This is a genomic window from Bordetella genomosp. 4 (genome assembly GCF_002261185.1).
Lineage (GTDB): Bacteria > Pseudomonadota > Gammaproteobacteria > Burkholderiales > Burkholderiaceae_B > Bordetella_A.
The window spans coordinates 1,085,188-1,197,604 of sequence record NZ_NEVQ01000013.1 but is presented as its reverse complement, the minus strand read 5'-3'; the positions used below and the strand labels follow the sequence as shown (position 1 = coordinate 1,197,604).

General features: G+C 60.1%; 113 protein-coding genes and 2 tRNA genes (2 of these 115 running past the window's edge). 62 read left to right on the top strand and 53 right to left on the bottom strand.

The window, feature by feature from the left end; all coding sequences use genetic code 11:
- Positions 1 to 1,766, top strand: the 3' portion of a protein-coding gene (locus tag CAL20_RS15875) for an ankyrin repeat domain-containing protein (protein ID WP_143277075.1). 406 nt of this gene lie to the left of the window's left edge; 1,766 of the gene's 2,172 nt are visible here — the last part of the coding sequence; its start codon lies off the left edge, out of view; its stop codon occupies positions 1,764 to 1,766.
- 127 nt (positions 1,767 to 1,893) lie between these two features.
- On the opposite strand, the gene CAL20_RS15870 is transcribed toward CAL20_RS15875, so the two are convergent.
- Positions 1,894 to 2,223, bottom strand: a complete 330-nt coding sequence (locus tag CAL20_RS15870) for a DUF4148 domain-containing protein (RefSeq protein WP_094838333.1) — start codon at positions 2,221 to 2,223, stop codon at positions 1,894 to 1,896.
- Positions 2,224 to 2,583: 360 nt separating this feature from the next.
- On the opposite strand from CAL20_RS15870, the gene CAL20_RS15865 reads away from it, so the two are divergent.
- The 5 genes from CAL20_RS15865 (at position 2,584) to CAL20_RS15845 (ending at position 7,809) form a co-directional block, all read left to right on the top strand.
- The gene (locus tag CAL20_RS15865) at positions 2,584 to 3,612 is read left to right on the top strand and encodes a 2-keto-3-deoxygluconate permease (protein WP_094822026.1); all 1,029 of its coding nucleotides are present in this window, start codon (positions 2,584 to 2,586) and stop codon (positions 3,610 to 3,612) included.
- A gap of 2 nt (positions 3,613 to 3,614) precedes the next feature.
- Positions 3,615 to 4,874, top strand: a complete 1,260-nt coding sequence (gene dtnK, locus CAL20_RS15860) for a D-threonate kinase (protein ID WP_373558299.1) — start codon at positions 3,615 to 3,617, stop codon at positions 4,872 to 4,874.
- A gap of 2 nt (positions 4,875 to 4,876) precedes the next feature.
- Entirely contained in the window at positions 4,877 to 5,932 is a 1,056-nt protein-coding gene (gene pdxA, locus CAL20_RS15855; protein WP_094822024.1) for a 4-hydroxythreonine-4-phosphate dehydrogenase PdxA, read from the top strand.
- A 4-nt stretch (positions 5,933 to 5,936) separates the two neighbouring features.
- Positions 5,937 to 6,842, top strand: a complete 906-nt coding sequence (locus CAL20_RS15850; protein WP_094822023.1) for a GntR family transcriptional regulator — start codon at positions 5,937 to 5,939, stop codon at positions 6,840 to 6,842.
- A 91-nt stretch (positions 6,843 to 6,933) separates the two neighbouring features.
- Complete coding sequence (locus CAL20_RS15845; RefSeq protein WP_094838331.1) at positions 6,934 to 7,809, top strand: MOSC domain-containing protein; 876 nt, start codon at positions 6,934 to 6,936, stop codon at positions 7,807 to 7,809.
- A gap of 810 nt (positions 7,810 to 8,619) precedes the next feature.
- Here the strand turns inward: CAL20_RS15845 and CAL20_RS15840 are convergent.
- Positions 8,620 to 9,765: an aromatic ring-hydroxylating oxygenase subunit alpha gene (locus tag CAL20_RS15840; protein WP_094822021.1), complete on the bottom strand. Its 1,146-nt coding sequence runs from the start codon at positions 9,763 to 9,765 to the stop codon at positions 8,620 to 8,622.
- A 205-nt stretch (positions 9,766 to 9,970) separates the two neighbouring features.
- Entirely contained in the window at positions 9,971 to 11,029 is a 1,059-nt protein-coding gene (locus CAL20_RS15835) for an acyltransferase (protein ID WP_094838330.1), read from the bottom strand.
- A gap of 238 nt (positions 11,030 to 11,267) precedes the next feature.
- Here CAL20_RS15835 and CAL20_RS15830 point away from each other — a divergent pair, with 238 nt between their 5' ends.
- The 11 genes from CAL20_RS15830 (at position 11,268) to CAL20_RS15780 (ending at position 20,674) form a co-directional block, all read left to right on the top strand.
- Complete coding sequence (locus CAL20_RS15830; protein WP_094822019.1) at positions 11,268 to 11,561, top strand: exodeoxyribonuclease VII small subunit; 294 nt, start codon at positions 11,268 to 11,270, stop codon at positions 11,559 to 11,561.
- 6 nt (positions 11,562 to 11,567) lie between these two features.
- The gene (locus tag CAL20_RS15825) at positions 11,568 to 12,479 is read left to right on the top strand and encodes a polyprenyl synthetase family protein (protein ID WP_094838329.1); all 912 of its coding nucleotides are present in this window, start codon (positions 11,568 to 11,570) and stop codon (positions 12,477 to 12,479) included.
- A gap of 7 nt (positions 12,480 to 12,486) precedes the next feature.
- Positions 12,487 to 14,379, top strand: coding sequence for a 1-deoxy-D-xylulose-5-phosphate synthase (dxs, locus tag CAL20_RS15820; protein WP_094838328.1), 1,893 nt, complete (start codon positions 12,487 to 12,489; stop codon positions 14,377 to 14,379).
- A 198-nt stretch (positions 14,380 to 14,577) separates the two neighbouring features.
- Positions 14,578 to 15,372, top strand: coding sequence for a GTP cyclohydrolase FolE2 (folE2, locus tag CAL20_RS15815; protein WP_094838327.1), 795 nt, complete (start codon positions 14,578 to 14,580; stop codon positions 15,370 to 15,372).
- Between the two features lie 62 nt (positions 15,373 to 15,434).
- Positions 15,435 to 16,388, top strand: a complete 954-nt coding sequence (locus tag CAL20_RS15810) for a DUF817 domain-containing protein (RefSeq protein ID WP_094838408.1) — start codon at positions 15,435 to 15,437, stop codon at positions 16,386 to 16,388.
- 110 nt (positions 16,389 to 16,498) lie between these two features.
- On the top strand, positions 16,499 to 16,876 hold the full coding sequence (rpsF, locus tag CAL20_RS15805) for a 30S ribosomal protein S6 (RefSeq protein WP_094822015.1): 378 nt from the start codon (positions 16,499 to 16,501) through the stop codon (positions 16,874 to 16,876).
- 35 nt (positions 16,877 to 16,911) lie between these two features.
- Positions 16,912 to 17,235 carry a primosomal replication protein N gene (gene priB, locus CAL20_RS15800; RefSeq protein WP_094822014.1) on the top strand — a complete coding sequence of 108 codons (324 nt, stop codon included), beginning with the start codon at positions 16,912 to 16,914 and terminating at the stop codon, positions 17,233 to 17,235.
- Between the two features lie 77 nt (positions 17,236 to 17,312).
- A complete protein-coding gene (gene rpsR, locus CAL20_RS15795) occupies positions 17,313 to 17,585 on the top strand; it encodes a 30S ribosomal protein S18 (RefSeq protein WP_094822013.1) in 273 nt (90 codons plus the stop codon).
- A 14-nt stretch (positions 17,586 to 17,599) separates the two neighbouring features.
- On the top strand, positions 17,600 to 18,055 hold the full coding sequence (rplI, locus tag CAL20_RS15790; protein ID WP_094822012.1) for a 50S ribosomal protein L9: 456 nt from the start codon (positions 17,600 to 17,602) through the stop codon (positions 18,053 to 18,055).
- Positions 18,056 to 18,292: 237 nt separating this feature from the next.
- Positions 18,293 to 19,132, top strand: coding sequence for a hypothetical protein (locus CAL20_RS15785; protein ID WP_094822011.1), 840 nt, complete (start codon positions 18,293 to 18,295; stop codon positions 19,130 to 19,132).
- A gap of 171 nt (positions 19,133 to 19,303) precedes the next feature.
- Entirely contained in the window at positions 19,304 to 20,674 is a 1,371-nt protein-coding gene (locus tag CAL20_RS15780) for a replicative DNA helicase (protein ID WP_094822010.1), read from the top strand.
- A 45-nt stretch (positions 20,675 to 20,719) separates the two neighbouring features.
- Here CAL20_RS15780 and CAL20_RS15775 read toward each other — a convergent pair whose 3' ends face one another.
- Positions 20,720 to 21,535 (bottom strand): BPSS1780 family membrane protein, encoded by an 816-nt coding sequence (locus CAL20_RS15775; RefSeq protein WP_094822009.1) that lies wholly within the window; start codon positions 21,533 to 21,535, stop codon positions 20,720 to 20,722.
- A 137-nt stretch (positions 21,536 to 21,672) separates the two neighbouring features.
- Entirely contained in the window at positions 21,673 to 22,641 is a 969-nt protein-coding gene (locus CAL20_RS15770) for a homoserine kinase (RefSeq protein WP_094838326.1), read from the bottom strand.
- 160 nt (positions 22,642 to 22,801) lie between these two features.
- Here CAL20_RS15770 and dusA point away from each other — a divergent pair, with 160 nt between their 5' ends.
- Positions 22,802 to 23,809 carry a tRNA dihydrouridine(20/20a) synthase DusA gene (gene dusA / locus CAL20_RS15765; protein WP_094838407.1) on the top strand — a complete coding sequence of 336 codons (1,008 nt, stop codon included), beginning with the start codon at positions 22,802 to 22,804 and terminating at the stop codon, positions 23,807 to 23,809.
- 144 nt (positions 23,810 to 23,953) lie between these two features.
- Here the strand turns inward: dusA and CAL20_RS15760 are convergent, their stop codons facing one another.
- Entirely contained in the window at positions 23,954 to 24,424 is a 471-nt protein-coding gene (locus CAL20_RS15760) for a CBS domain-containing protein (RefSeq protein ID WP_094822007.1), read from the bottom strand.
- A gap of 17 nt (positions 24,425 to 24,441) precedes the next feature.
- Entirely contained in the window at positions 24,442 to 25,770 is a 1,329-nt protein-coding gene (locus tag CAL20_RS15755; RefSeq protein WP_094838325.1) for a YihY family inner membrane protein, read from the bottom strand.
- Between the two features lie 127 nt (positions 25,771 to 25,897).
- Here CAL20_RS15755 and CAL20_RS15750 point away from each other — a divergent pair, with 127 nt between their 5' ends.
- From CAL20_RS15750 to CAL20_RS15675, 16 genes are all read left to right on the top strand, one after another.
- Positions 25,898 to 26,284, top strand: a complete 387-nt coding sequence (locus CAL20_RS15750; RefSeq protein WP_094822005.1) for a DUF2069 domain-containing protein — start codon at positions 25,898 to 25,900, stop codon at positions 26,282 to 26,284.
- Between the two features lie 121 nt (positions 26,285 to 26,405).
- Positions 26,406 to 28,004: a protein adenylyltransferase SelO gene (locus CAL20_RS15745; protein ID WP_094838406.1), complete on the top strand. Its 1,599-nt coding sequence runs from the start codon at positions 26,406 to 26,408 to the stop codon at positions 28,002 to 28,004.
- A gap of 91 nt (positions 28,005 to 28,095) precedes the next feature.
- Positions 28,096 to 29,154 (top strand): chorismate synthase, encoded by a 1,059-nt coding sequence (gene aroC / locus CAL20_RS15740; RefSeq protein WP_094838324.1) that lies wholly within the window; start codon positions 28,096 to 28,098, stop codon positions 29,152 to 29,154.
- A gap of 124 nt (positions 29,155 to 29,278) precedes the next feature.
- Positions 29,279 to 30,115 (top strand): M48 family metallopeptidase, encoded by an 837-nt coding sequence (locus tag CAL20_RS15735; protein WP_094822003.1) that lies wholly within the window; start codon positions 29,279 to 29,281, stop codon positions 30,113 to 30,115.
- 250 nt (positions 30,116 to 30,365) lie between these two features.
- Positions 30,366 to 31,769, top strand: coding sequence for a 3-isopropylmalate dehydratase large subunit (gene leuC, locus CAL20_RS15730; protein ID WP_094838323.1), 1,404 nt, complete (start codon positions 30,366 to 30,368; stop codon positions 31,767 to 31,769).
- 13 nt (positions 31,770 to 31,782) lie between these two features.
- The gene (gene leuD, locus CAL20_RS15725) at positions 31,783 to 32,433 is read left to right on the top strand and encodes a 3-isopropylmalate dehydratase small subunit (protein ID WP_094838322.1); all 651 of its coding nucleotides are present in this window, start codon (positions 31,783 to 31,785) and stop codon (positions 32,431 to 32,433) included.
- Between the two features lie 31 nt (positions 32,434 to 32,464).
- Positions 32,465 to 33,541: a 3-isopropylmalate dehydrogenase gene (gene leuB / locus CAL20_RS15720; protein WP_094838321.1), complete on the top strand. Its 1,077-nt coding sequence runs from the start codon at positions 32,465 to 32,467 to the stop codon at positions 33,539 to 33,541.
- A 252-nt stretch (positions 33,542 to 33,793) separates the two neighbouring features.
- Entirely contained in the window at positions 33,794 to 34,924 is a 1,131-nt protein-coding gene (gene asd, locus CAL20_RS15715; protein ID WP_094838320.1) for an aspartate-semialdehyde dehydrogenase, read from the top strand.
- 219 nt (positions 34,925 to 35,143) lie between these two features.
- Positions 35,144 to 36,868, top strand: a complete 1,725-nt coding sequence (locus tag CAL20_RS15710; protein ID WP_094838319.1) for a type IV pilus assembly protein FimV — start codon at positions 35,144 to 35,146, stop codon at positions 36,866 to 36,868.
- Positions 36,869 to 36,873: 5 nt separating this feature from the next.
- Positions 36,874 to 37,680: a tRNA pseudouridine(38-40) synthase TruA gene (gene truA, locus CAL20_RS15705; protein WP_094838318.1), complete on the top strand. Its 807-nt coding sequence runs from the start codon at positions 36,874 to 36,876 to the stop codon at positions 37,678 to 37,680.
- 207 nt (positions 37,681 to 37,887) lie between these two features.
- Entirely contained in the window at positions 37,888 to 38,982 is a 1,095-nt protein-coding gene (locus CAL20_RS15700) for a TRAP transporter substrate-binding protein (protein WP_094838317.1), read from the top strand.
- Between the two features lie 213 nt (positions 38,983 to 39,195).
- Positions 39,196 to 39,819 carry a TRAP transporter small permease subunit gene (locus CAL20_RS15695; protein ID WP_094821995.1) on the top strand — a complete coding sequence of 208 codons (624 nt, stop codon included), beginning with the start codon at positions 39,196 to 39,198 and terminating at the stop codon, positions 39,817 to 39,819.
- A gap of 2 nt (positions 39,820 to 39,821) precedes the next feature.
- On the top strand, positions 39,822 to 41,489 hold the full coding sequence (locus CAL20_RS15690) for a TRAP transporter large permease (protein ID WP_094822138.1): 1,668 nt from the start codon (positions 39,822 to 39,824) through the stop codon (positions 41,487 to 41,489).
- 30 nt (positions 41,490 to 41,519) lie between these two features.
- Positions 41,520 to 42,170: a phosphoribosylanthranilate isomerase gene (locus tag CAL20_RS15685; protein ID WP_094838316.1), complete on the top strand. Its 651-nt coding sequence runs from the start codon at positions 41,520 to 41,522 to the stop codon at positions 42,168 to 42,170.
- Between the two features lie 361 nt (positions 42,171 to 42,531).
- The gene (locus CAL20_RS15680) at positions 42,532 to 43,497 is read left to right on the top strand and encodes a glycosyltransferase family 9 protein (protein WP_306431390.1); all 966 of its coding nucleotides are present in this window, start codon (positions 42,532 to 42,534) and stop codon (positions 43,495 to 43,497) included.
- Between the two features lie 37 nt (positions 43,498 to 43,534).
- Positions 43,535 to 43,611: transfer RNA gene (locus tag CAL20_RS15675), tRNA-Val, on the top strand.
- Positions 43,612 to 43,653: 42 nt separating this feature from the next.
- Here the strand turns inward: CAL20_RS15675 and CAL20_RS15670 are convergent.
- From CAL20_RS15670 to CAL20_RS15650, 5 genes are all read right to left on the bottom strand, one after another.
- A complete protein-coding gene (locus CAL20_RS15670) occupies positions 43,654 to 44,049 on the bottom strand; it encodes a pyrimidine dimer DNA glycosylase/endonuclease V (RefSeq protein WP_094821992.1) in 396 nt (131 codons plus the stop codon).
- A 160-nt stretch (positions 44,050 to 44,209) separates the two neighbouring features.
- The gene (locus CAL20_RS15665) at positions 44,210 to 44,437 is read right to left on the bottom strand and encodes a hypothetical protein (RefSeq protein ID WP_094821991.1); all 228 of its coding nucleotides are present in this window, start codon (positions 44,435 to 44,437) and stop codon (positions 44,210 to 44,212) included.
- 116 nt (positions 44,438 to 44,553) lie between these two features.
- Complete coding sequence (locus CAL20_RS15660; protein WP_094838315.1) at positions 44,554 to 44,919, bottom strand: hypothetical protein; 366 nt, start codon at positions 44,917 to 44,919, stop codon at positions 44,554 to 44,556.
- A gap of 169 nt (positions 44,920 to 45,088) precedes the next feature.
- Positions 45,089 to 45,547, bottom strand: a complete 459-nt coding sequence (locus CAL20_RS15655; protein ID WP_094838314.1) for a hypothetical protein — start codon at positions 45,545 to 45,547, stop codon at positions 45,089 to 45,091.
- Between the two features lie 18 nt (positions 45,548 to 45,565).
- Positions 45,566 to 46,297, bottom strand: a complete 732-nt coding sequence (locus CAL20_RS15650; RefSeq protein WP_094838313.1) for a response regulator transcription factor — start codon at positions 46,295 to 46,297, stop codon at positions 45,566 to 45,568.
- Positions 46,298 to 46,677: 380 nt separating this feature from the next.
- On the opposite strand from CAL20_RS15650, the gene thrS reads away from it, so the two are divergent.
- The 12 genes from thrS (at position 46,678) to ehuA (ending at position 57,771) form a co-directional block, all read left to right on the top strand.
- The gene (gene thrS / locus CAL20_RS15645; protein WP_094821987.1) at positions 46,678 to 48,630 is read left to right on the top strand and encodes a threonine--tRNA ligase; all 1,953 of its coding nucleotides are present in this window, start codon (positions 46,678 to 46,680) and stop codon (positions 48,628 to 48,630) included.
- A gap of 20 nt (positions 48,631 to 48,650) precedes the next feature.
- Positions 48,651 to 49,199 (top strand): translation initiation factor IF-3, encoded by a 549-nt coding sequence (gene infC, locus CAL20_RS15640; protein ID WP_094821986.1) that lies wholly within the window; start codon positions 48,651 to 48,653, stop codon positions 49,197 to 49,199.
- Positions 49,200 to 49,348: 149 nt separating this feature from the next.
- Positions 49,349 to 50,305, top strand: a complete 957-nt coding sequence (gshB, locus tag CAL20_RS15635; RefSeq protein ID WP_094821985.1) for a glutathione synthase — start codon at positions 49,349 to 49,351, stop codon at positions 50,303 to 50,305.
- Positions 50,306 to 50,315: 10 nt separating this feature from the next.
- On the top strand, positions 50,316 to 50,714 hold the full coding sequence (locus tag CAL20_RS15630) for a PTS sugar transporter subunit IIA (RefSeq protein WP_094821984.1): 399 nt from the start codon (positions 50,316 to 50,318) through the stop codon (positions 50,712 to 50,714).
- Between the two features lie 4 nt (positions 50,715 to 50,718).
- Positions 50,719 to 50,988: an HPr family phosphocarrier protein gene (locus tag CAL20_RS15625; protein WP_094821983.1), complete on the top strand. Its 270-nt coding sequence runs from the start codon at positions 50,719 to 50,721 to the stop codon at positions 50,986 to 50,988.
- A gap of 19 nt (positions 50,989 to 51,007) precedes the next feature.
- Entirely contained in the window at positions 51,008 to 52,753 is a 1,746-nt protein-coding gene (ptsP, locus tag CAL20_RS15620; RefSeq protein ID WP_254924117.1) for a phosphoenolpyruvate--protein phosphotransferase, read from the top strand.
- A gap of 154 nt (positions 52,754 to 52,907) precedes the next feature.
- Entirely contained in the window at positions 52,908 to 53,093 is a 186-nt protein-coding gene (locus CAL20_RS25495) for a hypothetical protein (protein WP_143277074.1), read from the top strand.
- A gap of 258 nt (positions 53,094 to 53,351) precedes the next feature.
- Positions 53,352 to 54,512, top strand: a complete 1,161-nt coding sequence (locus tag CAL20_RS15615; protein WP_094838312.1) for an ABC transporter substrate-binding protein — start codon at positions 53,352 to 53,354, stop codon at positions 54,510 to 54,512.
- Positions 54,513 to 54,740: 228 nt separating this feature from the next.
- Complete coding sequence (gene ehuB, locus CAL20_RS15610) at positions 54,741 to 55,679, top strand: ectoine/hydroxyectoine ABC transporter substrate-binding protein EhuB (RefSeq protein WP_094821982.1); 939 nt, start codon at positions 54,741 to 54,743, stop codon at positions 55,677 to 55,679.
- Positions 55,680 to 55,694: 15 nt separating this feature from the next.
- On the top strand, positions 55,695 to 56,336 hold the full coding sequence (gene ehuC / locus CAL20_RS15605) for an ectoine/hydroxyectoine ABC transporter permease subunit EhuC (RefSeq protein ID WP_094838311.1): 642 nt from the start codon (positions 55,695 to 55,697) through the stop codon (positions 56,334 to 56,336).
- On the top strand, positions 56,333 to 57,004 hold the full coding sequence (ehuD, locus tag CAL20_RS15600) for an ectoine/hydroxyectoine ABC transporter permease subunit EhuD (RefSeq protein WP_094838310.1): 672 nt from the start codon (positions 56,333 to 56,335) through the stop codon (positions 57,002 to 57,004). The genes ehuC and ehuD overlap by 4 nt, the downstream gene beginning before the upstream one ends.
- On the top strand, positions 57,001 to 57,771 hold the full coding sequence (gene ehuA / locus CAL20_RS15595) for an ectoine/hydroxyectoine ABC transporter ATP-binding protein EhuA (protein WP_094821979.1): 771 nt from the start codon (positions 57,001 to 57,003) through the stop codon (positions 57,769 to 57,771). Before ehuD ends, ehuA begins: the two co-directional genes overlap by 4 nt.
- Positions 57,772 to 57,929: 158 nt before the next feature.
- On the opposite strand, the gene CAL20_RS15590 is transcribed toward ehuA, so the two are convergent.
- Both CAL20_RS15590 and CAL20_RS15585 read right to left on the bottom strand, forming a co-directional pair.
- Positions 57,930 to 58,562 carry a dUTPase gene (locus CAL20_RS15590; RefSeq protein ID WP_179266688.1) on the bottom strand — a complete coding sequence of 211 codons (633 nt, stop codon included), beginning with the start codon at positions 58,560 to 58,562 and terminating at the stop codon, positions 57,930 to 57,932.
- A gap of 135 nt (positions 58,563 to 58,697) precedes the next feature.
- Positions 58,698 to 59,258, bottom strand: coding sequence for a hypothetical protein (locus tag CAL20_RS15585; RefSeq protein ID WP_094838309.1), 561 nt, complete (start codon positions 59,256 to 59,258; stop codon positions 58,698 to 58,700).
- A 122-nt stretch (positions 59,259 to 59,380) separates the two neighbouring features.
- On the opposite strand from CAL20_RS15585, the gene CAL20_RS15580 reads away from it, so the two are divergent.
- Positions 59,381 to 60,436 (top strand): metal-dependent hydrolase, encoded by a 1,056-nt coding sequence (locus CAL20_RS15580; protein WP_094838308.1) that lies wholly within the window; start codon positions 59,381 to 59,383, stop codon positions 60,434 to 60,436.
- 93 nt (positions 60,437 to 60,529) lie between these two features.
- Here the strand turns inward: CAL20_RS15580 and coaBC are convergent, their stop codons facing one another.
- The 6 genes from coaBC to CAL20_RS15550 form a co-directional block, all read right to left on the bottom strand.
- Positions 60,530 to 61,735, bottom strand: coding sequence for a bifunctional phosphopantothenoylcysteine decarboxylase/phosphopantothenate--cysteine ligase CoaBC (gene coaBC, locus CAL20_RS15575; protein WP_094838307.1), 1,206 nt, complete (start codon positions 61,733 to 61,735; stop codon positions 60,530 to 60,532).
- Between the two features lie 83 nt (positions 61,736 to 61,818).
- Complete coding sequence (locus tag CAL20_RS15570) at positions 61,819 to 62,961, bottom strand: mandelate racemase/muconate lactonizing enzyme family protein (protein ID WP_094838306.1); 1,143 nt, start codon at positions 62,959 to 62,961, stop codon at positions 61,819 to 61,821.
- An 8-nt stretch (positions 62,962 to 62,969) separates the two neighbouring features.
- A complete protein-coding gene (locus CAL20_RS15565; protein WP_094838305.1) occupies positions 62,970 to 63,944 on the bottom strand; it encodes an NAD(P)-dependent oxidoreductase in 975 nt (324 codons plus the stop codon).
- A complete protein-coding gene (locus CAL20_RS15560; RefSeq protein WP_256981527.1) occupies positions 63,934 to 64,845 on the bottom strand; it encodes a fumarylacetoacetate hydrolase family protein in 912 nt (303 codons plus the stop codon). The genes CAL20_RS15565 and CAL20_RS15560 overlap by 11 nt, the downstream gene beginning before the upstream one ends.
- A 5-nt stretch (positions 64,846 to 64,850) precedes the next feature.
- The gene (locus tag CAL20_RS15555; RefSeq protein WP_094822134.1) at positions 64,851 to 65,993 is read right to left on the bottom strand and encodes a mandelate racemase/muconate lactonizing enzyme family protein; all 1,143 of its coding nucleotides are present in this window, start codon (positions 65,991 to 65,993) and stop codon (positions 64,851 to 64,853) included.
- Positions 65,994 to 66,001: 8 nt separating this feature from the next.
- The gene (locus CAL20_RS15550; protein WP_094821972.1) at positions 66,002 to 66,967 is read right to left on the bottom strand and encodes a Bug family tripartite tricarboxylate transporter substrate binding protein; all 966 of its coding nucleotides are present in this window, start codon (positions 66,965 to 66,967) and stop codon (positions 66,002 to 66,004) included.
- Positions 66,968 to 67,128: 161 nt separating this feature from the next.
- Between CAL20_RS15550 and CAL20_RS15545 the strand changes: the two genes are divergently transcribed.
- Positions 67,129 to 67,833 (top strand): GntR family transcriptional regulator, encoded by a 705-nt coding sequence (locus CAL20_RS15545; RefSeq protein ID WP_094821971.1) that lies wholly within the window; start codon positions 67,129 to 67,131, stop codon positions 67,831 to 67,833.
- A 21-nt stretch (positions 67,834 to 67,854) separates the two neighbouring features.
- Here the strand turns inward: CAL20_RS15545 and lspA are convergent, their stop codons facing one another.
- The 3 genes from lspA to CAL20_RS15530 are packed head-to-tail and all read right to left on the bottom strand — an operon-like array spanning position 67,855 to position 72,242.
- On the bottom strand, positions 67,855 to 68,427 hold the full coding sequence (gene lspA / locus CAL20_RS15540) for a signal peptidase II (RefSeq protein ID WP_094838304.1): 573 nt from the start codon (positions 68,425 to 68,427) through the stop codon (positions 67,855 to 67,857).
- A 4-nt stretch (positions 68,428 to 68,431) separates the two neighbouring features.
- Entirely contained in the window at positions 68,432 to 71,287 is a 2,856-nt protein-coding gene (gene ileS / locus CAL20_RS15535; RefSeq protein WP_094838303.1) for an isoleucine--tRNA ligase, read from the bottom strand.
- Complete coding sequence (locus CAL20_RS15530) at positions 71,277 to 72,242, bottom strand: bifunctional riboflavin kinase/FAD synthetase (protein WP_094821968.1); 966 nt, start codon at positions 72,240 to 72,242, stop codon at positions 71,277 to 71,279. Before CAL20_RS15530 ends, ileS begins: the two co-directional genes overlap by 11 nt.
- Before the next feature lie 66 nt (positions 72,243 to 72,308).
- Between CAL20_RS15530 and purN the strand changes: the two genes are divergently transcribed.
- The 4 genes from purN to CAL20_RS15505 all read left to right on the top strand — a co-directional run bounded on the left by purN (position 72,309) and on the right by CAL20_RS15505 (position 78,632).
- Positions 72,309 to 72,953: a phosphoribosylglycinamide formyltransferase gene (purN, locus tag CAL20_RS15525; protein ID WP_373558298.1), complete on the top strand. Its 645-nt coding sequence runs from the start codon at positions 72,309 to 72,311 to the stop codon at positions 72,951 to 72,953.
- 495 nt (positions 72,954 to 73,448) lie between these two features.
- Positions 73,449 to 74,903 (top strand): RsmB/NOP family class I SAM-dependent RNA methyltransferase, encoded by a 1,455-nt coding sequence (locus CAL20_RS15515; RefSeq protein ID WP_094821966.1) that lies wholly within the window; start codon positions 73,449 to 73,451, stop codon positions 74,901 to 74,903.
- A gap of 256 nt (positions 74,904 to 75,159) precedes the next feature.
- Entirely contained in the window at positions 75,160 to 76,338 is a 1,179-nt protein-coding gene (locus tag CAL20_RS15510) for a DesA family fatty acid desaturase (protein ID WP_094821965.1), read from the top strand.
- Positions 76,335 to 78,632 (top strand): UvrD-helicase domain-containing protein, encoded by a 2,298-nt coding sequence (locus tag CAL20_RS15505; protein ID WP_094821964.1) that lies wholly within the window; start codon positions 76,335 to 76,337, stop codon positions 78,630 to 78,632. Before CAL20_RS15510 ends, CAL20_RS15505 begins: the two co-directional genes overlap by 4 nt.
- Before the next feature lie 83 nt (positions 78,633 to 78,715).
- On the opposite strand, the gene CAL20_RS15500 is transcribed toward CAL20_RS15505, so the two are convergent.
- The 3 genes from CAL20_RS15500 to CAL20_RS15490 form a co-directional block, all read right to left on the bottom strand.
- Positions 78,716 to 80,743: a TRAP transporter permease gene (locus tag CAL20_RS15500; protein WP_094838302.1), complete on the bottom strand. Its 2,028-nt coding sequence runs from the start codon at positions 80,741 to 80,743 to the stop codon at positions 78,716 to 78,718.
- A 90-nt stretch (positions 80,744 to 80,833) separates the two neighbouring features.
- Positions 80,834 to 81,796 (bottom strand): TAXI family TRAP transporter solute-binding subunit, encoded by a 963-nt coding sequence (locus CAL20_RS15495; RefSeq protein WP_094821962.1) that lies wholly within the window; start codon positions 81,794 to 81,796, stop codon positions 80,834 to 80,836.
- 195 nt (positions 81,797 to 81,991) lie between these two features.
- A complete protein-coding gene (locus tag CAL20_RS15490; protein ID WP_094821961.1) occupies positions 81,992 to 82,837 on the bottom strand; it encodes an IclR family transcriptional regulator in 846 nt (281 codons plus the stop codon).
- Between the two features lie 251 nt (positions 82,838 to 83,088).
- Between CAL20_RS15490 and CAL20_RS15485 the strand changes: the two genes are divergently transcribed.
- The gene (locus CAL20_RS15485) at positions 83,089 to 83,835 is read left to right on the top strand and encodes an SDR family oxidoreductase (RefSeq protein ID WP_094838301.1); all 747 of its coding nucleotides are present in this window, start codon (positions 83,089 to 83,091) and stop codon (positions 83,833 to 83,835) included.
- 39 nt (positions 83,836 to 83,874) lie between these two features.
- Entirely contained in the window at positions 83,875 to 84,732 is an 858-nt protein-coding gene (locus tag CAL20_RS15480; RefSeq protein ID WP_094821959.1) for a fumarylacetoacetate hydrolase family protein, read from the top strand.
- A 131-nt stretch (positions 84,733 to 84,863) separates the two neighbouring features.
- Here the strand turns inward: CAL20_RS15480 and CAL20_RS15475 are convergent, their stop codons facing one another.
- Positions 84,864 to 85,769: a LysR family transcriptional regulator gene (locus tag CAL20_RS15475; protein ID WP_094821958.1), complete on the bottom strand. Its 906-nt coding sequence runs from the start codon at positions 85,767 to 85,769 to the stop codon at positions 84,864 to 84,866.
- Between the two features lie 114 nt (positions 85,770 to 85,883).
- Between CAL20_RS15475 and CAL20_RS15470 the strand changes: the two genes are divergently transcribed.
- The 4 genes from CAL20_RS15470 (at position 85,884) to CAL20_RS15455 (ending at position 93,532) form a co-directional block, all read left to right on the top strand.
- Entirely contained in the window at positions 85,884 to 89,378 is a 3,495-nt protein-coding gene (locus tag CAL20_RS15470; protein WP_094838300.1) for an indolepyruvate ferredoxin oxidoreductase family protein, read from the top strand.
- A gap of 174 nt (positions 89,379 to 89,552) precedes the next feature.
- Complete coding sequence (locus CAL20_RS15465) at positions 89,553 to 90,455, top strand: LysR family transcriptional regulator (RefSeq protein WP_094821956.1); 903 nt, start codon at positions 89,553 to 89,555, stop codon at positions 90,453 to 90,455.
- Positions 90,456 to 90,572: 117 nt separating this feature from the next.
- On the top strand, positions 90,573 to 91,547 hold the full coding sequence (locus CAL20_RS15460; protein WP_094821955.1) for a Bug family tripartite tricarboxylate transporter substrate binding protein: 975 nt from the start codon (positions 90,573 to 90,575) through the stop codon (positions 91,545 to 91,547).
- 8 nt (positions 91,548 to 91,555) lie between these two features.
- Positions 91,556 to 93,532, top strand: coding sequence for an aconitase family protein (locus CAL20_RS15455; protein WP_094838299.1), 1,977 nt, complete (start codon positions 91,556 to 91,558; stop codon positions 93,530 to 93,532).
- Between the two features lie 132 nt (positions 93,533 to 93,664).
- On the opposite strand, the gene CAL20_RS15450 is transcribed toward CAL20_RS15455, so the two are convergent.
- From CAL20_RS15450 to dapC, 5 genes are read right to left on the bottom strand one after another with little or no spacing between them, the layout of a single operon-like run.
- Positions 93,665 to 95,620: an ABC-F family ATP-binding cassette domain-containing protein gene (locus CAL20_RS15450; RefSeq protein WP_094821953.1), complete on the bottom strand. Its 1,956-nt coding sequence runs from the start codon at positions 95,618 to 95,620 to the stop codon at positions 93,665 to 93,667.
- Complete coding sequence (prmB, locus tag CAL20_RS15445; protein ID WP_094838298.1) at positions 95,617 to 96,507, bottom strand: 50S ribosomal protein L3 N(5)-glutamine methyltransferase; 891 nt, start codon at positions 96,505 to 96,507, stop codon at positions 95,617 to 95,619. Before prmB ends, CAL20_RS15450 begins: the two co-directional genes overlap by 4 nt.
- A gap of 6 nt (positions 96,508 to 96,513) precedes the next feature.
- Positions 96,514 to 97,653 carry a succinyl-diaminopimelate desuccinylase gene (gene dapE / locus CAL20_RS15440; RefSeq protein WP_094821951.1) on the bottom strand — a complete coding sequence of 380 codons (1,140 nt, stop codon included), beginning with the start codon at positions 97,651 to 97,653 and terminating at the stop codon, positions 96,514 to 96,516.
- Positions 97,653 to 98,474 carry a 2,3,4,5-tetrahydropyridine-2,6-dicarboxylate N-succinyltransferase gene (gene dapD, locus CAL20_RS15435; RefSeq protein WP_094821950.1) on the bottom strand — a complete coding sequence of 274 codons (822 nt, stop codon included), beginning with the start codon at positions 98,472 to 98,474 and terminating at the stop codon, positions 97,653 to 97,655. Before dapD ends, dapE begins: the two co-directional genes overlap by 1 nt.
- Positions 98,475 to 98,501: 27 nt before the next feature.
- Positions 98,502 to 99,698, bottom strand: a complete 1,197-nt coding sequence (dapC, locus tag CAL20_RS15430; protein ID WP_094838297.1) for a succinyldiaminopimelate transaminase — start codon at positions 99,696 to 99,698, stop codon at positions 98,502 to 98,504.
- A 44-nt stretch (positions 99,699 to 99,742) separates the two neighbouring features.
- Between dapC and CAL20_RS15425 the strand changes: the two genes are divergently transcribed.
- A tRNA-Leu gene (locus CAL20_RS15425) sits at positions 99,743 to 99,829 on the top strand.
- Between the two features lie 140 nt (positions 99,830 to 99,969).
- Complete coding sequence (locus CAL20_RS15420) at positions 99,970 to 100,953, top strand: tyrosine-type recombinase/integrase (RefSeq protein ID WP_094838296.1); 984 nt, start codon at positions 99,970 to 99,972, stop codon at positions 100,951 to 100,953.
- Here the strand turns inward: CAL20_RS15420 and CAL20_RS15415 are convergent.
- On the bottom strand, positions 100,927 to 101,169 hold the full coding sequence (locus CAL20_RS15415; protein WP_094838295.1) for a helix-turn-helix domain-containing protein: 243 nt from the start codon (positions 101,167 to 101,169) through the stop codon (positions 100,927 to 100,929). The two genes, CAL20_RS15420 and CAL20_RS15415, sit on opposite strands and share 27 nt — an antisense overlap.
- Positions 101,170 to 101,603: 434 nt before the next feature.
- On the opposite strand from CAL20_RS15415, the gene CAL20_RS25650 reads away from it, so the two are divergent.
- Positions 101,604 to 101,777, top strand: a complete 174-nt coding sequence (locus CAL20_RS25650) for a hypothetical protein (protein WP_179266681.1) — start codon at positions 101,604 to 101,606, stop codon at positions 101,775 to 101,777.
- Between the two features lie 7 nt (positions 101,778 to 101,784).
- On the opposite strand, the gene CAL20_RS15405 is transcribed toward CAL20_RS25650, so the two are convergent.
- From CAL20_RS15405 to CAL20_RS15330, 17 genes are all read right to left on the bottom strand, one after another.
- A complete protein-coding gene (locus CAL20_RS15405; protein WP_094838293.1) occupies positions 101,785 to 103,023 on the bottom strand; it encodes a hypothetical protein in 1,239 nt (412 codons plus the stop codon).
- Positions 103,020 to 103,910: a DNA cytosine methyltransferase gene (locus tag CAL20_RS15400; RefSeq protein WP_094838292.1), complete on the bottom strand. Its 891-nt coding sequence runs from the start codon at positions 103,908 to 103,910 to the stop codon at positions 103,020 to 103,022. The genes CAL20_RS15405 and CAL20_RS15400 overlap by 4 nt, the downstream gene beginning before the upstream one ends.
- Positions 103,911 to 103,914: 4 nt before the next feature.
- A complete protein-coding gene (locus CAL20_RS25490; RefSeq protein ID WP_143277073.1) occupies positions 103,915 to 104,142 on the bottom strand; it encodes a hypothetical protein in 228 nt (75 codons plus the stop codon).
- A 145-nt stretch (positions 104,143 to 104,287) separates the two neighbouring features.
- On the bottom strand, positions 104,288 to 104,437 hold the full coding sequence (locus CAL20_RS25645) for a hypothetical protein (RefSeq protein WP_179266680.1): 150 nt from the start codon (positions 104,435 to 104,437) through the stop codon (positions 104,288 to 104,290).
- Positions 104,430 to 104,690, bottom strand: a complete 261-nt coding sequence (locus CAL20_RS15390; protein ID WP_256981524.1) for a hypothetical protein — start codon at positions 104,688 to 104,690, stop codon at positions 104,430 to 104,432. Before CAL20_RS15390 ends, CAL20_RS25645 begins: the two co-directional genes overlap by 8 nt.
- Entirely contained in the window at positions 104,687 to 104,944 is a 258-nt protein-coding gene (locus tag CAL20_RS15385; RefSeq protein WP_094838290.1) for a hypothetical protein, read from the bottom strand. Before CAL20_RS15385 ends, CAL20_RS15390 begins: the two co-directional genes overlap by 4 nt.
- Complete coding sequence (locus tag CAL20_RS15380; RefSeq protein ID WP_094838289.1) at positions 104,941 to 105,483, bottom strand: HNH endonuclease; 543 nt, start codon at positions 105,481 to 105,483, stop codon at positions 104,941 to 104,943. The genes CAL20_RS15385 and CAL20_RS15380 overlap by 4 nt, the downstream gene beginning before the upstream one ends.
- The gene (locus tag CAL20_RS15375; RefSeq protein ID WP_094838288.1) at positions 105,480 to 105,944 is read right to left on the bottom strand and encodes a hypothetical protein; all 465 of its coding nucleotides are present in this window, start codon (positions 105,942 to 105,944) and stop codon (positions 105,480 to 105,482) included. Before CAL20_RS15375 ends, CAL20_RS15380 begins: the two co-directional genes overlap by 4 nt.
- Entirely contained in the window at positions 105,941 to 106,246 is a 306-nt protein-coding gene (locus CAL20_RS15370; protein WP_256981521.1) for a hypothetical protein, read from the bottom strand. The genes CAL20_RS15375 and CAL20_RS15370 overlap by 4 nt, the downstream gene beginning before the upstream one ends.
- An 81-nt stretch (positions 106,247 to 106,327) precedes the next feature.
- Positions 106,328 to 106,831, bottom strand: coding sequence for a siphovirus Gp157 family protein (locus tag CAL20_RS15365; RefSeq protein ID WP_094838287.1), 504 nt, complete (start codon positions 106,829 to 106,831; stop codon positions 106,328 to 106,330).
- Positions 106,832 to 106,845: 14 nt separating this feature from the next.
- A complete protein-coding gene (locus tag CAL20_RS15360) occupies positions 106,846 to 107,463 on the bottom strand; it encodes a hypothetical protein (RefSeq protein ID WP_094838286.1) in 618 nt (205 codons plus the stop codon).
- A 12-nt stretch (positions 107,464 to 107,475) separates the two neighbouring features.
- Positions 107,476 to 108,126 (bottom strand): AAA family ATPase, encoded by a 651-nt coding sequence (locus tag CAL20_RS15355; RefSeq protein WP_094838285.1) that lies wholly within the window; start codon positions 108,124 to 108,126, stop codon positions 107,476 to 107,478.
- 102 nt (positions 108,127 to 108,228) lie between these two features.
- Complete coding sequence (locus tag CAL20_RS15350; RefSeq protein WP_094838284.1) at positions 108,229 to 108,453, bottom strand: hypothetical protein; 225 nt, start codon at positions 108,451 to 108,453, stop codon at positions 108,229 to 108,231.
- Positions 108,450 to 108,767 carry a hypothetical protein gene (locus tag CAL20_RS15345; protein ID WP_094838283.1) on the bottom strand — a complete coding sequence of 106 codons (318 nt, stop codon included), beginning with the start codon at positions 108,765 to 108,767 and terminating at the stop codon, positions 108,450 to 108,452. The genes CAL20_RS15350 and CAL20_RS15345 overlap by 4 nt, the downstream gene beginning before the upstream one ends.
- Entirely contained in the window at positions 108,764 to 109,027 is a 264-nt protein-coding gene (locus CAL20_RS15340) for a hypothetical protein (protein WP_094838282.1), read from the bottom strand. Before CAL20_RS15340 ends, CAL20_RS15345 begins: the two co-directional genes overlap by 4 nt.
- A gap of 1 nt (position 109,028) precedes the next feature.
- Entirely contained in the window at positions 109,029 to 109,304 is a 276-nt protein-coding gene (locus tag CAL20_RS15335; protein WP_094838281.1) for a hypothetical protein, read from the bottom strand.
- A 33-nt stretch (positions 109,305 to 109,337) separates the two neighbouring features.
- Entirely contained in the window at positions 109,338 to 109,916 is a 579-nt protein-coding gene (locus CAL20_RS15330; RefSeq protein ID WP_094838280.1) for a hypothetical protein, read from the bottom strand.
- A gap of 802 nt (positions 109,917 to 110,718) precedes the next feature.
- Here CAL20_RS15330 and CAL20_RS15325 point away from each other — a divergent pair.
- On the top strand, positions 110,719 to 111,237 hold the full coding sequence (locus tag CAL20_RS15325; RefSeq protein ID WP_094838279.1) for a hypothetical protein: 519 nt from the start codon (positions 110,719 to 110,721) through the stop codon (positions 111,235 to 111,237).
- Between the two features lie 53 nt (positions 111,238 to 111,290).
- Here CAL20_RS15325 and CAL20_RS25890 read toward each other — a convergent pair whose 3' ends face one another.
- The 3 genes from CAL20_RS25890 to CAL20_RS15305 form a co-directional block, all read right to left on the bottom strand.
- Positions 111,291 to 111,779 (bottom strand): type II toxin-antitoxin system PemK/MazF family toxin, encoded by a 489-nt coding sequence (locus CAL20_RS25890; RefSeq protein ID WP_094838278.1) that lies wholly within the window; start codon positions 111,777 to 111,779, stop codon positions 111,291 to 111,293.
- 211 nt (positions 111,780 to 111,990) lie between these two features.
- Positions 111,991 to 112,392: a J517_1871 family lipoprotein gene (locus CAL20_RS15310; protein WP_094838276.1), complete on the bottom strand. Its 402-nt coding sequence runs from the start codon at positions 112,390 to 112,392 to the stop codon at positions 111,991 to 111,993.
- Positions 112,393 to 112,415: 23 nt separating this feature from the next.
- Positions 112,416 to 112,417, bottom strand: a 2-nt sliver of a protein-coding gene (locus CAL20_RS15305; protein ID WP_094838275.1) for an XRE family transcriptional regulator. Its footprint extends 682 nt past the window's final position; just 2 of its 684 coding nucleotides fall inside the window; the start codon falls outside the window, past its right edge; its stop codon straddles the right edge of the window (only 2 of its three bases are visible, at positions 112,416 to 112,417).

The following is a 112,417-nucleotide window of genomic DNA, read 5'->3' as shown; positions in this document are numbered from 1 at the left end:
TCGCTGCCGCGCATACGTGGGCGCTCAAAGTTGGCCTTCTAGGTTTTGAAAAACTATTTGCCGGGCAGCATGCCGCACTGCGTCGTGCTTGTGAAGAGGGAGATACAGTCAAAGTAAAGACATTGATGGATGCGGGTGTGGATGCTTCGTTTGTGCTGATGCGCATGTTGGAACAGCATTCCCCACTGTCGCCCGCGTGTGGAAAGGCTGTGCGCCACCTGATTTCAGCGGGCGTCGACCTATTCTCGGCGTTGAGCCATGCTGTCGCGGCCAACAGTGTCGAGGCGGTGCGCGCATTGTTGCTGCTCGGCGCGACAGGAGAGCAAGCGCTGATGCGTGCCGCAGAGGCTCATGGTCTCCAGGCTATGAGCCTGTTAGTGAAATCAGGCGTCAAGGCTGAAAGCACGTTGATCAATCAGGCTAAAAACGGTGATGTGAAGGCCGTACGGTTGTTGCTCGGTGAAGCGTCGATCAGTGACAAGTTGGACAAAACGCAGGTGTTGAAAGCCTTGACTGCGAGCCGCTGTCAGGACGCCGTGAAACTGTTGATTGATGAGGGCGTCGATGTACACGATTTCCTGTTCCAGCAGCTTACGCTCGGGGTCAAAGATGACGCGAAATTATTGATTCGCGCCGGCGCAAACGTCTCAGGGCTAGTGCGAACGCTGACGATGGGCGCCGTCGATCACCCGGACGAGATCGAACCACTAGGCACGTTGATTGCGCTTGGCGTCGATTCTGCCTCGACCTTGTATGACATGGCCAAGGAGGGCAAGAAAACCGAGGCCAAAATATTGATTGCCGCCAAGGCACCGATTAATGACGCGCTCTTGTACGCTCCTGTGCCTGAGCGTGCCGATCTGGAGATTACGCTGGCGCAGGCGTATAACGAGGTGGTCCAGACGAGCCAGCAGATGGCGCGGTCCGGCTATGCCGATGCTACGCTGGCATCAAAGCTTATCGTGGCTCAGGACTACATCGCCAGCCCTAAAGGAAAAGAGTACAAGACGATCGTCCAAGGGATGACAAAGAATGCCGGGGACGATCGCCGCAATTTTTCCGAGTTGCTGCACGCGCTTGGGAACGTCGATTGGGCGCTGATCAACGAGCTGGTGCATGCCGATGAGACTGCTGCCGGAGAGGCGCTCATGCTGTTGACCAGGCTGAAGTGTTTGCCGTTGGCGCGATTGTTGTTGGATGCGGGCGCAGAGCCCCATCATGCCATTGTTGACGCTACGGACAGCAATAATCTTGATCGCCTGTCTTTCTTGATTCGCGCAGGTTGCGATGAAAGTATTGTGTTGGCAAACCTGCTGATGAGGCCGACAGGGAACCGTTTGGCTCAGGCTCTCATCCAGAGGGAAAGACTCGACGTCTTTAAAACTCTCAAATATCTGGCAGAGCGTGGCGAACCGTCGAGAGTGAAGCAGTTTATCCCGGCGATTACTGACGGGCAGCGTGAGCTGATCCGTGCGGTTGCAGGGAACAATAGCGACCTGATGAGGGTGTTGATCGGAGCCGGTGTAGACACTCCGAAAACTTTAGTGTCTGCGATTTCGAATGCCGAGATCGAAGTGGCGAAACGACTGGTGTCCCTGGGGACTAATACCGCTGTGGCACTAGTGGAGGCTCTTGTACAAAAGCAGGATGACGTGGCGCAGGTATTGCTGTCTCTAGGGGCAGATCTCCGGGACGCACTCGGACATGCAACCAAGATGCGAGACAGAGCAATCATGTCCCGGTTGGTCGACTTGATGCGCGCATAGTGAGTATGGGTGGAACGCGCGCACGTTTTTTTGCCGCGTCGTGATGACAAAAACCCTGCCATGCGCAATGCATGGCAGGGTTTTTGGTGCTACCGCGCCCTCCTTTTGGGGGCGTTATTGCTGGCGCTCAGCGAACAACCGGGTAGTCCAGTTCGCCGAAGGAGTATTCGCCATTAGCCTTGGCTTGAGCCAACTCGGCAACGACCTGGTCGCGGCTCTTGTCTGAGTGGACGGCGACTTGCGCGGGATATTCTTCCTCGCCATAGGTCACCAGGCCGGCGGCCTTGGCTTGGGCCAGATCGGCCATGACTTGAGCGCGGGTCGGGGCGTTGGCATCGACTTGGCCATACACGCCTTGGAAAGGCACGTTGTTAGGTTCGATATTGGGCGAGGCGGCGTAGGCGCCGGCGCTCAGCAGGCTCATCGAAACTAGCAGGGCAGAAGTTATGGTTTTCATGATAAGACCTCCATTTGTCTGAATTTGGGATTTGGAATCCGGCGGTCTTCCGTCGTGGTTCGTGTTTGTTTCCCGATGAGTTCATTGTGCGCTTGCCAGCACCTGGGATAAACCCGGATTTGTTGAAAATATTTTTCCATTTTTGTTTGTAATGGGTTTTATTGGGTCGGTTTTTGTCGTAATTCGGGATAAATATCGGTATTCCGCGCAACGCTTCGCCCAGCTATTGCTGCCAATCATTTACAAATTCTGTACGTACAACCTGTACGTATAGGTTGTACACTACGCGTTTTCCGCACCCGGCATCCGGTTTACAGTGGACGGGCCGGCCTATGACAAAAGCGTTGGAGACGCCTCTCTATGAACCCCGAAGTTTCCCGTTTCCCCATGTTCTCGGCGATGATGAAGGTGCCCGGCGGGTTGATGCTGCTACCCCTGATTCTCGGCTCCCTGATCGGCACGTTTGCGCCTGACGCGCTGGCAGTAGGGGGCTTTACCACGGCATTGTTCAAGAACAGCGCCATGCCTTTGATCGCGCTGCTCATTTTCGCAACGGGTACCCAGGTCAATATGCGTACCGGCGGCCCGATTCTGGCGACCGCGGGCACGATCTTGTTGATGAAGACCATCGTGCCGGCCTCATTGATCATCCTGCTGGGCAGTTTTGTCGGGCTGGACGGGATATGGGGCGTGTCGATCCTGGCCATGCTGGCCGCTTTCGATAACAGCAACGGCGGCCTGTGGCTGGCCTATACCGGTCAATACGGCGACAGCCGCGACCGCGGTGCGTATGTCGCCAGCGCCGTAAATGATGGCCCGTTCTTCAGCCTGTTGTTTCTTGGCGCCTCGGGGCTGGCCGATATCCCTGTCACCGCTTTGATAGCTGCGCTGGTGCCTTTCCTGCTGGGCGTGGTTGTCGGCAACCTGGACGTGCAATGGCGTAATGTGCTCAAGCCGGTGCCGAACATCGTGATTCCGTTTTTTGCTTTCGCATTGGGAACGGGGATCAACCTCGGCTCGGTGGTGTCAGGCGGGATGACCGGCCTGATCCTGGGGCTGTTGATCAGCCCCGTGACCGGCTTCCTGGTGTACCTGGGCTATCGCTATATTCTGCGCCGTGGTGGCAAGAGCGGTATCGGCTTTGCTGCCGGCACGACTGCAGGTAATGCGATCGCGACTCCCGCCGTCGTTGCTGCCGCCGATCCATCGCTGCAGCATTATGTCGGGACGGCGACTGCGCAGGTGGCTGCATGCGTGCTGATCAGTTCGATCCTGGCTCCGTTGTTGGCATCGTATTTCCTGAAACGTGCTGGTGAATTGAAACCCGCTGATGATGTTGCGGCCGTTCTGGGTGAAAACACGCCGGCGGTTGCCGACGCAAAGGTGTAATCGTGACGTTGTTCATCGCCATCGTTGCTGACGATCTGACCGGCTCCGGTGACACCGCTGTGCAATTTGTGCGCTCCGGCTGGCCCACGCAGTTGTCGGTCGGCCGGGCCGAGCAGGCATTGGCCGATCCCGCTGCCAGCCAGGCCGAGGTGGTCGCCGTCACGACGCATAGCCGGGCGTTGCTGGCCGAGCAGGCCGCGGCTGTCGTGCGCGAGGATGTGGCGGCGCTGCGGGCCGCTGGCGTAAAACGTTTGTACAAAAAGGTCGACTCGACCTTGCGCGGCGCCTTCAAGGCCGAGATCGATGCTGCCCGTCAGGCATGGCGTGACGACGCGATCGCCGTGGTCTGTCCGGCGTTTCCGGATACGGGCCGTACGGTGCGTGGCGGTGTGCTTTATGTGAACGGCAAGCCCGTGACGGAGACGTCGGCTGCGACGGATCCGGTGACGCCTGTGACCGAAAGCCATATCCCGACGCTGTTGGGCGGGGCGCAGGTCGAGATCGTGGCGGACGAAACGCCCCGTTCATTGGCCGACCGGATTCTGGCCGCAGGCGACGTCGTGGTGGTTGACGCCGCGACGGCGCAGGATATGGACCGCCTGGCTCGCGCGATTGCGTTGATTGGCGAACGTGCCTTGCCCGTCGGTTCCGGGGGCTTGGCTGCGCCGTTGGCGCGTTTGTGGGCCGGTGCAGAAAGCCAAGGCTCAGTTGTTGTCGTGGTGACATCGCAGCACAGTGCCGCACGTCGCCAGGCCGCGGCGCTGCAGGCCGATGGCGCACGCACATGGTCTCCGACGCTGGCGCAATTGGCCGATGATGCGGCTTGGGCAGAGTGGTCTGCCGAGGTTTGCCAATCGGTCGCTTCGGCCTCGCCACAAGCCACTTTATTGTTATTGGCGCCCGAAGGCCGCTTGGCCGGGTTGGATTCGGGTGCCGTTGCCGCTCGTCTGGGCGAGTTGGCGGGTCGGCTGATTCGGCGCGGTTTGAACGCCGATGAAGTCGGACGCGCGGGCGAAGCGGCGGATAGTACCGGTAAAGTCGCAGGAGTGGTCGCCACGGGCGGCGATGGCGCCAGTGCGGTGCTGGCTGCGCTACAGGCCGGCGGCATCGCATTGGTAGACGAAGTCACCGGAGGCGTGCCGCTGGGCACGTTGACCGGCGGGCCGGCCGCAGGGCTGCCCATTGTGACCAAGGCCGGTGGCTTTGGCACTGACGATGTATTGATCCGGGCCGCGCGTGCGGTCCGAGAACGGAGATTCTGAATATGACGCAAGACGCAACCCCCAACCGTATTCCCACCCTGGCGGTCACGCTGGGTGATGTGGCAGGGATTGGGCCGGAGATCACCGCCAAAATGTTGTTGGGCCATGACGATCTGCGTCAACGTGCGCGCCTGGTCGTGGTGGGCGATGCGGGTGCATTGCGTAAAGCGACCCAGGCGTTGGGCGCCGATGCCTCTCGTGTGCTCGTCGTCGACGGTCCGGAACAGGTGAAAAACAAACCCGGCACGATCGAAGTCATTCAGGCCGGTCCATCGTTGGAACACGTCCCGTTCGGCCAGTTGAGCGCTGATGCGGGCGCAGGCTCGGTGCGTTTTGTCACCACCGCCTGCGAGCTGGCCCGCCAAGGCCGTATCGACGGCATTGTGACGGCGCCGTTGAACAAGGCCGCTATGCATCTGGGCGGCCACAAGTGGCCGGGCCACACCGAATTGCTGGCCCACGAATTCGGCGTGAAGACTTTCTCGCTTGTATTGTCCGCTGGCGATTTGTACATTTTCCATGCCACGACGCATGTGTCCTTGCGCCAGGCCATTGACGATGTGACGCCACAGCGTATGCGCGCCGTATTACGTTTGGCGGGTTCGTTTGCAAAAGCGCTGGGTCGCAGCGACGAGCCGGTCGCCGTCGCGGGCCTGAATCCGCACGCTGGCGAAAACGGCATTTTCGGTACAGAAGACGCTGATATTCTGGTGCCCGCAGTGGCCGAGGCCAATGCTGCCGGTATTCTCGCCGCGGGTCCCATTCCTGCTGATGCCTTGTTCCCGCAAGCGGTGCGCGGCAAATGGAAGTTCGTGATTGCCTGCTATCACGACCAGGGACATGCACCGTTCAAGTCGGTCTATGGCGACGATGGCGTGAATATTACGGTTGGCCTGCCGGTCGTGCGTGTTTCTGTGGATCACGGCACCGCGTTCGACATCGCGGGCAAGGGCGTCGCCCGAGAGGATAGTCTGGTCCTGGCTGCCGAGCGTGCCGCACATTTGGCCCCAGGTTGGTCGCAAGTATGGGAAACTGCGCGCTCCACAACCGGAGGCTGATTTCATGGCGTTGAACGCCGACCTCGGGGCGCCGTTGGATCGATCCAGCGGCGCCCCGCTGCATGTACAAGTTGCCCAGGCGCTGCGCCAGGATATTCAGGCGCGGCAATTGGCGCCGGGGACGGCGTTGCCGAGTGAGGCAGGGTTGTGTCGTCAATTTGGCGTGGCGCGCAGTGTGGTGCGCCAGGCTTTGGCCGCGCTGGTGGCCGAGGGGTTGATCCGGCGCGAGCCTGGCCGGGCGCCTACGGTGGCCCCTGTGTTGGAACACCATCGTATGGTGCAGCGCTCCACGGGGTTGTTCGAACAATTCGCCAGTACGGGAACGGCACTGCGCACACGGGTATTGCGGTTGGAGCCTGCCGCGCCGCCTCCCGAGGTCGCGGCGTTTTTTGGCTCTGAGGATACGTTGTTATTAGAAAGGCTGCGTCGCGTCGATGACGAGCCTTTGGCTTTTGTCCGCACGTGGTTGCCACGTGCGCGTTTGCCGGGCTTGGCGGCAGATCACTTGCAGGATGCTTCGCTGCATCGCATCCTGGTACAACGCTTTGGCCTGCACCCCGGTCGCGGCCGCAACCGTATCCGCGCAGTGGGCGCCGATGCGGCGTTGGCGGATGCGCTGGAAGTCAACAAGGGCAGTCCATTGCTCATGCTCGAAGGCCAAGGACACGATCAGCATGGCCAAGCGCTCGAGTGGTTCACGACCTGGCATCGCGGCGAAAAGCTGGTGTTCGATGTCGATGTGACGCCAGCAGGCGAGCGTGTTCATGCGGCCTTGCCTGATGGCGCGAGACATTCCGAGCCTATGACCCCGGCCGGGGGCGTGCCGCAGAGCGAGGTGTCACTGGCTGCTGCGGAGGCTGCACTGCAAACGGCGTTGGAAATGCTGCGTCGATTGCGCGAGGGTAAATAGCCGGAGCGCCGGCGGCCCACCTGTCACCCTGCGAGATGCACGCCGATGCTAAGCTTGGCGCATTCCTCTTCTTCGCTCATTGGCCGCCGTCATGACTGCTCGCATACTCAGCCTGCATATCTATCCCATTAAATCTTGCGCCGCTATTGATTTGTCCACGTCGTCTATCGACCGTGCGGGTCTGCTCGGTGATCGCCGTTGGATGATCTTGACCGCTGACGACGGTCAGTTCATGACGCAGCGCCAGTGGCCCGCGATGGCGCGGATTCGGCCGGCGCTCACGGATACTCATCTCGAGCTGCAGGCGCCCGGTCAGCCCGTACTGCGAATTCCGCTCGACGGCTCGCAATTGAATGACACGGTGCGCGATGTGGTCGTGTGGAAAGACACCGTCCTCGCCCGCGAGGAGAGCCCCGATGCGGCTGCATGGCTCAGTCAGGCGCTCGGCGTGAGCTGCGTGCTCGTCAAGGTCGATGTACAAGCACAACGGCCCGCCAAGGCCGACTGGGTTGATCGTTGGCGAGAGGCTCACCCCGAGTTTGCCGAAGACTTTGCCGGCGATCACGTGTTCGGATTCGCGGACGGCTTTCCTCTTTTGATCGCCAATCAGGCTTCGCTCGATGATCTGAATGCCCGCTTGATTGCCAAGGGTCAGTCTCCTGTGCCGATGGATCGATTCCGGCCCAATATCGTCATCGAGGGTGAGTGGGAGGCCTTTGACGAGGATGTCACCGCGTTGGTGTCGATCGGCGATGTGCGTCTGGCGCTGGTAAAGCCTTGCACGCGTTGCCCTATGCCGAATATTGATCAACTGACAGGCGAGCGCTACGAGGAGCCTGGGCGTACGCTGGCGACCTATCGCCAATTGGAGATCGGCGTTGTCTTTGGCCAGAACGCGATTGTGAGTGCGCCGGAGGGGAGTCGATTGAATGTGGGTGATGAGGTGGAAATCGAGCTTGATTTTTAGAGGTTGTTGTTGGTTGTCGGTGCTTGGTTCTTTTGGCGTCGATGCGGGGCAGCGGCCGCGTTGGGGCTTCACGTGGTCGGTCGGCCGCCTGCGCGGCCGACACCGCTTCGTCAACCTCGTCGCTGCGCTCCTTCGGTTTCCCTCGCTCGACCACGAGGCGCCCCAACGCGGCCACTGCCCCGCATCGACTCGCAATGTCTCAAGCTCCTGGCAACGCTGGGACGAACTTCGTGCTTAGGCTTCGTAGGGACTGATCTCTGCCAGGAAGAAGATCTCGCAGTGCTGTTGTCAATGGGCGCCTACGGGCGCGCCCATTGACAACGTTTGGGGTCAGCATGTCACGGCATGTAGATTAGAAAGCATAGGTGGACCAAGAGGATTTGTTTTCCACGCATGCCACTATTGTGAGTTCCTGCCGGGGGCCGCGAATTGCCATGCCGGCCCGTTGAGGCTGCCGAGTCTGGCTTGTCAGGCGGGGGGTAGTCGGCTGGGCATGTCTGAGCGCAGCGTAGCGGAGCGAGTTTGCCCAGCCGCCCCGCCTGACAAGCCAGACGAAGGGTAGTCTGGCCGCGCAGGCGGCCAGACCAGGCGATAGGGCCGGCATGGCAATTCGCGGCCCCCGGCAGGGACGTCTCAATAGCGACTACCGTTGTTAATCAACGATCTAAAACCCAACGCTGCAATCCACTCTGCCCAGTGAGCGCCATCTAACAGCGATCAAAAGGACAGAGGGCATCTCAATGAGATGCCCTCTGCAAACAATAACGCTCTAAAGGCACATCGCCAGAAAGAGACGCACCGCCAGAAAGATCAGCTTTCCTGCATCACCCGCCGATACCACTCATGGAAATGCTGCATGCCATCTTCCATCGGCGATTGATAAGGCCCAGTCTCGTTAACGCCACGCAGCATCAATGCCTTGCGCCCCGCATCCATGCGCTCGGCAATCTCGTCATCCTCGACTGCCGTTTCCATATAAGCCGCACGTTGCGCCTCGACGAACTCGCGCTCGAAAGCCGCGATCTCCTCGGGGTAGTAGAACTCCACCACGTTCACGGTTTCTTGCGGGCTCTTGGGATACAGCGTCGACAGTACCAGCACATGCGGGTACAGCTCGATCATGTGCGTCGGGAAATACGTCACCCATACCGCGCCGAAATCCGGTGCATCGCCCTCGCGGAACGACAGCAGGCGATCGTGCCATTGCTTGTAGACGTCCGAGCCGGGTTGTGCCAACGCATTGTGTACGCCGACCTTTTGCAGGCTGTACCAGTCGTTGAACTCCCACGTCAGGTCGTCGCAGGTCACAAAGCGGCCCAGGCCAGGATGGAACGGGCCAACGTGATAGTCCTCGAGATAGACCTCGATAAAGGTCTTCCAGTTGTAATTGCACTGGTGGATCTCGACATGGTCCAGCACGTAATCGCCAAAGTCGAACTCGGGACGCGAAAACAGCGGCGCCATATCCGAAGCCGGGTCACGCGGGCCCTCAAAAAGCAAACCATGGCAATCGCGCAAACGGTACTTCTGCAAATTCATGCAGGGCGTTTGCTCGAACTGAGGCGCGCCCAACAACTCGCCTTGGTTGTTGTACGTCCAACGGTGCAGGGGGCAGACAATATTGCCGCCTGTGGATTTCAGGTTGCCTTTCGTGTTGCAGTTGCCTGCGACATTTCCGGCCTCGCCGCCGAGCATCAATGCCTGGCGGTGACGGCAGACATTTGAGATGAGTTCAACGCCATGCTGGTTGCGAACCAGCACGCGCCCTCCGTTTTCTTGGGGCAACGTACGCCAGTCGCCGACCTCGGGCACCAATTTCTGGTTGCCGACGTATAGAGATGACTGGTTGAAAATGAGTTCTTGCTCGCGCTTGAAGCGGGCTTCGTCAAAATAAGCGTTGACGGGTAGCTGGGTGCGAGCCGGCACAACATGCGCCATCCGACCAATGTCGGTCATGATTCCCTCCGCTCGGATAAAAAAGCCAGGACGGCAGGGTTTCCGTTCTGGCGCGAAGAAAAATCGGTCCGGCCGATCAAACGTTGAAGTTTACCCTATTCAGGGAGTCCGGGGGGTAAAAACGACACCGAAATGCGAATCAACTCAGAAAAAAATGACAAAAGTTAGAGGGGCTTAGGTCAGAAACATGTCATAAATCACAATATCACACGAGTTTTCGTGTGGCCGGGTGACGCCGCAACAGCCAGCAGCTCGCCGCCGACAGGCCGAACACGGCGACGGTCTGTACCGGCAGGCTCCAGGCGGCGCTGGGCGTGATGACCGGTCCGGTGCGGTCTACCAGGTCCAGAAACAAGGGGTGGATCAGATAGACCCCGAATGTCAGCGGCGCCAACGTCGACAGCGGCGGCAGCCGGGGGGTATTCATGATCCATTGGAATGCCGCCAGAGACATGAACGGCACCGTAATGCTGAAATAGTCGTAGAAATACAGATTCAGCCTGCCTGAATCCGACAGGGTGAAGACGCCCCAGGCGGTAGCCAGGACGCTGAGTATCAGCATCAAGCCGGGGCGCGGAATGCGCAGCTCACCGTCGTAAATCATGCGGCCGGCCACAAAATAGCCCAGGTACGGCAGGAACCATGTCAGGAAAAAGCCCTGTCCGGTGTCCAGCGCCTGGCGATATAACGCATCCAGAATCGCCACCCCCAAGATACCGACCACCCAGAGGCGCCGCGCGGCCGGCTGGCTGCGATGGTAGAGCGCGCGGATCATCGGGGTAAAAAGATACAGCCCGACGATCATGTACAGATACCAGAGGTGGTAATAGGGCGCGCCTTCTGCGATTTTGCGCGGCCAGAACGACAAATCGACGCGGCCGTCGTCCCACCAGTCGAGCAAACTGCGCCATGCCAGATAAAACAAGGTCCAGAAAATCAAAGGCGCGCAAATGCGGGCGGCGCGGCGCGCATAAAACTGCCGGGCATCCAGGGGCTTGTCGCGATTGAGCAGCAAGGCGCCGCTGATCATCACAAATACCGGCACACACCAGCGCACCGCCGAGTCATAGAGATTGGCGGCCAGCCAATCTTTGGTCCCATAAGCATTCGCATCCGATACCGCCTGCGCGGCACAATGCAGTAGCACGACGGCCAGCGCGGCCAGCCACCGTGCGGCATCCAGCCGGTCCAGGCGGTCGTCGAGAGAGGAAGGGGAAAAGGCCTGGGCGGTAGACAGAGAGGAGGCGTTCAGACGTTGAGGCATGCGGTCACCATAGCAGCGCCGCTGGGAGGCGGTGTTTCCAGCCGTTAACCGTGGCATACAAATGCAAATAGAGGCGCGGGCACGGCGTTTGCGGGCGCTTTTTTTTACAAAGCGTCTCAGGATGAAAAGGGCGCTTGGCGCGAATACCAGTCCGCAGGCTGGGTATAGAGGTTTTATTTATTTCACACGTCTATACACAAACGGGCGGGGTTCGCGATCTCGTACAATTCAGAAATTAATGACTCTTTTGCGCTCGGAGCCCCGTTTGGCCACTTCCTCGCACACCGATACTCCCCAAGACGACCGTCCTTTGCCTCAGGATTTCGAGACGGCGTTAGCCGAGCTCGAAACGCTGGTCGCCACCATGGAAGGGGGATCGTTGCCGCTAGAGCAATCGTTGGCGGCCTATCGCCGCGGCGTCGAGCTTACCCGTATCTGCCAAGAGCGCTTGGCGCAGGCGGAGCAGCAGGTCAAAGTCCTGGAGGACGGTCTGCTGCGGCCCCTGGATCCCCATGCGCTGGACGAAGAATAAAATCGAATGACTCAACAACATCTTGCGTTCGCGGACTGGCTGCAGAGCCGCGCACAGCATATCGAAACCGTACTGGACGACTGTCTGCCGGCGGCGGACGCGCAACCCGCGCGTCTGCATGCTGCCATGCGTTATGCCGTGCTGGGTGGCGGCAAACGGGTTCGTGCTGCGCTCGTCTATGCGGCAGGCCAGGCGTGCCCGGTCAATGGCAGTACTGTCGCAGTACAGGCCTCGATGGATCGTGCCGCTGCGGCCGTCGAGCTCATTCACGCGTATTCTTTGATCCACGACGATTTGCCGTGCATGGACGACGATGTGCTGCGTCGCGGCCGTCCTACGACGCACGTGCAGTTTGACGAGGCCACGGCCATGCTGGCTGGCGATGCGCTGCAGCCTCTGGCGTTTGAGCTGTTGGCCGAAATGCCCATCGCGCCGGCCCTGGTTGTGCAAGCCACGCGCGCGCTGGCCCAGGCCGCCGGCAGCCTGGGCATGGCGGGTGGGCAGGCTATCGATCTAGATAGTGTGGGCCGCTCGCTGTCGCGCGACGAACTGCAAACGATGCACACGATGAAAACCGGCGCTATGCTGGCGTGTAGTGTGGCGTTGGGCGGTATTGTGGCTGGCGCCAGTTCTGCGACGCGCGAGGCGCTTGACGACTACGCCCATGCCATTGGCCTGGCGTTTCAGGTGGTCGATGATATTCTCGACGTGACCGCCGATACCGCCAGCCTCGGCAAGACCGCAGGCAAGGACGCCGCGGGCAACAAGCCCACTTATGTTTCTTTATTGGGACTGGACGATGCCCGTGCGCTGGCCGAAGAGCTACGCGTTGCGGCTCATGCGGCACTGGTCCCGCTAGGGGATTCCGCCTCGATGTTGGGCCGTCTGGCCGACTACATCGTACTCAGAGATCGCTGAACCGAGCATGACGACAGAAATACTGGACCGTATCCACACCCCGGCGGACCTGCGCCAACTAGACCGCCGTGAGCTCAAGGCTCTGGCGCAAGAGCTGCGCGGCTTTGTGCTGGAATCGGTATCCAAAACGGGCGGCCATTTGTCGTCGAATCTGGGTACCATCGAACTGACCTTGGCGCTGCATCGCGTTTTTGACACGCCGCATGATCGCATCGTGTGGGATGTCGGCCATCAGTCTTATCCGCACAAGATCCTGACAGGCCGGCGCGCTGGCATGGCGCATCTGCGCCAGGCGGGCGGCATTTCAGGTTTTCCCAAGCGCAGCGAGTCCGAATACGACGCGTTTGGCACGGCGCACTCGTCCACCTCGATTTCTGCCGCGTTGGGCATGGCGGTCGCCTCGCGCAACGCCGGCATCCAACGTCAGCATATCGCCGTGATCGGCGATGGGGCGATGTCGGCCGGGATGGCCTTTGAGGCCATGAACAACGCCGGTGTCACGCCCGATATCAATTTGCTGGTGGTGCTCAACGACAACGATATGTCGATCTCGCCGCCGGTGGGTGCATTGAATCGCTATCTGGCGCGTCTGATGTCCGGACGCTTTTATGCGACCGCCAAAAATGTCGGGCGGGCCGTGTTGCAACACGTGCCTCCGGTGCTCGAGTTGGCGCGCCGCTTCGAGGGGCATGCCAAGGGCATGGTCACGCCGGCCACCTTGTTCGAAGAATTCGGCTTCAACTACGTCGGCCCTATTGACGGCCACGATCTGGATGCACTCATTCCTACGCTGCAAAACCTCAAAGCCTTGCAAGGCCTGCAGTTCGTGCACGTGGTCACGCGCAAGGGGCAGGGGTACAAGCTGGCCGAAGCCGACCCGGTGCTGTATCACGGCCCCGGAAAATTCGATCCGACCGTAGGTATCCAACAGGGCAAGCCCTCGTCGCGCAAAACCTTCACTCAGGTGTTCGGACAATGGCTTTGCGACATGGCCGAGAAAGACGAACGCCTGGTGGGAATCACGCCTGCGATGCGTGAGGGTAGTGGTCTGGTTGAGTTCGAGAAACGTTTTCCGCGCCGCTATTTCGACGTCGGCATCGCCGAACAGCATGCGGTGACGTTCGGCGCAGGCCTGGCTTGCGAAGGGCAAAAGCCGGTGGTGGCGATTTATTCGACCTTTTTGCAGCGGGGCTATGATCAGCTCGTGCACGATGTGGCGTTGCAGAACCTGGATGTGACCTTCGCGCTGGATCGCGCCGGTTTGGTCGGGGCCGACGGGGCCACGCATGCCGGCAATTACGATATTGCCTATCTGCGTTGCATTCCCAATATGGTGGTGGCGACGCCTTCCGACGAAAACGAGGCGCGGCTGCTGCTGTCGACCTGTTACCAATATCCCGGCCCGGCCTCGGTGCGCTATCCCCGTGGCGCCGGATGCGGCGCCGAGATCACCGCCAGCCTGGATACCGTGCCGGTCGGTAAAGGCCTGATCCGGCGTGAGGGCAAGGGCATTGCCATTCTGGCGTTCGGCACCCTGCTACACGCCGCGCTGCCCGCCGCCGAGTCGCTCGACGCGACGGTGGCAGACATGCGTTTCGTCAAGCCTATTGATCGTGACCTGATCCTCGACCTGGCTGCGCGCCACGATGCCCTGGTCACGCTCGAAGAAGCCGCCATCATGGGCGGAGCAGGCAGTGCAGTGACAGAGCTGCTCAACCAAGAGGGCGTGCAGGTGCCGGTCTTGCAATTGGGATTGCCCGATCAGTTCATCGATCATGGCGATCAAGCGGCCTTGCTGGCGGGTGTCGGCTTGGACGCAGCGGGCATCGAAAACGCCATCCGCGCCCGTTTTGTGCGGCAATACGCCACTGCGGACGCCGTGCCGGCCTCGCAGTCGTAATCTCCGGAACTGGCAGTTGGCGCCCGTACCATGGCGCCGATCCACCGCCTCGGCGTACACTCCGAGCTGCCAGTCGGGCGGGCTAACCTACTGGCAAGAGGGTTTTCCCGGCCCTGACGCCATGTTTTCGGTAATAATGGCCCCCTTGACATATTTCAGGGCAGTGGATTTTTCTTTTTTGCCCTGACAGGTAATCCTATGAATTCTCCGATCGATTCCGCCCTCGTGATGCCCGATGTCCAGAGCTCGGCTGATACGCGGCACATCCCGATTCAGCGCGTAGGCATCCGTGGCGTGCGCCATCCCATGTTGGTGGCGACGGCCGATGGCCCGCAGCCCACCGTGGCGAACTGGACCCTGACGGTGGCTCTGCCCGCCGAGGAAAAGGGCACGCATATGTCGCGTTTCGTGGCATTGTTGGAAAAGTACCGCACCGTGCCGATGACGCCGGCGCTGTTTTCCGAGATGGCGCGCGACATGTTGCCCTTGTTGCATGCCGAACGTGGCGACATTACGGCGGCTTTCCCGTATTTCATCAACAAATCCGCTCCGGTATCGGGCGTGCAAAGCCTGCTCGATTACGAGGTCCAGTGGATCGCGCGTGCCGCGGGCGATCAGGTTGAGTTCGAATTGGTTGTGCAGGTCCCTGTGACCAGTCTGTGCCCGTGTTCCAAGGCTATTTCCGAATACGGCGCGCACAATCAGCGCTCGCACGTGACGGTATCGGCCGTGTTGAACGGCGTCGTCGCGATGGATCGCATCATTCGCCTAGTGGAAGACGAAGGCTCCTGCGAGCTGTGGGGCCTGCTCAAGCGGCCCGACGAGAAATACGTCACCGAGCGCGCCTACGACAACCCCAAATTTGTCGAGGACCTGGTGCGTGACGTGGCTGCGCGCGTGGCGGCCTATCCGGGTGTGGCGCGCTACCGCGTCGAGGCCGAAAACTTCGAATCCATTCACAACCATTCCGCGTACGCCGTCGTAGAGGGCTGAGCGCGCGAATGAGCGGCTCGTCCGCCTCGGGGCCGGGCTCGCCGGCTGTCGGCCAGCCCGCCATGGGCTTGGCCCCGGCTGCCTGCCGCGAGGCTGTGGCGGCGGACCCGGCTGCACGTGACTGGCCGCTGATTGCGCAACTGGAAGATTGGGAAACCGGTTTGGCTCAGCGCTGGGCTGGCCACAGCCGGGTGCGTACGGCGCTATACGAGTTTTTCCGCTTTGGCGTCAAGCAGGCATGGGCCTGTCTCTTTGGTGGCCTGATGTGCGCCTTGCTTCTGGCGACGCATTGGTGGTATCCGCCCGACGCCGCGTTGGCGCGCTACGATTTTCTGACCTTGGCGGCGCTAGGCATTCAGGCCGTGTTGTTGATGCTGCGCATGGAAACCTGGGCCGAGGCCCGGGTGATTCTGATGTTCCATGTCGTGGGCACCATCATGGAGCTGTTCAAAACCTCGGTGGGATCCTGGATCTATCCAGAGGCCAGTGTCCTGCGTCTGGGCGGGGTGCCGCTCTTTACCGGTTTCATGTACGCCGCCGTCGGCAGCTATCTGGCGCGGGTCTGGCGCCTGTTTGATTTCCAGTTCACTTCTCATCCGCCGCTGGCCGCCACGCTGTTGCTGTCGGCGCTGATCTACGCCAATTTTTTCACGCACCACTACATCGTCGATCTGCGAGTGATTCTGTTCGCGTTGACCGGTGTGCTGTTTGCGCGCACCTGGGTGTATTACCGTATCTGGCGGGTACACCGGCGTATGCCTTTGTTGGTGGGTTTCGGACTGGTGGCGTTGTTTATCTGGTTTGCCGAAAATATCGGTACCTTTGCGCGGGCTTGGAGTTATCCCAACCAACAGCACGGCTGGGATTGGGTATCGCCTGCGAAGCTCGGGTCCTGGTTTCTCCTGATGATAATTAGCTACGTCATGGTGAGCATTGTCAATCGTCCTGTGCGCTACCGCTGTAGTGGCGGCACAGGGCTGCATATTGCTTCATACCAAAAAATCGGCGATAATTAAAAGCTTTCTTGCTCGATTGCCCATGTTTTTTGGGTGGCGGGCTGCCCCTTGGCGGGGAACGGCGTGTTTGGCGTCGCTTTCTGCCAGGACATCCTCAAGGAGTTTTACCTATGCGTCACTACGAAGTAGTGTTCATCGTCCATCCGGACCAAAGCGAGCAAGTGCCCGCCATGGTCGAGCGCTACCAAGCGCTGGTTACCGGCCAAGGCGGCACCGTGCACCGCCTGGAAGACTGGGGCCGTCGCCAATTGGCTTACCCCATTCAAAAGCTCGTCAAGGCCCATTACGTCTGCATCAACATCGAGTGCGGCCAAGCCACGCTGGATGAGCTCGAGCACTCGTTCCGCTACAACGACGCTGTTCTGCGCCACCTGGTCATCAAGACCAAGAAAGCCCAGACCACGCCCTCGATCATGATGAAGTCGGTCGAGCGCGAAGAGGCCCGCAAGGCCAGCGCCGAAGCCGCGGCTCCTGCTCAGGCTCAATAACCCGACGATACTGTTTTTTCACCACGATCTGGCGGATGAATACCCTGGAACTCAGCGCCCGCGTTCTCGAATGCGAGCCTTTGCGCCACACTCCCGCCGGCGTGCCAGCGCTGGAAATGCTGCTGGCCCACGAATCGGAAGTCATCGAAGCCGGCCATCCGCGCCGCGTCGAGCTGACGATCACCGCTGTGGCCTTGGGCGATCTGGCACAACTGCTGGCTGGCACCCCTCTGGGGACCGAGTTGCTGATACAGGGCTTTCTGGCCGCTGCTCGCAAAGACTCGGTAAAGGTCAAGCTGCATATGCAGCAGGCCCGTAAAGTCGGTGGCAGTGCGGGGCATGACCCGTTGGTGGCATAACAGAAACATCGGATTCAGACATCAGATTTTGGGCAAGGCTGAACAAAACCTCGCCCAGCTAGACTAAGAGGCACATCATGGCTTTCTTCGGAAAACGCAAAGAGAAACGTAAATTCACGCAGCAGAACCCGCTGTTCAAGCGCCGCAAGTTCTGCCGCTTCACCGCTGCTGGCGTCGAAGAGATCGATTACAAAGATCTGGACACCCTGCGCGACTTCGTGCAAGAAAACGGCAAGATCATCCCGGCTCGTTTGACCGGCACCAAGGCTCACTACCAGCGCCAGCTGGACAGCGCCATCAAGCGTGCGCGCTTCCTGGCCCTGTTGCCTTACACCGACAACCACAACTAATCCGGGGCACTGAAATGCAAGTTATCCTGCTCGAAAAAGTCGTCAACCTCGGCAACCTGGGCGAAGTCGTCCGTGTTCGCGATGGTTACGCTCGCAACTTCCTGATCCCTCAGAAAAAGGCTCGTCGTGCTACCGACGCCGCCCTGAAGGAATTCGAAGCCCGCCGCGCCGAACTGGAAAAAATCCAGGCTGAAAAGCTGGCCGCTGCCGAGGCTCTGGGTGCCCGTCTGAACGGCTACCAGCTCAAGATCCAACAAAAGGCCGGCGTTGACGGTCGTTTGTTCGGTTCCGTGACCAACGGCGACGTGGCCGAAGGCCTGAAGAAAGCCGGCTTTGACGCCGTCGAAAAGGCTCAAGTCCGCCTGCCCAACGGTCCGCTGAAGGCCGTCGGCGAATTCCCCATCCAAGTCGCGCTGCACGCGGATGTGTTGGTGGACGTGAACGTGCTGGTCGAAGGCGACATCTCCTAAGCACCACTCGATTCACACCCGCAAAAAAGCCGGCGGTGCCGGCTTTTTTGTTGTTGGGCCGCCCCAAGACAAAAACGCCCCCTCGGGGGGCAGCAATGGTAGCCTATGGTTTCAGCTGATCGATTGCTCGATCTCATGTCCGTCCCATCTCTTTCGACCTGTTCCGCGACGCCGGATACGCATTGGCATATCCGTCGCGGCCTGTGTTCATTCATCTGAGCCCCCCTGAGCCTACCTTTGCCTAACCATCCTGCGACGTCCCCTCATCACCAAGCCCCCGCTGGACTGCAAGCCTGGCTGGACAGCGTCGACGCTGCACGCGAGCCCTCGGTGCGTGAAATCGAGATAGACGGTGTGGCGTGCGTGGTAAAGCGCCGCCGGGCGAACGTGATGCAGGGCCTGAGCTACGGCTTGCGCTATCTGCGGGCGCTGGGTCTGGCAGTGGGCTGCAAAGTGTTTTTGGGCGAGTTTCCGAGACCCAGTGTGCTCTTGCGTAACGGCTTGGCTTACGAGGCCGAGCGCCTTCGTCAATTGTCCGCGGCCGGATGCCGCGTCCCTGATGTGTGGATGGAGGCTCCCGGATTGTTGGTGCTGGAGCATGTTGGCGAGGATTTTGCCAATCTGATCCGGCATGCGAGCCCTGAACAGCGCCTGCAATGGGTGCGTGAGCTGGCTGTGGACCTGGCTCAGTTTCATGCGCAGGGGCACTGCCATGGCGGTGCACAGATTCGTAATGTGACGTTGCGCGACGGCCTGCTGTGGCGCATCGACTTCGAAGAAAACACTGGCGCAGCGTTGTCGTTGCCGCTCGCCCAGGCCTATGATCTGTATCAGTTACTGTCGTCTCTGCTCGGATTGCGCAAATTGGACGATGCCGATCCCGTAGGGCTTGGCAAAGTGATGCTGGCTGCATATTTCGAAACCTATCCTGCCCCGGAGGTCCGTGCCCGTCTGAAACGGCTGGCGCGCGTGATTTGCGGCAGCGCGGCCGTGCTGCGTCCTGTGGCAGGGCGTCTGCCGGGACGTGATATCCGGGGTTTTTTCCAGGTGGCGGATACCTTGCGTACCTTGCTCTGACCGTACTGTTGGCGACTACGTGATTTCTCGCGAGAAATCCAGTCGTAAGTGACTTATTATTGACACTGTCTTTCGCTGCTGCAACAAGGCAGTCGATCCCATTAGGCGTTGAGATACCGGGGCTCGTTCATTTGTCCGCGATGCTTCGCCGCCCGCATTCTTGTCTTGTTTATGAATACTCCTGCCGATCCCCAATTAGATTATCTACGCGTCCCTCCACACTCGATCGAGGCCGAGCAGTCGGTCTTGGGCGGACTGTTGCTGGATAACGCCACCTGGGATCGCATTGCCGATGTATTGGACGAACAGGATTTTTATCGCCATGACCATCGCCTGATCTGGCACCACATTGCGCGCCTGATCGGCTTGGCCCGGCCTGCCGACGTGATCACGGTCAACGAGTCCCTGGTCAGCGCAGGCAAGGCCGAGGACACCGGCGGCTTGGCCTATTTGAATGCTTTGGCCCACAACACGCCATCGGCGGCCAACATCCGGCGCTATGCGGAAATCGTGCGCGAGCGATCCATGCTGCGCAAGCTGGTGTCCATCGCTGACGAAATTTCCGCTGCAGCATTCAATCCGCAGGGCAAAGAGGCACGCCAACTGCTGGACGAAGCCGAGTCCAAGGTCTTCAAGATTGCCCAAGAGGGCGAAAAAGGCTCTGCCGGGTTCCAGGAGATCCAACCGCTGTTGACCCAGGTGGTGGAGCGCATCGACGAGCTGTATCACCGCGACACGGATTCCGACGTTACCGGTGTGCCGACGGGGTTCGCCGATCTGGACAAGATGACTTCGGGCTTGCAGCCTGGGGATCTGGTGATTGTGGCGGGGCGTCCCTCGATGGGTAAAACCTCGTTCTCGATGAACATCGGTGAGCACGTCGCGATCGAGCAGGGCCTGCCTGTCGCCGTGTTCTCGATGGAAATGGGCGCGGTGCAATTGGCCATGCGTATGCTGGGTTCGGTCGGGATGCTCGATCAGCACCGTATGCGGACCGGGAAACTGATCGCGGACGATTGGCCTCGCGTGACACATGCCGTGCAGTTGATGCAGGACGCGCAGGTCTATATCGACGAGACCCCGGCGCTCAGCGCCATGGAAGTCCGGGCCCGTGCACGCCGTCTGGCGCGCCAGTGCGGGCAATTGGGCCTGATCATCATCGACTATATGCAGCTGATGGCAGGCAGCGGCGGGGAAAACCGTGCGACCGAAATTTCGGAAATCAGCCGCTCGCTCAAAGGTCTGGCAAAAGAACTGGGTTGCCCCTTGATTGCGCTGTCGCAGTTGAACCGCAGTCTGGAACAGCGTCCCAACAAGCGTCCCGTGATGAGCGACTTGCGTGAATCGGGCGCTATTGAACAGGATGCCGACTTGATTCTGTTCATTTATCGCGACGAGGTTTACAACCCCGATTCGCCCGACAAAGGGACGGCCGAGATCATCATCGGCAAGCAGCGTAACGGCCCGATCGGCACCGTTCGCTTGACCTTCCAGGGGTCGAGCACGCGCTTCTTGAACTTCACCGGCGCGCAGAGCTATTGAGCGCTGTCAGAGCGGCGGCAGATATCTGCATCGCCGCGCTTTATCTCATGGTTCCGACTGCGGTCTGTCGTTCGATTGATGGTCAGGGTGGGCATGGGTGTCTTCGATGCCGAATACCGACGTATAGACGGGATAAAAGCTGCAGTACAGCACACCGCCAGCCGCGATATTGAAGGGAATCTGGAGTGTGCCGGCTATCTGCGGAGATAGTCCGATGCTGACCAGAATCCCCGCGCACAGGTCGATGAGTAGAAATGCCAGGATCCAGGTGATGCCATACACTACGAATGGCCATTTATTGCGCCAGCACGCCACGCCGGAAAAGAACAGCGCTTGACCCAAGCGCAAGCCGTGCCAGGCCACCAGTGCGGGCGCATGCCAGAACAACGCCGCGATGATGACGTAAAAGATGCCGAACAGCGTCAGCGGTACGGTCATGGCGCTGAGAAAGGGCGTCAGATTCTGCTCGATCGACGCGATGCGCAACCCTTCGGTCAACTCGGCCGAAAAGGGCAAAAAGGTAATCAGGCCCGCTGCAATACTGAGTCCCGCGTACACCGCGCCCATGATCAGCAGTTTTTTAAAGACGCCGGGCCGCATCAGCGGCTGCGGCCACATCGAGGGCAGCATGATGCGACCCGCCTCGATATGCTTGCAGGCAGACAGCGTCATCAAGGTCACGACGGGCATCAGCGCGACAAAGAGCAATGGGCCCACTGGCGGGGTAAAACTGGCAAACATCACCAGCAGACTGATAGCCAATGCCCAGGTAAAGACCGCGAGCGGTTGTTTCATGAACAACTTCAGGCCGTCTCGTACCCATTGCCAGCCATAGGATGCGGGTAAGGATGCTGCTTGCATAAGTCTCGATTAGCGTTAAATGGATGTCCCCGCAGTCAGGCTGGGCCTGGACCATCCTCAACATGAGGGCGAGGAGGTTCGGAATAGCCCAGATTTTCCCGGACGCACGTTACATTCTATTATGCGGGCCTGGTCGTTCAGGGCAAGGCGGGCAGCGCCTCGCGGTGGCGCGCTTGCAACACTCGTTCAAAATGGCGCGGATCGTGCGGCTTGAGTGTCTGGGCCGGTCGTGGCAGATAGTAGTCGTACAGGCGCGAGAGCCAGAAGCGCAGCGCGGCGGCCCGCAGCATGGTCGGCCAGGCTTGCCGCTCGGCCTCGGTAAAGGGGCGCACCTCGGCATAAGCCTGCAGCCAGGCCTGTACCAGTTCGGGGATGAAATTGCCCGTCTCGCGCTCGATACACCAGTCATTGACGCTGACGGCCACGTCGAACAGCCAGGTGTCGCAGCCGGCAAAGTAAAAATCGATGAAACCGCCCATGAGCGGACTGTCAAAAGTGCCCGCAAACAGGACGTTGTCGCGAAACAGGTCGCAATGTGCCGGCCCGGCAGGCAAGCTCTGCCACGCAGGGCTCTGGGCCGCCTGTTGCTGAGCCGACAATTCCTGGGTCAGCAGCTGAGTTTGGGCCGAGTCCAGAAACGGCAGGACTTTGGGCGCAGTCTCTACCCACCAGGCCAGACCGCGCAGATTGGGCTGCTGCAGGGGAAAATCCTGGGCGGCCAGATGCGCGCGAGCCAGAGTGGCGCCGGTCAACGCGCAATGGCCCGCGCCCGGTGCTGGCTCATAACCGCCGGGCAGGCGCGTCACGATGGAGCACGGTTTGCCATGCAGCGTGGTCAGGCGGCTGCCGTCACGCAGTGTCTGAGGCTGCGGTACAGGCACGCCGCGCGATGCCAGATGGTGCATCAGCTCGATATAAAAGGGTAGCTGCGCTTGAGTCAGCACCTCGAATATCGTCAATACGTACTCGCCACGTGTCGTGACCAGAAAATAATTGGTGTTTTCGATGCCGGCCGTGATGCCGCGTAGCGACACCAGGTCGCCTAGATCAAAATGCGCCAGCAGGGCGCGGGCGTCGTTATCGGAAACAGGGGTAAAAACGGCCATGGATCAGCGAGTAAGGGTGGACGTGGGGCAGGGCACCGACGGGGCTCTGCCTGGAGCGGCGCCCCAATTTTAGTCTACGCGCCAGGCCGGCCGCCGGACGATGCGGCTGATTTTGGCGAACGCCGTAAAATACGGCATTCTTCTCGTGCGTTACGTAATGTTGAACCCCTCTGACTGGCGGCTCTGTGTCGCCCCCATGATCGATGTGACAGACCGGCACTGCCGTTATTTTCACCGGCTGCTGGCGCCGCGCGCGCGTCTCTATACCGAGATGATTACCACCGGCGCGCTGCTGCACGGCAACGTCGAGCGTCATCTGGATTTTGACGAGGCCGAACATCCCGTGGCGCTGCAGTTGGGAGGCAGCGAGCCTGACGCGCTGGCGCACGCGGCGCGGCTGGGGCGCCAATGGGGATACGACGAGATCAATCTGAATTGCGGCTGCCCGTCAGAGCGTGTGCAACGTGGCGCGTTCGGCGCATGCCTGATGGCCGAACCCGCCCTGGTGGCAGATTGCATCAAGGCGATGCAGGATGCGGTCGATATCCCGGTGACGGTAAAGCATCGTCTGGGGCTGGATTACGACGAGTCTTATGCCTTTGTGCGGGATTTCGTGGGACAGATTCATGACACGGGTTGCCGTGTGTTTGTTGTACATGCACGTAATGCCGTGTTAAAGGGCTTGTCTCCCAAAGACAATCGCGAGATCCCCCCGCTGCGCTACGAGGTCGCAAAGCAGCTCAAGGCAGATTTTCCCGACAGCATTTTTGTGCTCAATGGCGGGTTGGCGGATGCGGACCAGTCCGTAGCTGCCGCGAATGAGTTCGATGGCGTGATGTTGGGGCGCGCCGCCTGGCACACGCCGCGCGTGTTGTCCGAGGTGTCACTGCGGCTTTGGCCGTCTGGACGTTTGCCCACGGACGCACAAGTCGTTGACGCCATGGTGCGTTACGCGGCGGAGCAGGTGAGCCGTGGGGTGCCGCTGCGCGTGATGACGCGCCCTATGTTGGGACTGGTCAATGGCCAGTCGGGGGCGCGGCGCTGGCGGCGCATGTTGTCCGATCCAACGCGTTTGGCAGGGAATGAGCCCGGGTTGATTTACGAAGCATGGCGCAGTCTGCAGAGTCCGTCGCATGTGCCCGCCGCCGCTGCGATGCCGGCCGGCTAGGCCGATAGGCTGGTTGCAGATCGCGTAAGCTGCTCACAGCATCAGGCTGGCGCACTCTGGCTGCGTCAGCCACAGGAGCTGTTGCAAATATTTTGATGACAGCCTGGTCCGTACAGATTGCCTGTACGGACCTCGTTTCGCCGCTCAGGCGGGCTCTGCAGAGGCGTTGTTGCCGTCCACAGGCCAATCGCGGATATAGGCCTTCAGCATGTTGTTTTCAAATTGCTGCGCCGCCACGATGGCTTGGGCCATGTCGTAGAACGAAATCACGCCCATCAGCATGGGGCCATCCATCACCGGGATATAGCGGGCATGCTTTTCCAGCATGAGGCGTTGGACCTCGTCGGCGCTGGTGTTGGGCGACACGCTGACCGGCGCGTCGTCCATGATGGCGCGGATCGTGGTCTTGCCCCATTCGCCGTCCGTGTGGTCATGCAGGTGGCGGATGATTTCGCGAAAGGTCAGCATGCCCGTCAGCATGCCGGACTCCATGATGACCAGCGAGCCGATGTCTTGCTCGCTCATGGTTTGAACGGCCAGGGACACGGACATATCGGGCGAGGCCGTATAAAGCGTATCGCCCTTTACTCGTAGAATTTCACTGACTTTCAACATGATGCTTCTCCTGGGGACTATTGCCCCGATTTTGTATTCTGGCTTGCGAGCGGCGGCACGGGCGCAGCCGCGTCCATAGGCGTATTGTGCGCCAGCTGAGAGAGTTCTTCCAGTGTGGGGGTGTCATGTTTGCCCAGAGCGGCTGCCGCGACGTCCAAAATGTGCGGATCGTCTTGCAGCCTGGGCTGTTGCCGGTCGAGCAGAAAATGATCAACCACTGGTGCGAGCGGGATCTTGCGCGGATCGCAGGTCAGTATCCAGCGTTGTTCTGACGTGCGGGCGATGATGTCCAATTGTTCGAGTTTTTCCAGGACGGCATTCAACTCGTCGTGGTGTAGATGCAGACGCTTGGCCAAGGAGCTCGTGCTGCGGCCGGCGGGCCTGCGCCCTTGGGCGGCATGCAGCGAGCGCAGGACGGCCATGGCATCGATGTATGGCGCACCCGGGCTACGGTTGATTTCCCAGCGGCCCAGGCGGATCAAGGGCACACTGGCCGCTACGGTGGCGCCGAACAGCACGGCCAGCCACGACAGATAAATCCACAGCAGGAAAATCGGCAGCGTGGCAAATGCGCCGTAAATCACGGTGTATGTTGGAAAACGTGTCAGATAGTACGCAAACGCAGCTTTCATTAGCTCCAGCACAATTGCCGTGCCGAAACCACCTGCCATGGCGTCGCGCCAAAACACCTGCCGATTGGGCACCACCACAAACAAGGCCGCAAAGCCCAGACCCGTCAGGATGACGGGCACAAACGAAATGATCAGGCTCAGGATCTCTGGCACATCGCGCACCAGGCCCATGGATTCGCGAGCCACGAAAGAGGTCGCCCAGAGGCTTGCGCCTGCCACCACTGGCCCCAGTGTCACGACTGCCCAGTACACCAGCGCGCGCTGCGGAATCGGGCGTTGGCGCGTCACATGCCAGATATCGTTAAAGGTCTTGTCGATGGTCATGATGAGCAGGATCGACGTGACCACCAGAAAAGCCCCGCCAATCGCGGTGAGCCGCGTAGCCTGGCGGGCGAACTGATTCAGGTAATTCATGATGTTGTCGGACACGGCCGGCGGCATCAGGCTGTGCGTGAGAAAATCTTCGAGCGCGAGCCGAAAATCCTGGAACACCGGAAAGGCCGTGAACAGCGACAGCACTACGGCCAACATGGGCACCAGCCCTAACACTGTGGTGAAAGTCAGACTGGACGCCACCTGCAGCAGCCGTTCCTCGTCAGCCCGTTGGGCGGCAAAACGGAACACCCGGCCCACACGCGTGATCCAGGGGGTACGCGTGCGCGTGACTGGGGGCGGCTCCGGCGCAGCGGTAGCGGGCTCGGCAGAGGGGCTCATCGGGCGATAATAGCAGTTTGGGCGTTTCTTTCCCGGCATCTTCCTGGCCTGCATGCCGGGATGCTTGGGGCAGGTGTAGACGGCTTCGCACAGGATTGAGCCGGGGCGTTACTTCTCGAGACCATTGATGAACGTTGAGTTGAATCCCAATCTGCGGCGTCTGGCGTCGGCAGCCTTGTTGGCCCTGATCGTCTTGTGCGTGGCATGGGAAACCGTGCTGGCGCCGATCCGGCCGGGCGGTTCGTGGCTGTTGCTCAAGGCGCTGCCGCTGGCCTTTCCGCTGCGCGGCGTGTTGCGGGGCAATCTCTATACCTATCAATGGGCCTCAATGCTGATATTGCTGTATTTGATGGAGGGCGTCGTGCGGGCCATGTCCGACCCCGCGCCGATGTCGGCTGCCCTGGCAGGCCTGGAAATTGCGCTGTCGCTGGTGTTTTTCGTCGCTGCTATCCTGTATGTACGGCCGGCCAAGCGCGCGGCACGCGCCCGGGCAAGAGTTGGCGTGCCGCGATGATGTGACGGCTGTGACCCGCATGCCGCAAACGGGCCACAGTCGATTCCGCTCTGTGGATGTCCATGCTAGCGCCACAGATACCACGGCAGTCTCCGCGATTCCTGACGATTCATTTCTCACTATGACCGATTCACCGACCTTGCTGCATCAACTGGACGACTTACGGCTGGACAATTCCTTTGCCGCGCTGCCGCCTGCGTTTTACACACGGCTGGCGGCGCAACCCTTGACTGCGCCCAGGCTGTTGCATGCTAACGAGCAGGCCGCTGAGTTGATCGGCCTGTCGCCCGAGGCCCTGCAATCCGAGACATTTCTGCGTGTCTGTTCAGGTCAGCAGCCCCTGCCGGGCGGGGACACCCTGGCTGCCGTATATAGCGGTCATCAATTCGGCGTGTGGGCCGGGCAACTGGGCGACGGCCGCGCGCATCTGCTGGGCGAGGTGGTGGGTCCTCACGGTAATTGGGAATTGCAGCTGAAAGGCGCCGGGATGACGCCGTATTCCCGCATGGGCGATGGCCGGGCGGTACTGCGTTCGTCCGTACGCGAGTATCTGGCCAGCGAGGCCATGCACGGCTTGGGGATCCCGACCACGCGCGCCTTGGCCTTGGTAGTCTCCGATGATCCCGTCTGGCGCGAAACGATGGAAACGGCCGCGATCGTCACCCGCATGTCTCCGAGTTTTGTGCGATTCGGATCGTTTGAGCACTGGTCCTCGCGCCGCCAGCCCGAGGAGTTGCGGGTGTTGACCGACTATGTGATTGACAAGTTCTATCCCCATTGCCGTGATGCCGAAACGGGCGGCGCATCGGGGACTGACGCTGCGATATTGCGTTTGCTCGCCGAGGTCACCCGCCGCACGGCATTGCTCATGGCGGACTGGCAGGCCGTAGGCTTTTGCCACGGGGTGATGAACACCGACAACATGTCGATTCTGGGGCTCACGCTGGATTATGGCCCGTATGGATTCATGGATACTTTCAGACTGGATCACGTCTGCAATCATTCAGACACCGAGGGCCGCTATTCCTGGAACCGCCAACCTTCGGTGGCCCTGTGGAATCTCTATCGTCTGGCGGGCAGCTTGCATACCCTGGTGGCCGACGTCGACGCACTGCGCGGGGTCCTGGATGGCTACGAGGCGATTTTTATCCAGGCCTTTCATCAACGGATGGCTGCGAAACTCGGGCTCTATCGCTGGCAGGCCGACGATGAGGCGCTTTTGGATGCGCTGCTCAAGCTCATGCACGACCAGCGAGCCGATTTCACCCTGACGTTCCGTCGCTTGGCCGATGCTGTGCGCGGCCGTCCGCAGGGTTTTCAAGATCTCTTCATAGACCGTGAGGCGGCCCGTGAGTGGTACGAGCGCCTGGAGGCACGCCATGCGCAGGATCCCATTGACGGCATCAATGCCTCTGGCGGTTCAATGGGCCGGGCTGACCGCGAGCCAGCCGCTGAGGGCGCGCCCTCGACCGCAGCGAGCCACCCGGATGCTGCTGCACAGGCACGGGCCCAGGCGATGGACGCCGTCAACCCGCTTTATGTGCTGCGCAACCACTTGGCCGAGCAGGCGATCCGTGCGGCGAAAACCGGCGATGCCGGCGAAATCGATACCCTGCTGCACTTGCTGCGCGACCCCTATACCGAGAAAGCCGGCTACGAAGCCTACGCGGGACTGCCGCCGGATTGGGCAGGCGGAATCGAAGTCAGCTGTTCGTCATAAACGCGTCTTTTGCATGCTCCTGCGCAGGCGGCCGCCCGTCAATGTCATAATCAGGCCTGCCTTCTAATGCTTTTCTGATTCCTTAACGTCCATGTCCGGCAATACTCTCGGTACTCTTTTCTGCGTCACGAATTTTGGCGAATCCCATGGCCCTGCCATCGGCTGTGTGGTGGATGGCTGCCCACCGGGGCTGGCGCTGGAGGCTGCCGATATCCAGGCCGAACTGGATCGCCGCCGTCCCGGCACCTCGCGCCACGTGACGCAGCGCCAGGAGGCCGACCAGGTCGAGATTCTGTCCGGGGTGTACCAGGGCGTGACGACCGGCACGCCCATCGCATTGCTGATTCGCAATACCGATGCGCGCAGCAAGGACTATTCCAATATTGCCGATACTTTCCGCCCCGGGCATGCCGATTTCACCTATACCCGCAAATACGGCCTGCGCGATCCGCGTGGCGGTGGGCGTTCCTCTGCGCGCCTGACGGCGCCTACGGTCGCCGCCGGGGCGATTGCCAAAAAATGGCTGGCCGAGCAGCACGGGATTCGTGTGCGCGGTTATATGAGCCAGTTGGGGCCCATTCCGATTCCGTTCGTGTCGTGGGACGACGTGCCCAACAATGCCTTTTACGCGCCAAATGCCGGTGTTGTGCCCGAGCTCGAAGCCTATATGGATCAGTTGCGCCGCGATGGGGATTCGATAGGCGCACGCATCGAGGTCGTCGCGGAAAACGTGCCGGTCGGCTGGGGAGAACCCATTTACGACCGTCTGGACGCCGATATCGCGCACGTCATGATGGGTCTGAACGCTGTCAAAGGCGTGTCGATCGGGGCGGGTTTCGGTGCTATTACGCAGCGAGGCTCTGAGCACGGGGACGAGATCACGCCCGAAGGCTTTATCGGGAACAATGCGGGCGGTGTGCTGGGGGGGATTTCCACCGGGCAGCCGATGACGGTATCTCTGGCGATCAAGCCGACCTCGAGTATTCGCGTCGAGCGCCACTCGATCAATAGCGAGGGCGAACCCATCATGGTGCAAACGCTGGGCCGCCACGATCCATGCGTCGGCATCCGTGCCACCCCGATTGTCGAGGCGATGTTGGCGCTGGTGCTGATGGACCATGCTTTGCGCCAACGGGCGCAGTGCGGCTGATCGCACAAAGGCCATGTGGCGATGATGCTGATACGTCTGTCCTGGGCCTCTGGTCCGGGACGACAGTTCGGCCTTCGCGGCGCGTTGCGTTGGTCCGACAATGTTGATGAGGAGGAGCACACACATGAACGCAGGATTTCGAACAGTCTGGCGCAAGCTGCTTGGGGTCGTCGCCGTAGCTGGCACCATGGCCGTGACCGGTTGCGCCAGCGTGCAGACGACGCAGTCCGGCACTGTAGGCGTTGAACGCACACAGTACATGTCCAGCATGGTGCCGGAAAAAGAGCTCGAGCAAGAAGCCGGCCAGCAGTATTCCGAACTCATCCAGCAGGCCAAGGCGCAGGGTGCGTTGGATCGCAATGCCGAACAAGTGTCGCGCGTGCGTGCGATTTCTCAACGGCTGATTGCGCAGGTAGGCGCGTTCCGGCCCGACGCAGCCAACTGGGCCTGGGAGGTGCACGTGCTGTCGTCCGATGAGGTCAACGCATGGTGCATGCCCGGCGGCAAAATAGCGGTCTATACAGGGCTGTTGACGCAGATCAAACCCACCGACGCTGAGTTGGCAGCGGTCCTGGGGCACGAGATTGCGCACGCTTTGCGCGAACACGCACGCGAGCGTATGTCGCAGCAGATGGTGACCAATGTAGGTCTGTCCGTGCTGTCGATAGCGACGGGCGTCTCTACGGACCTGGGCAGCAAGCTCACCGACGTCATGTTTACCCTGCCCAACAGCCGTACTCATGAGAGCGAGGCCGACATGATGGGTGTGGAACTCGCCGCCCGGGCGGGGTATGACCCCCGTGCTGCGGTGACGCTATGGCAAAAAATGGGTGCGGCCAGCAGTGGCGCGCCGCCCGAGTTCCTGTCGACCCACCCCTCGGCGGCGACACGCATCAGCGAATTGCAGGCTGCGTCGCAACGCGTGATGCCGCTATACGATCAGGCAAAGGGCAAAAAATAGCTGCCCGATGTCGGTATCTGGCGTCAAGGCGCTTCCTCTCGACTCAGACTTTTGACAGAACCGCCCCTCCTGATGGGGCGGTTCTGTTTTGGTCCGTCTTGAGTTGCGCGCACCACCGCGCGCCTCAGAAAGGTGGTGCTTCTAATACTAGGATAAATGCTGCCGTTGTACTAGGTTGAGAGCATGGGCATAATGAGGCATCGATTCTGATGTCCCTACCGGCCCAGCCGGATATTCCGCGAGTCTATTCATGGCCCAAACCCTCTACGACAAACTCTGGAACGCGCACGTCGTGAACCAGGAATCCGACGGCACCTGTTTGCTCTACATCGACCGGCACCTGTTGCACGAGGTGACCAGCCCGCAGGCCTTCGAAGGCCTGACCCTGGCCGGCCGCAAGCCCTGGCGCATCAGCGCCAACCTGGCCGTGGCCGATCACAACGTGCCTACGATCAACCGCAATCGCGGCATCGACGACCCGATTTCGAAACTGCAGGTCGACACGCTGGATGCCAACTGCGACAAATACGGGATCACCGAATTCCGCATGGCCGACCTGCGCCAAGGCATCGTGCACGTCATCGGACCGGAGCAGGGCGCGACGCTTCCCGGCATGACGGTGGTATGTGGCGACTCGCACACCAGCACGCACGGCGCGATGGGGGCATTGGCCTTTGGTATCGGCACCTCCGAGGTCGAGCACGTGCTCGCCACGCAGACCCTGCTGATGAAAAAGAACAAGAGCATGCTGATCAAGGTCGAGGGCGAATTGCCTTTCGGCTGTACGGCCAAGGATGTCGTGCTGCATATCATCGGCATCATCGGCACGGCAGGCGGCACCGGGCACGCCATCGAATTCGCCGGCAGCACGATTCGCGGCTTGTCCATGGAAGGCCGCATGACGGTCTGCAACATGGCCATCGAGGCCGGTGCACGTTCCGGCATGGTCGCTGTTGACGACAAGACCATCGAATATTTCCGTGGCCGTCCATTCTCGCCCACGGGCGTGTTGTGGGATCAGGCGGTCGCCTACTGGCGCACCTTGCATAGCGACGCAGGCGCCAAATTCGACCGCGTGGTCGAAGTCAATGCGAAAGACATCAAGCCGCAAGTCACCTGGGGCACCTCGCCCGAGATGGTCCTGTCGGTGGATTCCCGTGTCCCCGATCCCGATCGCGAAAAAGACGATGTACGCCGCAGCGGCATGGAGCGCGCCCTGCAATACATGGGCCTGAAGCCCAACACGCCCTTGACCGACATCCGCGTCGATCGCGTGTTCATCGGCTCGTGCACCAACTCCCGCATCGAAGACCTGCGCGAAGCCGCCGCCGTCGCCCGTGGCAAACACGTGGCCTCCAACGTCAAGCAAGCCATGGTGGTGCCGGGTTCTGGCCTGGTCAAGCAGCAAGCCGAACGCGAAGGCCTGGACAAGATCTTTATCGAGGCTGGTTTCGAATGGCGTGAACCGGGTTGCTCGATGTGCCTGGCAATGAACGCCGACCGCCTTGAGCCTGAAGAGCGCTGCGCCTCGACCTCGAACCGCAACTTCGAAGGCCGCCAAGGGCAGGGTGGCCGCACTCATCTGGTCAGCCCCGCGATGGCCGCTGCCGCTGCCGTAGCCGGTCATTTCGTCGACGTCCGCAACTTCCGCTAAGAGCTCAGACATCATGCAAGCATTTACCACTCACGAAGGCCTGGTGGCGCCGCTCGATCGCGAGAACGTCGACACCGACCTCATCATCCCGAAGCAATTCCTGAAGTCCATCAAGCGCACCGGCTTTGGCCCGAATCTGTTTGACGAACTGCGTTACCTGGATCATGGCGAGCCGGGCATGGACAACAGCAAGCGTCCGTTGAATCCGGATTTCGTGTTGAACCAACCGCGTTACCAAGGCGCGTCGGTATTGTTGGCGCGTAAAAACTTCGGCTGCGGCTCCAGCCGTGAGCACGCCCCGTGGGCGCTGACGCAGTTCGGTTTTCGCGCCATCATCGCGCCGTCCTACGCCGATATCTTCTTTAACAACAGCTTCAAGAACGGTCTCTTGCCCATCGTGCTGTCCGAGCTGGAAGTCGCGCGTTTGTTCGACGAGGTCAAGGCGTTCCCCGGCTACAAGCTGCGTATCGACCTCGAACGCCAAGTCGTGATCGCGGCGGACAACCGCGAAATGTCGTTCGACATCGAGCCCTTCCGCAAATACTGTTTGATCAATGGCTTCGATGACATCGGCCTGACCCTGCGTCAGTCCGACAAGATCCGTGCCTTCGAGGCAGAACGCCTGGCCCGTCATCCCTGGCTGGAAAGCCGGCCTATTGCTTAAGCCTTTCCGTTTTCCCATATAGGTTTTTTTCATGACACATAACATTGCAGTGCTGCCTGGTGACGGCATTGGTCCCGAGATTGTGGAGCAGGCTGTGCGCGTACTGAGCGCATTGAGTCTGCCGCTCGATATTCAGCAAGCCCCCGTGGGCGGCGCCGCCTACGACCAGTTCGAACATCCGCTGCCGCCCGCGACGCTGGAACTCGCACGCAAATCGCATGCGGTGTTGTTCGGCGCCGTGGGCGACTGGAAATACGACAGCCTGCCGCGCGAGTTCCGTCCCGAGCAAGCCATCCTGGGCTTGCGCAAGGCGCTCGGCCTGTTTGCGAATCTGCGTCCTGCGATCCTCTATCCCGAGCTGGCCAGCGCATCGTCGCTCAAGCCCGAGATCGTGTCGGGCCTGGATATCCTGATCATTCGCGAACTGACTGGCGACATTTATTTCGGCACGCCGCGCGGTGTGCGTACTGCAGCAGATGGCGTTTTCGCCGGCGAACGCGAGGGCTTCGATACCATGCGCTACGCCGATTCCGAGGTGCGCCGCATCGCGCGCATCGGTTTCGAATCGGCTCGCAAACGCGGCAAGAAACTGTGCAGCGTGGACAAGGCCAACGTGCTGGAAACCTCGCAGTTCTGGCGCGACATCGTCATCGAAGTCGCACGCGACTATCCCGATGTCGAACTCTCGCACATGTACGTCGACAACGCCGCGATGCAATTGGTACGCAACCCGCGCCAGTTCGACGTCATCGTGACCGGCAACCTGTTCGGCGATATCCTGTCGGACGAGGCTGCGATGTTGACGGGCTCGATCGGCATGCTGCCCTCGGCCGCGCTGAACGAATCGGGGCAGGGCCTGTACGAGCCCAGCCATGGTTCGGCTCCCGACATCGCGGGCCAAGGCATTGCCAACCCGCTGGCGACGATTCTGTCTGCTGCCATGTTGCTGCGTTATTCGCTGAACCAGAACGCACAAGCAGACCGCATCGAAGCCGCCGTACGCAAGGTGTTGGCCGATGGCCTGCGCACCGCCGATATTTACGAAGAAGGCACCACCAAAGTGTCCACCTCGCAAATGGGCGATGCCGTAGTGAAAGCGCTGGGCTGATTCTCCCCCGCCTGATTGCGCCGCCCCTGGCATGATGTCGCGCCGGGGGCGGTGCATTAAACGCAGCGCAACCTCATCTACATTTCTCGCGCACGTTGCCTTCACGACTGCCTGGGTGGCGCTTTCACAACGCCAATAGGAGCCATGGTTTGTCCCTAATATCATCGCAGTGCAACATAGTCCCGCTTATTCTGATAAATTGTCGGGATCGTTAGCTTTTTTTCTTATTTATCAACCTCAAGAGCATTGAACATGACGCAAGCAGTAGGCCTGGTCGGCTGGCGCGGCATGGTCGGTTCCGTTCTCATGCAGCGCATGCGTGACGAAAACGACTTCGCCCTGATCGATCCCGTATTCTTTTCCACCAGCAACGCTGGCGGTGCCGCGCCCACGTGGGCCGAGGGCGCTGGTCCGTTGCAGAATGCCTACGACATCGATGCTCTGAAAAAACTGCCGATTATCGTGACCGCCCAGGGCGGTGACTATACGACCGAGGTCTATCCCAAGCTGCGCGGCGCAGGTTGGAACGGCATCTGGATCGATGCCGCCAGCACCCTGCGCATGAAAGACGACGCCATCATCGTGCTCGATCCGGTCAACCGTCCCGTGATCGATGCGGCGCTCAAGCGCGGCGTGCGCAATTTCATCGGCGGCAACTGCACCGTCAGCTGCATGCTGATGGGTCTGGCAGGCCTGTTCAACAACGACCTGGTGGAATGGATGACCTCCATGACCTATCAGGCTGCATCGGGCGGCGGCGCGCAGCACATGCGCGAACTGCTGACGCAATTCGGTCTGCTGAACCAGGCTGTGAAGCCTCTGCTGGACGATCCGGCCTCGGCCATTCTCGAAATCGATCGCGGCGTGTTGACCGCGCAACAAGACCCGGCTCTGCCGCAAGAGCACTTCGGCGTGCCGCTGGGCGGCAACCTGATCCCCTGGATCGACAAGGACCTGGGCAACGGCATGTCGCGCGAGGAATGGAAAGCCGAAGCCGAGACCAACAAGATCCTGGGCCGCGGCGAGGCGTTTGGTACGCCTGCCACGCCGATTGACGGCCTGTGCGTGCGTATTGGCGCCATGCGTTGCCACAGCCAGGCACTGACCATCAAGCTCAAGCGTGATGTGCCTCTGGATGAAATCGAGGGCCTGATTGCCGAAGGCACCCAATGGGCCAAGGTCATCCCCAACACCAAAGAAGACACCGTGCGTGCGCTTACGCCGGTGGCGGTGACGGGAACCCTCGACATCCCGGTTGGCCGGTTGCGCAAGCTGTCCATGGGTTCCCAATACCTGGGCGCCTTCACGGTCGGCGACCAATTGTTGTGGGGTGCGGCCGAGCCGCTGCGCCGCATGTTGCGCATCGCATTGTCCGAGGCCTGAACGTCATACGCAACGGCGCCGGCTGTTTGAGCGGCAGCGCCGTTTTGCATTCAGGCTTGCCCGGTTTTTTGCCGGGCTCGGTAAAGGCACCTGCGGGTGCCTTTCTGCTATTTTGTCCTTGCCGCAGCCTTGATGGCAGGTTTGTGAATCAAGGTCGATCTATTACACTTTCGCCCAGCATTGGCCGGTAACCCGATTCGTCCAGCAGGATTTCCCAACATGACATTGCGTTCACGTCGTTTTTCGCCGACCCACCGTATCAAAGCCTCGCAATGGGCCATCGCGCTTGCATTGGGTGTCTCGATGGGGACGACGGTGCATGCCGCGACTGTGGGGCATTCGCGTGTGATTTCCGCGCCGGGAGCGCCTTTGCGAGTGGTGGTGCCGCTCGAGAACATCACGGCCGAGGAACTGGCTTCACTCAAGGTATCGCTGGCCGATGCCGCCGCGTGGCAACGCGCCGGGCTGCAGCCTCCTGTGCCTCTGAATACCGCGCGTGTGAGTGTGCAGGATGGCCCGCGGGCCACAAGCAAAAGTATCCGTATTGAGTCCTCGCAGCCCCTGGCGACGTCGGCTGTGGATCTCTTGCTTGACTTGCAATCCAGTTCAGGCCATCGCCAGGTCCAGGTCACCATCCTGGTGCCGCAGCGGGCAGCCGCGGCGCCGGTTCAGTCGGCGCGTATCGGATCCGTCAGCGCAGAGCGTGCGGCGCCTGCCTCGGCAGAGACCGTGCGTGCGGGCGACAACCTGTTCCGCATTGCCCGCCGTAACGGCGTGTCGGACGCCAGCGTCTATCAGATGCTGGTAGCCATATGGCGCGCCAATCCCCAGGCATTTATCCAGAACAATATGAACCTGGTGCGTGCGGGAGAAACGCTGACGATTCCCGATGCCGCCGCGGTACGTGCGATTGATCCCGCCGAGGCGCGCCGCATCTATATCGAGCAGGCTGAAGCGTTCGCACGTTATCGCGGCCGCGCTGGCGCGGCCGTCGCGGGTGCGGCTGCGGCCGGCGAGGGCGCCAATGCCGGTGGCGGCCATGTGAGTGCGGCTTCGCCATCGGGCGGCAGCGCTGGTGCGAGTCCGCAAGACCGTTTGCGTCTCAGTTCCTCGGATGCCGCGGGCGCCCAGGCCGATGCCCAAGCGGACGCACGTACGTCCGAACAACATGCTTTGAAAGATGCACAGCAGCGTGTCGAGACCCTGCAAGGCAACGTCGATGCCCTGAACCAGGCCGCGGCTGGCGGTAAGGCGGGGAGCGCAGCCAACCAAAATGGTGCAGCGGGCTCTGGCGCCGCCGGCACTGACGGTACGTCGGGCAGTGGCGCGGAGGGTGCAGGAGCGGGGGCGGCAGGCAGTGGCGCGGCAGGTGCAGGAACGGGTGTTGGCGGCAGCGGTGCCGCGGGCGCTGGAACAGGTGCTACGGGGGGCGGAGCTGCGGGCGCAGGCGCCGGGCCGGCCGCAGGCGCAAATACCGGCGCGGCCGGAGGACCCGATGGTGCGGCGGCTGGATCCAATGGCCCAGGCTCCAGCGCCGCTGGTGCAGCAGGTGCAGGTGCAGCGGGGACTGGCGCAGGTGCCGGTACATCCGACTCAAACGCAACTGGCGCGCCCAATGCCGCCGGAACCGAAGCCGCCGCTCAGGATCTCGCCGCTGCCTCGGGTACCAATACCGGGGGTTCCACCTCCACCACCGGCAATTGGCTGACCGACAATCTCCTGGTTGTCGTGACCGCCATACTGGCATTGATCGTATTGATCATCGCGTGGCTGCTGCGCCGTGCCGGCGCTCGCCGTGCAGATGAAAACGAGGACGAAGACGCGTCCTATGGCGGAGAACCCGTTCTGGACACCTCTTTGCTCACTCGCAAGCTCGACGGCATCGATCTGGATCTGAATAAACCTCCCACCGACGAGCCTCCCGCTCGCGGACCACGCGTCTGATTCTCATGGCGCGTATGGCATTGGGGCTGGCTTATGACGGCTCCCCCTGGCAAGGCTGGCAGACACAACCGCATCGCCAAACGGTGCAAGACACGCTAGAGGCGGCACTGGGCCGTTTCAGCGGCATCGATGGCATCGTGCCCACCATTTGCGCGGGCCGTACCGATACGGGCGTGCATGCAGCCATGCAAGTCGTGCATCTGGATACGCCTCTGGCGCGCCGCGACGAATCCTGGGTGCGCGGCGTCAATGCCTTTCTTCCACCCAGCATTGCCGTCCAGTGGGCACAATCGGTCCCCGACGACTTTCATGCGCGCTTTTCGGCACGCTCTCGCACCTACATCTATTTGCTATGGCGCGGCCGTGTACGGCCGCCGCTGTGGGCCGCGCGGGCAGGCTGGTGTTTCCAGCCGTTGGATGTGGACGCAATGAGGCAAGCTTCCTCGGCCCTGCTCGGCGAACACGATTTTTCCAGCTTCCGCTCCTCGCAGTGCCAGGCTCGCCATCCGGTGCGCACGCTGCATCAACTCGACATCCAGGAACGCGGTCCTTTTCTTGTATTCACATTGCGCGCGAATGCCTTTTTGCATCACATGGTGCGCAATCTGATCGGTGCATTGCTGCAAATCGGACAAGGCCGCGAATCCGTTTCCTGGATGCCCGCACTGTTGGCAGCGCGAGACCGACGCTTGGCCGCGCCTACCTTTTCTCCTGATGGGCTCTACCTGTCCGCGATCGAATACCCCCCTGAATTCCAGCTGAAAGACTTGGACGGTGGGGCGCATTTATTGTCGCCTTTTACCTCTGCTTAGGGTTATCAGCAGGGGGGCAGCAATCAATTGTCACTATATGATTGCGGACGCAAAAGGCCGACGTTTGCTGCGATGCGGCGACGTTCTGAAAAGGCCCCAGCAATACACACAAACAACGGCAGCCTCTTACACGAGCTGTCACGATGCGCGTCCGCTTCACACGAGCGGTCTGCGTTTGCAGCGTTGTCCAATCAGGAGACTCCCTTCATGCAACGTCGTTCGTTCCTCAAAAAGGCCACCTTAGGTGCCGCCGCTGGCGGTGCTGCGCTTGCCGCACCCGTTCTCGCACAAGAATCCCCCACGCTCAACTGGCGCCTGGCGTCCAGTTTTCCCCGCAGCGCCGACGCGATCTTCAGCGGCGGTGAGAATCTGGCCAAATATGTTGCCGAGGCAACGGACGGCAAATTCAACATTCGAGCCTTTCCTGCAGGCGAAATCGTGCCTGCGCTGCAAGTGCTCGACGCCGTGCAGAACAACACCATCGAATGCGGTCACACAGCCTCGTACTACTACTTCGGCAAAGATCCTGCGCTGTGTTTTGACGGCGCTGTGCCTTTCGGCCTGAATACGCGCCAAATGAACGCGTGGATGCGCCACGGCAATGGCCTGAAGCTCACGCGCGAGCTCTTTCAAAAATACAACATCGTGAATTTCCCTTGCGGCTACACCGGCACCCAGATGGGCGGCTGGTTCCGCAACGAAATCAAAACGGTCGATGACCTCAAGGGACTGAAATTCCGCGCCAGCGCGTTTGCCGGCGCTGTGTTGTCCCGCTTGGGCGTGGTGCCGCAGCAGATCGCAGGCGGCGACATCTATCCGTCATTGGAAAAAGGCACGATCGACGCCGCCGAATGGATCGGACCGTACGACGACGAAAAGCTCGGTTTCCACAAGGTCGCCAAAAACTATTATTTCCCGGGCTGGTGGGAAGGCACGCTGCAGGTCTCGCTGTATGTGAACCAAGAGGTCTACAACAAGCTGCCCAAACATTATCAGGCTGTCTTGGCGCAGGCTGCCGCGGCTGCCACCAACGACATGATCGCCACCTATGACGCCGAAAATCCGGCTGCGCTGCGCCGCCTGGTTTCGCAGGGAGCTCAGCTCAAGGCTTTCCCCAAGCCCGTCATGGAAGCCTGCTATACCGAGGCCGTCAAGGTCTATGCAGAGCTCTCCGCCAAGGATGCTACGTTCAAAAAGATCTACGACGACATGGTGGCGTTCCGTGACAACGAGATCCCGTGGTTCCGCGTGGCCGAGGGCAGCTTCGATGGCTTTATGGGGACCATTGGCCGGGGCAAGTAACCATGCCCTCCGGGGAGGGGCGGCAGGCGAACGAGCGTAACGTTATAAAATCTCAGGTTTCCGCTCGTTTTCGTGTCCGCCAAAAGCTGGGGCGACAGGAGTGGCGCATTGCCGAAGTCTGTCGCCCGGCTACCCCAGGCGAGGCCCCGCATGCTCGTGCGCTATGCCGTATTTGGCTAGTTGCGACCTTCTATCTAGCTCATTATTCCCATCATGAAAGCATTACTCGCTTTATCGCGCGCCATCGACGCGCTGAATGTGCGGGTTGGAAAAGCCGTGACATGGGTCACCCTGTTGGTGGTGCTGGTCAGCGCCGGCAATGCGGTGGTCCGCAAGGTATTCGGAACCAGTTCGAATGCCTGGCTGGAACTGCAGTGGTACATGTTTGGTGCCATGTTCCTGCTCACCGCCGGCTACACCCTGCTCAAAAACGAACACGTCCGGGTGGACATTCTGTCCTCCCAGCTCTCCAAGCGCACGCAGATTTACATCGAGATTTTCGGGGTGCTGTTTTTTCTGCTCCCCATGGCGATCTTGATCATGTACCTGTCTTGGCCGATGTTCATGGATTCGTATATTTCCAACGAACAGTCGTCCAACTCTGGCGGTTTGGTCCGCTGGCCGGTCAAGCTCTTGATCCCGATCGGCTTTGCGCTGCTCGTTCTCGCGGGGATTTCGCGCTTGATCAAATGCGTGGGTTACCTGTGCGGCCAGGCGCCGGATCCGTTGGCGCGCGCCGAAGGCAAAACCGCCGAAGAGCAATTGGCAGATGAGATCGCCCGCGAAGCGCAAGAGCGCGAAGCGGCGGCCCTGCAACAACAGAACAAGGGCCAATGATCATGGAGTTTTTCATCGCAAATATGGCGCCGATCATGTTCGGCACCTTGGTGGTGTTTTTGCTGCTGGGCTTTCCGGTGGCATTTGCTCTCGCCGCGAACGGCATTCTGTACGGTTTGATCGGTATGGAATTGAACCTGTTCAGTGCCTCGCTGTTTCAGGCCCTGCCGCAGCGGGTGTTCGGCATCGTGTCCAACGACACCTTGCTGGCGGTGCCGTTCTTTACCCTGATGGGGTTGGTACTCGAACGATCGGGGATGGCAGAGGACTTGCTCGAGACCATCGGCCAGGTGTTCGGGCCGCTGCGTGGCGGCTTGGCAATTGCCGTGGTGCTGGTGGGGGCGATGCTGGCCGCGACAACCGGCGTGGTGTCCGCCTCGGTCATTTCGATGGGCTTGATCTCGCTGCCCATCATGCTGCGTTACGGTTATGACAGGCGTCTGGCCTCTGGCGTGATCGCGGCATCCGGCACACTCTCGCAGATCATTCCGCCGTCGCTGGTGCTGATCATTCTGGCTGACCAACTGGGCCGCTCGATCGGAGACATGTACCGTGCCGCGATGGTCCCGGGCTTTCTGCTGGCAGGCGCCTATATCGCTTACATCGTATTGATGTCTCTCATCAAACCGTCTTCGGCTCCCGCTTTGCCCGAAGAAGCGCGCACCTTTCGGGAGCCGAACGGCTCCCGCGGCGGCCGTTCGCTGTTGGTGTTGATGTTGATTTCGGCTGCCTCGGCGTATCTGCTGACGCAGTGGCTGGAAAAAGACACCGCACCGGTTGATGAGAAAGTCGTTCTCAGCTTGCTGCTGTGGGGCCTGACCGCCTTTGTCATCGCCATCGTCAACAAGGTGTTCCGCCTGAAAATGCTTTCTGCATTGGCCGAGCGCGTCACTTTTGTGATGATCCCGCCGCTGTTCCTGATCTTCCTGGTTCTCGGGACTATCTTCATCGGTATCGCGACGCCTACCGAGGGCGGAGCCATGGGTGCCGTGGGCGCCATCGTCATGGCGCTGATCCGCGGGCGGTTGACCCTGGATCTGTTGCGCCAGGCCATGGATACGACCACCAAGCTATCCTGCTTCGTGGTGTTCATCCTGGTGGGTTCGACGGTATTCGGCTTGACCTTCCGGGGCGTCAGCGGTGACTTGTGGGTCGAGCATCTGCTGATCGGCTTGCCCGGTGGAGAATGGGGTTTCCTGATCGTCGTCAGCATCCTGACATTCGTGTTGGCGTTCTTCCTGGATTTCTTTGAACTGGCATTCATCATCGTGCCACTGCTCGGGCCGGTCGCCGACAAGCTGGGTATCGACCTGATCTGGTTCGGCATCATCCTGGCCGTGAACATGCAGACTTCGTTCATGCATCCACCGTTCGGGTTCGCGCTGTTCTACCTGCGTTCGGTGGCACCCAAAGACGCCTATCGTGACAAAGTCACCGGTCAGCGTATCGAGCCGGTGACCACAGGACAGATCTATTGGGGGTCAGTGCCTTTCATTGTCATCCAATTGGCCATGGTGGCTGCTGTTATGATTTTCCCTGGGATGGTGATGCACTATAAGGCGGGCCAATCCACGGTAGACCCCAGCAGCGTCAAGATCGAAATCGACACGACCTATGGCACCAGTATTTACGGTGACGAGAGCGGCGATCCTGGTGCTGCGTTCAAGTAACCTGACTCAACTGGCTTTTCAAATAGCGTTATGCGTACTCGCGTCAAAATCTGCGGCTTGACCCGCGAAGCAGATATCGCCTCGGCCGTGCAGGCAGGGGCGGACGCGATCGGTTTCGTGTTCTATCCGCGCAGCAAGCGTTACCTCACCCCCGTGCAGGCGGCAGCCTTGCGCCGCACCGTGCCGGCATTTGTCGATGTGGTGGCGCTGTTCGTGGATCCGGATCCTGCTGACGTTCGCGCCGTGCTGGAGCAAGTCGGTCCCGATCTGCTCCAATTCCATGGCAATGAATCCGTCCAGGATTGCACACGTTACGGCGCGCGCTTCTTGCGGGCCTTCCGTGTTGGCGCTCCTGGGCTCGATACGCCCGACGGTTTGGCCGAGAGTTGCAGGGCCTACAGCGAGGCGGCGGGGTGGTTGTTCGACAGCTACAGCGCGGCCTATGGCGGTAGCGGTCAGGCTTTTGACCATGCATTGCTATCGACCGTCCGGGCTGATACGGCTGCGCGGCCCATTGTCCTGTCAGGGGGACTCAATGCCGATAACGTGGCTGCAGCCATCCAGGTCTTGCGCCCTTGGGCAATCGACTTGAGCAGCGGTGTGGAAACCGCACCCGGCGTGAAGTCGGCAGACAAGATCGACGCTTTGATGCGTGTCGTCCGGCAGGCGGATGGCTGTTAACCCAATAATGCGTTTGTGCCGTGCGCTGGCCAATAGCTGCGGCGCTGATCACTGAACATGGCAATACATTTACCGGCTACCAGCCGGTTTTTTTGTCTGGGGCTGTCGCGTTGTAAAAACACATGCCAGCACGATCGGTTGCCAACCCGGGAGGGCGGAATTTTTTCTGATGCGAAGGTTTTTGTAACAACGCTGAAGCTTGACGGAATCATTGGCAATGCCGGCTGTCCTTGCATTGGAAATCGTGCTTTTTTTACGTCTCCGTGCTGTAATGTAACCAAACAGATCTGAAGGAATTCTCCTTTGTCTGTTCTCTGGCCTGTTTTAGCCGCTCCTGGCCTGGTAGAGGTATTTTCGACGCATGGCAACGCTCCTTTCCGGCGTATCTCATTATCTGGCTGCCGACCATCAGCAGCATTTAAGACAAGCCACCAAGATAGCCATACTCATGGCGCCGCGCCTCGGGGATACATTGCTCATGATGACCATGGCGCAAAACCTGGTCATCAATGGACGTAGCGTGACGGTCTTTGGCGACTATGCTCATCAATTACGCGCTTGGTTTCCTGATATCGATGTTCGTCCGTCTCTGCCAGAGTCGGAGGCCGCTCAGGTTTTGTCCGAATACGACTGCGTGGCGCAGATGCATGTGGGGTGGCCTTATGCGCTGCACCGCTACGCCCGGCATTATTTTTACTATGACGCCCATGTCGTCATCACCGGCAGAGGTTTCGTCAAGCTGAATCAAATCCGCGATTACTGTCGCGATCAGCTAGGTTTGAAAAATAGCGAGGTCGGCAACGGCCTGGTGCCGATGATGGGTCTGCGGCATCGCCATTACGCCAGACGGGTTGCAGTACATCCTTCATCCACGAGCGCACAACGATGCTGGGCAGCGTCGCACTTCGTCGAGCTTGGCCTGCGTCTGAAGCGTTCTGGCTATGATCCGGTTTATATCCTGGCGAGCCACGAGAGAGCGCAGTGGCGCTGCCTTGAGGACAACGGCCTGGCGATTTTTCAATCTGAATCGCTCTCCGATGTCGCGAAGTTCATTCATGAATGCGGCTGGTTCATTGGCAATGAATCCGGGGTAGGGCATCTCGCCTCCAATCTGGGGATTCCGACGCTGACAGTGACTGGCAGGCCGACTCGTACGCGCGCCTGGCGTCCGGGCTGGTCGCCGTCGCAGATCGTGTATCCCGCATACATTCCCGGAGGCCGCTGGCGCGACCTGCTTTGGCGTCGTTGGTTACGGCCGGGGCAGGTGTTGACGGCTTTTCGGCGGCTGATGATTCAATACGAGAGGCAAGTCGACTTGCACAGATAAAAAAACTCGTGCATAATCTCGTTTCTTCGCAGTTCGCAGGCGGTTAGCTCAGATGGTTAGAGCGCTACGTTGACATCGTAGAGGTCGTTGGTTCGATTCCAATACCGCCTACCAGGATTCTGGTAGTTCATCACTACCCTGCAAAAAGGCCGCCAATCACAATTTGGTGGCTTTTTTGTTTTCGGCGTCTTGTTGCCGTTCTTGGATTCGTTCACGGTTCAGGCGCTGGGCTTCTGCCGTGGGCTCCCAGCTTCCCCAGCAATCGTCTGGAATGGCCGGAAAGTCTTCGCGCCGTATACCGGTAAAGGTGGGTTTGTACCCGCGGCGTCGCATCTCCTCGATCAGGTCGGCATGTCGGCGGACCAGATAATCCAGCCGTGTGTAAAAGAAAAGCAGGTGGCCTTTTCCGAGCGTATAGGCGCGGGGTTGAGCGTTTATGCCGCGAGCGGCTGCCTTTTCCGCCAGTGCAAAAACGCGGGGTAATTCTCGGTATTCGGCCACCAGATGAGGGCCGCTGAGTTCTTGTACGGGAATGCAATTGATGCGAGTCATATATTCATTTCAGTAGAAATGGCAGCGACATTTAACTGCGTCATTTCTTGATGATGATCCCATAGATTTGTATGGCCCAAATAAAAAAGCCGCCATCGATAACCATGGCGGCTTTTTTATTTGGCCGGGTCTTACAACCGCTGCCGTTATCAGCGTTGCGCTATCGCGATTTTCCGTATAGCCGGCTTAGCAGGGCGCTCGCATGGCCGTAGCGTGTCAGGCTCATTTCCTGCATATATTCACGCAATTGATGTTCTGCAGAGGCAGGAGCGGAAGGGGTGGGCTCGGCCAGGAGGCGCTCAGCAGCCTGCAGGGTGCGCTGCGCCCGCGCTTCAGCGGCGGTGGGGAGGTCGTCTGTCCAGCCAGGATTGGCGCTTGCGATACTCATGGGCGGCTCTCCTTTTACAACTCAAACTATCAGGTTATTTGCTGCTAACGCCCATATTATACGCAGAATATTTCAATCTGTAAGATTAGAAATGGGAATTTCTATCATTTTGTTGGTTAAGCCACGGCGCGCAGATGTTTACGCGTCGATGGCGCGGTAGCCGGGCGGCGAATTAAAAATGCCGGAATGCTGTCCAGTTCGTGGCGGCCCGCATGATTGTCGCTGAGGCTGTCGCATAACAATTGCGAGCGTATGCCGACGCGTTGTGAAGCCGCACGAATCTGCTTGGCGAGCTCCAATGCCTGTCGCTCCGCCAAGTCTCGGGATACTGCAGTATTTGCGCAGTATTCGGATCTGGCGGCCGCCGATATAACGGCTGGGCGTTCTCGAATATCTACATACCCGCGAAACAGACCCGTATCGATTTCGAGTACGCGTGGGCGCAGGGTTTGAATACGATCGGTGCGATTAAATAGTTTCATGTGACTTGCCAAGTGAAATATCGACGTGACGAGTCTAGTAAAGGAAAAATATTACGTAAGCATCGAGTTGAAATGAGATGATGCCCAGCTGGCCGGAATGGCACAGAACGTGTCTGAATCGCAAAGTTTCCTTGACACTTGACTATCTTTTAGATTTTCGGCGTTTTGATTATGCGTTGCGGCTGCGGGTTTGCTTGTTTTTTAGCGCCTTGATCCGAGTCTGTATTGACACTTCCAGATCCTGCAAAATCGATTCTACGGCTATGAATGAGTGCCTGACGGTGGCGGGCATCGGGGCGAGAAGCGCGGGATGGTTTGTGGGCTCGCAATGATGCGGTTGTCCTGCCGGATGCCGATGCGTGGTGGTATCAGACTGCTTGCCATCTGCATTTTTCAAGGCTTGCGTCAATTGGTCGAAGTGCTGCAAGGCCTGTTTGTCAGCGCCGAGAAAACTGGCCGTACCCTTGGCCTTGTGAGTGTGGTCCAGGGCGGCTTTTCGATTGCCGGTATTGATGGCATCGCGCAGCGAAGTCAAGTCGGCTTGTGTCTGAGCCATTGCCTGCGACAGCAGCAACAAACGGGCAGCATCATCGGGATACAGCGACAAGACAGTGTCTATATGCAGCATAGATCGGCCTGATAGAAGTCAGGGGCCGGCAGGCCGATCGAACTTTTCTTTCAGGTACAAGGCCAGGGATAGATCGTCTGCGACGCCCAATTTGGCCATGGCGCGGCGTTTGTGTGTACTGACGGTTTTTTTGCTGCGTAGCAGGCGGGCGGAGACCTGAGTGACCGACAGGCCCTGGGAAATGAGGCGCAGGACTTCGATTTCCGCCAGCGTCAGCCGCGTATCGGGGTGGCGCGGCGGCGTCAGGCTCAGCGCGCCGTTTTTGTGCGTAATGAACCCGTCGAGATTGGCGTTGCAAGAGGCGCGGATGACCTCGACCAGCGTAGGCAGCGGGGCGGATTTGGGCAGATATCCCGTCGCGCCGGCACGAAACGCTGCGTATTCGGTTTCGTCGGCAGCACCCGCGGAAAAGGTAATGATCGCCATTTTGGGGTGGTGGCGGCGTAGGCGCCGGATGAAATCCACGCCGTCCACGGTCTGTCTGGGGAGGTAGAAGTCCACCAGTGCGACGTCGCAAGGATGCTCATGCAGATTTCGCAGCAGAGACTCGGACGAGGTGTCGGTATGGACGATATCAAAATCGGGTTGTGCCCGCAGATAGGCGGCCACGCCCAGCGTGATGACCGGGTGGTCGTCCAGTATGGCGATACGGACTCGATGGTTGGTGCCGGATAGCAGCAGGTAACGCCGCTCCACGTATGGCGAGGTCGCAGCGTGCTCGGGGGAGGTCGAAGGCGTAATGGCTGACATAGTCCTGGTGTGTGGCCAGTGGTGGAGAAACGTTCCATTGCTGACCTTATCCAAAACGATGCAGACCTGAGGCGCAGCGCCTGAATTGACCGATAAATAAGACCTATCTGAAGTTAAGTATTGTTGGATGTCGAGTGATACAATAGGGAATCCAGGCACGCGCCCGATGATTGTTGTTCCCGTTTTTGCGTGCCCGCCTCAGGTGGCCAGCACATGATTATTCGCCCGACACGAACTACGACCGGAAACTTCCGCCCCATGCCGCGTTAGTTTTATTCAGCGTCGGGTTCTCGTCAGGTAGACGGCAGGCCCCAAACAAGCAACCAGACAAAACGCGGCCGATAGCCGCGTTTGTTGTTTCTTCCCCCAGGAAATTTTCGATGGTACAGATCACATTGCCCGATGGTTCGCAGCGTCAGTTCCCGGCACCGGTCACGGTCGCCGAGGTTGCGCAGTCCATCGGCACCGGGCTGGCCAAGGCCGCGCTGGGCGGCCGTGTTACGCTGCCTGGCAGCGAGGCCAAGCTGGTCGACACGAGTTTTCGCATTGATCAGGATGCTCAACTGGCCATCGTCACGGCCAAGGACCCCGACGGCCTGGATTTGATCCGTCACTCGACAGCGCACTTGCTGGCGTATGCGGTCAAGTCCTTGTTTCCCGATGCGCAGGTCACGATAGGTCCGGTCATCGAAAACGGCTTTTATTACGACTTTTCCTACAAGCGTCCCTTTACGCCTGAGGATCTGGCGGCTATCGAGAAAAAGATGACCGAGCTCGCCCGCAAGGACGAGATCGTGACGCGCGAGGAATGGACGCGCGACGACGCGGTCGCTTTTTTCAAGAGCATCGGCGAGGACTACAAGGCTGAGATCATCGCCTCGATCCCGTCCAACGAGACGCTCAGCCTCTACCGCGAGGGCGATTTCATCGATCTGTGCCGCGGGCCTCACGTCCCGTCTACGGGCAAGCTGAAAGTCTTCAAGCTCATGAAGGTCGCGGGCGCCTATTGGCGCGGCGATAGCAACAACGAGATGCTTCAGCGCATCTACGGCACCGCCTGGGCGACGAAAGACGAGCAAGACGCCTATCTGCACATGCTCGAAGAAGCCGAGCGCCGCGACCATCGCAAGATCGGCCGTGAACTGGATCTGTTCCACTTCCAGGACGAGGCGCCGGGGCTGATTTTCTGGCACCCCAAAGGCTGGGCGTTGTGGCAGCAAGTCGAGCAATACATGCGCAAGGTCTACCAGGACAACGGCTACCAAGAGGTCAAGGCCCCGCAGATTCTCGACATTTCGCTCTGGAAAAAGACCGGCCACTGGGACAACTATCGTGAAAACATGTTCACGACCGAGTCCGAAAACCGCGTGTATGGCCTCAAGCCGATGAACTGCCCGGGCCATGTGCAGATCTTCAACGCGGGCTTGCACTCCTATCGCGAGCTGCCTTTGCGCTACGGCGAATTCGGCCAATGCCATCGCAATGAGCCCTCCGGTTCCTTGCACGGCATGATGCGCGTGCGCGGGTTTACGCAAGATGACGGCCATATTTTCTGTACCGAAGACCAATTGCAGGACGAATGCGCCGATTTCACGGCACTCTTGCAAAAGGTGTACCGCGATTTCGGTTTTACCGAGGTGCTGTACAAGGTCGCGACACGCCCCGAGAAACGCATCGGCACCGACGAAGTCTGGGACAAGGCGGAAACGGCGCTCATGGAAAGCCTGCGCCGCACCGGTTGCGAGTTCGAGATTTCTCCCGGGGAGGGCGCGTTCTACGGTCCCAAGATCGAGTACACGCTGAAAGACGCGATCGGCCGTCATTGGCAGTGCGGCACGATTCAAGTCGATTTTTCCATGCCTGTCCGCTTGGGCGCGGAATACGTCGACCAGCAGGATCAGCGCCGTCCGCCGGTGATGCTGCACCGGGCTATCCTCGGTTCGCTCGAGCGTTTTATTGGTATGCTGATCGAAAACCACGCCGGTGCGATGCCGCCCTGGCTGGCCCCGGTGCAGGCCGTCGTGTGTTGTATTTCCGAGCCGTCGGCCGAATATGCGGCGGAAATCACGCAAAACCTTAAAAAACAAGGCTTTAGGGTGCAGTCCGATTTGCGTGGTGAAAAAATCACCCGTAAAATCCGCGAGCACAGCCTGCAAAAGGTGCCATATATCCTTGTCGTGGGCGACAAGGAAAAGCAGAATGGCACTGTTGCGGTGCGTGGTCTGGGCGGGCTGGACCTCGGCGTCATTACGCTGGAGGCCTTCTCCGACCGCTTGACCCAAGACGTCGCCGCCCGCCGGGACGTCGTCAATACCGATAGCAGTGCTGCTTAAATCTTTTAGGAGTTGTCAACATCGCCACTGAAAAAGCCAATCGCATCAACGGTGAGATCCGTGTCCCCGAGGTGCGCCTGATAGGTCTGGACGGAGAACAGCTGGGCATCGTAAAGCTCGCCGAAGCGTTCCGTCTTTCCGAACAAGCCGACGTGGATCTGGTCGAAATCGCGCCCAACGCGGATCCTCCAGTCTGCCGTCTGATGGACTACGGTAAGTTCAAGTACCAGGAACAAAAGCGCCAAGCCGAAGCTCGCGCCAAACAAAAGGTCATCCAGGTCAAGGAAGTCAAATTCCGTCCGGCGACCGACGAAGGCGACTACCAGGTCAAGCTGCGCAACCTGCGCCGCTTCCTGGAAGAAGGCGACAAGGCCAAGGTCACGCTGCGGTTCCGCGGCCGCGAAATGGCTCACCAAGAGCTCGGCATGCGCGTTCTCGAACGTGTGCGCGACGATCTGACCGAGTTGGCCCAGGTCGAGGCCATGCCCAAGCTCGAGGGCCGTCAGATGGTCATGGTGCTTGCTCCTCGCAAAAAGAGCACGCCCGGCAAGGCTGACGCCGCCGGTTGAGGATGCTTTGGCCCACGGCCAGCCGCTATGCGCGGCTGACCGTGTCGCCGCAAAAAGATCGTCAAGCCGCCCGGCGCGGGCGGGTCATTTACGCTACGATGGCGGTATGGCGCGTGGGGGTGTGTTCCACGCGCGACCGGGATATCTCTATGCATGTCTTATTCGTTATTGACCCCTTGCCGCGCCTGAAGGCCTACAAGGATAGTTCGGTTGCCATGATGCGCGCGCTGGTCGCGCGCGGCCATACGCTCAGCGTGGCATTACAGGGTGACCTGTTCATCGACGCGGGCGTTGTGCTGGCGCGCAGCACCGCGATCGAGCTGGTCGAAGGCGCCGATCTGCACGGCCATGATTGGTGGCGTGACAGCGGCGAGGCACGCGACGTGCCGCTGTCGCAGTTCGGCGCTGTGCTGATGCGCAAAGACCCTCCATTCGACATGGAGTACGTCTATTCGACGCATATGCTGGAGTATGCCCAGGCCCAGGGCGCCAAGGTCTTTAACGACGCGGCAGCAATCCGTAATCACCCGGAAAAATTGGCGATCACCGAGTTCGCCGATTTGGCAGCGCCCACGTTGGTGACGCGCGACATGCAGCGGATCAAGGCTTTTCACGCCAAGCATCAGGACGTCATCGTCAAGCCGCTGGATGGCATGGGCGGCACGGGTATATTCCGCCTGCAGGCCGTTGAGCCCAATCTGAACGCCATTCTCGAAACGCTCACCGACAATGGCGAGCGCACCATCATGGCGCAGCGCTACATTCCAGAGATCGTCCAGGGCGACAAGCGCATCTTGCTGATAGGCGGCGAGGCGGTGCCGTATTCGCTGGCGCGCATTCCTTTGGCGGGCGAAACGCGCGGCAATCTGGCCGCTGGCGGCCGGGGCGTGGCGCAGCCGCTGTCGGCGCGTGACGCAGAGATCGCCGCACAGGTCGGCCCGAAGCTGGCTGCACGCGGTCTGCTCTTGGTCGGACTGGACGTCATCGGCGATTATGTGACCGAAGTCAACGTCACCAGCCCGACCTGTTTCGTGGAGATCGCCGAGCAAACCGGGTTTGACGTGGCCGACATGTTCGCAGCGGCCCTCGAACGCGCGGTGGCATAAAGGTTCTGTCATGACGGGTATTGTCATTGTCGTGCACGCGCCGTTGGGCGAGGCGATGCGTGAGTTTGCCGTTCACGTGCTGGGCGAGGCGGGCAACCGCATGTCGGTGCATGATATCCAGCCGGAGGATATGCCCGAGGAACAGGTGCCATCCCTATTGCGCGACATCCGGGCTGCCGATGAGGGGCAGGGGGTGTTGGTGCTGACCGATTTGATTGGCGCCACCCCTGCCAATATCGCCAAGCGTGCAGTGGCAGAGGCCCAGGCGCTGGGCACGCAATGCTGTGTGGTAGCAGGATTGAATACTTCGATGTTGTTGCGGGCCCTGACCTCGCGTGATCAAGGCTTGGCGCAGACGCGCGCCAAGGCATTGGCTGGCGGCGTGCAAGGTTGTTTACAGGTAGACTGACTCTATGCCGATTTCTGACATCACCATCTCCAACAAGCTGGGCCTGCACGCGCGAGCTGCCGCCAAATTGACACAATTGGCCAGCAAGTTCGGCAGTGAAATCTTCATTTCCCGCGGTGCGCAGCGTGTCAACGCCAAAAGCATCATGGGCGTCATGATGCTGGCTGCAGGCAAGGGGATTACCGTACGTCTAGAGGCCTCGGGGGGCGATGCCGACCAGGCGCTTTCTGAAATTCAGAACCTGTTCGACAGCAAATTCGGTGAGCACGAATAACACCAGCCTGGAATGTCCTATGACTGCGCCTCCTGCTGCCGTCGGTAGTGCCGTGGTCGCCTTGCAGGGCAAGGGCGTGGCGCGGGGATACGCGATAGGACGTGCAGTGGTGATGGGGGCCGCCTCGCTTGAGGTCGCTCACTATCGTATTGCTCCGGAAGACGTCGCCGCAGAAAGCGAACGCCTGACGCAAGCGCTGACCGTCGCTCTGGCAGATCTGCAGAAAATGGCCGATAGCCTGCCGGCGGATGCGCCGCGCGAACTGGGCGCCATGTTGAACGTGCACTGCCTGTTGTTGGCCGATCCGTTGTTGGCCGAGCAGACCCGCGCACTGATCAGCGAGCGCCATTACAACGCAGAATGGGCGTTGGCCGCGCAAGGTCAGATTCTGGGCGAGCAATTCGAGGCCATGGAGGACGAGTATCTGCGCGAGCGTGGCGCCGATGTGCGTCAGGTGATCGAGAGGGTGCTGCAAGTCTTGTCGGGCAATCCGGTGATCTTGCCCGATGCAGGGAGTCTGGACGGCGACGATCCTTTGATCGTCGTGGCGCACGATATTTCTCCGGCCGATATGCTGCGTTTGCGTGGCGGCCGTTTTGCGGCTTTCGTCACGGACCTGGGCGGGCCGACATCGCACACCGCGATTGTGGCGCGCAGCATGGGCGTGCCGGCAGTCGTTGCATTGGGCCACGTGCGCGAGCTGGTGCGCGATGGCGACACGGTGGTGGTGGACGGCGCTACGGGCGCGGTGCTGGTCAATCCTTCGCCACGCATGCTGCAGGAATACCGCGACCGTCAAGTGGCTTACGCTGCCGAGCGCGCCGCGCTGGCGCTGTTGCGCGATGAACCCGCCGTCACGCTGGACGGCATCGAAATCGTGCTCCATGCCAATATCGAATTGCCCGATGAAGCCGAGGCTGCGTTGGCTGCCGGCGCTCATGGCATAGGACTGTTCCGCAGCGAATTTCTGTTCATGGGACGCCAGACGCTGCCCAACGAAGAAGAACAGTACCAGGCTTATTCCTCCGTCGTGCGGACCATGGCGGGGCGGCCGGTGACGATCCGCACGCTGGACATAGGCGCCGACAAAACCCTGGACGAAGAAGCTACCGTCGCAATGAATCCTGCGCTCGGGCTGAGGGCGATCCGCTACTGCCTGGCGCATCCGGACATGTTCGCGACGCAATTGCGCGCCATTTTGCGGGCGTCGGCGCATGGCCATGTCCGGCTGCTGCTGCCCATGGTGGCGCATATGCACGAGGTCCGAGCAGCATTCGCCGCCATCGAGGCGGCCAAACGGGAACTGGATGCACGCGGCCAGTCTTACGCCGATCGGATCGAAGTCGGCGCCATGGTCGAGGTTCCCGCCACAGCGATTGCGATCGAGCCCTTTGCCGAGGCCCTGGATTTCCTGTCCATCGGCACCAACGACTTGATCCAGTACACCCTGGCGGTCGACCGGGGAGATCACGACGTGGCGAGTCTGTATGACCCTCTCCATCCCGCCGTATTGCGGCTGATCGCTAATACGATCAACGTCGGCGCCCGTATGGGCAAGCCTGTGGCGGTATGCGGCGAAATGGCCGGAGACGCCCGCCTGACACGCCTGTTGCTGGGGCTCGGCCTGACCGAGTTTTCCATGCATTCCCAGCAGATCCTGGACGTCAAGCGCGAGATCTTGCGTGCTCACAGCAATGATCTGCGGGTCAAGGTTGCGACGCCGCTAAATCGCGCGTTGCGCGTCGATCTGGATCGTCTGGAATAGCGGCGCTATCCATTTTTGCTGCGTTGCAAAAAATCATAATTCCCCGTGGTGTTGCTGGTTTGCCATAGTGGATTCGGTTCTATGTTGTGCTGCAACAAGACCGAGCGTAAGATGACTCTTGTGGTTCCCTTTCATTCTTCTCAAGGAGTAGGTCATGGAAGTTTCCACAAGCAGAGCTACGCCGCCGGGCAAACCGGCCGGTGGAGCGCCAAGCGGTTGGCGTGGTTTTCGGGATGGCGTGACCCATTTCCTGGAAGCCATCGGAGAAATACTGCACGGTATGGATGAGGCCCGCCAGGCGCATCCGATCATCTCCTCTTGCCGCGTTATACGCCGCTGATCTGGCTTATCTGCCAGCCAGACGAAATGCCAGCGCTAGCGCTGGCATTTTGCTTTTAAGCTACCTGATACCGGCGGGGCTTCATCATTGCCGACAGTTCCGATTTCAGTGGCTTTCAATGCGTCCTAATTCACCATCTGACGGACGTGTCTCGGCGCGACAATCAGGTTCCGGCAAAATAATGGCTTGTTTTGAATATCATCCGTGGCACGGATGCGCATCCATTCATTATTTTTCACTACTCTGCTGGACTCCCTCATGCCTAATCCTTTATTGCGCCTGGCTGCGTTGGCCGCCACTATTGCGCCTTTGCTGTCTTGGTCCGCTCAGGCCGAAGTCGTCATCGGGGTCGATATCTCGTCGACTGGACCCGCCGCTGCGATTGGTATTCAGACCAATAATGCCATCCGCCTGTGGCCGGCGACGTTAGGAGGGGAGCCCGCACGGTACGTCGTTCTGGATGACGGTACGGACGTGAGCCGGGCGGTAAAGAATTTCCGAAAGCTGACCTCCGAGGACAAGGTCGACGCGATTGTCGGCCCCAACATCACGGCGTCCGCCCTGGCTGGCCTGGATGTTCTGGCTGAGACCGGTACACCTATGGTCGCTCTCGCTGCCTCGGCGGTCATTGTCGAGCCTGCCGATGATCCCAAGCGCCGCTGGGCCTTCAAGATGCCGCAAAACGACTCGCTGATGGCGTCGGCGCTAGTGGATGATATGCGCGCAAAAGGCATCAAAAATGTAGCGTTTATCGGGTTTGCCGACTCCTACGGCGATAGCTGGTGGGCCGAATTCAACAAGGCCGCCGGCAACGATATCAAAGTCGTCGCTCAAGAACGCTTTCAGCGTACTGATGCTTCGGTGATGGGACAGGTGCTCAAAGCCATGGCGGCAAAGCCAGATGCGGTCCTGATCGCCGGTTCGGGCACGCCCGCGGCGCTGCCGCAAAAAACCTTGATCGAGCGTGGCTACAAAGGCCCCATTTATCAGACCCATGGCATCGGCACGCTGGAGTTCCTGCAAGTGGGCGGTAAAGACGTCGAAGGCACGTTGTTCCCCACGGGGCCTGGCGTGGTGGCGCGAGAACTGCCGGACAGCAACCCCGTTAAATCAGTGGCGGTGGCCTTTGCAGACAAGTATGAGGCTCAGCACGGCCCCAACAGCCTGACGCAGTTTGCGGGGGATGCATACGGAGCGTGGATGCTGCTGGATTCTGCAGTGGGTCGTGCCTTGAAAACGGGCGCCAAGCCGGGGACGCCCGAGTTCCGTGCGGCGTTGCGCGACGCGTTGGAAAACACGCGGGAATTGGTGGTCCCCAATGGGGTGCTGAATATTTCCAAGACCGATCACCAGGGCTTTGATGAGCGCGCCCGCGTGATGGGGGTGATTCGCGATGGGCGGTTTTCTTACGCGCAATAAGCGATAGGCAGTGTCCTGCCGCCTGACAGGCGGCTTAATGTTTTTTACCCATTGAACACGGCAGCGAACCAGCGCTGCCGTGTTTTTTTACTTTGTCGCGCGTCGCCCCTGAAGGCGAGGGGCGCGCATGCGATTTTTGTCATCATATACTTTGTGTTGAAATGATTAATTGACGTACTATTTCGTGTGAATTAGTTCTGTCCATAATATTCTGAAAGGGAGCCTCGCATGACACACATTCTGAAGACGACCAAATGGGCCGTATTGGCGCTGAGTCTTGGATTGATGGCGGCATGCTCCGATTCGGACTCCGATGACTCTGCCGCCAAACCCTCTGCCGCCAATAATCCGCCAGCGGCGCAAAGCACGCTGGAGGCCGCCAAAGCCGCGGGCACCATACGCATCGGCTATGCGAACGAAGCGCCTTACGCATACATGGATAGCAATTCCAATCGCATTACTGGCGAGGCCGTCGAGATTGCGCGCGTGGTGCTCAAACGTATGGGCATCAACGAAGTTGAAGGCGTGTTGACCGAGTTCGGATCGTTGATCCCGGGCTTGCAAGCCAAACGTTTCGACATCATTGCCGCAGGGATGTACGTCACGCCGGAGCGCTGTCAGCAGGCGGCGTTTTCGAACCCGACCTACGGTGTGGGCGAGTCGTTCCTGGTGCAAAAAGGAAACCCCAAGAAACTGCACAGCTACGAAGACCTCGTCAAACAGGACGATACGAAACTGGGCGTGGTCGTAGGCGCCATTCAGAGCGAGTACGCCCGCAAGATGGATATTCCCCTTGACCGCGTCGTGGTGTTTCCGGATGTGGTGAGTGCACTGTCCGGGGTGCAGGCAGGACGCGCCGACGCCTATGCCGCGACGGCGATGACGATAAATGATCTGATGAATAAGACGGCTGCCGGCGATCTGGAAAAAGCCGAGCCTTTCACCGATCCTGTGATCGATGGCAAGAGCGTGCGGGGCTACGGCGCGTTTGCATTCCGCAAAGATGATCAGGCGTTTGTGGATGCCTTTAACGCCGAGCTGGCCAAATTCATCGGCACCGAAGAACACGCCAAGATCGTTGAGCCGTTCGGCTTTACCAAAGCGGAATTGCCCGGCGATGTGACGGCGGCCAAGCTCTGCGCTGGTGAACCGGCCGCCGGTAAATAAGGCGTGGCTTTTTCGATGGAAGGGTTCGCCGCGCTATTGCCGCCGTTGCTCGACGGCTTATGGATGACGTTGCGTATCACGGCAGGGGCGGCGTTGCTGGCCGTCCCGTTGGCGCTTGCGGCCGGCCTGGCGCGCTTGTCTACGCATCGCATCGTCAGCGCCATCGCGCTGGTCTATGTCGAGATATTCCGGGGGACTTCTGCCTTGGTGCAGTTGTTCTGGTTTTATTACGTGCTGCCGTTGTTCGGTTTGAAATTGCCTGCCGTGACGGTGGGCATTGTGGTGCTGGCGGCGAATGCGGGCGCGTATGGCGCCGAGGTGGTGCGCGGGGCAATTTTGGCAGTGGCGCCCGGCCAGCGCGAGGCTGCGGTGGCATTGAATATGACGTCTGCACAAACCCTGCGCCGTATCGTGCTGCCGCAGGCGTTTCCCGCGATGTTGCCGCCCGCGGGCAATTTGCTGATTGAACTGCTGAAAAATACGGCGCTGGTGTCGTTGATCACGATTACCGATCTCACTTTCCGCGGTCAGATGTTGCGGGCGGAGACCTTGCGTACGACTGAGATATTTCTCTTGCTGCTGCTGTTGTATTTTGCCGTGGCGTTGGTGATCACGGCGGGCATCCGCTTGCTGGAGCGGAGGTTTCGCGTCCGATGACTCCTATTTTCGATTGGGCATTTGCCTGGGAAATTCTGCCGGCCTTGGGCTCGGCGTTGATCATCACGATACAGGCGACCGTACTCGGCATGGCGTTGGCCGTCGTGCTGGGACTGGTGCTGGCCATGCTGCGGCGTATGCGTTCGCGTTGGATCTCGGCGCCGGTTGCGGTGTTGATCGAGTTCGTGCGCAGCACGCCGTTGCTGGTGCAGATGTATTTTCTGTTTTATGTGTTGCCGCAAAGCGGCGTGCAGTTGTCGCCATTGGTCACAGGCATTCTGGCGCTGGGCGTACATTACGCGGCCTATTGCGCCGAGGTCTATCGCGCCGGTATCGAGTCGGTGCCGCGTGGACAGATCGAGGCGGCTACAGCGTTGAATCTGTCGCCGTGGCGCACGGCGGTTGGGGTGGTTCTGCCGCAAGCGATCCCTCCAGTGGTGCCTGCGTTGGGAAATTATCTCGTCGCGATGTTTAAAGACACGCCGCTGCTGTCGGCGATCACGGTGGTCGAGTTGCTGCAGCAAAGCAAAATCATCGGCTCGGCGACGTTTCGCTATACCGAGCCGTTGACGCTCGTCGGGCTGCTGTTTTTGCTCTTGAGCCTGATTGCCGCCTGGGGCGTCCGGCGCCTGGAGGCGTGGTTGAAAAAATTTGGAGGATCAAGATGAGCGCGAGCATTCGCCTGAATCAGCTATGCAAACGTTATGGCGAGTTGGAGGTGTTGCGCGGCATCGATCTGGAGATTCCTGCCGGGCAGACCGTGTCGGTCATCGGGCCATCAGGCTCGGGAAAGTCGACCTTGCTGAGATTGTTGATGACGCTGGATCGCCCCACCAGCGGCGAAATTCTGATTGATGATGAGTCGATGTGGACCGATGCGCAGGGACGCGAGATGGGGCCGAATTCGGCGCATGTGCGGCGGGTGCGCGGCAAGATCGGCATGGTGTTTCAACACTTCAATCTATTCCCGCACAAGACCGCGCTGGGTAATGTCATGGAGGCGCCTGTCCATGTGTCCGGCGTGCCTCGTGACGAGGCTGCGCAACGCGCAAAGGAATACCTGGAACTCGTGGGTCTCGGCGACAAGCTCGATGCTTATCCTGCCCAGCTTTCTGGTGGACAGAAGCAGCGCGTGGGGATTGCGCGCGCCCTGGCCATGCATCCGGAAATCATGCTGTTCGACGAGGTCACGTCGGCGCTGGATCCGGAGCTTGTCGGCGGGATCTTGCAGATTTTGCGGGACCTCGCTGCCAAGCGCACGATGACGATGATCATCGTGACGCACCAGATGGGTTTCGCCGAACGCAGCTCGGATCGCACGCTGTTTTTCGATCAGGGCAACATCGTCGAGGACGCTGAATCCAGCGTGCTGTTCTCCAACCCCAAAGAAGAACGCACGCAGCAATTCCTGCAGACGGTGATCGAGGCGGATTGATCCGAAGCGATTCCGGCTGGCCTGACTCAAACGGGCGGGGCAAGACAGCCTGAAACCGCGTTTGCGCGAGAACGTTGGTGATCAAAGGGTGACGGTGTTCCCCGAATGTGCCGGGACAGGCCGGCATAGAGGAATGTCTTTACGGCGCTGATCTGTGATCAACGCGTCGCGTCTGCGTAGGCCTGTTGCAGCCCCGCATGCAGCGCCTCGGCGAAATCCGGACGGGTAGGGTCCAGCGCCGACATCAGGCGAGCGAGGACGACGTTGTCTTCTTCGCCTTGCCAGATTTTGACGTAGGTGCCGGTCTTGTAGCCGTTTTCCTGGCGGAACAGGTTCAGCACGTTCTTGGACACGTATTGCGTAAAGGCGTCCTGCCACGTCAGTTCACAGCGCGCCATGGTGTGTTCCAGCGTTTTATAGCTGGCGCGGCCGCAAACGGCCAGACCGCCGATCAGCTCCAGCAGTTCAGGCACATCCAGATCGGGCAGGCGATAGGTGTGGCCGTCCAGCGCAATGGCCTCGGGAGAGGACAGGTCTGCGACCAGCATGAGCGTGGCATCCGGGGCGGAGCCCGCTGCGGATACGAGCGTGTGCGATAAATAGAAATGCAGGATGTCGATCAGCTCCATTTGCACCTGGGGCAGATCGATCGTCTGTTTTTTCCACCACTTCCAGCCGTGATGTTCGAGCGCTTCGGCGGATTCGACAAAGGCTGCCCGCAGAAAACGTGCGCCTCCATTCACCCAGTCAGGGTTGATGATGCTGTTGAGGCGGTCTTGCAGGGTCAGCATCGTTGCTGCCTGGGCAGCGGTCAATCCGGCTGGGGTGTGGCTCACGTTCGCTCCGTAAAATCAACTGGCCCTGAGGCCGTAGGCCCGAAATGTTAGCACCAACTGTCCGGGGGGCGTCCCCCGTGTTCGGTCACGTTATTTCTGCGGTTTCCGGCCCATGTGGACGGTCGTGAGCGGCGGCAGCTTGGCCAGAGGCTTGTTCTGTTTCCGGCGTGCGCCACGGGCGCCTTTGAACAGCATCCATGCGCATATCAATAGAAAAAAGATCGGCACCATGCTGTCAAGGTCGAGGCTGCGCGTATTGATAGCCGTGATCAGTCTGTGTACGGCGTTCCACAATGCGATCGCGCCCGCGATGCCCAGGCCTAGCGACAGATGCCGCTGACCGCTGCGCGCCGCTAAAGTGGTTTCCGGCTCGTCGTCGCTTTCTCTCGTTGAGCCGGGGGACGCATTGCGCGTATAGGCGGTTGACGAGGTATCTGAATCTGGCGAATAGCTCGGCGCCGTCGGTTTATTCCGTGGCGCATAGGTATAGATCGATTCCGGCGTGCCGGCTTGTGTGGTCTCGGCCGGCTGCGCGTTCGGCTTGGCATTGCGCTGGCGTGGCAAGACCTGGCCAGGGCTGCCGGTCTGCCGATTCAGCGTCTCGATATAGCGTACGAAATCGCCGTTCTTGGGTTCGCCGTAAATGGCCATGGGATTTGTCCGGTGAAAGCAGGCGGAAGTATCTGTGCGGTATCTTAACGCTTGTCGCCACGGGATGGTCCGGGCGAGCCGGCGTGCGGGCGCCGCGTTTTTTAGAACAACATCCTGAAAATATGGATTCAATTACACAAGCTGTGCTGGGCGCAGGCATCCAGGGCGCATTGCTGGGCCGCAGTCAGGGCCGCAAGGCCTTGCTGTACGGCGCTTTGCTGGGCACGTTGCCGGATATGGACGTGTTGGTGCGTTACGCCGATCCGGTGTCGCAAATGACGTTTCACCGAGGGTTTTCTCATTCGGTGTTTGTGCTGACGGCCTTGGCTGTGGTGTTGGCGTGGCTGATACGTAAAAAGTGGCCGGATGCGCCCTATAGTGGCAGGCGCTTGTTTCTCACGCTCTGGCTGGTGTTGGTGACGCATCCCGTGCTGGATGCGTTTACGGTGTATGGCACTCAGCTGTTCTGGCCGTTGGCGCGTATTCCCGAGAGCTGGTCGGCGGTGTTCATCATTGACCCGATGTATACGGTGCCGTTGGTCGTGACGGTGCTGGCCGCAGCAGTCATCGGGTGCACTGCGCGAGCCCGGACTGCGCTGGCTGCTGCATTGGTGTTCAGTACGGCCTATCTCGGTATTTCGCTGGCGGGGCGTTGGCATGCGGAGGCTCGGGTCGAACAAGCGTTGCGGGAGCAGGGCGTGCAGCCGACGGCGGTGTTGGCAACGCCGATGCCTTTTAATACGCTGTTGTGGCGTGTCATCGCCAAGGACGGTGCGAACAACTACTACGAGGCCGTCAGTGGCTGGTTCGATCGCGATCGCCCAGAGATGGTGCGCTTGCCGCTGCATGTGTCACAGGCAAGTGTCTTGGACGGCGTGCCCCTGCATGAACGCTTGCGTTGGTTCACCAATGACTGGCTGCGCTACGACGAGCTCGGCGATCGATTGGTCGTGACGGATTTGCGCATGGGAATGGCAGGGTATTACACCTTTCGTTTTGTCATGGCCGAGCGAGCCGCCGATGGGGTTTGGCATCCCGTCACGCCGTACATCTGGCCGAGTGAGCGTGGCGGATGGGCCCAAATGAAAATCGTGCTGGCCCGTATCGTCGATAGCGCGACGCCGCTGCCATTGGCGCAATGGGCCGAGCGTGCGATTCAGCCTGCCTTGGCGCAGTAATGCGTCGTCTGTAAGTGGGGCGCCTTGTTCTTCCCAGCCGAGCGAGTACCTGACGCTCGGCGAATGGCAGGTCGCGTGCAGAGTGAGGCGCTCTTATCGCCGGGCCGCAGGCAGCCGTGCGGCGATTTCTGCGATGAGCCTGCGTGCGGCGTCCAGCTTGGATCCCGCCGGCATGGGGTGAGACCCCTGAGCGTCAAAAAGCACCAGTTCCGTCGTGTCGGCGTCCATGACTTTGTGCGCCAAATTGCCGACCAGCAAGGGAATGCCTTTGCGTACTCGTTTGGCCTCGGCGTGTTCCGCGAGCTTTTCCGTTTCAGCGGCAAAGCCCACGCACCAGGGTCCCTTGGGCAGCTTGGCCACCTCGGCCAGAATATCGGGATTAGGCTCGAATTCCATGACCGGCGCGCCGCCGCCTTCGCTGGTCTTCTTCAGTTTTTGATCGCTGACGTTTTTTACCCGCCAGTCCGCTACCGCGGCGACGGCGATAAAGACGTCGGCGTCGTGCACATTGGCCATGACGGCGTCGTGCATTTGCCGCGCCGTGTTGACCGAGAGGGCCGTCACGCCGCGTGGCAAGGGCAGGGCAGTCGCCCCTGTCACCAGGGTGACGCGCGCGCCAGCCTCGCGCGCCGCGCGGGCCAGGGCATAACCCGTCTTGCCGGACGAACGGTTGCTCAATACGCGTACCGGATCGACCGGCTCAGACGTCGGGCCGGCCGTCAGCAGAATATGGCGTCCCGCCAGGACTTTAGGCTGGAAAAAGGCCACCAGGTCGGTCAAGAGCTCGTGGGCCTCCAGCATGCGGCCGTCGCCGGTCTCGCCGCAGGCCTGTTCGCCCGATGCCGGGCCCAGCACACTGACGCCATCGGCGCGCAGCTGGGCCACATTGCGCTGCGTCGCCGGATTTGCCCACATTTCGCGATTCATGGCGGGCGCCACCAATAGCGGACAGGCACGTGCCAGACACAGCGTCGAGAGCAGATCGTCGGCCAGGCCGTGCACCAGCTTGGCCATGAAATCGGCGCTGGCGGGGGCGATCAAGACCGCATCCGCACCGCGCGTCAGTTCGATGTGCGCCATGTTGTTGCCAATGCGGGCATCCCATGCGTCCACAAACACCGGACGCCCCGACAGCGCCTGCATGGTGACCGGCGTGATGAAATGCGTCGCCGCCTCAGTCATGACGACGTCGACGACGGCGCCTTGTTCCGTCAGGCGCCGCACCAATTCGGCGATCTTGTAGCAAGCAATACCGCCGGTCAGGCCGAGGACGATGCGTTTGCGGGCGAGGTCGAGCATGGGGATATATGAAAATTCCGAATTCCGCCATTATGCGGCAAAAAACCTCCGGCTCGCCCGGCAGCCCCTGGCACGAGCGGGGCTTAGACGTAGCAAGGCCCTTCGATCAGCGGGTGTTTGGCGAGGAAATCCGGGTCGGGACGCAAGCCTATCCCCGGGCCGGCCAGCGGTTGAACGCAGCCCTGAGCGTCCAGGCGATAGGGCAGCACGTCCGCCAGATGGTCGCGAAACGGGTTCAACTGGGTCACGTCGGCTTCGAAATAGCCTGGATTGTCGACCGCGCACAGATAGTGGATCGAGGTCGCCATATTGATGGCGGTTGCCGATGTATGGGGATTGACCGTCAGTTTCTGGGCCGACGCCATGGCGGCGATGCGCATGCCCTCTGTGATTCCTCCGGTCTTGGACAGGTCCGGTTGCAGGAACCCGACACTGCCGTCTTCTAACAATGGGCCGAATTCATATCGGGTGTAGTGGTTTTCGCCTGCCGCCAAGGGTACGCGGCCCAGCCGGGCAGCGTTGGCATAGGCGTGCCTGTCCCAGGCGGGAAAGGGTTCTTCGAGCCAGCTGACGCCGAGTTCTTCGTAGGCGGGCATGACGCGGCCTACATCATCCAGGGTATATCCCGTGTTGGCGTCTACCAGCAGATCGATGTCGTCGCCCAGCGCTTGCCGCACGGCACGCACGCGTTCCACGTCACGGCGCGCTGTGTCGCCTACACGCAGTTTCAACGCACGAAAGCCCAGTTCCACCAAGGCGCGAGCCTCGTCGACGAGGGACTCCGGCGCCTGCCATCCCAGCGCGATACCGCCGGCATAGGCTTTGATCGGCTTGGGCGTGCCGCCGAGTAACTGGCACAGCGGCCATTGGGTCGCCTGGCAGCGGATGTCCCACAACGCCAGGTCCAGTCCACTGAGCGCCAGCGCTGCTGCGGCGCCCATGCCATGGCTGGCCAACTGCATTTTGTAGACGCGATGCCAGACGCCCGCAACGTCTGTAGCGTCCATGCCCAGCACCAGTTCGCGCAGCGTGGTGTCGATCAGGCGCGCAATGGCGCCAGGGCAGCGTCCGTGATGGGCTTCGCCCCAGCCCACCAGGCCGTCGTCGGTTTCGACGCGCACCAGCACCGCGTCGCGCTTGACGCTGCGGCCGATGCCCAGGCGTACCGATTTTTCAGCGGGAACAGGAAAGGAGATGGGTACGGCGCGTATGTCGGCAATTCGCATGACGGATCTCAGGAGATGGATTGAGAGGAGGTCAACACATGTGGGTTGACGATGTTGGACGCGGCGTCGCCGCGCAAGAGTGCCAATAGATTGGCAACCGCGCCTTCGCTCATGCGCCTCATGCTGGAATCGGTGATCCCTGCAATGTGCGGCGTCAGCAGCAGATTCGGGGCGTCCAGGGCGGGGCTGTCTGCAGGCAGCGGTTGAATGTCATGGACATCCAGCGCCGCGCCGCCTAAATGGCCGCGGCGCAAGGCATCCAGCAACGCAGCGGTCTGCACGACGGGGCCGCGCGACACATTGATGAGGATGGCGCCAGGCTTCATGCTATTGATCATGTCGGCATTCGCCAGGCCCCGCGTTTCGTCGGTTAACGGGCAGCACAGCACAATGATGTCCGCGTTGGCGAACAAGGCCTCGCGCGTCGCGGGCTGTACGCCCGGCGGCAAGGATTCCGGCCGGCGCGTCAGGCCCAGCACCGACATCCCCAAGCCAGCGGCGGTCTGCGCCAGCCGGCCGCCAATTGCGCCCACACCTACGATGCCGCACGTCATGCCGTCCAGTTCGGCGGTGTGATCCGCCAATGGCCGAGCAGCGCTCCAGCCGGCATGGCGCAGCCGGGCATCGATGGCGGCTAGCGGCCGGCGCAGATTGAGCATGGCCGCCACGCAATACTCGACCACCGCAGAGGTATTCGACCCGGGGACATTGGCAACCGGGATTCGATGTTGGTTGGCTGCGTCCATGGGGATCATGTCGAGTCCGACACCATGCCGCACCACGGCTCGCAGGTGGGGCGCATGATCAAAAATATCGGCGGGCAACTGGGCGCGGACGACGAGCCCATGTACGTCCGCAACGTATCGACGCAGTGTGTCCGCGGACGTATCGGGGGCGACGACCAGATCAACCTGCGCCGCGAGCGCGGGTTGAATATCGGGATGAATGGGATTGGTAAGCAAGACGCGAGGCTTAGCTGTCATGTGATGCTCCGGCAGCGACGGGATTGCTTAAGGTGCCGAGTTTGCTGAGCGATATCGACACACTATCGCCGGCTTTCAGCCATGCTGGGGGCTGATGGGCGCCCGCGACACCGGCGGGCGTGCCGGTGGCAATGATGTCGCCGGGATCCAGAGGCATGCGTGCCGAGGCATACTCAATCAGTTCGGCAATGTTGAACAGCATGCTGCGCGTGCTCGACTGTTGCAGCACACGCCCGTCGATATCCAGGTGGATATCCAGAGCATAGGGATCCGGGATCTCATCGGGTGTCACCAGCCATGGCCCCAGAGGACCAGACGTAGGCTGATTCTTTCCGCGTACAAAGCCGCCATCGGCTTTGACCAGTGTCGTGGCGCTGACATCGTTGATGATGGTGTAGGCGGCCACATGTTCCATGGCTTGTTGACGCGACACGCGCAAAGCGGGCTTGCCGATGATGGCGGCGAGCTCGGCCTCATAAGTGACATTGCCCGCATCGGGGAGCACGCGAATGACGTCATTGGGACCGATGACAGTGCGTCCCGATTTGACAAAGATCACCGGTTCCGCAGGCGGCGCCATGTCGCGTTCGGCTAACGCGTCATGGTAGTTGAACGCGGCGCCGACGATCTTGCCGGGGCGAGGCAAAGGGGCAGCCAGGCGCAACGTGGACAAAGGCAACCGTGCGCTTTTGTCGATAGGCGCAGCGCCTACAAAACGTTGAGCGACGGTGATCAAGCCATATTCGACCCAGCCCATCAGCGTGTCCGGCAAGTCCGCATAATCGGCTGAGCAGCTGGGATGCCGGACGTTGACCACCCAGGCGTCAGGGGCGGTGGGATCGCCTGGCAGTATGCCGGGCACGATACGCCCGGCTGCGTCATAGTAGGAAACGAATCGCATAGTCGTCACACCACGCGATATTGGTCGAGGATTTCACGCCGTATGTCGATACCCAGCCCCGCGCCGGTCGGCACCTGTACGATGCCGGCTTGTTGCACGATGGGTTCGGTCGACAAGTGATCGCGGAACGGGTTCTCGCACTGTTCGAACTCGAGCAGTGGCGGCACGGGGCGAAAGCTCGGCGGTTGATCCGGCAACGCGGCTAAAAAGTGCAGCGTGGCCGCCAGCCCGATGGCTGAACCCCACGCGTGGGGCACGCATTCGACGCCATGCGCGGCCGCCAGCGTGGCGATCTTGCGGCATTCGCTGATGCCCCCGGCGGCGCAGACGTCGGGCTGCACAATATCCATGGCCTTACGCACGACCAGATCGCGAAAACCCCATCGGGTAAATTCGTTTTCGCCGCCCGCGACAGCCATGTCCAGCGCGCGCGTGACTTCGACATAGCCATCGACGTCTTCGGGCGAAATGGGTTCTTCGAACCATTCCACATTCAGTTGTTCCAGCTCGCGCCCCAGGCGTATGGCCGCGGGCACGGTGAAACAATGATTGGCATCCACCATCAACCGCACATCGTCGCCGATGGCTTTGCGTACCGCGGCCACGCGTTCGATGTCCAGCTTGGGCGAGCCCAGGCCGATTTTCATCTTGATCGCGGTGAAGCCTTCTTCCACGTAGCCGCGCGCTTCGTCGACGGCTTCTTCGATGAGCCGGTCCATATCGATGAAATACAAGCCGGTCGCATAGGCAGAGACTTCGGTCCGGTAAGCGCCACCAATGAGTTTATGAATGGGCTTGCCGCAGACCTTGCCGATGATGTCCCACAGTGCAATGTCGATACCGCTCAGGGCAGAAATCGCCATGCCCTTGGATCCGTAGTCTTTGATACGGTTGTAGAGGTCTTCCCAGATCACCTCCACATCGAAGGCATCGCGTCCGACAATACGCGGGCCGTATTGCGAGTCGATGTAGGCGCGTGCAACCTGGGCAGGGCCATAGCATTCGCCCCAGCCGACGACGCCGTCTGTGGTTTCGATCTCGACAATGCATGAGCCGCGCGTTCTGTACAACCATCCGCGCGACGAGGTAAAGGGGCGTTCGACAGGCGCGCTGACAACATGGCAGGTGACTTTCTTGATGGTGCTCACATCCGACCTCATTTTGCTTTGAAGACTTTGGTTCCAACGTCATCCAGTGTTTTCTGGACGGCCAATACTTCTTTTTCCAGGGCGTCGCCAGAAAGCCCGTCCACGAGAAAACCGTTCTGTTCGGAAAAGGATTTGAACGTGGGGCTCAAGATCGCAGTCTCGAAAGCCTGGATGAGTTTGTCGCGTACCGGGCCGGGCAGACCGGCGGGGCCAACGACATAAGCCATCTGCACCAAGGGGCCGTAAGGGAATACGTCATAGCCTTTTTCCTTGAACGTCGGCACGTCGGGCATGACCTTCAAGCGCTGGTTGTCAAAGACAGCGATGGGCTTGACGTAGCCGGCTTCGATCTGGCCGCGGCTTTCCGAAGGCTTTAGCACTGCGGCCTGGATTTGTTTGCCGGACAAATCTGCGATGACCTTGGATCCGCCGGGGTAGGGCACATTGACGTAAGGAACACCTGCAACGCGGGCCGTCATCTCCGCAAAAATATGGTTCAGATTATTGGTGCCTGGCGTGCCGATAGAGACCTTGCCGGGATTCTTCTTCATGTAGTCGAGGAACTGCTCCAGCGTCTGCGTCGGGCTTGAGGCGGGTACCAGCAGGATGAGCGGATCGGTCGATACGCGCGCGATATGAGTGAATTGATCGTTGCGCAGCGGCGTCATTTTCTGGGCAATCTGAGCCAGCGTCGAACTTGTGCCCATGCCGATGACATAACCGTCTGGCGGAGCGTTGGCGACCTTGGTCAGGCCAATTGCGCCGGTGGCGCCCGGGGCGTTTTCCACCACGATGTTGAACCCGTCTTTTGCCAGGATCTGCTGCAGTGCGCGGGCGGCAATGTCGTTCGAGCCGCCGGCATTCCAAGGCACGATAAATCGGATATCTCTGGACGGATAAGCGTCGGCTGACCAGGCCGGCAGGGATGCAGCGGTCAACGCGACGGCAAAAAACGCTTTCTTTATCAAGGACATGGTTGTCTCCTCCTTGGGGTTGGCCGATTTTTTGGCTTGCGGTTTTGCTGTGATGCTAGCATTCGTTATAACAAACAACAATAGGGAATCGGCAATTTGCCAAGCGAGCCCGACAGTGCGAACATCGGGGTTCGCTATTCGTTGTAACAAAGGGGTTTTACGTGGGCGCAACCGGCCTGAAGCAAATCGAGAAATACACGCTGTGGGACCGGGCGTATGCAGAATTACGGGGCGCGTTGCTGGCGGGGCGTTTCGTGCCGGGTCAACGCATTCTGTTGCGCGACGTGGCTGGCGAGTTGGGGATCAGCCTGACGCCTGTGCGCGATGCCGTGAATCATCTGATCGCGGAGCGTGTGCTCGAACGTGGCACGGGGGGGCAGGGAGGCGGCGCAATCGTGCCGCCTATCGATCCCGATCAATTTCGGCAGTTGACCATCATGCGTGCGGATCTGGAGTCACGCGCCGCCTACGAGGCCGCGGCCCATGCGACCGACTCGGATATTGCGTTATTGCGCCAGCACCTGGCGCAGATGACGGATCACATCAATGAGGAACGGCGAGATCATTATCTGGAGATGCATCGCCGCTTTCATTTCGGTATTTATGCGCTGGCGCGCATGCCGATCATCCAGGATGCCATCGAGACGCTGTGGCTGCGATGTGGTCCTGTCCTGACCATCGTATTACCTGAATATGTGCCGTATTTGAAAAAGACGGACTACCATGCCGCGGCATTGGATGCGTTGCAGCGCCAGGATGCGCAGGGCGTGGCGGACGCCATTCGGCGCGACATTTCCGAGGCAGGAACCTATATCCATCAATTGTTGCGTCGCCGGGAGGCCGCGGCAGACACACAGGCGGGGTGAGAACCGCCACCTGTGCAGGCGTCAGTTGCGCGGCTTGCGTGCGCGCAACAGTTCGTCCAGTACCAGCAGCACTGCACCGCAGGTGATGCAGACATCGGCAATGTTAAAGGCGGGGTAGTACCAGTCGTTCCAGTAGAACAACAGAAAATCGATGACGTGGCCGTAGACCACGCGATCGATCACATTGCCCAGTGCGCCGCCCAGTATCAACGTCAGCGCCAGGCAAAAGCGCGGCTGCGCCGTATTGCGGCGTAGCAGCCAGACAATGACGACGGACGCGACGATGCCCAGTCCGGTGAACAGCCAGCGTTGCCAACCGGCTTCGGAGGCCAGGAAACTGAACGCCGCGCCGCGGTTGTACATCAACGTGAAATCAAAAATCGGCAGCACATTGACGCGTTGGCCGTATGTGTAAGCCGAGTCGAAATACAGCTTGGTGATCTGGTCCAGGACGATCAGCAGCAAGGCGATCGATAACCAGCGCCCGGTGGTACGTGGCGCTGGTTGGATCGGCTTTCCTGGCCCACGGCCGGGCTGCGGGCTCACGTCATTCACGGTGCCCGCAGAGGATTGGCTTGGTACCTCACGCGACATGGTGTCAGGCCTTGTCGCGCGGCTCGCCCGAGCCAAACAGGTTGGACACGCAGCGGCCGCAGATCTCGGGATGATCCGCATCGCTGCCCACATCCAGTCGCCAGTGCCAGCAGCGCTCGCATTTCTTGTTCGTGGATGGCGTGATCTCGATGCGCAAATCGCCCGTGCCAGCATGGACCGTGGCGCGCGAGACGATCAATACGAATCGCAGATCGTCGCCCAGGCTTTCCAGGATGGCGCGATCGTCACCGTCGGCATGCAGATCGACTTCGGCCTGCAACGACGAGCCGATGCCGCCTGCGGTGCGGACCTCTTCGAGCTTGCGCTGTACGTCGGCACGGATGGCGCGCAGACGTGCCCATTTCCCAGTCAACGCCTCGGCGTACGGCGGCAGCGTGTGGAACACCTCGGTGAAAATCGTGACGCGCGGCGCATCGGCTTGGTGTTTCAGCGCGGAATCGACCAGGACTTTCCAGGCTTCTTCTGCCGTGAACGACAGGATGGGAGCCATCAGCTTGAGCAGCGTCTGCGTGATTTCCAACAGAGCCGTCTGTGCCGAACGGCGCGCTACGCTATCGGTGGCGGTGGTGTACAGACGGTCCTTGAGGATATCCAGATAGAACGCGCCCAGATCTTCGGAGCAGAACGTCTGCAGACGCGAGACGGCGGGGTGGAAATCATAGCGCTCGTATTGCGCGATGACTTCAGCCTGCATTTGCGCCGTCATGGCCAATGCGTAGCGGTCGATCTCGAACAGCTCGTCATACGGCACTGCCTGACTGACGGCGTCGAAGTCGGCCAGGTTGGCCAGCAAGAAGCGCAGCGTGTTGCGAATGCGGCGGTAGCCTTCGACCACGCGTTTGAGGATCTCGTCGGAAATCGACAGTTCGCCGGAGTAGTCCGTGGATGCGACCCACAAGCGCAAGATCTCGGCACCGAGCGAGTCGGACACTTTTTGCGGGGCGATGACGTTGCCTACTGACTTGCTCATCTTGCGGCCTTGGCCATCGACCACGAACCCGTGCGTCAACAGGGCCTTGTACGGCGGTTGGCCATACAGCATGCAGCCGGTCAGCAGCGACGAATGGAACCAACCGCGATGCTGGTCGGAACCCTCCAGGTACAGATCTGCCGGCCAGGCCAGCTCGGCGCCGTGCGAGCCGCCCAGAGCCTGGTCTTTGCCGCCCAGCACGGTGGCGTGCGTGGTGCCCGAGTCGAACCAGACATCGAGCGTGTCGCGGTTCTTTTCGTATTGATCCGCCTCGTCGCCCAGCAGCTCGCGTGGATCCAGCGATTGCCACGCCTCGATGCCGTGTTGTTCAACGCGCTGTGCGACTTGTTCCAGCAATTCGGCCGTACGCGGATGCAGAGCGCCGGTTTCCTTGTGAACAAAGAACGCCATGGGCACGCCCCATTGGCGTTGGCGCGACAAGGTCCAGTCGGGCCGGTTGGCGATCATGGCGTGCAGGCGGGCGCGGCCCCAGGACGGGTAGAACGCCGTTGCATCGATGCCGGCCAAGGCGCTTTCGCGCAATGTGGGGCCGCCATCGGCAGGCTTGACGTCCATGCCGGCGAACCACTGGCTGGTAGCGCGGTAAATGACGGGGGTCTTGTGCCGCCAGCAATGCATGTAGCTGTGCGACAGCTTTTGCACGTCCATCAGCGACCCCGCAGCCTTCAGGGCTTCGACGATGCGCGGATTGGCGTCCCAGATCGACAGGCCGCCGAACAGCGGCAGGCTCTCGGCATATTTGCCATCGCCCAGCACGGGATTCAGGATCTGATCGTCGGGCAGGTCATGCGCCTTGCACGACACAAAGTCTTCGATACCGTAGGCGGGGGCCGAGTGCACGACACCGGTGCCGGTGTCGATCGTGACGTAGTCGCCCAGGTAGATCGGCGAGGTGCGTGCATACCCTGCATCCGCCGAGGCCAGCGGATGATGGAAACGCAATCCGTCCAGTGCTGCACCTGTGGCGGTGGCGACGATTTCGCCCTGCAGATTCCAGGCTTTCAGGCAGGCCTCGACGCGCTCGCTGGCCAACAGCAGCAGCGACCCATGCGCCGTTGCCGGCGTGACGCGCACCAGCGCGTATTCCAGCTCAGGGTGCACATTCAATGCCTGGTTGGCAGGAATCGTCCACGGCGTCGTGGTCCAGATTACTACTGCGCCATCGTCGACCGAGTCCAGTCCAAAGGCCTTTGCCACGCCCGGTTTATCTGCGAACGGAAATGCCACGTCGATCGCCGGGTCCACGCGATCAGCGTATTCAACCTCGGCCTCGGCCAAGGCCGAGCCGCAGTCGAAACACCAATTCACGGGCTTCAGGCCGCGAAATACGTAGCCCTTTTGCAGGATGCCGCCCAGCGCCCGGATCTCGTTCGCTTCGTTGCTGTAGTTCATGGTCAGGTAGGGGCGATCCCACTCGCCCAACACACCCAGACGCTTGAAGTCCTGGCGTTGACGATCGATCTGTTCCAATGCATAAGCCCGCGCCTTGGACTGGACTTCCGTCACGGGCAGGTGCTTGCCGAATTTCTTTTCGATCTGGATCTCGATCGGCATGCCATGACAGTCCCAGCCTGGCACATAATGCGCGTCGTAGCCCGCCATGTTGCGGCTTTTGACGATGATGTCCTTCAGGATCTTGTTGACTGCGTGGCCAATGTGGATGTCGCCGTTGGCATAGGGCGGTCCGTCGTGCAGCACAAAACGCGGCCGGCCACGGCTGGCAGCGCGTATGGCTTGATACACGTGGTTTTCTTCCCACTGGGTGACCCAGGCGGGTTCGCGTTTGGCAAGATCACCTCGCATCGGAAAGGAGGTGTCGGGCAGATTGAGGGTTTTTTTATAGTCCATGAACGGCAAAATAGGCACGCGCGTTTTGCGCGTCGTCGGCGATGGCGGCTGTCAGGGAAGGCAGATCGGGAAATTTTTCTTCGTCCCGCAACTTGTGCAGGAACTCAACGCGTATGAGTTTACCGTATGCGTCAGCCGGGCCATCGAGCAGGTGCGACTCTAATAGCACACGTCCGTGATCCTCGACCGTGGGGCGCACTCCCAGGCTGGCGACGGCGGGACGTGGTTGCTCGCCCAAGCCATGTACTCGCACTACATAAATTCCCGAGCGCGCGGCACAGCGTGGCGCAACACGCAGATTCAAGGTGGGAAAACCCAGCGTACGGCCGAGTTTCTGGCCGTGGATCACATGTCCGCTGATCTGGAACGGGCGTCCCAGCAGATGCTCGGCCCGATCCAGATCGCCCACGGCGAGCGCGGTGCGGACCTCCGAGCTCGATACCCGGTGCCCCAGGCGGTCGGTCACGTCGGCAATCGTCTGGACCTCGAACCCGTGCACCATGCCCGCCTCGCGCAGCAGATCCACGTCGCCGCTGCGCTTGCGGCCAAAGCGGAAGTCTTCTCCCACCAGCAGCCAACGCGTCTGCAGGCCACCCACCAAGAGTTCCTCAATGAAGGCATTTGCAGACATATCCGCAAATCGCGCATTGAATCGCTCGATGATGATCTGCGCCATGTCCTGGCTGGCAAGCGCTTCGAGTTTGTCGCGCAAACCGGAGATACGCGTCGGCGCGAGCTCCGGCCGCTGGTTCAGCGTGGCGAAATACTCACGGGGATGCGGCTCGAATGTCAGCACCGAGGGCAGCAGTCCGCGTTCGCGAGCCGCCTGCCGTACGCGCGCCAGAATGGCCTGATGACCGCGGTGAACGCCGTCAAAATTGCCGATTGTCAGCGCGCAAGGGGATCGCCGCGCAGGCGGCGGGACCGATCGATAGAGTTGCAGCAAGGTTTTCACGACCGAGAGTTTACAATTTTAGGTTGGTTTGCCTTGGAATATCTCATCTTGCCGGAATCCTTACCTTTGAAACGTCGCCTGGTTATCCTTATTTCGGGGCGTGGCAGCAATATGCAAGCCCTGGTTCACGCCTGTCGCGACGAGGCATGGCCCGCCGAAGTCTGCGCCGTCATTGCCAGCCGTCCGGATGCGGCGGGATTATCGTGGGCGCGCGAACAGGGCATCGCCACCGGCGCGCTGTATCACAAGGATTTCCCCAGCCGGGAAGCTTTCGATACGGCCCTGGCCGAGGAAATCGACCGGTACCAGCCTGATTATGTGTTGTTGGCGGGTTTCATGCGCGTCTTGACGCCGGGATTCGTGAATCACTACGCGGGCCGGTTGGTGAATATTCATCCGTCGCTGCTGCCCATGTTCCCCGGCTTGCATACGCACGCTCAGGCATTGGCGACAGGGGTGCAACTGCACGGATGTACGGTGCATTTTGTGACGCCGGTACTGGATCACGGGCCCATCATCGCGCAGGGCTGCGTTCCTGTCCGTGTGGGTGATACACCTGATATCCTGGCTGACCGCGTGCTGGCCGTCGAACACCAGGCCTATCCCGCAGCGGTTCGCTGGCTGGTCGAGGGCAGGGTGCGCCTGACGGTCGATCATCGTGTCGAGGTCGATGGCGACCCGCAACGTCTGTTTACCGAGGGCGAGATCTGACGGCCAGGCTGTATCCCGCAGCCAGGCTGTATCCCGCAGCGCAACCTCTCGTTATCATCCGCCGAGGCAGTTTGTCTCGGCCCTGAATTTTGATCGGTCAAGGCGTTGCCTTGGCCTTATGGAAAGACAATGAGCAAGAATCCCGCCTCTCGGCAGCGTCCAGCAGGCGCTTTTTCCACGAACCGTTCTGAAACCGGTTCGCGTGGTGGAGCCCGTCGCACATCCAGCGGGCCGTCTCGGTCTGAGGGACGATCAGGCTATCCGGACCGGCCTCGGCCCGAGGGGCGCTCGGGCGACTCTGATCGGTTTCGCTCCGAGGGACGGTCAGGCTATCCGGATCGGCCTCGGTCCGAAGGGCGCTCGGGTGGCTCGGATCGGTTTCGCTCCGAAGGACGATCAGACTATCCGGACCGGCCTCGGTCTGAAGGCCGCTCGGGCGACTCTGACCGGTTTCGCTCCCAGGGGCGCCCCGGCGAACCCCGGCTTCAGCCCGACATGCAACCTCGCACGCCGCGCGCAGTGATCCGCATCGATCAGGTTCAGCGTGTCTTGGGCGAGATCCTGCAATGGACCTATCCGGCCGATGCTGCCTTGTCGCACTGGTTCCGTGCTCATCCCACGCTGGGGGGGCGCGACCGTGGCGAGGTGGCCGAAGCCGTGTACGACGTGCTGCGCCACCTGCGCCGCTATCGCCAGCTCGCCGAAAGCGGCAGCGGCCCGGCGTCGCGCCGCCTGGCAATCCTGGGCCTGACGGCTACGCTGGGCGCGGCGTTTTTAGAAGACGGTCTGGATCCCTCCGAACACGATTGGCTCGAGCGCGTCAGCCGCATCGATCCCGCTACGTTACCCCGGGCCGTCCGTACCAGCATGCCTGACTGGCTGGACGAGCGCCTGGGCAAACTGGACGATCCGGAATCGCTGATGTCGGCGCTGAACCGCCCGGCGGCACTCGATCTGCGGGTCAATCCCCTCAAGATGGAACGCGAGGCTGCGTTGGCCACCCTGGGCGACGGTCCCGCGGCGCGTTTCGAACCTCAGCCTACCCCATATTCCCCGTGGGGGATCCGACTAGCCGGCCGGCCTGCCGTCAATCGCTGGCCGCTATTCGAGAACGGCAGCCTCGAGGTCCAGGACGAGGGCAGTCAACTGTTGGCTTTGCTGGTCGGCCCGCGCCGCGGCGAAATGATTATTGATTTCTGCGCAGGGGCGGGCGGTAAAACCTTGCTCTTGGGCGCGCTGATGCGTTCTACCGGGCGTTTGTACGCCTTTGACGTCTCGGCTGCCCGGTTGGCGCGGGCCAAACCCCGTTTTGCCCGTAGCGGGCTATCCAACGTGGTGCCGGTAGCCATCGAAAGCGAAAACGACGCGCGCGTCAAACGCCTGGCCGGCAAAGCGCAGCGGGTACTGGTCGATGCGCCTTGCAGCGGAATCGGCACGTTGCGCCGCAATCCGGATCTGAAATGGCGCCAGCATCCCGAGGCCCTGGCGGAATTGGGAGCGCTGCAAACGCGTATCCTGAATAGTGCGGCGCGTTGCGTCGCCCCTGGCGGGCGCCTGGTGTATGCCACCTGCAGCCTGCTGGCCGAGGAAAACGAGGTGCAGGTTCAGAAGTTCCTGGACACGCACCCCGATTTTGAACGCCTGGATGCCGCGGAAATTCTGGCCAGCCGCTGCCCGGGACTCGATCTCGAGGGACCCTACGTCCAGTTGCGCCCCGACGTACACGGCACCGATGGATTTTTTGCCGCAGTGTTGGAACGTAAAAAAATGGGTGCTGCAGCGCCGGTGTACGATGAGACGGCGTCCAGGGCTGACGGGGCAGCGTCCTCCGCGGATAGTGAATCCGTGGCTATGGAGGGCAAAGCCGTCGCCGACAGTGCGCCTGCTACCGGCTCGACACCCGCAGGAGGCAAACTTGCTCCTCCAGAAACCAAGTCGTCCGCCGAATAACCCTGCCATAGGGACGGAAAAGCGACAGTTCGTTTGATGATTTGTTGCAAAATGTGTTTTTGGTAGAGCGTCATCGACATGCCGCCTCGCCCCGGGGCAAAGGCCCTCAGCGGGTCGAAATTCTCCCTCCGGGCCGAGGCGTCGCTGCTTAGTCCTTGATTTATCACAAAAACTATTTTGAAATCCCGCTGTCATAAGCAAGTCAGGTACGCTAAACTGCGTTCCATTCCTTTATGCGAGGGTCGCAAAAAGCTTTATGGATCAATTCCTTTCCTTCCTCTCCGGCGGATTTACCCAAGCCAGTTGGTGGCAGATCGTTCTGTACACCCTGGTGATGACGCACGTCACCATCGTGGCAGTCACGATCTTCCTGCACCGCAGCCAGACGCACCGCGGTCTCGACTTACACCCCGCAGTAATGCATTTCTTCCGGTTCTGGCTCTGGATGACGACGGGCATGGTCACAAAGGAATGGGTCGCCATTCACCGTAAACACCACGCCAAATGCGAAAAAGAGGGCGATCCTCATTCGCCGATGCTGTTCGGTGTCTGGAAGGTATTGTTCCGTGGCGCGGATCTGTATCGCGTAGAGTCCGCCAACAAGGAAACCATGGCTAAATTCGGCCACGGCACGCCGGACGACTGGCTCGAGCACAATCTCTATGCCAAGCACAGCCTGTGGGGCGTGCTCACCATGCTGGCGATCGATCTGGCGCTGTTTGGCGCGATCGGCCTGACGGTGTGGGCGGTGCAAATGGCGTGGATTCCGTTCTGGGCTGCTGGTGTGGTCAACGGTATCGGTCACTTCTGGGGCTATCGCAACTACAACAGCCCGGACACCAGCACCAACGTATTCCCGTGGGGCATCGTGATCGGTGGCGAGGAATTGCACAACAACCACCACGCTCATGGCACCTCGGCCAAGTTCTCGGCCAAATGGTATGAGATCGATATCGGTTGGGGTTACATCCAGGTCCTGAAATTCTTCGGTCTGGCCAAGGTCCGCAAGGTCGCGCCCAAGCTCAAGCTCGAAACCGGCACCAAGGCTATCGATCTGCGTACGCTGCAAGGCGTGATCACGCACCGCTACGAGGTCATGGCCCGTTACGGCGAGATCATCAAGACCACGCTGCGCGAAGAGCTCGGCAAGGATCACAGCGCCTCGCGTTTGCAGCGTGTCCGCCGTTGGCTGCACCGCAACGAGGATGTCCTGCATCCCGAGCAGCGCGCCGAGGTCGATCAGGCCATCGCACACAACAAGTCCTTGTCCACCCTGGTGCAAATGCGCCGTGAGTTGGGCCGTTTGTGGGAAAGCTCCAGCGCCAGCAGCGAGCAACTTTTACATGACCTGCAGGCCTGGTGCCAGCGCGCCCAGCAAAGCGGCATCGCTGGGCTCGAGCAATTTGCGCAACGTCTCAGCCGCTACGCGGCATGATGCTAGAGCAACTCAATCCCGAACAACGCGCCGCAGTAACGCTTGATCCGCAGCACGCCCTGGTTCTCGCCGGGGCGGGCAGCGGCAAGACACGGGTCTTGACGACCCGCATGGCCTGGCTGATTCAAACCGGCCAGGCCAGTCCTTTTGGGCTGCTGGCTGTCACGTTTACCAACAAGGCTGCGCGCGAGATGCTCTCGCGCATGTCGGCGATCTTGCCGATCGATACGCGTGGCTTGTGGATCGGCACCTTTCACGGGCTGTGCAACCGCATGTTGCGTGCACATCATCGTGATGCCGGTCTGCCGCAATCCTTTCAGATTCTCGATACCTCCGATCAATTGGCGGCCATCAAGCGCCTCTTGAAGGCGAACGGTATCGACGACGAAAAATATCCCCCTCGCGACGTCCAGCGTTTTATCAGCGGCGCCAAAGAGGCGGGCGAGCGTCCGGGCGATATCGAGGCCTACGATAGTCATCGACGCCGCTTGATCGAGATCTATCAGCTCTACGAGGCGCAGTGCCAGCGCGAGGGCGTGGTCGATTTCGCCGAGCTGCTGTTACGTGCGTATGAGCTGTTGACGCGCAACGCTCCCGTGCGCGAACACTATCAGCGACGTTTTCGCCACATTCTGGTCGACGAGTTTCAGGACACCAACACCCTGCAGTACAAGTGGCTCAAACTGTTGGCCGGGGGCGGTGCCGCCATTTTTGCGGTGGGCGACGACGATCAGTCGATTTATGCGTTTCGTGGGGCCAACGTGGGCAACATGGCGGATTTCGAGCGCGACTATGCGCGCGGCACCGTCATTCGGCTGGAGCAAAACTACCGATCCTACGGTCACATCCTGGATTCGGCCAATGCGCTCATCGGCCACAATAGCGGCCGCCTGGGTAAGAACCTCTGGACCGAACAAGGCGAGGGCGAGCCCATCCGCGTCATCGAACAACCCTCGGATGGCATGGAGGCCCAATGGCTGGTCGACGAGGTGCGTTCGCTCATCAACGAGGGCAGCCTGCGCCGCGAAATCGCCGTTCTGTATCGTAGCAACGCGCAATCCCGTGTGATCGAGCATGCGCTGTTTTCAGCCGGCATTCCGTACAAGGTCTACGGCGGCCTGCGCTTTTTCGAGCGCCAGGAAATCAAGCATGCCTTGGCCTATTTGCGTCTGATGGCCAATCCCCATGATGACACATCATGGATGCGCGTCGTCAATTTCCCCACGCGAGGCATTGGTGCGCGCACGCTGGAACAGTTGGCTGATGCGGCTCGCACGCTCGACACCAGTCTGTATGGCGCCGTGGCCCGAGTGCCTGGAAAAGGCGGCGCCAACCTGGCTCAGTTCGCACAACTGATCGGCCGTTTGACTGACGAGACCCGCGAGCTGCCTCTGCCCGAGCTGGTCGAGCACATGCTGGAAACCAGCGGGCTCGTCGAGCACTATAAGGCCGACCGCGACGGCGCGGAGCGGCTTGAAAACTTGAACGAACTGATCACGGCTGCGGCGGTGTTTGCCTCGGAGGAAAACTTCGACGGCCTGCCCGCCGGCGTCGTGCCCGAGGGGGCTGTCGATAGCGCTTTGATGCCCGGCGTGGTCGATGCCCCAGCAGCGGTTCCCGCAGGCATGACGCCGTTGGCCGCGTTTCTGTCGCATGCCTCGCTGGAGGCCGGCGACAACCAGGCTCAGGCCGGTCAGGACGCCGTGCAACTGATGACAGTTCACGCCGCCAAAGGGCTGGAATTCGACGCGGTGTTTATCACTGGGCTCGAGGAGGGCTTATTTCCTCATGAGAACAGCATTCTCGAGGCCTCCGGGCTCGAGGAAGAACGCCGCCTGATGTATGTGGCCATCACGCGCGCGCGCGAGCGTCTTTACCTCACTTTGGCACAGAGTCGCATGCTGCACGGCCAGACTCGCTACGCCATGCGTTCGCGGTTCCTGGACGAGATTCCGGAGCAACACCTTAAATGGTTGACCCCGCGGGGCGGGGTGGGTCACGCGCACGCCGGTTTTGGCGAATCGGCGGCTCGTGTCAACCATGGTGATGCGTTCGGACGCCGTGCGACTGGAACGATTTCACCGCGTACGCCTCGCGGCGTGACGTCTGGCGTGACCGTAGGCGACAAGCAGTTCCGCATCGGTCAGGGTGTTCACCATGCCCGCTTCGGTGATGGCACCATCATTGGCCTGAGCGGCTCCGGTCAGGACGCCCAGGCGCAAATCCAATTTCGCGATGTGGGTGCCAAAACCTTGGCGCTCGGCATTGCCAAGCTGGATATCATCCAGGGCTGAGCTCGCCGTCTCCGCCAACCAAGACGCAATCAGGTCGACGCGGGAGCCGCATCCCGCGTCGGAAACCAGTCAAGCCCGAAGGGTTAACTCGTTCGTACCGTCATGCGCCGGCGCCATCCGTACAACGCCAGCGCAATCGCTACCAGCACAAAACCGAGCGTGGTCGACACCGGATCGGGATATACCAACGCGAAACCTGCCACGATCAGCATCGTGCGCTCGAGCGCGTTGACCCGATCCAGCAGCCATCCTTGAAAGCCGATCGCCAACGCGAAAATACCGCTTGCTGCGGTGAACGTGACAGCGGCGATGCTCCACCAGTCAGCTCCCGCCAGGGCCTTGGTCGATCCCATCAACAACAATCCCTGGCCGCTGGGATCGAGCACGAAAATAAAAGGCACCAGAAAGGCCGGGATCGTATATTTCCAACACTGCATGGTGGTCTTGTATGGGTCTCCGCCAGTGATCGCCGACGCAGCGAATGGCGACAAGGCAGTGGGAGGCGAGACCTCCGACAAGACGGCGTAGTAAAAAATGAACATGTGCGCGGCGAAATCCGGCACGCCCAGTTTGATCAGCGCGGGCGCCGTGATGACGGCGCAGATGATGTACGACGCCGTCACAGGTACGGCCAGGCCGATGATCCATACGACCAGCGCGGTATAGATTGCCGTCAGCAGCAACGACCCGGCCGCATAATCGATGACAATGCCGCTGAATTTCAGGCCGAGTCCGGTCAGCGTGACGACGCCGACGATGATGCCAGCGCCGGCGCATGTCGCACCCACGTTCAACATGCCGAGCGAACCGGCTTTCAACGCCTGTATCAGCGGCGAGTTGAACAGATGCTCGGATATCCGCCCCTTGCCGCGGAACAGATCGCGAGAGATCATCGCGGTTTCGGGACGTAGAAAGCTGGTCAGGAAAGACACCACCGTAGCCCAGAAGACCGACAGCACGGGCGAGAAACCCAGCAGCATGAACGCAATGATGGAAACCAGCGACAGAAAATGGTACCAATAGCGTCGAGTCAGATTCCACACCGTGTCTACGCGCTTGATGTCGACGTTGTGCATGCCGTACTTGTGCACATCGATCTCGACCATGAAAAACAGCGCGAGATAAAAGAGCAAGGTCGGGATGGCCGCCATCAGCAGCACGTCCAGATACGAGATGTGCAGGAACTCGGCGATGATAAAAGCTGCAGCTCCCATCACTGGCGGCGAAATGATTGCCCCCAGCCCGCCCGCTGATAATAGTCCGCCTGCCGCGTTGCGCGCGTAACCGACTTTGGCCAACATAGGCCACGCCACCGTACCTAGTGTCACCGTCGTAGCAACGCCCGAACCCGATGGTCCGCCCAGCAGAAAAGAGGCCAGCACCACGGTGCGTCCCGCGCCGGCGGGTTTGCCTCCCATGGCTGAAAAAGAGAAATCGATATAGAACTTCCCGGCACCGGAAAACTGCAGAAAAGCGCCGAAAATCGTGAACAGAATGATCAAGGATGAGGATACATCCGCGGCGACCCCATAGATGCCCTCGAGCGTCATGTACATGAAGCCTACCAGCCGTCCCAGGTCATAGCCTCGATGTGTCCAGGGGTGAGGCAGATAGTCGCCCAGAAAGGCGTACAGCAGAAAACAGCTCGATATGACGGGCAGAATCCAGCCTATCGTGCGGCGCATTGCCTCCAGCACCAACAGAATCAAGGCCGATCCAAAAGCAATGTCCCAGCCATTGGGCAAGGTGTTGCGGTCGGTGAAATCGTCGCCACCCAACAGCAGATAGACCACGATAGCGACCGCCAGCGCAGCCATGAGCCAGTCCCACCACATGATGCGATGCCGATAACGTTTGGCGATGGGGAACATCAGAAAGCACAGCGCCAGCACCATGCTCACGTGCAAGGGACGCAGCGCCTGCGTAGGCACGATCGCGTAAGCAGCGTACAGATGGAATAGCGACATCAATACCGCCACCACTGCCAGAAACACGCCCAGCTTGCCGCCGATACGATTGATCGCGCCTTCCTCTTCCTCGATATATTGCTCGGCCTTGCGCAAGGCCTCGTCACTGACCTGTGCGGAATTCTGTTCGTTGGATTCGATCATTGCCGGAGACTCTCTTCCAGGATGCGGTTACGGCAAGGTGTGCCGACGCCGGCCTCGCCTGAGGCGAGACCGGCATAAAGCGGAGCCTGCTTAATCGAGCGAGACGCCGCGTTCCTGGAAATACTTCGCCGCGCCGGGGTGAAAGGGAATGGGGCTGGCTGCCGACTTTTGTTTGTCGAGCGCAAAGTCCGCCGTGATCTTGTGTACGGCAATCAGATCGTCACGGCTTTCAAAGATGGTCTTGACGATGTTGTAGGCCGTCTTGTCGTCCATCTCCTCGTTAGCCACCAGCAGGTTCATCACGTTGGCATTCTTGTTGTCGGTCTTCATGCCGCGGTAGACGTCTTTGCCGATGACCGATTGCACGTAGAGTTTGCCGTACTTCTCGTTCATGGCCGGCACCAGTTCGGCGTTGTCTATCATCAACAACGTGGTGCCCGGTGTGTTGGCCAGGTCTGTCACCGCTGCAGTGGGCAGGCCTCCAACCCAAAAGAACGCATCGATCTTGTTGTCTTTCAGGGCATTGACCGATTCGGCCACGCTCAGGCGCTCGCGTTGGACATCCTTGTCACGATCCAACCCGGCAGCCTCCAATTGGCGAAACGCCATTACTTCGGTCGCGCTGCCGGGCGATCCCGTCGATATGCGTTTGCCTTTCAGATCGGCGAATTTTTCTATGTTTTTACCCTGCAACGTGACGACATGCATGCTGTTGGGATACATGATCATCAGCGTGCGCAGTGCCTGTTTATTTCCCTTGAATTTGTCTTTTCCCTGGTAGGCGTCCAGCGCCGCATCGGACATGGTCATGCCGATATAGCTGTCATCCGAGCCCACCAGTTTGAGATTGTCCACGGACCCGCCGGTGACTTCCGCCGTGGCCTCCATGCCAGGGACTTTCTTGGACAGAATGGAAGCCATGCCGCCGCCGATCGGGTAATAGACCCCGCCCGTGCCGCCCGTTGCAATGGAGAGGTTCTCGGCCCCGGCCGTCTGCACGGCCAGCAGTGAGAAACCCAGGATACATGCAAACCTCTTTACTGAAAGCTTCATGTGGTCTCCTTGTGCGCCGGGCCGGACATTGCCGCGAGAGGATGCCCGCCTGTTTGCGCTTTTTGCTTGTGTGGACTCGGGCGAGTCCTGCCCTTGTTTAACTCGCGTTCAAGCGAAGCGTCAATCGGGACTTTCTCGCCGCACGGTGCCGCGCAGCGCTCTCCCCGGAGGCGCCGCATTCCTCTGCAGCCATCTTCAACCCTGAAGATCAGGCGCTTCGCTGATTCGCTGAGACAGGCGCGTGCAAATCTCGGCCAGCATCTGTTTGATCTGCTCGGTATTCGGTGTGGGCGTACCGTCAATGCGGGCGATATGCGGGATATTGATGGCGGCCACCACGCGTTGCCCCTGGCCCCACACGGGATGGGCGATATTCGTTACGCCTTGGATCTGAATACTGGGCATCATGGCGTAGCCGGTCTGGCGCACAGTCTCCAGCAATGAAAACAATTGCCCCGGATCCATGTCGAGCTCGCCCTCGACATGGATATGGCTGCTCAGCATGCGTGTGCGGGTCACCTCGTCTTGATAGGCCAGCAGGACGTGGCCCGAGGACGTATCGGTCAGTCCCATCACAACACCGACCTTCAGGCCGAACGACCAGCGTTCCGGGCTGTCGGCCTGGGCTACGACAACGACACGGCCGTTTTGATAGATGGCCAGATGGGCGGACTGGCGTGTGCGCTCGGCCAGCTCTTGCAGCAATGGCAATGCCGCACTCACGAGCGATTTGAGTGGCGGTTGGCGGTTTGCCAGGGTGAACATTTTGAGCGTCAGCGTGTAGCGGTCGTTCTCGTCAGTCTGGATGTAGCCGCGGTGCTGCAGCGTCACGACCATACGGAAAATCTCATTCACGTTGCGTCCCAGGACCTGGCTGAGCTGGTTCAGCGTATAGCCCTGTGCACTGGCGCTGAGCGCTTCCAGGATGTCCAAGCCTTTTTCCAGCGCAGGCGCGCTGTAGCGCGCAGCCTTTTCGACCAGCGCTTCGCCCACGGCATGGTGGTTCGGCAAGTTATCTGAGGGGGGAATGGAGGTACTCATATATCCAGGGCCGAGTAGCAGGGGTGGACGCCGCGGCAGCAGAGCCGCACATCACGGAGGAGCAATTTTATATATAAAAATTAATCCTATATATAAAATAATTTTGGGAAAAATTTTTCGGCCGGGAGCGCTGTATTTTCCCCAGGCAAAGCAAAAAATACTATATTAATAGCCAAGTTACGTTGGATACGTGATAAAAAATATTTTTATATATAAAACTGAAATCCATTCAATCAACAAACGGAGACATGATGGCTGATCGTTTGGCAGGAAAAATCGCCTTGGTGACGGCAGCGGGCCAAGGCATTGGTCGCGCAACGGCCGAGTTGTTCATCGCAGAGGGCGCGCGGGTCATCGCCACCGATATCAAACCAGAGTTGCTAAGTAAACTCAGTGGCTGCGAAACGCGGCAATTGGACGTGATGGATTCCGGTGCGATCAATGCGCTGGCGGCCGAATTGGGCGATATCGACGTGTTGTTCAATTGCGCAGGCTATGTGCATGACGGCAGTATCCTGGGTTGCGATCGCCAGGCTTGGGACTTTTCCTTTGCGTTGAACGTCACCGCCATGTACGAGACGATCCGCGCATTTTTGCCGGGCATGCTGCGCCAGGGCCGTGGCTCTATCATCAATATGGCCTCGGCTGCATCCAGCGTCAAGGGTGTGCCTAACCGATTTGCATACGGCGCCAGCAAGGCGGCCGTGGTCGGCCTGACCAAATCCATCGCGGCGGATTTTGTCGGGCAGGGCATTCGCTGCAACAGTATTTGTCCCGGCACAGTCGAGTCACCGTCCTTGCAGGAGCGCATTGCCGGCCAAGCCGACAAATATGGAAAATCCATAGAACAGGTGCGGGCAGATTTCGTGTCCCGCCAACCCATTGGGCGGGTAGGAAAACCGCAAGAGATTGCCGCCCTGGCGTTGTATCTCGCGTCAGACGAGTCCAGCTTCACGACTGGCACCACGCAGATCATCGACGGCGGCTGGTCGAACTGAACAGAATAGATAGTCCTGCATCTTGATAAGGAGTTAGAGTTGAAACTGTTGCGATACGGCCCTGTGGGCCAGGAAAAACCCGGCCTGTTGGATGCCCAGGGCGCCGTCCGTGATCTGTCGGGCGTGCTGCCGGATATCACGGCCCAGACCTTGTCGCCCCAGGCGCTGGATACCTTGCGCAAGGTCGATCCAGCCAGTCTGCCCGTTGTAGCCCAGCCCGGCCGCATGGGGACTCCCTATGCCGATCCCGGCAAGTTTGTCTGCATAGGTTTGAACTACAGCGATCATGCTGCCGAGACAGGCGCCGAGCCGCCGGCTGAGCCCATTCTGTTCAACAAATGGTCCCGCGCGTCGGGTGCCAACGACCCCATCGTGCTGCCCAAAGGCTCTGTGAAAACGGACTGGGAAGTCGAGTTAGGCGTGGTGATCGGCACCAAGGCGCGATACGTCACGCTGGAGGATGCGCTCAAACATGTCGCCGGCTACTGCGTGATCAACGACGTGTCCGAACGCGAATATCAGATCGAGCGCGGCGGCACCTGGGACAAGGGCAAGGGCTGCGACACGTTTGGTCCGATCGGTCCGTGGCTCGTGACCCCGGACGAGATCCCTGATCCCCAAAATCTGGCCATGTGGCTAGAGGTCAATGGCAAGCGTTTCCAGAACGGCAGCACCAAGACCATGATTTTCAACGTGGCGTATCTCATCCACTACGTCAGCCAATTCATTACTTTGTACCCCGGTGACCTGATTTCCACGGGAACGCCGCCTGGTGTGGGCCTGGGCCAAAAGCCGCCTGTGTATCTCAAGGACGGCGACGTGGTGAGGCTGGGTATCGAAGGGCTGGGCGAGCAAACGCAACGCGTCCATGCGTGGAATGCCGAGTTGCTGGATTGATGGATGTTCCCACCGCAGGCATGTATCTGCGGTGAAAGTTGTGCAGCACGAAGCAACGCTGCTACGCGTTGCTTCGTGCTGCGGTGTTTTCCAGGATGGCAGTTGAGTTCGTTGTAGCGTGCGCACGCCGGTCAACTGCCTGCCGCATGAATCATGAAATCCCGAAACGCGCTCGCCGGCCGCGCCATGGACGCGCGCGGATGCCACAACAGCCCCGCATCCATAGGCGGCACCGCATCGGTCAGCGGAATCGCTTCGATCTTCTTGCCCTCTAGCGACCACGGCCGATAAACCATATCCGACAAAATCGTGACGCCAAATCCGTGCGCCACCAGGCCTCGCAGTGCCTCCATGGACCGCGTGCGAAAAGCAATATCGGGCTGTAATCCATGCGCCTGCCAATAACCCAGCGTAGAGCGTTCGCCCTCATCCATCTCGAGCAGAATATAGGGCAGCTTGGACACGTCGGCGAGGGACGGCGCGGCGTGTTCCAGCAACGGATGACCCGCCGGCACCCACAACTGCCGACGCGATTTGACCAATACGTGCTTGCTCAGCGTGTTGCGCGTATCCGAATTCGACAGCAGTGTCACACCGAGTTCCACGTCGCCGCTGGCGATCGCAGCCTCGATCTCAGGGCGGTCCATATCCACCAGGTCCAGCACGATATCCGGATAGCGGCGGCGAAAACGCGCCAGCAACTCGGGCAGAAAATAGCCTAGCACCGTATAGGACGCCGCAATGCGTACCGAGCCGCGCAGGGTATAGCGCTGGAACCCAGGCTCGCGTAGCGCATCGTCCAGAGCGTCCAGGATTTCCCGCGCGCGCTGATGAAAATGATGGCCCTCTGGCGTCAGCGTGACGCCATGCGGATGACGGTCAAACAGGCGTATGCCCAATTGGGCCTCCAGCGCCAGGATGGCGTTGGTCACGGCCGACTGCGATACATGCTCGTCGGTCGCCGCCATCGACAAGCGGCCCGTGCGGGCAGCCGCGGTGAAATAACGCAATTGCCGTACGGTGACGTCTTTGGCCATGGGGTCTCCGGGTATTAATTTTTTATATACCAGCTAACTGAATATATGAATATACGATAACCAGCCGGCTTTCTACACTCCTAGCAAGCCAATCAATAGGCATCAGGAGACACAGTGAACGCCCCATTGCCCACCCATGTCACGCTGGACGATAAATACACGCAAGAAAGCGGCCGCATCTATTTGAGCGGCACACAGGCCCTGGTACGGCTGCCCATGCTGCAACGGGCGCGCGATCAGGCGATGGGGTTGAACACGGCAGGCTATATCTCGGGCTACCGCGGCTCGCCGCTGGGCGGGCTGGATCTGGCCCTCTGGAAAGCCAAAAGCCATCTCCAGTCCAACGACATCGTCTTCCAGCCCGGCCTGAACGAAGACCTGGCTGCCACGGCTGTCTGGGGAACGCAGCAGTTGAATCTATTCCCCAACGCGACGCGCGACGGGGTATTCGGCATGTGGTACGGCAAAGGGCCGGGCGTCGATCGTTCTATCGACGTGCTCAAGCACGCCAATTCCGCGGGCACCGCAGCCCATGGGGGCGTGCTGCTGTTGGCGGGCGACGACCATGCCGCCAAATCGTCCACCGTGGCGCATCAATCCGAGCATGTCCTGATCGCCGCAGGCATTCCCGTGCTGTATCCGTCGAACGTGCAGGAATATCTGGACTACGGCTTGCATGGTTGGGCGATGAGCCGCTATACCGGCTTGTGGGTTGCGATGAAATGCGTCACGGACGTGGTCGAATCCAGTGCGTCGGTCGAACTCGATCCCGCACGTGTACGCGTGGTATTGCCCGATACCGAACTGCCCGCCGGGGGATTGAATATCCGTTGGCCGGACACCCCTGTGGCGCAAGAGGCCCGTTTGTTGAATCACAAATGGTACGCCGCATTGGATTACGTGCGTGCCAATGGCCTCAATCGCGTCGTGCTGGACGCGCCGGATGCGCACTTCGGCATCATGACGGCGGGCAAGGCCTATCTCGACGTGCGTCAGGCGCTGACCGATCTGGGGCTGGACGACGAGGCCTGTAAGATCGCGGGCATCCGCTTGATGAAGGTCGGCTGTGTCTGGCCTCTCGATGCACAGGGCGCGCGGGCCTTTGCGACAGGCCTGAAAGAAATCCTGGTGGTCGAAGAAAAACGCCAGATCCTCGAGTACGCCTTAAAAGAGGAGCTCTACAACTGGCGCGATGATGTGAGGCCCCGCATATTCGGCAAATTCGACGAGCGCGACAATGGCGGCGGCGAATGGTCCATGCCGCGCGGCCGGCCGCTATTGCCCACGGAATACGAACTCTCGCCCGCACTGATCGCCCGCGCGATTGCCGCGCGCCTGGACAAGGCAAGCTTGCCAGACGAGATCAGGGCTCGCATCGCCGCACGCCTGGCCATCATCGATGCCAAAGAGCGCGAGGCCGCCAAGCCCATCATGGTCGAGGAGCGCAAGCCCTGGTTCTGTTCCGGCTGTCCGCACAATACGTCGACGCGCGTTCCCGAGGGCTCGCGTGCCGTGGCCGGCATTGGGTGCCACTATATGGCGATATGGATGGATCGCAATACCGATACCTTCAGCCAGATGGGCGGCGAGGGCGTGGCGTGGCTCGGGCAAAAGGACTTCACCAGCGAGCGCCATATTTTTGCCAATCTGGGCGACGGGACGTATTTCCATTCGGGGCTATTGGCCATTCGCGCCGCTGTGGCCGCCAACGCGCCCATCACCTACAAAATCCTGTACAACGATGCGGTCGCGATGACGGGCGGCCAACCCGTGGATGGCACATTGACCGTGCCTCAGATTGCCGCGCAGGTCCTGGCCGAAGGCGTCAACCGTGTCGTGGTCGTCAGCGACGAGCCCGATAAATATCATGGCCCGCTGCAGTTGCCCGCCAATGTGGCGGTCCACCATCGTCAGGAACTCGATGCCGTGCAGCGCGAGTTGCGCGATATCTTGGCCACCACCGTATTGATCTACGATCAGACTTGTGCCACCGAAAAACGCCGCCGCCGCAAGCGTGGCGATTACCCCGATCCGCTGCGCCGCGCCTTTATCAACGAGGCCGTATGCGAGGGCTGCGGTGATTGTTCCGTGCAATCCAACTGCCTGTCGGTCGAGCCATTAGAGACGTCGATGGGCAGCAAACGCCGCATCAACCAATCGTCTTGCAACAAGGATTTTTCCTGCGTGCAGGGATTCTGCCCGAGCTTTGTCACTGCAGAGGGCGCCACGGTGCGCAAGCCTCGTCCGGTCAACACGGCGGCGTCGTTAGCCGAGGCACCTGAGCCGGCCATCATGCCGCTGAAAGCTGGCCGCGCTCATCGTTTGGTCGTAGCGGGCGTGGGCGGCACTGGCGTGGTCACCATCGGCGCCTTGCTAGGCGTGGCGGCCCATATCGAAGGCAAGGGCGTCACCGTATTGGACATGGCCGGGCTCGCCCAAAAGGGTGGCGCCGTGCTCAGCCACGTGCAGCTGGCGTCGACACCCGAGGACCTGCAGGCCACGCGTGTCGCCTTGGGCGAAGCCGATCTGGTGATCGGCTGCGACGCCTTGGTCGCGGCCTCGCCCGAGGTCTTGTCTCGTTTGCGCCCCGATGGCGGCCGAGCCGTGGTCAACAGCACGGCCGCGCCGACGGCCTCGCTGCTTTCTCAGCCCGCGTGGACATTCCCCGGCGCCCAGGCCGAGGCCGCCTTGCGCCGCAGCACCTCGGGGCAATGCGATTTCATTGAGGCAGGCCCATTGGCAGAAGCTTTGTTGGGCGATGGCATCTACGCGAATCCTCTGTTGCTGGGCTATGCCTGGCAAAAGGGCAGCATCCCGCTATCGCGCGACAGTCTGCATCAGGCCATCAAGCTCAATGGCGTATCGGTAGAAAAGAACCTCGCAGCCTTTGAGCTGGGACGTCAGGCAGCGCACCATGGCGTGGCGGCGCTGCGCCCGGCAAAACCCGTAACGGTATTGCCCGAGTCGCTGGATACGACGATCCGCCGTCTGGCAGACCATTTGCGCGCGTATCAGGACGAGGCCTATGCACAACGCTATGTGAACGCCGTCTCCGCCATCCGTGATCGCGAGTCCCGCTTGCCGGGCGAGGCGATATTGACGCGGGCAGTGGCAAAGAATCTGGCCAAATTGATGGCTTACAAAGACGAATACGAAGTCGCGCGCTTGCACACCGATCCTGCATTCAAGCAGCGTTTGCGAGAGCAGTTCGAGGGTGAGCCGGGCAAGGATTACCGAGTGATTTACCACTTGGCTCCGCCCGCATTGACCGGTGGCAAGAAACGGGCCTTTGGACCGTGGGTGGAATGGGTATTCCGCGCGCTAGCGCCCATGAAGCGTTTACGCGGAACAAGCCTGGACTTTTTTGGCAAAACCGCCGAGCGTCGTATGGAACAAGCCCTGGTGCGCGATTATTTCGACCTGATCAATGAGTTCGCCCAAAGCCTGGACGCACTGAATCGAGATACCGCAGTCCAACTGGCCGAACTGCCCGACAGCATCCGCGGCTATGGCCACGTCAAGGCGCGCAACGCGGAGCGGGCCGCTGCACGGCGTGAGGCATTGCTGCGGCAGTATCGCGAGGGTTCAAGCGTCGCAAAGGCGGCTTAAGTCATCGAGGAAGCAGGCGCCGCATGATGCGCTTGCGCTCTCCGGTTAACGCCGAGGCCTTTTTTGTGCGCGATGGCCTGTATGGCCGTGCGCGTGCCGCAGTCGTGAACCTCGTTACTACCTGTGTAGTACGATCACCTCCTCTGACGAGGACGGTGCACGACCGGCAACGGCATGGAAAATCTATTACGCAAACTCGATCTGACCTCGTTGCGGCTCTTCGTAGCCGTTTGCCAGGAGCACAGCATCGCGCGCGCGGCCGAACGTGAGTTCATCGCGCCCTCGGCGGTCAGCCGACGCATCGCAGAACTCGAATCGCTGATCGGCCTGCCGCTCATTCAACGCCATACGCGTGGCGTGACGATTACAGAGGCCGGGCGAACCGTCTTGCATCATGCCGGCAAGCTCATCGGTGATGTCGAGGCCATGGGGGCGGATCTCTCCCGGCTGTTCTCGGGCGCCAAGGGGCATGTGCATGTCGCCGCCAATCTATCGGCGATCGTGCAGTTTCTGCCCGAGGATGTCGCTGCTTTTCAGCGCTTGTTTCCCGACATAGACATTGAGCTCGAGGAGTGCCACAGTCCCGATGTGTTGCGGCGCGTACGTGAGCGCGACGTGGATTTCGGTATCTGCAATAAGACGGCCGATATAGAGGGCCTGCACGCATTGCCGTATCGCCGTGATCGGCTGGCCGTCATGTTGCCCGCATCGCATCCCAAGGCCGCGGCCCGTCAACTGAGCTTGCAGGATATCGCGGCGGAGACCTTCGTCGGTCTGGGCCCCGACAGCGCGCTGACGCAGATGTTGGCCGCTCGAGCTCAGGCCATGGGCACGACGTTGACGGTCAAGATTCGCGTCACCAGCCTGGATGCATTGTGCCGGATGGCGCATGCCGGATTGGGCATCGCTATCATGCCGCAGCAGGTGGCGGAGTTGTATCTCTCTGCGTTGGATGTGGTGGTAAAACCCTTGTCGGATCCTTGGGCACGGCGAGAAATGAGCATCGTCTGTATTGATCCAGAGCAACTGTCGGCCAGCGCCTCGGTGTTGCTGCGGTTTCTCGCGCAGGACACGTAATCTCGGTTCACGATGTCAGCCATGCCGAGACGGCACTTCGGATCGTCTCAACGTCTCCTTATAGTCTCAGCCACAGGGCAATAGACCCCGTTTGCACCGAATGAGGAGACTCGCTTGATGATCGCTCGAACTTTGGCGGCCTGTACGCTCGCCATCTCAACCGCATTGTTCCAGACACCTGTCGCGCAGGCGGCCAACTATCCCGATCACCCGATCCGGCTGATTGTGCCTACGTCGCCTGGCTCCACCGCAGACGTGGTCGCCCGTGTGGTTGCCGATCATCTGGGCAAGGCGCTGGCCCAGCCTCTGATCGTCGAAAACCTGTCAGGCGCCGCCGGTATTCCCGGCACCCGGCAATTAGTGTCCGCCAAACCCGATGGCTATACCCTCGCGATTGTGTCGTCGAATCACGCCATCAATCCCAGTTTGTACAAAGACATGCCGTACGACAGTGTGCGCGACATCACGCCCATCTCGATGATCGGCACCACGCCGCTGGTCGTTGTCGTGTCGGACACCTCGCCGTATCGCGATATCGGGGCTTTGCTGTCGGCCGCGCGGGCCCACCCAAAAGAGCTCAACTACGGCTCTTCGGGCACGGGCAGCGTCCTGCACCTGGCTGGCGAGTTGCTCAAGTCGCAAGCGAACGTCGAGATGACCCACATCCCATATCGAGGCGGCAATGCCTTGATTACCGACGTGATGTCCGGCCAGATTCAAACGGCATTTCTGGCAGTGCCCTCGGTGTTGGCGCAGATTCAGGCGGGCAAGCTCCGCGCATTGGCCGTCAGTACGCCAGAGCGTTTGGCGGTGCTGCCAGACGTTCCTACATTGGCCGAATCGGGGGTAAAAGATTATTCCTATGATGCCTGGATCGCGTTGATTGGCCCCGCCGGCATGGCGCCGGAACAGGTGAGTCAGCTGCAATCCGCCACGGCGCGTGTGATGAAAGATCCCGACGTATTAAAAGCCTTGCAACCCCTGGGATTCGTGTCACAAGGCAGCACAACGGAGCAGGCCCGTAAAGTCCTGGTGGACGAAGTCACCAAATCCCAAGGCCTGGTATCGGCCGCAGGAATCTCTGTTGAATAGTGTGAAGTATGTCTGAAACTCTGGTACTAGATCGTCCTGCGCGTTTTCTGTTTTTGTCCCGCGACCCTGCGCAGATCACCGCGCAACTCGCCGGTAAACCCGCGACCTTGATCCAGGCAAGTCCTTTGCGCGACGACGTGTCCACCGACGAGATCACGCCGGTGACCATCCTGACGCACTTTGACGAAAGCCTGGGGCGATTCCCCTATACCGGACTGCAGGTCGCAGGTCAGCGCCCCATTGCGGAGAATGCGATTCGCCAGTCGGGAGTCAACGTCGTCGTCGGCGGCAAGCGCTACGGCAAGGGCTCGTCCCGTGAACACAGTCCCATGGCGGAAAAGTCGGCGGGGGTGCGTCTGGTCATTGCCGAGAGTTTCGAACGTATCTATCGGCAGAACGCCGACAACATAGGCCTGTACACCAGCACCGATATGAGCCTGGTGGAACGCCTGCAACGCGGCGAGCGCATTACTGTCGACGACATCGTGGCGGATCGCGATGATTTGGCGGCGGCGATCGTGCGCGAGGGCGGATTACTGGCGTTCGGACAACGGCATCTGCGCACAGCGGCGCAGCAGGACTCGACGGACACCGGGCCGCAGACGCTGTTCGAAAAAATCATTCGGCGCCACCTGTTGCGTACGCCCGTGACGTCGCCGGCATTGTCGATAGGCGAGGGCGTCTTCGTACGTGCGGATTGGCGATTCATCCACGAGTACTACACCGGCATGGCTGCGCATATGCTGCACGCGCGCTTCGGCCGTCCGTTGACGCTCGTCGACACCGACAGCATCGTGGTATTCGAAGACCACACCTCGTATGTGGATGAAAGCCCGAATCATATGCGTATGGGTTTTGTGCCTAAGGTGCGCTTCATGTGCCAGGCGCAACGCGACTTCATCCGCGACTACGGGTTACGTCAACATCGCACCTTGACCGATGCCGAGGCCGTCTTGGATCCTGGCACGAACGTTGCCGGTATTTCGCACGCGATGATGGCCGAGCATTATGCCTCGCCGGGACAGGTGGTGGTGGGGACCGATTCGCATACCCCGCATAGCGGTGCCCTGGGTTGTGTCGCATTCGGTGTAGGTACGACGGATATGGCCAACGCGTTCATGACCGGCACTATCCGATTGACGATGCCAGCGAGTCTGAAGATCGACTTGCGCGGCCAATTGCCAGCCGGCGTCACCGCAAAAGATGTCGTGCTGCATCTGCTGGCGCTGCCCGAAATCCGGGCGGGAGCAGGGGTAGGAAAAGTATTCGAGTTCATCGGACCAGCTGTGCGGGCCATGTCGATCGACGAACGCGCGACGTTGACCAATATGACGGCAGAGCTGGGCGGTTTGACCGGCATCGTTGCACCCGACGAGGTGACCTGTGCCTTTTTGCGTGAGCGTCGCGGCGTGCAAACGGAGGTCGAACCGTGGATGCACAGCGACGAGGGCGCGGGCTATGCGGCGACGTTTACCGTCGATTGTGCTGCACTATCGCCCTACGTCGCCGCACCGGGTGATCCCGGCAATGGCATGCCGTTGGCCGAGCTCAATGAACGTCCGCGCGTCGATATCGCGTATGGAGGCTCATGCACGGCCGGAAAACGCGAGGATTTCGATCACTATCACGACGTGCTGGCGTGGGCGTTGGCAAACAACCTACGTATCGCCGATGGGGTGACGCTTTTTCTGCAGTACGGCACAACCGCCGTACGCGATTACTGCCAGGCAAAAGGCTACGACCAGACTTTTGCCCGCATGGGGGCGCGCATCCTGCAGCCATCGTGTGGCGCGTGCGCAAACTGCGGTCCAGGCTCATCCACCCATGCGAATCAAATCACCGTCAGCGCGATCAACCGCAATTTTCCCGGCCGCTCGGGGCCGGGCAGCGTGTGGCTGGCCAGCCCGCCGACAGTGATCGCCAGTGCGTTGGCGGGGGAATTGATGTCCTTTGAGGAACTCAAGGCACGCTACGAGGCGGCTTGAGCGGCAGCCACGGCGACTGATGAACGAATTCATCAGATGGGCTGCGTCACGCTAGACGCCATCACCGCAGTTGGCTGGCGACACGAGCATGGTACGGCCCATGCGATGCAGCCTCGCACACGTTGAGACCGCTTATTCGCTCGTTCCCTGCTCAATCTCTTCGAGCTCCGTCTGGATTTCCAGCCATTGTTCTTCGAGATTGTCCATTCGTTTGCCCAGCTCACCGTGCTCGGCCATCACTTGTTGGCGTTCGGTACGGCGCGCATCGGAATACAGGTCTGCATCGGCAATCAGCGCATCCAACACCTGCAACCGTGCCCGCAGCTTGTCCATCTCGCTTTCCACTTTGGTCAGCTTGGCCTGCAAGGGTTTGCGCAAGGTGGCCAGCTTCTGGCGTTGCTCGGCTTCCAGGCGGCGTTGGGTCTTGCGGTCTACGTTCGCATTGTCTGTGCTGCTTGATGCGGCTTCGCCGCGTGCTTCTGCCCGCGCTTCTGCGCGAGATTCAGCTTGGCGCGCGTTCAGCCAATCCCGGTAATCCTCCAGATCGCCATCGAACTCACGCACCTGTCCATCGGCAACGATCCAGAAACTATCCACGGTCGTGCGCAATAAATGACGATCGTGCGAGACCAATAGCATGCTGCCCGAAAACTCGGCCAATGCTGCGGCCAGCGCTTCGCGTGTCTCCACATCCAAGTGGTTGCTGGGTTCGTCCAGCAGTAGCAGATTGGGTTTTTGCCATACGATCAACGAGAGCGCCAGACGCGCTTTTTCGCCGCCCGACATGGGCCCGACTTTGCCATTGACGGTGTCGCCGGAAAAACCAAAACCGCCCAGATAATTGCGCAGTTCCTGCTCGCGCGCATCGGGTGCCAATCTGGCCAGATGCTCCAGCGGCGTGCCATCCAGGTCCAGCATATCCAGTTGATGCTGGTGGAAATAGCCAATCGCCAGGCCCTTCGAGGCGCGACGCTCTCCTGCTTGTACCGGGATTTCCTCGGCCAAGGTCTTGATCAGCGTACTTTTGCCGGCGCCGTTTGCGCCCAGTACGCCGACACGAGCGCCTGCACGCACCATCAGCGTGACATCTTTCAAAATGGAAACTTGCTGCCCAGCCGCGCCCGTGTAGCCCGCTGCCACCTTTTCCAACACCAATAGCGGATCCGGCGTATGCTCAGGCGAGGGAATACGTATATCGATGCCGGCCTCGGCGTGCAGCGGCGCCAGCGTTTCCATACGCGCCAGCGCCTTGACCCGGCTTTGCGCTTGTTTAGCCTTGGACGCTTTAGCCTTGAAGCGATCAATAAAACTCTGCAGCCGCGCGGCCTCGCGAGACTGACGTTCATGCGCAATACCGACCAGGCGCAACCGCTCGGCGCGTTGCGTCAGGAAATCCTGATAGCCGCCGCGATAGCGCACCAGCTTGCCGTGGTCAAAATGCAAAATGATCCGCGCCACCGCATCCAGGAACTCGGTATCGTGCGAAATCAACAGCACCGTGCCCGGATACGCCGCCAGCCATTTCTCCAGCCACAACATGGCGTCCAGATCCAAGTGGTTGGTCGGCTCGTCCAGCAGCAGCAATTCGGACGGCGCCATCAGTGCCCGCGCCAAGGCCAGACGCATACGCCAGCCGCCCGAGAAACTGGCGACCGGTTTCATCCATTCGTCCGGTGCAAATCCCAGGCCTGCCAGCAGTTGCTCCGCACGCGAGTTCGCGCTCCACACGCCGGCTTCGGCCAGCGCCGCCTCGAGTTCTGCGATGCGTGTGCCTTGATCATCATGCACCGCTGCGCGTTCGGCTTGCAGCGCACGCAGATGCGTGTCGCCGTCAATCACGAATTCGCGGGCAGGGCGTTCGTCGGCGGCGATTTCCTGCTGTACGCTCGCGATGCGCCATCCAGCCGGCACGTCCAGCGTGCCGGCATCCTGGTCCAGGGCGCCCGTCAACAAGGCAAACAGCGACGATTTGCCCGCGCCGTTCTTGCCGACAAAACCCACCCGTTCGCCAGGGTTCACTACAAATTCCGCGCCATCGAGCAGTACCTTGGTACCGCGGCGCAGCGTCAATCCTGATGCTCGTATCACAGCTGTTCGCGGGTCAGTAGCAGAATCTGGTCCGACGCTTCTTCGGTATCCAGCCAGATGGGTTCAAGCTCGGGGAACGCGGCTTCGAAATGATCGCGCTCGTGGCCGATTTCCAATACCAACACGCCCTCGGGCGACAGGTATTGCGGGGCGGCTTGCAAAATGCGCCGCACCAGATCCATGCCATCCGTGCCGCCCGCCAGCGCAAGCGACGGCTCATGCCGGTACTCGTCCGGCAGTTCGTTCATCGATTGGCTATTCACATAAGGCGGGTTGCACACGATGACGTCATAGGCCGCCGCCGGCAACGCATCAAACAGATTGCTGTGATGCAAGGCCAGACGATCCTGCAAGCCGTACTCATCCACATTCCGGCGAGCCACCTCCAACGCATCGGTCGACACATCGACGGCGTCTACTTCTGCATTCGGAAAGGCCAGGGCAGTCAGGATCGCCAGACACCCGGAACCCGTACACATATCCAGCGCACGCGTGACCTCGAACGGATTGCGCACCCAGGGCGACAGGCCCTGATCCAGCAATTCCGCAATCGGCGATCGCGGCACGATGACGCGTTGATCGACGTAAAAACGGTGGCCGCGCAACCAGGCTTCGTGTGTCAGGTATGCCGCGGGCAGGCGTTCGGTCACGCGCCTATCGATCAACTCCAATACACGGGTGCGCTCGTTGGCGGTGACGCGCGCATCCAGAAATGGATCCAGCGTGTCGGGTGGCAGATGGAGTCCGTGCAACACCAGATAGACGGCTTCGTCCCAGGCATTGTCGGAACCATGACCCAGTGCAATCCGGGCCGCGTTAAAGCGCGACACGCCATAGCGTATCAAGTCACGCAGGGTCTGCAATTCTTGGCGATCAGATGACGACATAGCGCCTCAGTGAGCCAGCAGCAGGTTTTCCAACGTGCGCCGGTAAATATTCTTCAGGGGATTCAGACTATCGAGTGCGATGCACTCGTTGACCTTGTGGATCGTGGCATTGCAGGGGCCAAACTCGATGACCTGCGGACAGATCTTGGCGATGAAGCGTCCATCCGAGGTGCCGCCCGTGGTGGACAGCTCAGTCTTGAGGCCTGTTTCGGATTCGATGGCCGCAGACAGGGCATCGGTCAACGAGCCACGTGGAGTCAGGAACGGCTCGCCGCCCAATTCCCACTGCAGGTCGTATTCCAATCCATGGCGATCCAGTACCTCATGCACACGCGCCTTCAAGGAATCCGGCGTGCTGGCCGTAGAAAAACGGAAATTAAATAGCGCGACGGCTTCGCCAGGCACCACATTCGTCGCGCCTGTACCCGCATTCAGATTCGACACTTGGAACGTCGTGGGCGGAAAATACTCATTGCCCTGATCCCATTCGATATTCACGATCTCGGCCAGCGCGGGCGCGAGTTGGTGCACCGGATTGCGGGCCAGATGTGGGTAGGCCACGTGTCCTTGGATGCCTTTTACGGTCAACTTGCCCGACAGCGATCCACGGCGTCCGTTTTTGCAGACATCGCCGATCTCTGCAGTCGACGTCGGTTCGCCCACAATGCAGTAATCGAGCTGCTCGCCTCGCGCTTTCAAGGCATTGCAGACGATCACCGTGCCATCGATGGCGGGGCCTTCTTCGTCTGAGGTGATCAAAAAAGCAATCGAGCCGGGATGTTGCGGGTGGGCCGCCACGAACTCCTCGACTGCCACCACAAAGGCGGCGATCGAGCTTTTCATGTCGGCCGCACCGCGGCCGTACAGAAACCCGTCACGCTCGGTCGGAACAAAGGGATCGCTATTCCATTTCTCGCGCGGGCCGGGTGGCACGACATCCGTGTGCCCGGCAAAGACGGTGAGCGGACCTGCGGTGCCGCGACGGGCCCAGAGATTCGTCACACCGCCTTGCGCGATGGTTTCGCAATGAAAGCCGATGCGCGTCAGACGCTCGGCCAACAGGCTTTGGCAATCCTCGTCGACAGGCGTGACCGAGGGGCGGGCGATCAGGTCCTTGACCAGATCCAGTACGGCGGATTGACTCATTAAGCTCTCAGCAAATCGTTGATGCTGGTCTTGGCACGCGTTTGCGCATCGACACGCTTGACGATGACGGCGCAAGCCAGGCTGTGCGAACCGTCTTCCGAGGGCAGCGAGCCGGGTACGACCACCGACCCCGAGGGCACGCGGCCATAGGTGACCTTGCCCGTGGCGCGATCGTAGATCTTCGTGCTTTGCGACAGGAACACGCCCATGGCCAGCACCGAGTTTTCTTCGACCACGACACCTTCGACGACCTCGGAACGGGCGCCGATAAAGCAGTTGTCTTCGATGATGGTGGGGTTGGCTTGCAGGGGTTCCAGCACGCCGCCGATGCCGACGCCGCCCGACAAGTGCACGTTCTTGCCGATCTGCGCGCACGAGCCGACCGTGGCCCACGTATCGACCATCGTGCCTTCGTCAACGTAGGCGCCGATGTTCACGTACGACGGCATCAACACCACGTTCTTGCCGATAAAGGCGCCACGGCGGGCCACCGCCGGCGGCACCACGCGATAGCCGCCTGCCTGAAAGGCCGTGTTGCCGAAGTCCGCGAATTTCGTCGGCACCTTGTCGTAGAACGTCAACGGAGCCTGGCCCATGACGGCGTTGTCGTGCAGGCGGAACGACAGCAGCACGGCCTTTTTGATCCACTGATGCACCACCCATTCGCCGGTCGATTTGTCGGCCACACGCAGGCGGCCCTGGTCCAGGGCCGCGATGGTGTGCTCGACCGCATCACGCACTTCGGCGCTTGCGTCGGAGGGCGACAGGTTGGCCCGGTTTTCCCAGGCTTGTTCGATAGTGGTTTGCAGGTCGAGAGTCATGACGCTTTATTTACTAGAAAGGGTTGATCAAACAGAGGTTTTGACAAAATGCGCGATGCGTTCGGCCGCCTCGACGCATTGCGCCAAAGGAGCCACCAGCGCGATGCGGACACGGCCCGCACCCGGATTGACGCCGTGCACCTCGCGGCCGAGGAAACTGCCGGGCAGTACGGTAACACCAGTACGGCCGTAAAGGTCGCGCGCAAAGCTGGTGTCCGACGCTGGCGTCGGCACCCATAGATAAAAAGACGCCTGCGGCATGCGCACGTCCAGCGCGCGTTGCAGGATCGGTACGACAGCCTCGAATTTCGCACGATATTGCCGGCGATTATCGGCAACATGGCCCTCGTCGGTCCAGGCTGCGACGCTGGCCGTGGCAATCACGGGGCTCATCGCGCTGCCATGGTAGGTGCGATACAGCAGGAACTGCCCGATCAGTTTGGCATCGCCTGCGACAAAGCCCGAGCGCATGCCCGGCACGTTAGAGCGTTTGGACAGGCTGGAAAACGCCACCAGATTGGCATAGTCATCGCGCCCCAGGCGGCGCGCCGCCTGCAGGCCGCCCAGCGGCGGGTTGCCCTCGGCGAAATAGATCTCGGAATAGCACTCATCCGAGGCAATCACGAAACCATGGCGATCCGACAGCTCGAACAACACCCGCCATTCGTCCAGCGACATGACGTTGCCGGCGGGGTTGCCGGGGGAACACACAAACACCAATTGCGTCCGTTTCCACACATCCTCGGGCACGCTGCCCCAGTCGCAGCCGAAATCGCGCGCCGGATCGGCGTTGACGTAATACGGCGTCGCGCCGGCCAGCAGCGCCGCGCCTTCATAGATCTGATAAAACGGGTTCGGGCAGACCACCAGCGCGTCTGCATTCGGGTCCACGACGGTTTGCGTAAAGGCAAACAAGGCCTCCCGCGATCCCAGCACCGGCAGGACTTCCCGGTCAGCGTCCGGCGCAGGAATGCTGTAGCGCTGCGCCAGCCATTGAGCGATCGCCTGACGCAGCGCCGCGTCGCCCTTGGTCGCCGGATACACCGACAGTCCCTGCAGGGCGCCGCACAGGGCTTCGCCCACGCGCGCGGGTGCGGCGTGTTTGGGCTCGCCGATCGACAAATTGATCGGCGTCAGTCCCTCTGGCGGGGTGCCGGCCTCGGCCAGCAAAGCCCGCAATTTTTCAAAGGGATAGGGGTGCAGGAAATTTAATCGGGGATTCATAAGCACGATTTTAACAAGCAAGCTACAATAGCGGGCTTGGTACCGCGAAGGTGGCGAAATTGGTAGACGCACCAGGTTTAGGTCCTGACGCCGTAACAGGTGTGGGGGTTCGAGTCCCCCCCTTCGCACCATAATACTTAAAACCGTTGATTACATATAATCAATTTCTTTCAAATCAACGGTTTAGCAGGCTGGGTGGGTGATCGACTGATTGCCGAATCTCAAAAATTCGCAGTCATCGGCCCCATTTCTGCCCCGCTATCGGCCCCACATGGCAAGCATCCAGAAGACCGATAAAGGGTATCGCGCTCAAATTAAATTACTGGGCGCGCGCGACAGTAGGGTTTTTACCACTCGTCGTGAGGCGGTAGAGTGGTCCGCCAGGCGAGAGGCAGAGATCCGAGAGCGTGCCGAAAAGCCGCCCGGTGACTTGCATACCTTGCAGGAAGCGTTGCGGAAATACAGCGATGAGGTGTCGCCGCACAAGCGCGGCGAGCGCTGGGAGCAGATACGGCTTGCCGCCTTTGAATCCTACCGGCTGCCGATCGCATTGCCAATCTCCAAAGTCACTGCCCAACATATCGCGGATTTCCGTGATGCTCGATCGAAGAAGGTTGGCCCCGCATCGGTGCTGCGGGAACTAAGTCTGCTGGCGTCGGTGTTTGAATCGGCCCGCACTGAGTGGGGGTGGATCACCGATAACCCATGCCGGAACATCCGCAAGCCCGCCAGCCCAAAGCATCGAACCAGGACGATTCATTGGCGTGAGATGCGGGCGATGCTGCGCGAGATGGGTTATGACCCCCGGGCTCGGGTGGCATCCATGAGCGCAGCGGTGGCCAACTGCATGCTGCTGGCGCTGCGCACCGGTATGAGGGCAGGGGAATTGTGCGGCCTCACATGGGACAACGTGCACGAGCAACATTGCCACTTGCCGCAGACCAAAAGTGATCGCCCCCGGGATGTACCGCTGTCGACACGTGCGAGGCGGATTCTGGATCGGATGCGAGGCTGGGATGATGATCTGGTGTTTGGCCTGAAGACGGCCAGCCTGGATGCACTCTTTCGAAAGTACCGGGGTCGTGCTGGCTTGGATGGCTTTACCTTTCACGACACCCGGCATACGGCGGCGACAATGATTTCGAAGAGAATCGACGTGCTCGACCTGTGCAAGATGTTTGGCTGGACTGATCCAAAAATGGCGATGGTTTATTACAACCCGCACGCATCAAGCATTGCTGCGCGCTTGGGATAGGTAGCGCCGGAGCTCTGCGCCAGTAATCCGTCCATCCACCGGCCTGATCTTGCCTTCCTTGATGCGCTTCTGCAGCGTGTTGTAGCTGATGCCCAGGCGTGCGCACGCGTCCTGATAGTGGTAGCAAACCATATCCTCTATTGCGCGCTCGGCGCCACGCCGGGCCGCTTCTTCCAGCATCCGCTCAAAATCGGTGGTTTCTAGGGTGATAGTCATGATGTGATTTTCTCACTCATCCAAGCGCGGCGCGTCGTTTCCAGCAGCCGCTCGATTACGTCGGTGGTCATTCTTTCCATAGCATCCAGCCGGTGAGTAGCCCGGCAAAAAAGGCGGCGAGAATAGCGAGATTCATCATGCGCCTCCTACGTTCTTATGCTGCGTACCCATGGCGCCAGTTTGCTGATTCAGCCAGCCCCGAGCCCATGCAGACTTTGCCCATTCTGGCCAACGTTGACGGCCGACGCGTCCCGCCGTAATGGGCAGCCCACGCGAATGCGCGGATCTGCCCCATGCTTCATACAGTCGTTTTCCTGCGAGTGGCTTAGCCATTCTTCGCCTCCCCATCGTTCGCTGTGGCGGAAATGCAGGCGAACTCCGGCCGTCCAGATGCTATAGTTCCTCCCTTCATCCGAGCGTTGGAGCACATCATAATGAATGGATACATGACGGCGGCGTTGCCACTACTGGTGTGTGCAGTGACCTTTGGTGTCATTGGGTTATCCATGAGCAACCTGACGTTTTTGTTGATGGGCGCAGGCATGCTCATCGGGGGCGTGCCTCTGGTCGTAATGGGGATGAGTCGGCCACGAGTGGCGAATAAATAGGTGTCCATCACGCTGCCCCCTCGCCCTTGCGCTGCTGGGCGATGGCGGCGTCGTACAAGCGTCGAGCCGGCTTAAGCAGGGTCGCATAGCGCATACCAATCCATAATGCATGATGTGGCTCGATTGGCTCCCACCTTACGCAATCATCATGCAGGAACTCGTCGCCAACCTGGATAATGTCGTCCGCACCAAGTAAACGCCACCGCTCCGCATCCCGCGCATCGTCCGCCTTCTGCGAGGCCACTGGTGCGGCATAGACGGCATTGGGCGCTTTGCCGTAACCCGGCACGGCGTACAGTTCCACCGATTCCACACCGGCAGGCATCTTCCGACCGCTCATCCACCGCAGGCCGTCCTCGTCGGCAACTGCCATATGCTCTAGTCGGATCGGCTGCGCATCCCCTGCGGGCCTGCCGTAGCGGGATAGCAGGGCGCTCATCCGAAAGCCTTTGCTATCCCCGCCCAGTTTGTCGATGTAGTTCGCGGCCGCCTCAAGTTGGCGCAGCAGGGCAGGCTCCGCGCTCGCGGCAGGCTGCACTTGTTCGCCACACTCCACGCATACCCCATCAGCCGGGCGCACATGCTCGCTGTGGTCGCATGCTTCGCTGGCGCTCGCGGCAGGCTGCGCGGCCAGGGCGGCGCGGGCGTAGTCTTTGATGTCCTTTTGTGTGTGATGCAGCCCGCCGTTTTGTGGCTTCGGCAGCAGCGGCAGCGCCACATCCCCCGCACCTTTTGCGGAATCCTCGGCGGCAGGCCGAATGCATAGCTCGTCAAAATTGTCGGCCAGCACTTTGGAAAACTCGCTATCCAGCGGCTTGCCTTCCAGCATGGGTCGGGTCGGGTCGGCGCTGGCCTGGGGCGCGGCCTCTAAAGTTGCGATCAAATCCTCTGGATCGCTATAAGGACCGCCAGGGACGACAGGGCTTGCATCGGCCTCGCTTGTGTCGGGGATGGCATGGGGCGCGGCATCCAGAATGGCCTGCACCAGCAAGACAGCGTTGTTCTGGATGCCGTCGTCGCAGAAGTTGGCCAGCGCTTTATCCACTGCGGGCAGTTCGGCAATGCGCTGAGCGTTCTGCCATTTCGCCCGCTCATCGGCTAAAGGGACGCGCAGCTTGAAGAGGACCGCCTGCTCGAAGGCAGCGAGAAAATTAGCTGATGGTGGAGTGCGACCCGAGTTGTACTGAATCAGCAGGCTTTCAACCTCGTCACCGGTCAGAACGTATTGCTTGTTGTCAGTGGTCATAGCGTCATACTCGCTTTGATGAAGGTTGCCGCCGCTTGCGCGACGATGGCGTTGCCGTAGGCGCGCAGGCGTCCCACTCGGGCGGGAGCCCCATGAGCCAGCGGGAATGTGCCGGGTTCAACTGGCCGATAGACCCCGCCTCGATCGGCGCAGTAGATCCATTCGGCGTTCGACCAGAACCCGCTGACCGCGCCTGCAGGTCCAAATGAACGTTCCCGCCGCCTTTGGTCTTGGTTGTCCGTCCGCCACTGCCATCGCTCGCTTTCGGCGTTGCCCATGCCGCGAAGACTGCCGCATCGCAAAGCGTCGTCCCGTCGTGGTGCTTGCTGTCCGGATTGGATCTGCCGGAGGTTTTGTTGCGTCCGCCCCGGCTGTCGTTGACCGTTGGGGTGGGCCACGAAGTAAAGCCGCCCGCGTCCGTGCGGGGCGCCGTAGCCCGCAGCAGGGGTAACGACCGCCCCGCAGGCGTACTCCAGTCCTTCCAAGTCAGCTTGTACAAGGTCGAGCCAGCCAAGGCCGTCACGGCTTTCAACCTGCTCTCCAAAGACTTTTGCAGGGCGGCGCTCTTGGATGAGCCAGTGCCAGGCCGGCCATAGGTGCCGCTCGTCATCAAATCCAGCTCCTTTGCCTGCCGCGGAGAAAGGTTGGCACGGACAGGAACCGGTCCAAACAGGTCGATCATCTGGCCAGCCTGCGAGGCGAAGGGCATATGACCAGACGCCGATTCCTGCGAAGAAATGGCACTGTGTGTATGGTCGAAGGTCATCAGGGTGTACGTCCTCTATGCTGCGTTCGTCTACGTCGCCCGGCGCTATGTGGCCGGCTGCAATCAGATTCCTCAGCCACTGGGCGACATACGGGTCGATTTCGTTGTAGTAGGCAGCCATGTGGCTATTCCCTCTCTCCTTGGGGAGGGGCGGGCGGATTGAGAGCGGCGTCCACAAGTTTCCAAACAGATGCCACGTCGTCATTACTCATAAATGGGCCGCGCAGGCTGTCTATCGCTAAAATGACTGCGCGCAGGCGGTCGATTTCGTCCAGCAGGGCGGGCTGGTTATTCCACGCCTCGATCAGCAACGTGGCGTCAGGGCCTTCAGCGCCGCCGTTGGGGAAATGCAAGTCTGGGTGTCCGTCTGGCTGCGTGCACGGTACGCACACCGGCTTTGAACCTAGATAGCTAACGATTCGGCGCCACGAATTGCTTGTGGCCAGGGTCAGGGGGCCGGGCGTTGCCCGCGCTATCAGCTCCCTCAGCTTTTGTGTGTCAACGGTCATCGTTATGCTCCCAGTCGTAGGCCCACGCGCGCTCATCCGGGTCCAGGTCGAAGAAGTTATCTACTCCACCTCGTTCTGCGGCGTGCTCCATGATGGCTGCGCGCTCATCAGCAGGCAGATCCCAGAAACCGTTATTCATTACTATTCTCCTGGCGTGCCTTCAGCATGGCGTCTGCGATCCGATATGCCAGGCGAGCGTCGTTTTCAGGGATGGTGAGCCCATTCACCGGCTTATAGTCGTAACCCCGCCATGGGTCTTCAGCTGTGACTAGGCCCTGCATCGCCTTGGCGGCGAAGTAATCGCGCAGGGACATGCCGCCCAAGTGCGATCCGTACTCGCCCCATGGGAAAGCTGGCCCCCCATCGTCCATAGGCTTCGTTGTGGTGGTCATGATTGGACTCCGATCTGAAGCGGCTCTTTGAACGACGCGGACAGCGGCGACAGATGGCCGTACACCGTCTGAGCGGTTTCCATATCTCCGCATACCAGTTGGAACGGGATATCAAAGCAATGCCACTTACCTGCGGCGATGTTCGATGCCGCTGGCTGATGGCGAACGGCCAGGTATTCCTTCAACTCGGCGGGGAACTCGACGCCGGAGCGGGTTTCCATCTGCTCGATGGTCAGGTTTCCTAGACAGATCATGCTGCATGCTCCAACTCAGCGCACCCATATGGGGCGGAGCTTTCTCGACAGAAGTCACCGAACAGCATTTCTGCCGCCAAGCTATAAACCTCGTGAGCCTCTTCCGGCGTCACATAAACACCAAGATGCCGCGAGCGCCCTCGATGCTTTATCTTGGCTGCGTACTTGCCAGTAACTCGATGAAAATGGACACCTTTCAGGCCAAGTTTGTTTTTTCTGCTCAGTTTCTGATTCGAGTTGTTTTGCCATCTAGTCGCTTGACGTAAATTCACGATCCGATTGTCGTCAGGCTTTCCGTTGGCATGGTCGATAAACTGCTCTGGCCAAGACCCGTGGTAGATCGCCCAACAGACTCGATGGACTAGGTAATAGCGTCCGCGGATTCCAACCCGCAAATGCCCGGAAGGTTCGACATGCCCTGCCTTCGAGCCAGTGAATTTCTTTTGCCGATCGCATTTCCAAATTAAGTCACCGGTATCCGGTAAGTACTCGAACATTGCACGAAGATCTTCAACGGGTATCTCTATAAATGATTTCATGCGGCAGCCTCGGCATATTGCAATTCAGACCATATCTGCGTCTGGCGCAGCAGATCGACCTGTTCATCGGGATCGGCCATCGACATGGCACGCCGTAGCGCGGGCAAAGAGGTGCGCAGCTTTTGCATCGTGCTCTGCTGCACCGGTACGCAATAGCGGAAAGCAATGCTCAGCTCGCGCAAGCAATCCAGCGGCAACGTCAGCTTGTGTCTGGTGGCGAACATGTCGAAATGCTTGTGCACACCCTCGATCGCGCCGGCAGCGTCATACCACTCGCCATCACCGGCCTGGAACACGGGATTGCCTTTGCCGTCTACGCCTACGGTGCCGTCGATCTCAAGACGGTCAACGATGGCCTCAAGCGAGCGCAGGACGAGGTCAGTGCCGACAATCATTGGGGTGCGGATCTCGCGCGGGCGATAGCGCTTATTGCGCCGGGCTTTGCGGTGAGGATTGCTCATTTAACATTGCTCCACGTGACTGACAGCCACAGATCGACAAATTGCCCGCAATTGCTACCGACGATCGCGCCAAAGCCTAGCCCTCGCAGTTCCTTGAGAATGGCCTTGCAGAGTTCTGAGTATTTGTCTTCGTTCGTGTAGCAACTTCCGTCGCCAAACCCGAACTCCCGCGTGATGTACTCATACTTGCCGTCTCGAGCCGCCTTTTCGACGCCAGCCAGGATAGTGTCCACGGCGAAAGATGGGTCTTTGGCTCGCGCAATGTCGCGGGCCTTGTCTGCCGTGAGTCGTTGCGTTGTCATATCAGTCTCGGAATAGGGCGGGCGCGCCACCCGCTGCGCAATGCTTGTCCAAGCGCTTGTGCTGGCGGGCGCCCGAAGGGGTTAGCGGATCGCCAGGCGCACACCCTGACGCAGGCGAGCGCCGGGAACGTCGAAGCCGTCTTGAATCGCCTTCTTGATCAGCGTCTTGTCCAACTGGGGCGGGGGTGGCGGCGGGCTGGTGAAGTAGTCAGCCGGGATCAAGCGCTCGTCCTCGATCTCCACAGCGGGCGGGTTCTTGGCAATGCTGATCTTGAACAACGGGCATTCGATGACCTGAATGTTGTTATTCACCATGCTTTCCAGCACATAGCGCTTGAGCCCTTCGACGCGGTTCTCAATGGCTTTGCGGCGGTCGGCCATGCTTTTCTCGGCCTCTTTGATCGCTGCAGCAGTCGTTTCCAGATTGCGCATGAAGGCCACGACGTTTTGCGCCTTAGTTTCCAGTTCGCCGCCGAGTGATTCCAGCGTGTCGGCTACAACTTCAGGCGGTAGGTCCATATCCGCCAGTTGCTCGAGCGCAGCGCTGTGCTCAGCGGCCAGTTGATAGAGTGTGATCGCGGTCATGGATAACCTCTGGGTCAGAATGGGATATCGTCGTCGTCCCCGCCGGCAGCGGCCAGGGCGCGATTGCCTTCATCGATCGAGCCGCCACGTGATCCTCGGAACGGCTTGTCACGGAGGGCCAAGACCATCTTGGCGAGCTGTTGGGGCTGGGTCTTGCGGTCGAGAATTTCGGACGCAACCAACTCATCCGATGCGCGGAACACGCCTGAGAGGCTGGGGCGCCATTTGCCGTCGTCGTACTCTTCCATGGAGAACAGCAGGCCAATCGGCTTACCCAGCAATTCCGCGAACTGCTCTACCTCGGTTTCGACTTCGCGTTTCAGATCGAAGTCATAGATCTTTGCCTTGATGTATTTCGGCTCTGCCAAGTTGCGCAGGCCCAGGCAGGTCATCATCGCCATCAGTTGCTTGTAGCCGTAGATGGTCGATCCGTCGGACTTCTGCGTATAAATGGAGAACCGTGCGCGCTGATTTGTCTCGCTCACGAAATCAAAATCGATGCCCATCGTTCCGGTGTTCTTGCTGACGATGTGCTGGGCGCGGGTAAATTGGCCCTTGTATTTGCCCAACTCGGTGATGCGTGAGCCGGTGTTTTCCGCCTGCTTGGCGGCATTGGGGTCGAGTGCGTACATGCTGGCTCCTGATTAAGCAGCTTCGGTGAGGTCGTAGTACTGATAAATGGCGGTATCGACGGCAGCCAGATCGTTGTCGATCATGTCCGCGTCAAACATGCCCATGGGGGTCTTAACGGTGTCACTGCCGTTATTGCGGGTGGCGAAGTAGTACTGTCCGTCTTGCACCACGGTTTTGAGGACGATGGAAACCATGCCTTCCAGCGTGATCTTTTCGTCCAGCATCTTGCCGATGGTCTTGATCTTGGTACGACCGTCATCGGCAATTTCGACATGGGAGAGCACATACACCCGAACGTCGTCAGGGAGGCGTGCAGCTTCGGCCAGAATGTCCCACGCGTTCTTGCCGATCTCGGTGAACTTGTCGAATCCCTTCTCAGCACTGCGGCGCATAAATTCGTTGGCCATCACATACTGGAAGTCATCAACCACAATGACCTTGCGCTTGGTGCGCTTCATGGCTCCGACGATGGTGGCCGCCATATCGCACACAAAGATGCTGCCTTGGGGATTCTCTTTGGTGACCATCTTCCATGCGCCAGACTTAAACGGCAGCGGCTTCTTGATCGCCTGAATCAGCAAGGTTTGCTCGGGGTCCAGGTTGCGTAGGCTGGTGGACTTGCCGGTGCCAGACTGTCCTAATATCATCGTCACGGTGCTCATCGATTGCTCCTGATTGATCGGTTGCTATGAGTGCTACAGAGCGGCCACGTTGGGCACGCAAATATGGGTCGGGGAGGCCGGGTGCATAGGCGTCTTCGGCCTTCATTGCTGTCTCGCCGCATAAGCAGTCCCACGGCCATCCTTGGCAATAGGCTCGCTATCTAGGGTGGGGCCGAGTACGCCGGAGAGCGCTACCAGGGCGACGAGTACGGCGGCGTAGCCAGCGATGTCCAGATCCCAGGTGTTGCTGTAAAACCAGTCACCAGAAAAGGCGATGACGATGGTCAGCACGACGTACAGGGCGAGTAGGATGTAGATGGTGGTCATTGCTGCTCTCCGGTGGCCTTAGCGATTGCGGCACGGGCTTTTGCCCATGCCTCGTTAATCCGCTCATCCGTAGGGGAAAATGGCCCGCGAAGGGCGTCTAGCGCTTGAAGGGCCTCAAGCAACTCAGGCGCGGCGGCGATCAGATCCGCATCGGCCGCATCAACCTCAATAGATGGCGGGTCAGAGTCGTATTCGTCATAAACAATGCCCGAGACAGCCCTGAGAACATCCCGCCCCTTTTCATCCTCGAGGCAGCCGTACTCGCTTGAATATCGCGTCCAGTGCCAGGGGCCCGGCGTGTGTTTCGTAGTCATGCCCATTCCTCGATCGCGTCCTTGATGGCCGCTTTGAGTTGTTTTTGAAGGCCCTTCGACCAGCTGGTAACCGGCAGACGCGCTACACCAGCCAGCATCACCGCACGGTCTTGGTCGCTCAGGTTCTCGAAGAAATCCCGGTCACGCAGGCATTGCGCCCACCACTCGCCGTCATGGCCGTCAACGTCGAAGTTGTAGGGAGCCTGCAGAACCTCATAGACGCCCTCAACAGTCGCGTACAGGCGCTCGATCGTTTCCATCTCAGGCCTCGCCAAACGACTCAGCCAACTGCGCATACCGAACGAACTCAGGCGCAAATGCAGCCTTCAGACGGTCACGGTTGTTCGGGTCGGCAAGCTGCCAGGTGCGGGCCAGCGATTTGATGAAGCCGCCGCCGTGAGCAACCATGCAATGCGCCGTTTTCTCGTCGCTGACCGTGGGTACCGAAGCATCAGCGGTCGCCTCGCTGGCCCACTGGCGATGACGCGAGGCAGCCTGGATATCAGCCTTGACTTTGAATTCGCCTGGATAGTCCATAACAGTCTCCTAGCCCCGACCGGGGCGGTGGGGTTAGGCTGTCGCAGTAACCTTGATCGCCTGGGCGGCTGCCGTGATCGCATCCTTGGCCGCGTTCTCAATGTTCTTGGCGATGACCTTATTCACATCGGTCACAGCGGCTTTGGCGTGCTGCTCCAATGTTTCGCGGATGTATGTACGCATCAGCACGGTCAAGCGCGGACCACTAGCCCGCCAGTTGTAGGAGTCGCCTGATTCCGCTTTGGACTTGGCATTGTGGTCGACGTCCTCGGTCATGTACGTCTCTGCGCGGGCAGCGATATATTCCTTGAACGTCATCTTCGGCGTGACGGGCTCGCCGTAGCGATTGGTCTGTCGCATGTCGGCGTTTTCGATCATTTCGCCAACGCGAGGCACCAAGTGCTCAGCGGCCAGCGCAGCGATTTTGGCGTCAACTGACTCCTGCACACGCTTTTCGATCTCGCGTTTGAATCGGGATTCGTAGCTGAATTCTTCTTCGCTATCAGGATCAAATCCTGTACTAGAGAGCAGAACGCTCACAGCTTGATCGACGATTCGATCTGCCAAATCCTCTACGCTTACGCCGAGGGCTTCCAGTGTCTTGATGTCCATCTGTTATCTCCCAAGCCCCAACCCAATGGGGCGTATCAAGACAACGTGAGATTCAGGGGAGGGCGCCGGTCTTTCCCGGCTGTCAGAAGCTGCACCAGCGTTTACCTGAGTGGTTCCGCCTTGCCACGTCCCGCAAATAGCGGCTCAGGGCTACTGGCATCTGCTTCAAGAAGGCGCTAGGGTTGGTTACCTAGATCACTCTGAGCTACCGGCACGTCTCAGCGGCGCGCCGGGCGGGGCACTACTCCCGCGTCCATGGATTACTGGTCCATCGCTCGTGCTGTGAAGTGTTTACGCACTGCACGGCTACCGTGCTGCGCCCTCTCCTGAATCCCAAGTTGTCAAAGAACGTGCCCCGGTGTGATTTGTGGGGCGAATTCATTCGTCAGGCAGCGCTCAATGAACGGCCTAACGGATAAATTCCGGGCAGTAAGCTCCAGACGGTTCCTGTTTGCTCACTGCCTCGCGGCTCTGTCGGCTCAGGGGCTCTCCGCTTACTACCCCTTCATCGCGTCCACCGATTGCGCTAGCTCGGCTGGGCATTCCTCTTTCGACTCTCCAGCTAGATCCGTCTCGACGGGTACTGCTGGACACGCATGGGCTTGCGGCACTGCTGAGAAATCCCGCATCCGATCCGTTACTAAGCTGGCTTCCGCCTAGGCTGTTCTGCGGTTGGGATGCGATGGGTGAACTGTAATCGCAAATGCGCTTATATGTCAAGCGCAAATGCGATTAATGTATCTGCGGCAGAACGGGAGTCTTATGGAGTACGATTCAGACTTGATTTGTTACGGAGGCGGAGATGAGAAACTTGATAGCCGTGGGAACGGCGTTGATGTTGGCTGGGTGCGCAGTGGGAAAAGACCCGTCGCTGGCCCAATATGACGGCATTACCTACACGAAAAGCTCCAGCGGGCAGGAATACATCACATCTGCAAAGTTTCAATTTCCTGGCACCGAGCCAAAAAACAAAGAAGCACTGCCTTTGTGTATCGCCAAGGGGGTGAATGCCTACCCGTCCACTGCCCAGCCAATCAGGTTTATGGCTGACGACAAGAGGCGCGCTGTAGCAGAGGGAGGCCTGCGCGTCTATGAATCTACGCTGGGCATCCCTAGCGAAACTCTGGTTCGCTATACCCTGGACGCATCCATAACCCCGCAAGGACGAAGCTATTTGTTCGAAAAGATGGACCAGCGTTTGTCGGGATCCCCTGAAATGGGATTTATCCCAATCGGGGCGTGGTCTGGCGGATCGGGCATTGAAATTGTGGAGTCGCTACACGACCTGGCTGGCTCGATTGACTCCTGCCTCTCCCAATAGCCCAAAATAAAACCGCCCGGGGAGGGCGGTTGGACAGATGCGCAATGGGCAGTCTAGATATCTTCCCAGGGAGGGATTTCACTCTGGATGATGGTGGTAGAGACGCTTACCGCTGAAATATTCACCGAAACGGCGCTTGCCGCAACGGCAGGGGGTGCAGGCAAATATGCTCTTACTCCCGCAAACACGGCATCTAAATCCTCATTCCCTAGGCGAGCCTTCATGTATGCCCGCTTTCCGTTCTCTTTCCTGTGCGGCCATTTGAGTCTATGGAAAGATACCGTATAGAGCATGTCGCACTTGGCCCATACTTGAGACTCGGACGGCAGGGGTGAGTGGGTTAATTGGACGTGCCATGGCTCAATGGGGCTTGGCGCCGTCGTGGATAGCGGGACAATTGTGCAAAGCCCACGGCTATGTACGCTGGCTTTTGAAATAACGACAACAGGTCGGATCTTGACCATTTCAGGCGGGACAAATCCCCTCTCAAAATCACAGATCAACACATGCCCGGTTTTCACTCCGGTTGGAATTGTTGTCATTCTTGTCTCTGAAAAGCAAAGCCCCCCATGAAGGGGGGCCGGATCGGCACCCGCCAAAGCTTGCTAATCGCCTCAGGCGGGCCGCTGAAAGGGGTTAACCAATCAGACTCACTGCCGCGCGCCGCTAAGCGCCGGCTAAACAAGTTTAGTTTAATCCGCGCATCCTGGATAAGCAAGTCATCGCCACTCATCAGCTTCTCGGTGGGGTGGGTTAGCGCAGCTTTTCTTTACAGTATGGGGACGCCTCGACCAGATTCCCGTCGCGACTCAGCCGAACAGGGGGCACGCCTTTCTGGTCATAGGAGGCAATTAGCTGACCGCCTTCGGTCGCGGCTGTCATTGTCATCCCATCCGGAAAATACAGGCGCCCGCCGGAGTATTTGAGGTTATTGATGGATTCATTGGTGTGCCAGCTGGAGCAGTAGAGGCCGCGACCGTCCTGATCAACTCGTATCGTCATCAGGTATGGCCCGCTAGTTCCCGTCCAGGTGCCAACGATCTCTTGCGGCGGCGAAGATGGATCGATCTGACTGTACTGGTTGTTTTTCATGGCCTCGTATGGGGCCACACAGGCACTCAGTGGCGATAGCAACAATAGATAAAAAAGTCTCATTTCGTCACATCGATCTGAAAAAATT

Bases quoted from the DNA above. Each gene is read 5' to 3' on its own strand.
- CAL20_RS15870 (WP_094838333.1), bottom strand. From the start codon at position 2,223: ATGAAAACCATAACTTCTGCCCTGCTAGTTTCGATGAGCCTGCTGAGC.
- CAL20_RS15865 (WP_094822026.1), top strand. From the start codon at position 2,584: ATGAACCCCGAAGTTTCCCGTTTCCCCATGTTCTCGGCGATGATGAAG.
- pdxA (WP_094822024.1), top strand. From the start codon at position 4,877: ATGACGCAAGACGCAACCCCCAACCGTATTCCCACCCTGGCGGTCACG.
- CAL20_RS15850 (WP_094822023.1), top strand. From the start codon at position 5,937: ATGGCGTTGAACGCCGACCTCGGGGCGCCGTTGGATCGATCCAGCGGC.
- CAL20_RS15845 (WP_094838331.1), top strand. From the start codon at position 6,934: ATGACTGCTCGCATACTCAGCCTGCATATCTATCCCATTAAATCTTGC.
- CAL20_RS15840 (WP_094822021.1), bottom strand. From the start codon at position 9,765: ATGACCGACATTGGTCGGATGGCGCATGTTGTGCCGGCTCGCACCCAG.
- CAL20_RS15835 (WP_094838330.1), bottom strand. From the start codon at position 11,029: ATGCCTCAACGTCTGAACGCCTCCTCTCTGTCTACCGCCCAGGCCTTT.
- CAL20_RS15830 (WP_094822019.1), top strand. From the start codon at position 11,268: ATGACTCTTTTGCGCTCGGAGCCCCGTTTGGCCACTTCCTCGCACACC.
- CAL20_RS15825 (WP_094838329.1), top strand. From the start codon at position 11,568: ATGACTCAACAACATCTTGCGTTCGCGGACTGGCTGCAGAGCCGCGCA.
- dxs (WP_094838328.1), top strand. From the start codon at position 12,487: ATGACGACAGAAATACTGGACCGTATCCACACCCCGGCGGACCTGCGC.
- folE2 (WP_094838327.1), top strand. From the start codon at position 14,578: ATGAATTCTCCGATCGATTCCGCCCTCGTGATGCCCGATGTCCAGAGC.
- CAL20_RS15810 (WP_094838408.1), top strand. From the start codon at position 15,435: ATGGGCTTGGCCCCGGCTGCCTGCCGCGAGGCTGTGGCGGCGGACCCG.
- rpsF (WP_094822015.1), top strand. From the start codon at position 16,499: ATGCGTCACTACGAAGTAGTGTTCATCGTCCATCCGGACCAAAGCGAG.
- priB (WP_094822014.1), top strand. From the start codon at position 16,912: ATGAATACCCTGGAACTCAGCGCCCGCGTTCTCGAATGCGAGCCTTTG.
- rpsR (WP_094822013.1), top strand. From the start codon at position 17,313: ATGGCTTTCTTCGGAAAACGCAAAGAGAAACGTAAATTCACGCAGCAG.
- rplI (WP_094822012.1), top strand. From the start codon at position 17,600: ATGCAAGTTATCCTGCTCGAAAAAGTCGTCAACCTCGGCAACCTGGGC.
- CAL20_RS15780 (WP_094822010.1), top strand. From the start codon at position 19,304: ATGAATACTCCTGCCGATCCCCAATTAGATTATCTACGCGTCCCTCCA.
- CAL20_RS15775 (WP_094822009.1), bottom strand. From the start codon at position 21,535: ATGCAAGCAGCATCCTTACCCGCATCCTATGGCTGGCAATGGGTACGA.
- CAL20_RS15770 (WP_094838326.1), bottom strand. From the start codon at position 22,641: ATGGCCGTTTTTACCCCTGTTTCCGATAACGACGCCCGCGCCCTGCTG.
- CAL20_RS15760 (WP_094822007.1), bottom strand. From the start codon at position 24,424: ATGTTGAAAGTCAGTGAAATTCTACGAGTAAAGGGCGATACGCTTTAT.
- CAL20_RS15755 (WP_094838325.1), bottom strand. From the start codon at position 25,770: ATGAGCCCCTCTGCCGAGCCCGCTACCGCTGCGCCGGAGCCGCCCCCA.
- CAL20_RS15750 (WP_094822005.1), top strand. From the start codon at position 25,898: ATGAACGTTGAGTTGAATCCCAATCTGCGGCGTCTGGCGTCGGCAGCC.
- CAL20_RS15745 (WP_094838406.1), top strand. From the start codon at position 26,406: ATGACCGATTCACCGACCTTGCTGCATCAACTGGACGACTTACGGCTG.
- aroC (WP_094838324.1), top strand. From the start codon at position 28,096: ATGTCCGGCAATACTCTCGGTACTCTTTTCTGCGTCACGAATTTTGGC.
- CAL20_RS15735 (WP_094822003.1), top strand. From the start codon at position 29,279: ATGAACGCAGGATTTCGAACAGTCTGGCGCAAGCTGCTTGGGGTCGTC.
- leuC (WP_094838323.1), top strand. From the start codon at position 30,366: ATGGCCCAAACCCTCTACGACAAACTCTGGAACGCGCACGTCGTGAAC.
- leuD (WP_094838322.1), top strand. From the start codon at position 31,783: ATGCAAGCATTTACCACTCACGAAGGCCTGGTGGCGCCGCTCGATCGC.
- leuB (WP_094838321.1), top strand. From the start codon at position 32,465: ATGACACATAACATTGCAGTGCTGCCTGGTGACGGCATTGGTCCCGAG.
- asd (WP_094838320.1), top strand. From the start codon at position 33,794: ATGACGCAAGCAGTAGGCCTGGTCGGCTGGCGCGGCATGGTCGGTTCC.
- CAL20_RS15710 (WP_094838319.1), top strand. From the start codon at position 35,144: ATGACATTGCGTTCACGTCGTTTTTCGCCGACCCACCGTATCAAAGCC.
- truA (WP_094838318.1), top strand. From the start codon at position 36,874: ATGGCGCGTATGGCATTGGGGCTGGCTTATGACGGCTCCCCCTGGCAA.
- CAL20_RS15700 (WP_094838317.1), top strand. From the start codon at position 37,888: ATGCAACGTCGTTCGTTCCTCAAAAAGGCCACCTTAGGTGCCGCCGCT.
- CAL20_RS15695 (WP_094821995.1), top strand. From the start codon at position 39,196: ATGAAAGCATTACTCGCTTTATCGCGCGCCATCGACGCGCTGAATGTG.
- CAL20_RS15690 (WP_094822138.1), top strand. From the start codon at position 39,822: ATGGAGTTTTTCATCGCAAATATGGCGCCGATCATGTTCGGCACCTTG.
- CAL20_RS15685 (WP_094838316.1), top strand. From the start codon at position 41,520: ATGCGTACTCGCGTCAAAATCTGCGGCTTGACCCGCGAAGCAGATATC.
- CAL20_RS15680 (WP_306431390.1), top strand. From the start codon at position 42,532: ATGGCAACGCTCCTTTCCGGCGTATCTCATTATCTGGCTGCCGACCAT.
- CAL20_RS15670 (WP_094821992.1), bottom strand. From the start codon at position 44,049: ATGACTCGCATCAATTGCATTCCCGTACAAGAACTCAGCGGCCCTCAT.
- CAL20_RS15665 (WP_094821991.1), bottom strand. From the start codon at position 44,437: ATGAGTATCGCAAGCGCCAATCCTGGCTGGACAGACGACCTCCCCACC.
- CAL20_RS15660 (WP_094838315.1), bottom strand. From the start codon at position 44,919: ATGAAACTATTTAATCGCACCGATCGTATTCAAACCCTGCGCCCACGC.
- CAL20_RS15655 (WP_094838314.1), bottom strand. From the start codon at position 45,547: ATGCTGCATATAGACACTGTCTTGTCGCTGTATCCCGATGATGCTGCC.
- CAL20_RS15650 (WP_094838313.1), bottom strand. From the start codon at position 46,297: ATGTCAGCCATTACGCCTTCGACCTCCCCCGAGCACGCTGCGACCTCG.
- thrS (WP_094821987.1), top strand. From the start codon at position 46,678: ATGGTACAGATCACATTGCCCGATGGTTCGCAGCGTCAGTTCCCGGCA.
- gshB (WP_094821985.1), top strand. From the start codon at position 49,349: ATGCATGTCTTATTCGTTATTGACCCCTTGCCGCGCCTGAAGGCCTAC.
- CAL20_RS15630 (WP_094821984.1), top strand. From the start codon at position 50,316: ATGACGGGTATTGTCATTGTCGTGCACGCGCCGTTGGGCGAGGCGATG.
- CAL20_RS15625 (WP_094821983.1), top strand. From the start codon at position 50,719: ATGCCGATTTCTGACATCACCATCTCCAACAAGCTGGGCCTGCACGCG.
- ptsP (WP_254924117.1), top strand. From the start codon at position 51,008: ATGACTGCGCCTCCTGCTGCCGTCGGTAGTGCCGTGGTCGCCTTGCAG.
- CAL20_RS25495 (WP_143277074.1), top strand. From the start codon at position 52,908: ATGGAAGTTTCCACAAGCAGAGCTACGCCGCCGGGCAAACCGGCCGGT.
- CAL20_RS15615 (WP_094838312.1), top strand. From the start codon at position 53,352: ATGCCTAATCCTTTATTGCGCCTGGCTGCGTTGGCCGCCACTATTGCG.
- ehuB (WP_094821982.1), top strand. From the start codon at position 54,741: ATGACACACATTCTGAAGACGACCAAATGGGCCGTATTGGCGCTGAGT.
- ehuC (WP_094838311.1), top strand. From the start codon at position 55,695: ATGGAAGGGTTCGCCGCGCTATTGCCGCCGTTGCTCGACGGCTTATGG.
- ehuD (WP_094838310.1), top strand. From the start codon at position 56,333: ATGACTCCTATTTTCGATTGGGCATTTGCCTGGGAAATTCTGCCGGCC.
- ehuA (WP_094821979.1), top strand. From the start codon at position 57,001: ATGAGCGCGAGCATTCGCCTGAATCAGCTATGCAAACGTTATGGCGAG.
- CAL20_RS15590 (WP_179266688.1), bottom strand. From the start codon at position 58,562: ATGCTGACCCTGCAAGACCGCCTCAACAGCATCATCAACCCTGACTGG.
- CAL20_RS15585 (WP_094838309.1), bottom strand. From the start codon at position 59,258: ATGGCCATTTACGGCGAACCCAAGAACGGCGATTTCGTACGCTATATC.
- CAL20_RS15580 (WP_094838308.1), top strand. From the start codon at position 59,381: ATGGATTCAATTACACAAGCTGTGCTGGGCGCAGGCATCCAGGGCGCA.
- coaBC (WP_094838307.1), bottom strand. From the start codon at position 61,735: ATGCTCGACCTCGCCCGCAAACGCATCGTCCTCGGCCTGACCGGCGGT.
- CAL20_RS15570 (WP_094838306.1), bottom strand. From the start codon at position 62,961: ATGCGAATTGCCGACATACGCGCCGTACCCATCTCCTTTCCTGTTCCC.
- CAL20_RS15565 (WP_094838305.1), bottom strand. From the start codon at position 63,944: ATGACAGCTAAGCCTCGCGTCTTGCTTACCAATCCCATTCATCCCGAT.
- CAL20_RS15560 (WP_256981527.1), bottom strand. From the start codon at position 64,845: ATGCGATTCGTTTCCTACTATGACGCAGCCGGGCGTATCGTGCCCGGC.
- CAL20_RS15550 (WP_094821972.1), bottom strand. From the start codon at position 66,967: ATGTCCTTGATAAAGAAAGCGTTTTTTGCCGTCGCGTTGACCGCTGCA.
- lspA (WP_094838304.1), bottom strand. From the start codon at position 68,427: ATGTCGCGTGAGGTACCAAGCCAATCCTCTGCGGGCACCGTGAATGAC.
- ileS (WP_094838303.1), bottom strand. From the start codon at position 71,287: ATGGACTATAAAAAAACCCTCAATCTGCCCGACACCTCCTTTCCGATG.
- CAL20_RS15515 (WP_094821966.1), top strand. From the start codon at position 73,449: ATGCAACCTCGCACGCCGCGCGCAGTGATCCGCATCGATCAGGTTCAG.
- CAL20_RS15510 (WP_094821965.1), top strand. From the start codon at position 75,160: ATGGATCAATTCCTTTCCTTCCTCTCCGGCGGATTTACCCAAGCCAGT.
- CAL20_RS15505 (WP_094821964.1), top strand. From the start codon at position 76,335: ATGATGCTAGAGCAACTCAATCCCGAACAACGCGCCGCAGTAACGCTT.
- CAL20_RS15500 (WP_094838302.1), bottom strand. From the start codon at position 80,743: ATGATCGAATCCAACGAACAGAATTCCGCACAGGTCAGTGACGAGGCC.
- CAL20_RS15495 (WP_094821962.1), bottom strand. From the start codon at position 81,796: ATGAAGCTTTCAGTAAAGAGGTTTGCATGTATCCTGGGTTTCTCACTG.
- CAL20_RS15490 (WP_094821961.1), bottom strand. From the start codon at position 82,837: ATGAGTACCTCCATTCCCCCCTCAGATAACTTGCCGAACCACCATGCC.
- CAL20_RS15485 (WP_094838301.1), top strand. From the start codon at position 83,089: ATGGCTGATCGTTTGGCAGGAAAAATCGCCTTGGTGACGGCAGCGGGC.
- CAL20_RS15475 (WP_094821958.1), bottom strand. From the start codon at position 85,769: ATGGCCAAAGACGTCACCGTACGGCAATTGCGTTATTTCACCGCGGCT.
- CAL20_RS15465 (WP_094821956.1), top strand. From the start codon at position 89,553: ATGGAAAATCTATTACGCAAACTCGATCTGACCTCGTTGCGGCTCTTC.
- CAL20_RS15460 (WP_094821955.1), top strand. From the start codon at position 90,573: ATGATCGCTCGAACTTTGGCGGCCTGTACGCTCGCCATCTCAACCGCA.
- CAL20_RS15455 (WP_094838299.1), top strand. From the start codon at position 91,556: ATGTCTGAAACTCTGGTACTAGATCGTCCTGCGCGTTTTCTGTTTTTG.
- prmB (WP_094838298.1), bottom strand. From the start codon at position 96,507: ATGTCGTCATCTGATCGCCAAGAATTGCAGACCCTGCGTGACTTGATA.
- dapE (WP_094821951.1), bottom strand. From the start codon at position 97,653: ATGAGTCAATCCGCCGTACTGGATCTGGTCAAGGACCTGATCGCCCGC.
- dapD (WP_094821950.1), bottom strand. From the start codon at position 98,474: ATGACTCTCGACCTGCAAACCACTATCGAACAAGCCTGGGAAAACCGG.
- dapC (WP_094838297.1), bottom strand. From the start codon at position 99,698: ATGAATCCCCGATTAAATTTCCTGCACCCCTATCCCTTTGAAAAATTG.
- CAL20_RS15420 (WP_094838296.1), top strand. From the start codon at position 99,970: ATGGCAAGCATCCAGAAGACCGATAAAGGGTATCGCGCTCAAATTAAA.
- CAL20_RS15415 (WP_094838295.1), bottom strand. From the start codon at position 101,169: ATGACTATCACCCTAGAAACCACCGATTTTGAGCGGATGCTGGAAGAA.
- CAL20_RS25650 (WP_179266681.1), top strand. From the start codon at position 101,604: ATGAATGGATACATGACGGCGGCGTTGCCACTACTGGTGTGTGCAGTG.
- CAL20_RS15405 (WP_094838293.1), bottom strand. From the start codon at position 103,023: ATGACCACTGACAACAAGCAATACGTTCTGACCGGTGACGAGGTTGAA.
- CAL20_RS15400 (WP_094838292.1), bottom strand. From the start codon at position 103,910: ATGGCTGCCTACTACAACGAAATCGACCCGTATGTCGCCCAGTGGCTG.
- CAL20_RS25645 (WP_179266680.1), bottom strand. From the start codon at position 104,437: ATGAATAACGGTTTCTGGGATCTGCCTGCTGATGAGCGCGCAGCCATC.
- CAL20_RS15390 (WP_256981524.1), bottom strand. From the start codon at position 104,690: ATGACCACCACAACGAAGCCTATGGACGATGGGGGGCCAGCTTTCCCA.
- CAL20_RS15385 (WP_094838290.1), bottom strand. From the start codon at position 104,944: ATGATCTGTCTAGGAAACCTGACCATCGAGCAGATGGAAACCCGCTCC.
- CAL20_RS15380 (WP_094838289.1), bottom strand. From the start codon at position 105,483: ATGAAATCATTTATAGAGATACCCGTTGAAGATCTTCGTGCAATGTTC.
- CAL20_RS15375 (WP_094838288.1), bottom strand. From the start codon at position 105,944: ATGAGCAATCCTCACCGCAAAGCCCGGCGCAATAAGCGCTATCGCCCG.
- CAL20_RS15370 (WP_256981521.1), bottom strand. From the start codon at position 106,246: ATGACAACGCAACGACTCACGGCAGACAAGGCCCGCGACATTGCGCGA.
- CAL20_RS15365 (WP_094838287.1), bottom strand. From the start codon at position 106,831: ATGACCGCGATCACACTCTATCAACTGGCCGCTGAGCACAGCGCTGCG.
- CAL20_RS15360 (WP_094838286.1), bottom strand. From the start codon at position 107,463: ATGTACGCACTCGACCCCAATGCCGCCAAGCAGGCGGAAAACACCGGC.
- CAL20_RS15355 (WP_094838285.1), bottom strand. From the start codon at position 108,126: ATGAGCACCGTGACGATGATATTAGGACAGTCTGGCACCGGCAAGTCC.
- CAL20_RS15350 (WP_094838284.1), bottom strand. From the start codon at position 108,453: ATGACCACCATCTACATCCTACTCGCCCTGTACGTCGTGCTGACCATC.
- CAL20_RS15345 (WP_094838283.1), bottom strand. From the start codon at position 108,767: ATGACTACGAAACACACGCCGGGCCCCTGGCACTGGACGCGATATTCA.
- CAL20_RS15340 (WP_094838282.1), bottom strand. From the start codon at position 109,027: ATGGAAACGATCGAGCGCCTGTACGCGACTGTTGAGGGCGTCTATGAG.
- CAL20_RS15335 (WP_094838281.1), bottom strand. From the start codon at position 109,304: ATGGACTATCCAGGCGAATTCAAAGTCAAGGCTGATATCCAGGCTGCC.
- CAL20_RS15330 (WP_094838280.1), bottom strand. From the start codon at position 109,916: ATGGACATCAAGACACTGGAAGCCCTCGGCGTAAGCGTAGAGGATTTG.
- CAL20_RS15325 (WP_094838279.1), top strand. From the start codon at position 110,719: ATGAGAAACTTGATAGCCGTGGGAACGGCGTTGATGTTGGCTGGGTGC.
- CAL20_RS25890 (WP_094838278.1), bottom strand. From the start codon at position 111,779: ATGACAACAATTCCAACCGGAGTGAAAACCGGGCATGTGTTGATCTGT.
- CAL20_RS15310 (WP_094838276.1), bottom strand. From the start codon at position 112,392: ATGAGACTTTTTTATCTATTGTTGCTATCGCCACTGAGTGCCTGTGTG.